The sequence below is a fragment of the Bacillus sp. PPSBB_2 genome (assembly GCF_045291115.1).
GTDB classification, from domain to species: domain Bacteria; phylum Bacillota; class Bacilli; order Bacillales; family Bacillaceae_G; genus Bacillus_A; species Bacillus_A cereus.
Genome location: NZ_CP147983.1, coordinates 777,059 through 890,998 on the forward strand (window position 1 = coordinate 777,059; position 113,940 = coordinate 890,998).

Sequence of the window (113,940 nt, forward strand, 5' to 3'; positions counted from 1 at the left end):
ATGGGCTATAGCCAAGCGGTAAGGCAACGGACTTTGACTCCGTCATGCGCTGGTTCGAATCCAGCTAGCCCAGCCATTTACGAGCCATTAGCTCAGTTGGTAGAGCATCTGACTTTTAATCAGAGGGTCGAAGGTTCGAGTCCTTCATGGCTCACTTTTGTTTTTTCCGCGCGGTCGTGGCGGAACGGCAGACGCGCTAGGTTGAGGGCCTAGTGGGGGAAACCCCGTGGAGGTTCAAGTCCTCTCGGCCGCATCAAAAAAATCTTAAAAAAGTACTTGCATTTGAAAATGTAGTATGATAAGATAATTGAGTCGCCAAATTACAACGACGAAAAAACATCATGAATAAGCGCCCGTAGCTCAATTGGATAGAGCGTTTGACTACGGATCAAGAGGTTAGGGGTTCGACTCCTCTCGGGCGCGCCAATTACGGGAAGTGGCTCAGCTTGGTAGAGCACCTGGTTTGGGACCAGGGGGTCGCAGGTTCAAATCCTGTCTTCCCGATATTCCCAAAAAACATGGGGCCTTAGCTCAGCTGGGAGAGCGCCTGCCTTGCACGCAGGAGGTCAGCGGTTCGATCCCGCTAGGCTCCACTTATATTAATATCATTTATGGCGGTGTAGCTCAGCTGGCTAGAGCGTACGGTTCATACCCGTGAGGTCGGGGGTTCGATCCCCTCCGCCGCTACCATAAAGGACCTTTAGCTCAGCTGGTTAGAGCAGACGGCTCATAACCGTCCGGTCGTAGGTTCGAGTCCTACAAGGTCCACCATTAGACGTATATATCTCGGAGGTATACCCAAGTTCGGCTGAAGGGATCGGTCTTGAAAACCGACAGGCGGCGAGAGTCGCGCGGGGGTTCGAATCCCTCTACCTCCTCCATTTTTTCTAAAGTAAATANTGGGGCCTTAGCTCAGCTGGGAGAGCGCCTGCCTTGCACGCAGGAGGTCAGCGGTTCGATCCCGCTAGGCTCCACTTTATTTAATATATGTCTCGGAGGTATACCCAAGTTCGGCTGAAGGGATCGGTCTTGAAAACCGACAGGCGGTGAGAATCGCGCGGGGGTTCGAATCCCTCTACCTCCTCCATTTTTTCTTTAATGGTTTAGACATATCATAATAAAATATTTATTTTTTCCTTCATGGAGGTATACCCAAGTTCGGCTGAAGGGATCGGTCTTGAAAACCGACAGGCGGTGAGAGTCGCGCGGGGGTTCGAATCCCTCTACCTCCTCCATTTTTTAAAACTTTATATTGTCGCGGGGTGGAGCAGCACGGTAGCTCGTCGGGCTCATAACCCGAAGGTCGCAGGTTCAAATCCTGTCCCCGCAACCAAATGGTCCCGTGGTGTAGTGGTTAACATGCCTGCCTGTCACGCAGGAGATCGCCGGTTCGACCCCGGTCGGGACCGCCATTTATGAAGGCTCGGTAGCTCAGTCGGTAGAGCAGAGGACTGAAAATCCTCGTGTCGGCGGTTCGATTCCGTCCCGAGCCACCATTTTTTTATGCCGGCTTAGCTCAATTGGTAGAGCAACTGACTTGTAATCAGTAGGTTGGGGGTTCAAGTCCTCTAGCCGGCACCACTTTCAAAATGAGCCATTAGCTCAGTTGGTAGAGCATCTGACTTTTAATCAGAGGGTCGAAGGTTCGAGTCCTTCATGGCTCACCATTTACAATTTAATGCGGGTGTAGTTTAGTGGTAAAACAAGAGCCTTCCAAGCTCTGGTCGAGAGTTCGATTCTCTTCACCCGCTTTTCAATTATGGGCCTATAGCTCAGCTGGTTAGAGCGCACGCCTGATAAGCGTGAGGTCGATGGTTCGAGTCCATTTAGGCCCACCATATATTATTCCGCAGTAGCTCAGTGGTAGAGCTATCGGCTGTTAACCGATCGGTCGTAGGTTCGAGTCCTACCTGCGGAGCCATATTTATAGAGAAGTACCCAAGTGGCTCAAGGGGCTCCCCTGCTAAGGGAGTAGATCGCGAACGCGGTGCGAGGGTTCGAATCCCTTCTTCTCTGCCAGAACTGGCCCGTTGGTCAAGTGGTTAAGACACCGCCCTTTCACGGCGGTAACACGGGTTCGAATCCCGTACGGGTCATACAAAAAGAGTCAGCATTATGCTGGCTCTTTTTTATTTTGTTAATCCTTTTTATTACGTTACTTTCCAGAAATAAATAAAGGAATTTTGGAAAAGCTATGGTATGTATAAAAAGGAGGAAATCATAATGACACGAGTGAGAGACTTAATGAGTACCCATATTGTACATTGTACACCGCTAGACAATGTATATGAGGCAGCTGTAAAAATGAAGGAAGAATCGGTTGGATTAATTCCTGTTGTTGAAAATGAGCAAGTTGTTGGGCTTGTTACTGATCGTGATTTAGTCGTTCGAGGGATTGCTGAAAAACATCCTGGATCTAATAAGATTACAAATGTAATGACAACAAATATTATCTCAGTTTCTCCAAATGATTCTATTGAAAAAGCTACAGAGCTAATGGCACAGCATCAAATTAGACGATTACCAGTAGTTGATAGTGGTCAACTTATTGGCATGTTAGCACTAGGAGATTTAGCTATAAGGGAATCAGCAGATGATCAAGCTGGATTTGCCTTGAGCGAAATCTCAGAGCGTACAGAGTAAATTGAAACTTTCATTAACCGAGAGTTTAATGGTCACTCATAAAGAGCTAAATTATATATAAATTTCAGATACATTATTCTAGTATATATGGATTAAACTAATATGTTAGCGTGATGTATCTGAGACATTATATAATAAGTATGTGGTTAATAATTTCGACATTTTTTTAAAATTTGTTATTCTTAATTTTTAATAAGAGAAAAGATGATATACTGATAGATATAAGTATTATGAGGGATTTTGAATATAACAATATTAATTTTTAGTGGTGCGATAATAAATTAATATTTCCTACATAGATGAAAAGGGAAGGGGAATTATATGAAGGCTGTACAGGGCGATCCAAATTGGAATTTGGTTACAGATACATATATAGAACCAAATAATTTCGCTGAATTATTTTCTTTGCTTGTACCTTGTCACCCAAAAGGTGAGGGGAAAGAACGAACTATATTAGTATGGAAAGAGAAAGAATTTTATAAAGAAGAAAATTTAGCGGCATTTATCGTATATGGCATGAATAAAGCAAAGAAATTACCGCAGTTTCATAAAGATGAAATTCCAACTTTAGTGCGTATTCTTCGCTTATGCCAAGAGATTGGTTGGTATGAAGAGGCAAATGATTTTATGATAGCGCAAGGATTAGCTGAGTTTGTTCATACTTCATTGGAATATGAAACATGGGATCTTTTGACGCAATCAGTTGCTTTAAATTATTTAATTATTAAATATCGTATAGGTGAATTGACAGATAGGGATATTGAAATTTGGGATAGAGTTAAATTTAATGAGAAGTGTATAACCGATTGTAAACATTTATTATCTCATAAAGAAGTATTGGAATTTACATTCTTTTATATGTGCAAGAGAGCGAAATCATTATCAAAAGAGCAATTAAATAGTGATATGATGAGTTTAGCAATGTATTGTAATACTTTTGTATATGATTTGTATACACATGATTTATTACGGAAATATCGTAAGTGTACAGATTTCCTATCATATTATGGACCTAGTCAGGCAGTTTTAGCATGTCAAAGAGCTGTATTATCTCAAATTTCCGATCGCTTAGACCCATTAAAGACAACGCATGTAGATGATTATTTATATGTGATGAAAGAAATGATGGAGCATATGACGATAGGAGTAATGGATCGATATGGTCATTTTATTGGAAAGCTACTATCTTATGTGCCATTTTTCGAAATGATACAAGTTCCACAGCATGCATATTATTGTGAAGAACTACTGTATATTTGTAAGGGCATTGAATATAAAGAAGAAACACTACGCAATTATATATTTATACAATTACATGATTGTTTACCATCATTCTTTAGGCTATTTCTTAAAAATAAGCGTTACGCAACGATTCATGATATTCTTTTCTATTGGTGCGATGACGAACAGCGAATGAGCTTAGAGAAAAAATATAACCTGAGCTTTATTTATGAAAAATATGCTTGTGGATAAACAATATTTTCGATATGAAAAATTAATATAAATTAAAAAGGATCTCCAGTTTATGTGAGATCCTTTTTTGTTAGTAAAACAAGGAGAAAGTGATTAAGACAAGAAACAACATTCCATATAGGAGAAGTTGTGCAGTATAACTTCCTTGTATACCAAAAAAAGTATTGGCTTTCTTATACAAATTCAATATGTATTTTATTGGAGTATCTTTGAAAGATTGGTACACAGTGTCTCCTCTTTCTAAGCTTCTTGTTTTTGTTTTTGATTATAAGGGACATTAATATATCTAGCTACAAATAATAAAACAGCCATAAAGAATACTGGAAATACAGTAGATAAATAAAAGCCATTACTAATTATATTTGTTATGAGAGCACTCAAAAGAAAAATAGCATTATAAATATGGGCAATTTTTTGTTTTAGTTGCACTTGAAATGATTCCATCATAATTTCTAATGCAACAAAAGCAATAATAATAGATAAAAATACAATGTTTGTATTGTAAATGATTAAACAACAGATTAAACCTAAAAAGGCTACGTATTCAATTATAAGAGGTATATTGCGTGGCATACAATTTACCTAACTAAATATGGCAGTGGATTTACTGCATTTGTTTTTTCAAAATTCCATTCTCCATTATGTAATTCAAAATGAAGATGTTGCCCGTATGAATGACCTGTGTTTCCCATATGACCTATTAATTGTCCAGTTTGTACTTGATCACCAGCTTGTACAGTGCGATCCTTCATATGAGCATAAACAGTTGTATATAATTTCCCATTGATTTGATGCGCAATGAAAACAACATTGCCATAGCTAGCTGAATAATAAGATTTCACAACTTTACCTGCAGCAGCAGCTTGGATAGAGACGTTTCCTGGAGCGGCAATATCTATACCATAATGCATTTGTTCCCAGCGTATATCAAAGGTTGAGCTAATTCTTCCTTGAGCGGGGAATTTGAAAGCAGCTGGAATTGATGAAGGCTGATCTGTTTTAGCTTGTGGTTGATTTTGTACTACATAGTGTTTTGCTACATATCCGTATCCTGTGCCAAAACGAATTTTATACCAAGTACCTACAGTTTCTACTACTTGTACTTGTGTACCGTTTTGTAATGAACCGAGTAGAGCGCTACTTGTACTAGCGGTGCTACGTACATTTAGATTAGGTGTTGCAACAGTATATTTTGTATTATTTTGAACGGTGATTCCTTTTACTAAGGGTTGTGAACCATTAGAGATGAATGCTTTTTGTACGTAACCTGTTTGGCCATTATGTGATATTTTATACCATTCGCCTTGATCTTCTTGAACGGTAATAAACTTACCATTTGGTAATACATCTAAAATGGAAGATTCTAAATTAGGTTCAGAGCGAACGTTTAATGCATTAGCATTAACGATGTATTGATCATTAGATTGAAGTTTGTTTTTTAGTAAAATAGCATCTTTTTGTACATAACCTACTTTATTATGAACAGATACTTTATACCAACCATTAGTTGTTTCAAGGATGTTCACTTTTGTATTAAAGCGAATTGTATCAATTGATGTGCTTTTTACGTTATCTTCTGTATGTAATGCTACTTGATCGACTTTGACATACCCAGTTTTAATATTAGATAATTGTTCAGCGTTTGCTTTTTGTACATTTGTTTCACCCATAGAAGGAAGTAAAGAAGCAATCGCTACAGTAGTTGCTGTTAAAGCAGTAGCTTTCATATTCATGGAATAGAGACCTCCTCTAGTTGTATAGTTGTAATTTTATTATAGTATAAAGATATAATATAGTGGGGGTATTCACATAAATGTAATATGAAATCAATATAAAAATAAATTTTTTGAAGATAATGATTCCTTTTTATACAATTAATCGGGGTTTTATTTTCTAAAATAGAATGTATGTATTGTATAATTTTGACATTATGTTGATAATTAAGAAAATTAAAAAAGTTGATGATGTCTTATTAGGGTGTTATACTGACAGTGATAATTTTATAGTTTGCTAGGAGAGCTGGTGTTGCCAGCTGAGAGTAGGCCGTAAGCCTTTGATCCTTTTTATTACCTGATCTAGATTATGCTAGCGTAGGGAAGCAATTCGGACACTAACAATGAGTCCCCGTTTCTTTGCGTATAGAAACGGGGCTTTTTTATTTGAAAATTTCATATTGAAACCACTAGGGGTGCTTGACTTGCTGAGAGAGGAATAATCCTTAACCCTTACAACACCTGATCTAGGTAATACTAGCGAAGGGAAGTGGAACATCGAATAAATGTATAACTTTATTTGCTGTAACCACTTCTTATATATAGAAGTGGTTTTTTATTTAGATACATATATTGAAAGGGGATAGAGAAATGAAATTTTGCGATAGATTATTAGAAACTGTGCAACCGGTATGGGAGATGAGTCATAATCATCCGTTTGTAGTGGGTATGGGAGATGGCACGTTAGAAAAAGATAAATTCCAGTATTATATTATTCAAGATTATTTATATCTGCTAGATTATGCAAAGTTATATGCGATTGGTGTTGTAAAAGCAACGAATCCACAAGTAATGGGAAAGTTCGCTGAACAAATTGATGGAATATTAAATGGCGAAATGACAATCCATAAACAATATGCAAAAAGACTTGGAATTTCTATAGAGGAGATAGAGTCTGCGAAACCATCTGCTAAAAATTTAGCTTATACAAATTACATGATGTTTGTATCTCAAAATGGCACACTTGCGGAATTAATAGCAGCGCTTCTTCCATGTATGTGGAGCTATTGGGAAATTGGAAAGCGTTTAAATGATATTCCTGGAGCAAGAGATCATGAGTTTTTTGGTGAGTGGATTCAAGGATATAGTTCGGAAGAATACGGTAATCTTTGTATTTGGTTAATAGATTTATTAAATGAAATGGCAGTTGGAAAGTCTGAGAAAGAACTAGAAAGATTAGAGGAGATTTTCTTAAATTCCAGTCGATTTGAATATTTATTCTGGGATATGTCCTATCGTAAGGAGATGTGGGGATTTGAGGAGCAAGAACATACTACAGTTTCATAATGTTTCTTTTCATTACGATGAGAAACCAATCATCCATGAATTAAATGCTTCTATACATGAGAAAGAGTTTGTCAGTATTATCGGACCGAGTGGATGTGGGAAAAGTACTTTATTTCGCCTTATTACAGGTTTAGAAAAGGTAAGTATTGGACAGATAGAACTGACAGAAACAAAGCACCATCCTGTAGGATATATGCCGCAAAAAGATATGCTTTTGCCGTGGAGAACAATTATTAAGAATGCTGCCCTGCCGTTAGAGTGCCAAGGTGTACAGAAGAAAGAAGCAGAAGTAAAGGCAAAGGAACTGTTACATAAATTTGGTTTGCAAGGGTATGAGACAAAATATCCGAAAGATTTATCTGGTGGTATGAGACAACGTGTATCTTTTATTCGAACTTTATTAACAGGCGGGGAGATATTGCTGTTAGATGAACCATTTAGTGCGTTGGATGCTTTAACGAAGGCCTCTTTGCAAGAATGGTTGTTTGAACAATGGCAAGAGTGGGAAAAAACAATTTTATTCATTACTCATGATGTTGAAGAAGCGTTATTTCTTTCAAACCGAGTTTTAGTAGTGGAACAGCAGCCGATAACGACTTTGACTGAACGGACTGTACCGCTTGATCATAACAGAACACGAAAAGATTTATATAAACCGGAAGTATTAGCGCTGAAAGATGAGCTTCTTAGTATGTTACAAAGGCAGGTACTTGTGTGATGAACCGATTGAAAGAATTAGTTCCTGCTATTACACTTTCTAGTATTTTACTAGCTGTGTGGGAAATAGGAGCAAGAATTGTAGATGAGATGTACATTTTACCGTCACCTTCTGCGATTTTAATGAAGATATGGAAACTAAAAGACATATTATTTACAGTTCATTTACCTGCAACGTTATACGTCGTTTTAATAGGTGTTGTTATCTCTATCGTATTAGGTGTAGGGCTAGCGATGTTAATGAATGCGAGTACATGGATGGAGAGAGCATTTTATCCATTATTAGTTGCTTCACAAACGATTCCGATTACTGCGCTTGCTCCGCTATTTGTTTTATGGTTTGGATATACAATTTGGAGTAAGGTTGTTGTCACAGTTTTAATTACGTTTTTCCCAATTGCGGTCAATACGTATGATGGACTGCGTAGTACGAAAAAAGAATGGGAGGAGCTCTTAGTTACATATGGAGCAACAAAAAGAGATATTTTTCTTAAATTAAAGTTGCCGTCTGCTCTTCCTTATTTTTTCTCAGCTTTAAAAATTGCAGTTCCGCTTAGTGTTATCGGAGCAGCAATTGGAGAATGGCTCGGTGCACAAGCTGGGCTTGGATATTTCAGTAAGAGAATGATGACGCAGTTAGATGGAGCTGGCGTATTTGCACCTATTGTATTGTTATCATTATTAGCTATTTTCTTCGTCGTAATTATTTCCATATTAGAAAAGAAATTCATTAGTTGGAGGAAGCATTCATGAAATTTTTAAAGCGCATCTTTGTGTTTACATTATTAATTGCAATAATTGCAGGGTGTTCGAGTAATTCAGCATCAGACAAAAGTAAAAAAGAGAAAGAAATAACAGTCATGTTAGATTGGTATCCAAATGCGGTACATAGCTTTATCTATGCAGCAATTGAAAAAGGATACTTTAAAGAAGAAGGTGTAAAGGTAAATATTAAATTCCCTTCTAATCCGACTGATCCATTAACGCTGGCAGCAGCAGGGAAGGTGACAGTGGGCTTGTATTATCAGCCAGATGTTGTTATGGCGAGAGCGAATGAGCAAATTCCAGTGAAATCAATTGGGGCTGTCGTACGTTCACCATTAAATCATGTTGTATCACTGAAATCAGCGGGCATTCAATCACCGAAAGATTTAGAAGGAAAAACAGTAGGATACTCTGGAACACCATTAAGTGAGATGTATTTAAAAACGATGGTAAAAGAAGCTGGTGGTAATCCTGATACAGTGAAAGTAGTAGATGTTGGCTTTGATTTAGTACCAGCATTAATTACGAAGAAAGTAGATGCGGTAACAGGGGCATACATTAACCATGAAGTACCTGTTATGCGTCATGAAGGCCATGAACCAGCGTACTTTAATCCAGCTGATTACGGAGTACCAAACTATCATGAGCTTGTGTTTGTAACAGGTGATAAAACGTTGAAAAAAGATAAAGAGGCGTTGCAAGCTTTCTTACGTGGTACGAAAAAAGGCTATGATTTCATGAAGAAAAACCCAGATGAAGCATTGAATATTTTATTAAATCATCAAGAAAAAGAAAACTTCCCACTTGTGCCAGAAGTTGAAAAGGAAAGTATGAAAATTTTATTAGAGAAGATGGAAACGAAAGATGAGCCATTCTTATCAGATTCAAAAGAATCTTGGGAGAAACAAAATAAGTGGCTGAAGGACAAAGGAATGACGAAAGAAACCGTCCCAGCCGATGAATTATTCGAAAATATTTTAAAGTAGGCGAATGAATATGAAAAATGAGCTCCACGTAATCTCAAATGGCCATATGCCATTCGAAGAGTTAGTGAATGTAGCGATGCAAATTGAGAGTGAGATTGATTATTTGCATATTCGTGAGCGTGAGAAGAGTACGAAGGAATTATATGAAGGTGTGGAAAGTCTATTAATGGAGGGCTTTCCGGCTTCTAAAATTGTCATAAACGATCGAATTGATATTGCAATTTTATTAAATATTCCTCGTGTTCAACTAGGATATCGAAGTACAGATGTAAAGTCAGTGAAAGAAAAGTTTTCGTATTTGCATGTCGGTTATTCTGTGCATTCGCTAGATGAAGCAATAGTAGCTTTTAAAAATGGAGCGGATTCACTCGTTTATGGCCATGTATTTCCGACAGATTGTAAAAAAGGTGTGCCAGCGAGAGGGCTTGAAGAAATTTCAGACATTGCAAGGTGTTTATCTATACCGATTACAGCAATTGGAGGAATTACCCCAGAAAACACAGTGGATGTTCTTACTAACGGTGTAAGCGGTATAGCAGTTATGTCTGGAATTGTAAGTAGTAGTAACCCGTATAGCAAAGCGAAATCTTATAAGGAATCAATAAGAAAGTGGGCGGAAAAACATGTGTGAGAAGTATGATGTAGCGATTATTGGTGGTGGTGTAATTGGTAGTTCAATTGCACATTTTCTAGCAGAAAGAGGACATAAAGTAGCGATTGTGGAGAAGCAAAGTATTGCATCGGAAGCTTCAAAAGCAGCTGCTGGTTTACTTGGTGTTCAGGCAGAATGGGATGCGTATGATCCGCTATTTGAACTTGCTAGAGAAAGCCGAGCTATATTTCCACAACTTGCAGCAGTTTTACGTGAAAAGACGGGTGTTGATATTGGATATGAAGAAAAAGGAATTTATCGTATTGCTCAAAATGAAGATGAGAAGGAAAGAATTCTTCACATTATGGATTGGCAGCAGAAAACAGGTGAAGATTCTTATTTTCTAACGGGAGACCATGTGCGGGAAAAAGAGCCATATCTATCCGAATCTATTATAGGAGCAGTATATTATCCGAAAGACGGTCATGTTATTGCACCAGAGCTTACGAAAGCATTCGCACATTCTGCAGCGATTTCCGGTGCTGATATATATGAACAGACAGAAGTATTTGATATCCGTATTGAAAATAATAAAGTGACTGGAGTTATTACAAGTGAAGGTATTGTCACATGTGAGAAAGTCGTTATTGCAGGAGGTTCATGGAGCACGAAGTTACTCAGTTATTTTCACCGCGATTGGGGTACATATCCAGTTAAAGGAGAAGTGGTTGCGGTAAGAAGTAGAAAACAACTTTTAAAAGCACCTATTTTTCAAGAAAGATTTTACATTACTCCAAAGCGCGGTGGACGTTACGTAATTGGGGCAACAATGAAGCCACATACGTTCAATAAAACTGTGCAGCCAGAAAGTATAACTTCTATATTAGAGCGTGCTTATACAATATTGCCAGCTTTAAAAGAAGCAGAATGGGAAAGCACGTGGGCAGGATTAAGACCACAATCGAATCATGAAGCTCCTTATATGGGAGAGCATGAAGAAATAAAAGGTTTATATGCTTGCACGGGCCATTATCGAAACGGTATTTTATTAAGTCCTATTTCTGGCCAATATATGGCTGATTTAATAGAAGGAAAGCAAGAGAATCATTTGCTAGATTCATTGCTTTCTAGAAGAGTTTAGAAAGGGGATGGAAGTTTGAATTTAAAAATTAATGGTAACCAAATTGAAGTGCCAGCGAGTGTAAAAACAGTAGCTGAGCTACTTACACATTTAGAGCTAGATAACAGAATTGTTGTAGTAGAGCGTAATAAAGATATTTTACAAAAAGATGATCATACAGATACATCTGTTTTTGATGGAGACCAAATTGAGATTGTAACTTTCGTAGGAGGCGGTTGATTATGTTAAACATTGGACCATTTTCATTTCATTCTAGACTTTTATTAGGAACAGGTAAATTCCCTGATTTTGACGTACAGCAAAAGGCAATTGACGTTTCTGAAGCTGAAATTTTAACGTTTGCAGTACGTCGTATGGATATCTTTGATGCAAAGCAACCTAATTTATTAGAGAAACTTGATGTGAAAAAATATACGTTATTACCAAATACAGCAGGAGCAAAAAACGCTGAAGAGGCTGTTCGTATTGCAAAATTAGCAAAAGCTTCTGGGCTTTGTGACATGATAAAGGTAGAAGTTATTGGTGATGATAGAACGTTATTACCTGATCCGGTAGAAACATTAAAGGCATCTGAAATGTTACTGGAAGAAGGATTTATCGTACTTCCGTATACATCTGATGATGTTGTATTAGCACGTAAATTACAAGAGCTTGGCGTGCATGCGATTATGCCAGGAGCATCTCCAATCGGATCAGGACTTGGTATTGTAAATCCATTAAATTTGAGCTTCATTATTGAACAAGCGACAGTACCAGTTATCGTTGATGCCGGTATTGGTAGCCCAGCTGATGCGGCATTTGCAATGGAATTAGGAGCAGATGGCGTGTTATTAAATACAGCTGTATCAGGAGCAAAAGATCCTATTAAAATGGCACAAGCAATGAAATTAAGTATTGAAGCAGGCCGTTTAGGATTTGAAGCAGGTCGCATTGCACGTAAGCGTTGTGCAACTGCAAGTAGTCCTTTAGAAGGAATGAGCGTAGTTGAATAATCGATATTCTCGCCAAGAACTATTTTCTCCAATTGGAGAAGAAGGACAGCAAAAGATAAGAGAAAAGCATGTGCTTATTATCGGTGCAGGTGCATTAGGTAGTGCAAATGCAGAGATGTTTGTAAGAGCAGGTGTTGGCAAGATAACAATTGTTGACCGTGATTATGTAGATTGGAGTAATTTACAAAGACAACAATTGTATGCAGAGAGCGACGTAAAGAATAATCTTCCAAAAGCTATAGCGGCTAAAAAACGTTTAGAAGAGATTAATAGTGATGTAACAATAGAAGCTCTCGTTCAAGATGTAACAGCTGAAGAGCTAGAAGAACTTGTTATAAATGTTGATGTAATTATTGATGCGACTGATAATTTCGAAACGCGCTTTATTGTAAATGATATATCACAAAAATATTCTATTCCATGGATTTACGGTGCATGTGTAGGTAGTTACGGTCTTTCTTACACAATCCTTCCTAGTAAAACACCATGTTTATCATGTTTATTACAGTCGATTCCGCTTGGCGGGGCAACATGTGATACAGCGGGTATTATATCACCTGCTGTATCTCTTGTCGTTTCTCATCAAGTAACAGAAGCTCTTAAACTGTTAGTAGAAGATTACGAATCACTTCGAGATGGGCTTGTATCGTTTGATATGTGGAAGAATGAGTATTCATGTATGAATGTGCAAAAACTTCGCCAGCATAATTGTCCTTCATGCGGAGAGAATGCATTATATCCGTATTTAAATAAAGAAAACACATCAAAAACAGCAGTTTTATGCGGGCGAAATACAGTTCAAATTAGACCACCTCATAAAGATGAAATGAATTTTGAACAATATAAAGAGTTGTTGGAAGGTCGTGTAAATGATTTAAATATAAATCCATATTTACTATCATTTTCTGTTGAAGACAAGAGGTTAGTAGCCTTTAAAGATGGCCGTGTGCTCGTACATGGAACGAAAGATATAAGCGAAGCAAAAACGATTTATCATCGCTATTTTGGATAGAAAAGGATGAGTGGGATGAAAGTGAATAAAGCTTTAACAATTGCAGGGTCTGATAGCGGCGGCGGTGCTGGAATTCAGGCAGATTTAAAAACATTCCAAGAGCTTGGTGTATACGGAATGACGGCTATTACGGCAATTACTGCTCAAAACACGCTTGGCGTTCAAGGGGTATATCCTGTTCCATTAGAAGGTATTACAGAACAGCTGAATTCAATTGGTACGGATGTAACACCAGATGCAGTGAAACTAGGAATGTTATTTAGTAGTGAAATAATTCAAATTGTTGCAGAACAAATTAAAAAGTTTGGCTGGAATAATATTGTGCTAGATCCCGTTATGATTGCAAAAGGCGGTGCATCATTATTACAGCAAGAAGCAGTTCAAGCATTAAAAGAATATTTATTACCAGTAGCAACTGTTATAACACCGAATGTCCCAGAAGCAGAAGTGTTAACTGGGATGGAGATTCATAATGTTGAAGATAGTAAGGAAGCTGCAAAAATATTGCATGAATTAGGTGCTAAATATGTGCTTATGAAGGGCGGACATGCAGAATATCAAGGGAATGAAGTAATTGATTTCCTCTTTGATGGAGAAAAATTTATTGAGTTTAGAAGCGAGCGAATTCCTTCAAAGCAAACGCATGGAAGTGGGTGTACATTTGCTTCAGCGGTTACAGCAGGACTTGCGAAAGGATACTCAATTGAAGATGCTGTTCAAGAAGCAAAACGATTTATTAGTATAGCAATTGAAGAGCCATTGAATATTGGTAGTGGTCATGGACCGACGAATCATTTTGCGTATAAAGTGAATAGAACGCGTGTATAGATAAGTGAAAAGCCAGTTTTATAACTGGCTTTTTTTCTGTTTACTTTTTCAAAATACAGGAGTAATATATCAGCCAGAATACATTTTTTTGTAAACGCTGAGTCCAATTATATGGAGCGGAGGAACCAATTTGTGCAGTGTCACTAGGGGTGAATCTTTCAAGTTTGAAAGTAGGGCTACTCTCAAAGTCCGAATCCGACAGCTAACTTCGTAAGCGTCTTGAGAGAGGACGGTGCCATGATGGATACATCACTTCATCGATCTGATTAGTATAGGGGAATATCAATCTATGTTTGATTTCTTTTATACTAAGGAGGATGAGGTACATGGAACTAACACTTATTTGTGTTGGAGAAGAAAGTAAGGTAAATAGTTTAAGAGATTTAGTATCATTTCAACATGAGTTAATTATTTTTACAGCAAATGAAGAGATAGCGGCTGAAGTTAGGAATTGTGGGTTTGATTGGACTTATAGCTGCAGTAAGGAGCAGGACTTTACTAGTATTTGTGAGTGTATTAAGAAGGTGATTTTACTAGGGGATGAGCTTCCAATCGTTAGTTTTTTCACAGAACACATTCGCTTTTCTTTTCAAGCACCTATTACTGTTGTTACAAGGAATAAACGATATCCAGCGAGGCTCTATGAAACAATTGGAGCTAAGTTTGTCGTGTTTACAAATTGTGATAATATTTCCTTTTTATTTTTTGAATAGGGCGGGGGAAGAAATGATGAAGGTACTATTACTTGGAGATATAGCAAATCGTTGGGCAGTATCGGTAGAGCGAGTTCAAGAATTGGTTCAGATCGATCCCCTTTTTCCAGGGCCGTATATTATATTACCATCAAAAGATGCTTTGTATTTAGAGGTAGATATTACCGAGTATGAGCAGCTACATGCAGAATTGACACAAGTTTATATTCGCGGGAGAAATTTACGTGCATTTTTACGAGGAGAATAAAGGTTGAATAAAAAAGAGCGAATGCTGAGTGCAACAAGCTATGCACTTCATGTCATTCGCTCTTTTTATTTCATATTTAAAAGGTCATTTTTAAGAAAAGAGAAGAGAAATAAAGAAAAGAGATGAAATAATAGTAATAATCTTCAATGTAAGCGTTTAAATGAATGTAAATATTATTATTTTCAGTAATTTACTCCTTTACAAGTGAAATATAGAGGAGTATATTTACTCTCATAAATCATTCATAAAATTTCCAAAAAAACCTAAAATCGCTGAGTTCCAGAAATGGAGCGGGGGAACCAATTTTGTGCATCGTCACTTGGGGTGAATCTTTCAGTTTTGAAAGTAGGGCTACTCTTTAGGCCCGAATCCGACAGCTAACCTCGTAAGCGTTTAGAGAGGAGGTTTACTTTTTGTTGTTCATTTTTTGAACACTGAGTAGAGCTCAGTGTTCTTTTTTAATATTTAAATGGTAAATTTTAACAAAAATCAAAGCGAGGGATAGCTATGTTAGATGTTGTAATGGTCGGGATTTTTATTTTATTAGTTGCATCAATGGCAAGTCTTGCAAGTTGGTCAGATAAAGTTGTGAAAGAAGGAAAGCAATCATGATGATTGTCTTATCGGTTATTGTCGCAGCAATTACAGTGTATTTAGTGTATGCATTATTAAATCCAGAGAAGTTTTAATTAGGGGGAATCATTCATTATGATTTGGGTTGCAGTCATTATTACAATGCTCTTGTTTATTTTAGTAGCAAAGCCAACGGGGGTTTATTTAGAAAAAGCTTTTCAAGGTAGCAAAACGCTAGATAAAGTATTTGGGCCTTTTGAAAAACTTATTTTTAAAATTACGGGTGTAAAAGAATACAATCAAACGTGGAAACAGTACGCATTATCATTAGTTTTACTCAACGGATTTATGATTGTTGTTGTATATTTCATTTTCAGATTACAAGGTGTGCTGCCGTTAAATCCAGCGCATATTGAAGGGATGGAGCCTACGCTCGCTTTTAATACAGCGATTAGTTTTATGGCTGATACAAATTTACAGCATTATAGCGGTGAAAATGGTTTATCCTATTTATCACAATTAATCGGGATTACATTTTTAATGTTTGCGGCACCAGCAACGACATTAGCGCTCGTTATGGCTTTTATAAGAGGACTTGCTGGAAAAGAACTTGGTAACTTTTTCGTTGATTTTACGAGAGCGTTAACGAGAGTGTTTCTTCCTATTGCATTTATTGCGGCACTAGTTTTTGTCGCACTTGGCGTACCGCAAACGTTAGATGGGGCGGTTACAGCACAAACGATTGATGGGGCAAAGCAAAGTATATTACGTGGACCTGTTGCATCATTCGTTTCCATAAAGGAACTTGGAAATAACGGCGGTGGATTTTTCGGAGCGAACTCTACGCATCCTTTTGAAAATCCAGGACAAATGAGTAATATTTTGCAAATGATGCTTATGATGTTATTACCAACAGCACTTCCATTTACGTACGGACGAATGGTAGGAAATAAAAAACAAGGTCGCATCCTTTTCGTATCACTTTTTATGGTGTTTTTACTAGGATTTATAACGATTACGACATCTGAACTAAATGGGAATCCGGCATTAAATGGAATGGGTATCGAACATGTACAAGGAAGTACAGAAGGGAAAGAAGTACGATTTGGAACAGTATTTTCTTCACTATACGCAACGGTAACGACAGCTGCTGAAACAGGCGCTGTTAATACGATGCATGATACGTTAACACCAATTGGCGGTTTAGTTCCGCTTGTAAATATGATGTTAAATACTGTGTATGGCGGCGTTGGAGCAGGTTTTGTAAACATTATTATGTATGCAATTATCGCGGTGTTTATATCTGGGTTAATGGTTGGACGGACACCAGAGTTTTTAGGTAAAAAGATTGAAGGTAAGGAAATGAAATTAATCGCGGTCACGATTTTATTTCATCCATTGCTCATTTTAGGATTTTCGGCATTAGCTCTTTCAACAAATTTAGGGACGGATGCTATTTCTCATTCCGGTTTCCACGGTTTGACGCAAGTGGTATATGAATATACATCGTCAGCTGCGAATAACGGATCTGGATTTGAAGGATTAGGAGATAATACACCGTTTTGGAATATTACGACTGGTTTAGTTATGTTTTTAGGACGTTACTTCAGTTTAATTACGATGCTAGCTGTGGCAGCTTCATTGAAAGAAAAAACGGTAGTGCCAGAAACAGTCGGAACGTTCCGTACAGATAATAGTTTATTTGGTGGCATCTTCATCGGAACAATTGTAATTGTCGGTGCATTAACATTCTTCCCAATGTTAGTACTCGGTCCAATTGCAGAATTTCTTACATTGAAGTAATGGAGGGTAAATGATGAGACCGGTAGTAGTAAAAGAAAAACAATTAAATGAGTCCCAAATACATGCTGTAGAAGATGAAGTTAGACAAGCGAAAACGATGGATCGTGATATCGTAACACATGCGATGAAGCAATCCGTTGCGAAATTGAATCCGAAGGTCATGATAAAGAATCCGATTATGTTCGTTGTGGAAATTGGATTTATCATTACGTTCATTTTATCTTTTCTTCCAAGCAGTTCTAGTAGTATACCAGGATGGTTTAATATAACAGTTTCTCTCATTCTATTATTTACAGTTTTATTTGCGAATTTTGCAGAAGCATTAGCAGAAGGTCGTGGTAAAGCGCAAGCCGATTCTTTAAAGCAGTCGAAGAAAGATGTGTTTGCAAATGTAGTAAAAGAAAATGGAGACATTGTCCAAGTTTCAGCAACTGATCTTAGAAAAGGTGACGTTGTTATCGTAAAACAAGGAGAAATGATTCCAAGTGATGGCGAAGTAATCAAAGGATTAGCATCTGTAGATGAATCTGCAATTACAGGTGAATCAGCTCCTGTTATAAAAGAAGCAGGCGGTGATTTTTGTTCCGTAACAGGTGGAACGATGGTCGTAAGTGATGAAATTACAATTGTCATTACGAGTAACCCTGGTGAATCATTTATCGATAAAATGATTTCTTTAGTAGAAGGAGCTGCTCGTCAAAAAACGCCGAATGAGATTGCTTTAAATACAGTATTAACGAGCTTAACTCTTATTTTCTTGATCGTCGTTGTGACGTTGCCGATTTTTACAAATTATTTAGGTTTTCAAATTGATACTGCTGTACTTGTAGCGTTGTTAGTATGTTTAATTCCAACGACAATTGGTGGTTTGCTATCAGCGATTGGTATTGCTGGGATGGACCGGGTAACAAAATTTAACGTGTTAGCGATGTCAGGGAAAGCAGTAGAAGCTGCTGGCGATATTAATACAATTATTTTAGATAAAACAGGTACAATTACTTTTGGGAACCGAATGGCTCATACATTATTACCTGTAGGAAATGAAACGATTGAGCAAGTTGGAAAGTGGGCCGCTATTAGTTCTGTTTTAGATGAAACACCAGAAGGTCGATCTGTTATCGAGTATGTGCAGGGAAAATCTATATCATATAATAGAGAACTTGCAGAACAAGGTGAGTTTGTTCCGTTTAAAGCAGAAACGAGAATGAGTGGTGTTGATTTACAAGACGGAACGAAAGTGAGAAAAGGTGCTGTAGGTGCCGTTATTGAATGGGTTGAGTCACAAGGCGGAACAATTCCGAAAGATGTAAATCAAAAAGCAGACTTAATTTCAAAAGAGGGCGGAACACCACTTGTAGTTGCAGTAGATAATCGTATTTATGGCTTAATTTATTTAAAGGATACAGTAAAACCGGGTATGCGTGATCGTTTTGAACAGTTGCGCCAAATGGGGATTAAAACGGTTATGTGTACAGGTGATAATCCGTTAACAGCAGCAACGATTGCAAAAGAAGCTGGAGTAGATGAATTCGTTGCCGAGTGTAAACCGGAAGATAAAATTGCTGTTATTAAAGCAGAGCAAGATAAAGGGAAACTTGTAGCGATGACAGGTGATGGTACAAATGATGCTCCAGCATTAGCACAGGCGGACGTTGGATTAGCGATGAACAGTGGTACGACAGCAGCGAAAGAAGCGGCGAACATGATTGATCTAGACTCAAATCCAACGAAAATTATTGAGGTTGTAGGAATCGGTAAGCAATTGTTAATGACGCGAGGTGCTTTAACGACGTTTAGTATTGCGAATGATATAGCGAAATATTTTGCAATCATTCCAGCAATGTTTACACTTGCGATTCCGCAAATGGAAGCATTAAACATTATGAAACTAACATCACCACTGTCAGCAATTTTATCAGCATTAATATTTAACGCTGTTATTATTCCATTACTCATTCCGTTAGCGATGAAAGGTATTGCATATAAACCGATGAGTTCTAATGCATTGCTTAGCCGAAACTTACTTATTTATGGGCTTGGCGGAGTTATCGTTCCGTTCATTGGAATTAAGGTAATTGATATGATTGTCGGCTTGTTTATATAAGGAAGAGGGGAAAAAGATGGAGAAGAAACAAAGTATACTATCACCAATTATCCGTATTACTTTTACATTTCTAGTGTTGTGTGGACTTGTATACCCACTTATTGTTACTGGTATTGCACAAGCAGTAATGAAGGATAACGCGGATGGAAGTCTAATATATAATGATAAAAATGAAGTGATTGGTTCTAAATTAATTGGTCAAAACTTCACGGATCCACGTTATTTTCAAGGGCGTGTTTCTAGTATTGAATATAAGGCTGAAGCATCTGGTTCAAATAACTATGCACCATCTAATCCAGATTTAGCAAAGCGAGTAGAGAAAAGTATTGCGGACTGGAAGGAAAAAAATCCAGCTGTTCCGGTTACAGAAATACCAATAGATTTAGTGACAAATTCAGGTTCAGGGCTTGATCCTGATATTAGTCCAAAGGCGGCCGCGGTGCAGGTGGATCGCATCTCGAAATTAACAAATATTCCGAAAGAAAAACTTAATCAATTGATTAAAGATCAAACAGAAGGTGCTGCGCTTGGTTTATTTGGAGAGACCCGCGTAAACGTCTTAAAGCTAAATTTGGCATTACAGAAATTAATGAAATAGTAACAGTGCTACCTCAATCTAATGGATTGAGGTAGCGTTGTTTCGAATGAAAGGTAGTGTTTATTTTGTATGCAGATGATTATGAACCGAAGTTTCAAAGGCGAACGCCAGAGGAATATTTAGAATATATTCGTCAGCAAAATCGCGGAAAGTTAAAGCTATATGTAGGAGCAGCTCCAGGCGTAGGAAAAAGTTATAAAATGCTCTTTGATGCAAGGGAAATGAAAAAAGATGGAATTGATATTGTAATTGGTTTAATTGAAACGCATGGAAGAAAAGAGACGGAAGAAGCAATTGCTGATTTAGAAAAAGTTCCTTTGAAAGAAATACAGTATAAAGGAAAGGTATTTTATGAGCTTGATGTGGAAGGAATAAAAAAACGCGCGCCGCAAGTAGTTGTAGTGGATGAACTTGCGCATAGTAATGTTCCTGGTTCTAAACATAAGAAACGTTATATGGATGTGCAGGAATTGTTAGAGGCTGGTATATCGGTATTATCAGCTTTTAATATTCAACATTTAGAAAGTGTTCATGATATTGTAGCTCAAATTACGAATGTAAAAGTAAGAGAACGAATTCCAGATTTTATTTTACAAAAAGCAAATGAAATTCAGCTCGTTGATGCAACGCCCGAGGTATTAAGGAAGAGACTAATAGACGGAAAGATATATAAAGAAGAAAAAATTCAGCAAAGCTTACAAAACTTCTTTACACTTAATAATTTAGGAGCACTTAGGGAATTATCACTTCGAGAAGTTGCGGATGATATGGACGAGAAAATTAGCCAAACAGTAATAGAACCGATTGGCGTAAAAGAAAAAATTCTCGTTTGTGTACAATACAGTTCAACAGCGGAGAAATTAATACGACGGGGATGGCGCATGGCTGATCGGTTAAATGCTGAATTGTACGTATTAAACGTTGAGAGGGAAAATATAGATTCTATTTCAGCTGGAAAAAAGCAGACGATCGAAGAGTGGAAGGCGCTCACGAATCAATTTGATGCAAGTTTTGTATTAGAAGAAGCAAAGGGAAGAAAGCCAGCGGATGTTATTATTGAAGTCGCGAAAAGATTGCAAGTAACACAAATTTTACTTGGACAATCGGCTAGAACAAGGTGGGAAGAAATACGAAAAGGCTCTATTGTAAATGAAATTATGAGACAAACAAAGTATATTGATATTCATATTGTTGCGGATCAAAGAGGATAAATAGAGCCGACCTTTTTGGGGGCTCTATTTTGCTTTTTGTACAGAATGAAAACTTAGCATTTTCATTGTATATAAGATTACAAGTAAAAACATAATTGCGCCTAGGAAGAAAATCCAAAAGTAATTTTGGTTAAATAAAAGAAATCCACCTATAAGTGGCCCTGTGCCCATACCAAGATAGCGGATGAAGTTGTACATACCAATAGCTGTTGCGCGTTCTTGTACGAATTCTTCTGTTAATAAAGTAGTGTGAGTTGGCATAGAAAGTCCCATACTAAAACCGTACAAAGATGTAACGATAATGATGAATGGGATATTGATGTTATATGTGAAAGAGAATAAAACGACACATATAATATTGAAGAAACTCGTAATAAATAAAGCTTGCTTTGTTGTGAGGCGTTTTTGCAAAAATTTGTAGCAAAAACTTCCTAGCATGATAGAAAGAGACATTGGTACAAACATAAGACCAATTTTATTTACAGTTAAATGAAATGAATTTGTTAAAATACTCGGTAAAAAAACGAGAAAGCAAAAGTAAATACAAAATTGAATGAAGCCAATAAGAGTAATAGAAAATCCAGTTTTATTTTTTAAGATAAGAGAGTAAGTCTTTTGTGCTTTAGATTGTTTAATTATATTTGGCTTTGTTTCTGGGAGTAGTGAAATGTTTATAATTAATAAGATAATGCCAAGTGTAGATAAAAAGAGAAATACAGATAAGTGACCATTTATACTGCCAAGATAACCACCTATGAGAGGAGCCATTGCAGGTGCGAGGGCAAGTAACATTTGGTATAGGCTCATCGCTTCTCCGCGTTCTTTTCCTTCAAATAAATCGCCGATAATCGTTGCTGAAACTACAGGTATAGCCGCTATTCCTATAGCTTGAACAGCTCTAAAAAAGAGAAATAAATAAATGTTTGCCGAAAAGGCACATCCGATTGAACCAATTGTACTAATGACTAAACTAGGGATAAGGACAGATTTTCTCCCTTTTGTATCAATTAAAGGTCCATATACGAGCTGCATAATTGCAAGAACGAATGTGAAAAGTGAAACTGTTACATTTACAAGATAAAGAGAAGTGTGAAAAGAATTTTGAATCATCGGTAAGATAGGTGTGTAAATATTTTGAGCGAAGGAACCGAGTAAGGCACTAATACAGACAACATATAAAATAAAAGTTAGTTTAGAGTTTTTCATCATGTTAACCTCCTTGTGATTTAGTTTCCTCGGAAACTAAATTTATTTTAACATGATTTTCTTACTTGTAAAGATGAAAAAATGGTTTTAAAATGGTATATAGTTAAATTGTTTCTTTGGAAACTTAGGAGGCGAACGGATTGAAGCATGCAACGAAGCAAATGGAAATACTTTCGGACATTCGTACACTTTTGCATAAAAAAGAAGAACATTTAAAACGACAAAATGAGAAGTTTCTTCGTGAGACAGGCGTAAGTAGTATGTCTTTATCTGAGTTACATGTAATCGAATGTATCGGAAAAAATGGTTTGATGAATGTAACGGCAATTACGACAGAAATGGGCATGACGAAGGGAGCAATCTCTAAAATTTGTACAAAGTTGTTTCAAAAGCAATTCGTTGAGAAGATGCAAATGTTAGATAATCAAAAAGAAATCTTCTTCAGCTTAACGGAGAGTGGGAATGAAATATATAAAGCTCATGAAAAATTGCATAAGCAAGCTGAAGAAAAGTGGTTGTTACTTTTAGATGGATATACGAAAGAAGAGCAAGACTTTATTCAAAGGTTTATAAAGGATGTCTCCGGTCATTTGGAAATATAATTGGAAGAAAAAACTCCTTTTTCTCAAGACTTTTAAATATAATTTCTGAAAGAACTCATATATAATAGAAAAAGATACTTAACATGGTGAATAATTAAAGAGTCAATATATATAGAGGAGAGAGTAACATGCTTGAAAATACGGGGTTAGTATTAGAAGGCGGCGGTATGCGTGGTGTATACACGGGCGGGATATTAGAATACTTTATGGAACAAGATTTATATTTTCCATATGTAATCGGTGTATCAGCTGGTGCTTGTCATGCAGCGTCGTATCTTTCCAGACAAAGAAATAGAAATAAAACGGTCAATATTGAGTATGCATCACATCCGAAATATTTATCGTATAAAAACTTATGGAGAAAACGTCAGCTATTTGATATGGATTTCATTTTCCACGAAATTCCAGAAAAGCATGTGCCGTTTGATTTTGAAACATACTTTAATAGCCCAGAACGTTTCCTTGTAGGAACGACGGATTGTGAAACAGGACAGTCTGTTTATTTTGAAAAAGAAGGAACGAATGATGATGCACTAAATTTATTACAAGCGTCTAGTTCATTGCCTTTCATTGCACCAGTAGTAAATTATCGTGGTAAGCAACTGTTAGATGGCGGGATTTCTGATCCAATTCCAGTTCGTAAAGCACAGGAAGATGGATTTAAAAAATCAGTCGTAATTTTAACGAGAAATCATGGTTACGCAAAGAAAAAATCAAGATTTGGGTGGATTGCTGCGAAAGCTTATAAAAAATATCCGAACCTTGTGAACACGATGCTAAATCGTTATGAAGTGTATAATGAAACACTTCACTATATTGAAAAAGAAGAACAAGCTGGGAATTTATTTGTTATTCGTCCAGAAGTACCGCTTCAAGTAGATCGTATGGAAAAAGATACAGCAAAACTACAAAATCTATATGAGCAAGGCTATGAAGATGCAAAGAGACAGTTTGCAGATTTGCAGGCGTTCTTGCAAAAATAAATATTAGGCTGCGGAGAAGAATTTCTCTGTAGCCTTTTTATATTGCTTTTAAAAAAGGAAAGTAGAGCATCGAATTTCGATGCTCTACTTTTTATGTATAAAAAAATCCCTCTTTATGAGGGATTTTAATGTGGTAAGAATATCAATTGATAAGCAAACAAAATTCCAAATACATACACAAGTGGGTGAACAGCACGGAATTTACCTTTTGCCACTTTCATAAGTGGGTATGAAATAAATCCAAGTGCGATACCTGTTGCGATACTTGATGTAAGTGGCATGCTTAAGATTACTAAAAATGCTGGGAATGCTTCATCAAATGCGTCCCAATCGATGTGGCGAACTGAACCCATCATAAGACTACCAACGATAATTAATGAGGGAGCAGTAATAGCTGATACACCAGAAACGGCACTTACTAATGGTCCGAAGAATGCTGCTAGTGCGAATAGAACCGCTACTGTAACAGTTGTTAAACCAGTACGACCACCAGCTGCAACACCAGCAGATGATTCAATGTAAGCTGTTGATGGTGTCGTTCCGAACATAGAACCAATAGTTGCTGAGAATGAGTCAGATAGAAGAGCTCGTCCTGCTTTTGGAAGCTTTCCGTCTTTCATAAATCCACCTTGTTGTGCAACGCCAAGTAATGTACCTGTTGTATCGAATAGTGTAACAAGGAAGAATGAGAATACAACGCCGTATAATCCGTAGTTAATTACGTCAGATACAGCAGTAATTGGATTTGAAACGATAATTCCTTCTGGTAAACCAGGCATTGATGTAACACCGTTTGAGAATGATAATTGTCCCGTGAAGAAAGCGATAATACCAGTTAATAGCATCCCGATAAATAGTGCGCCATTTACATTTAAAGACATAAGGACAATTGTAATTCCAAGTCCAGCTAATGCTAGTAGTACTGGAGCAGAGTGAAGATCACCAAGTCCAACTAAGTTTGCATCATTTTTTGTAACGATACCTGTTAAACGTAAACCGATAAAGGCGATAAATAGCCCGATACCAGCAGTAATTGCATGTTTTAAGTTTTCAGGAATTGCTTCCATTAATTTTGTACGGAAAGATGTAAATGATAGCAAAATTAAAATCATACCTGCTACGAATACAGCAGAGAATGCAATTGCGAAAGTCATGCCTTCATGCGCTTTTACAACAGAGTAAGAGAAGTAAGCATTTAATCCCATACCTGGCGCGATTGCGATTGGTAAGTTTGTAAAGATTGCCATAAATAATGTTCCGACAACAGCAGCAATAATTGTTGCTGTAAATGCTTGTTCAAATGGAACACCTGCATCTCCAAGGATAACAGGGTTTACGACAATGATATATGCCATTGTTAAGAAGGTAATAATACCTGCCATAATTTCAGTTTTAATAGAAGTTTTATGTTTTGAAAGGTTAAACATATAAACATCCTTTCTGTTTACGAATAATTTTCACAACAGTTATATATAATATTCGTTTTTTATCTATTTTGCAATAGTTTTGCATAAAAAGTTTATAACAATTCATATTTTGTGTCTTAAATTCGAATATTAATCGTAAAACGATGTGTGAATTTCAGCTTTTTATTGTGCACATGCTAAGGAAAAGGAGTTGAAAGCAGCTATGCCACAGCAAAAAAACTTTATAACAATGCCTGCGCAACATCAAAATAAGCAGCCAGGTATTGAATCATTAATGAGCCCCCTTCCGCAGTTTGAAGATGCAAACTATAAAGGAAGTGAAAAGTTAAAAGGGAAGAATGTGTTAATTACGGGAGGAGATAGCGGAATTGGACGAGCAGTTTCCATCGCTTTTGCAAAAGAGGGAGCAAATGTTGCGATTGCTTATTTAGATGAGGAAGAAGATGCAAATGAGACGAAACAACGTGTTGAAAAAGAAGGTGTAAAGTGTGTATTGTTGCCGGGGGATTTGAGTAATGAACAGCATTGTAAAGATATTGTGGAAGAGACCGCCCGGCAGTTAGGTAGTTTAAATATTTTAGTGAATAACGTTGCACAGCAATATCCGCAGCAAGGGCTAGAGTATATTACAGCAGAACAGCTAGAAAAAACATTTCGTATTAATATTTTTTCTTATTTTCACGTTACGAAAGCAGCTCTTTCTCATTTGAAGAAAGGGGATGTCATTATAAATACGGCATCTATCGTTGCATATGAAGGAAATGAAACGTTAATTGATTATTCCGCAACGAAAGGAGCAATCGTAGCTTTTACAAGATCACTTTCTCAATCGTTAGTGCAAAAAGGGATTCGGGTAAATGGTGTTGCACCAGGCCCGATTTGGACACCGCTTATTCCATCGAGCTTTGATGAGAAGAAAGTCTCTCAGTTTGGGAGCAATGTTCCGATGCAAAGACCTGGTCAACCATATGAATTAGCGCCGGCATACGTATACTTGGCATCTGGTGATTCATCCTATGTTACTGGGCAAATGATACATGTAAATGGGGGCGTTATTGTAAATGGATAGTTTTCATTTATAAGAGCAAAGTAATGTTAATTCCAATTATTATAGGGAGCGCTAGGGGGGATATAGCTGAAAAAGTTATGTTTCATCATACTATTATTTTTCATCCTACCGGTTAGTGCTTTTGCTAATACAGATCATTTAATATTAGTAAATCTTACGACGAACCAGTTGTCTTTTTTTGAAAATGGAAATTACACAAAAACATTTCCAGTAACGACTGGAAGAGATCGTACACCTACGCCTGAAGGTAATTTTTGTATTATAACTAAATTTAAAAATAAAGAATACCATCGAAAAAAAATACCTGGGGGTGCACCGAATAACCCTCTTGGTACGAGGTGGCTTGGACTAGATAAGAATGAATATGCAATTCACGGGACGAACCGGGAATGGACGATTGGAAGTAGGGAATCAAATGGCTGTATTCGTATGCATGACAGGGATATACAATGGTTATATGACCGAGTACAATTACAAACAAAAGTAATCATTTCTCGTTTTCATACGAGCCCCGAATATGAAGCGAATAAACTTGGTTATCGCGTTGTGAGCTGGAATGGTCGAAAAATAGAAAAAGAACAAATTGGAGTACTTACGTTAGTAGACCGCGCGGATATATATTGGCAAGAACCAAATGGACAGTTAACGAAAGTGAAAACGGTATTGCCAAATGAAAGATATCCAGTGTACTCAAAACGAAAAGATGGAATATATTATATAGGAAACAATTCGTATATTATAGATGAAACAGGAGAGAAAGTTCGTTACGAGCAAATTCCTTCTTCGATTTTAAGTAATATATATAAACGGAAATACAATGTTCCGTAATGGCTACCGTATTATAGACGGTAGCTTATTTATACTTGGAGTTTAACTGCAACTATTGTATTTTGTTGAATATAATACAGTACAGATAGGGGGCGGTTATATTATGAAAAGTGAATTTGCGTTTAAAGTTTTCTTAGTAACGACCTGTTTATTTATCGTGTATTTATATGCGTTTCTCGTCTTTTCTTTTTATGTTCCATATGTTGATTTAATATTGTTCTTCGGATTTATTTGGGCGTTTGTGAAAGCGAGGGAAGGAGAGAAGAGTATATATCGGCGCATTACCTTATGCGGGACGGCCGTTCTCGTTATTTTGTACTTTTTTATTATGCATGATTTTTGGAGAGGGATGTAAAAAAGCATACGATTAATCGTATGCTTTTATATCTGTTAATGATGGAAGAGAGGCAATTGCACCGTAATTTGTACATGTGATAGCGCCTACTTTATTGGCAAAGGAGATAAATGCTGTTAAGTCTTTGAAATGATACGAAAGTGTATGTTCACTTTGGGCAATCTGATATAACATTGCTCCAACGAAAGCATCACCAGCACCAGTTGTATCGACTTGTTGAATGGAAATAGAAGAGACAATAGTTTGACCTTCATTTGTCGCAAGAAGGGTACCGTCTTTTCCAAGGGTAATAGCTACTACTTTTGCGCCATAATTTAATAATTTGAGTGCAGCTTGTTGTAAATCACTCTCTTTAGAGAGCATAGTAGCTTCCTCTTGACTTACTTTTACGAAGTGTGCATGTTTTATAAAGGTTAGACAATCTTGAGAGAATTGTTCTGTATTTGTAATGAGTGCACTTCGATAATTTGGATCAAAAGAAATAAAATGGCCTTTATCTTTCGCATATTGTAACAACTGAAAATACGTTTCTTTTAATGGGCTTGATAGTAAAGCTGTCGCTGAACCGAAATGTATTAAATCATTCGTTTGTATTTTTGATAAATCAATGCTATTGAATTGATATTCACCATCTGCACCACGCATAAAAGTAAAATCACGTTCGCCATCTTGATCGATGGATACGAATGCAAGTGTTGTTTGTTTATCTTTTATGAGCATGGATGTATCGACTTGCGCACGCTGTAAAGTTTGTTCAAGAAACTCACCAAATGGGTCGTTTCCTACTTGCCCCATAAATGTAGCGTGTCCACCTAATTTTGTAATCGCAGCAGCAACGTTAGCGGGTGCTCCACCAGCTTTTTTTTCGAAATCTGAACCGTTTACTAAAGAAACGTTAGTATTTCGGCACACAAAATCAATTAATAGTTCACCTATACAAAAGATATTTCTCATACAATCCCTCTTTTCAGCTTATATTGTGTGATGGTAAAGCTTAGTTTTGCATCTGAAAAGATTGCGATATGATGTTTCATGTCTTTTCGGGGAAAAACTCGGGACGTAAAGACTGTTGAACCATCGTATAAGAAAATTTCCACGATGCTTTTATCTACAAATATTTGTAGTTCTATCGTATCTTGAATATTGATTTTTTTACAGCGTTCAAATCCATATTCTCCGCCAAATTGATGGTAGAAGTTGCCCCTGTCTATAGAAATAGTACCTTGTTCCCGATTAAATGTAATGGGGAAACATTCCTCCTCATTGTGGAAGAGAGAAAGACCAAAACGCTTTGCATCTTCTGTTTTAAGTGTAACAATTAATTCATAGGAGTCTTCATCATCAAGCGTTGATAATACATTTAATCCAGCTGTTATATCTCCTGAAATGTCTTTTTTTGTTGTTCGTAGTTTTGTTAATTCTGAAACTGGTTTTTGTTTTAAGATGTTATCTTCTAATGTTAATTCACGTGGAAGTGTTAGGCAATGAGCCCACATATAATCATCAGAAGGATATGTGATTTCACTTGATCCTGCCCAAGCAAACAATAGGCGACGACTAGTAGAGTCTTCTAAAGTTTGAGGGGCATAAAAATCGAATCCTTTATCAGCTTCGTAATAGGAATCAACATGGAAATATAAATTTTTAATATCGAAATGGCCTATAGCATAAACGACATTGTATACATTGTGAAAGTTTTCTCCGTCTTTTTCAATTCCTTGCGGTGAAAAGAGAAGTACATCTTTCCCTGATAATTGGAAGTAATCGGGGCATTCCCACATAAATCCGAATTCTTTTAAGTTTGTTGTAATTTCGCCTTGGAAATGCCAATTGTATAGGTCTTGTGATTTGTATAGTAATAGAGTTCCTGTTTTATTTTCACGTTGGGCACCGAGTAACATATAGTACATATCATTATGTTTCCAGACTTTTGGATCACGTACATGTTTTGTATATCCGTCAGGAATTATATCAATAACAGGATTATTACTATATTTCGTCATCGTATATTGTGAATCCATTGTTGCCATACATTGTTTTGCATCACGGGAATCATCAGGCTTTTTTATATTCCCTGTATAAAGTAGATGAAGAAGGCCATCTTTTACGATAGCACTACCAGAATATGCACCGTGTGATTCATAGCTTTCAGTAGGGATGATGGCTACAGGCATACGCTCCCAGTTAATAAGGTCTTTTGACCTCACATGCCCCCAATGCTTCATTCCATGAATGGGACCAAATGGATACCACTGATAAAAAACGTGATATTCATCATTGTAGTATGATACACCGTTAGGATCATTCATTAATCCAAATGGTGGGTGGATATGATAAATTGGTTTCCATGAATCTTGGTTTGCAATTTCATATAAAGAATGTAATTCGTCTTTATTAGATTGCAGTATTGTTTTATATTTTGACATAGGTTTTCACCCCGTTATTATTTACTTTCTTTATATAAAATGAATGTGGCAACAAAAGCAGTGATAACTGCAATAGCGAAACCAATTATATAGTGAATCATGTTCATCATGCCAAGAGGTGCAACAATTGTAAGCATCGGAATACCTGTTAAACCGTATGCATTAGCCGCTACTTGCATCCAAACAACGTAAGCGCCTCCAATTGCGCCGCCAATAGCTGCTGCAATAAATGGTTTACCAAGTTTTAAATTGACACCAAAGATAGCTGGTTCTGTAATTCCTAAAAATGCTGAAGCTGCTGCTGGAATTGCAATTTCTTTCGTTTTTTTGTTTTTTGTTTTGAAATAGACAGCTAAAGTAGCACCGCCCTGTGCAACGTTCGCCATTGACCAAATAGGGAGTAAGAAATTGACACCGATATCTTTATTTGCGAGTAAGCCCGCTTCAATAGCGTGGAAGCTATGATGTAAGCCAGTAAGAACGATTGTTGAATACAATCCACCGAATATAAGTCCAGCTACTGGTCCTGCAAATTGATAAATTGTATTTAAAAGGTACGTAATGCCGTCACCGATTTTATATCCAATTGGTCCGATAATAATAAGTGATAAAAAGCCAGTTATAATAATTGTTAAGAATGGTGTAACTAATAAATCTAAAGAGTTCGGAACACGTTTTCGAAGTTCTTTTTCAATTGTACTCATAACATATACACATAATAAAATAGGTAAAACAGTACCTTGATAGCCAATCATATCAATATCCATACCAAGGAAATGTAAAACAGTGGGTTTTGCATTTGAAAGAGTCCAAGGATTTGTTAAGTTTGGGTGAGTTAATATACCACCAACAACTGCACCTAAGAAAATGTTTCCACCAAATTCTTTAGCGGCACTAACTCCAATTAAAATAGGTAAAATGATGAAAGCTGCACTTGAGAACATATCAAGTAATTGGATAAGTGAGTGATCTCCAGGAACTAATTTAAACGCTTTCAACATTCCGAGTAGACCCATAAGTAAACCGCTTGCGACGATAGCTGGAATAATTGGAACAAAAATATTAGATAGTGTCTTTGCTAGGCGGGCGATAGGATTCATTTTTTTCTTAGGTATATCGTTTGATGTTGTAGAATCTAGTTCGGCTATTCCAATTAGTTTTGAGAATTCATCATATACTTTGTTTACTATGCCAGTTCCAAAAATAATTTGATATTGCTCGGTCGTTGCAAAAGCACCTTTTACTCCATCGATGTTTTCGATTTCTGCAGCGTTTATTTTCGTATCATCCTTTAATATAAGACGGAGGCGAGTCGCGCAATGTGTGGCACGAACAATGTTTTCCTTTCCACCAATATTCTGTATTACTTGAGTTGCAATTTGTTTCATATCCATAAAAATTCCCCCTTACTATAAATTTTCTTTTGTGGAACCGGTTCCTCAAAAAGTTAAAATAAAAAACAGGGAAATGATGTTGAAAATCCTGTTTTTAAAATGTGGAACCGGTTTTAATTTTATTATAGAGCGCCTTTATATTTTGTCAACGCTTTCTTGGATTTTTAATGTATAACGAGAGTGTAATATTTTTGGTATAGTTTTGTTTTCAACAAGCTGTGAAAGAGAAGTGGCAGCAAGCTTTCCAGCATACTCATAGTCAAACGCAATTGTCGTTAAACTAGGGTGTACCATTTCTGAAATATCATATCCACCGAATCCTGTTACAGAAATATCACCTGGTACAGAAAGAGAGTGGGAGTGAATGACTTTCATTGCGCCAAGAGCGATGTTATCTGTAGCACATACGATAAGAGTTGGGCGATTATTATCTAAAATATGTTGTACTTGTTTCATGGCATCTTCTATGCGGAAAGTTGTTTCGTAATATGAAACGTTGCAAGTCGGTTCTAAATTTTCAATTGCTTTTTGAAAACCATTTTTTCGATTTATTCCAACAGAAATATCATCTTTTTCTATCCCTAAATAGGCAATATGTCGATGGCCTTGCGATAAAACGTATGCCCCTAACTCATAAGCTGCATCATAATCATCGTGAACGAGGCAATATTGATCTTTATATTCTTGCCCGACGAATAAAATAGGGATGTTTGAATTAGCCATAATTTTTTGATGTTCATTCGTTAATGTTTTTGTTAATAAAATAATGCCAGCTACCTTTTGTTTTATAAAGTTTTCAATTGCTTGTATTTCAGTTCCGGTTGTTTGATTTGCATTTGCTACAAGCATTTGATAGTTATTTTCCTGTAATGTTTTATCGATCCCGATAAGTGTTTTCATTGTAGCGAAGGAGTCTAATCGGGGGATGATGACACCAATTAAATTTGTTGTTTTTGCTTTTAAACTTTGAGCAAATGTATTGGGAGAGAAATTTGTTTCCTGAATAATACCTTCGATTTTAAGTTTTGTTTTATCACTTACATATCCGCCGTTTAAGTAACGAGAGACTGTGCTTTTTGCAACTCCAGCCAATTTGGCGATATCTGCAATTGTTTTAGCCATAGTATTTCACCTTCGTATTCATAAAAATGTTAACTTTATTATAGGGAGAATTAGAGATGACGTAAACAAGAAGAGAGAAAGAAAAAACCACCTCACGTATATGAGGTGGAATAATTGTTAATATCTAGGCTTAAATGTATGACAACAAGTCTCTACACTCGTTGCTACAGAACTTTCTAGCGTTTCGTTTGTTAAAACAGCAGCTGTATATGAATCATTTTCAGTTTGACCAGTTTCATCTGCATCAGGCTGAACGATGATCGCACTTGCTTGACAAAAGTTACCTTGTCCCCAAAAAGAACAGTTGGAAACAGAACATCTTACTTCTGGCATAAAACCCCCTCCTTATACATTAGTGTGGGATTTTACGCCCATTTCATGTGTAGAAGGAGTTTCCTTTTCTCGTTACTTTTTCGTTTGCTCAAGCCATTCTTTTAATTTGTCTTTCGGCTGTTCACCGCTAATACGGCTCACTTCTTTGCCATCTTTAAAATGAATGATTGTTGGTGTACCTTGAATTTTATATTCATCCCAAGGAGCATCTAATTTTTCAATATCCATAACTTTCATATCAACGTTTAAGTCTTTAGCCATTGGCACTAGGACAGGAGATAATTTTTGGCAATGAACGCAAGATGTTTGATAAAAGTATACTGTTTCTTCTTTTTTCTCTTTTAAGTTCTTTTGAAGATCTGAAAGAGAAATTTTATTTGTGTAGTAGTCAGGACCGTTTGTCTTACTTTCAGTAGGATTATCAATCTTTTGACTAGTAGCATTTTTTTCTTCCATTTGTGTTACAGCAAAAATTGCCACGAACAAGGCGATAATAATACCACCAAATATAAGCATTTTTTTCATTCTTTCATCTCCTTATTTGTTTTTGATGACAATAAAGCTACAAACAGCGATTGTAATAAAGCCGATAAGTGCTAAAAACGGGATTGTCACAAAGCCGAACCAGTTTATGTATTCTCCCGTACATGGTACACGTCCACAAGCTGCCCCAGCAGCTGAAAATGCTGCGACTTTTTGAATTGCATAGTGATATAAAGAAATACAAGCACCAATACTTGCAATTGGTAAAGAATAACTTGCAATGCGATAATCTTTCTTTGCTACAGCGATACCAAGCCATAAAACGAATGGATACATAAAAATACGTTGATACCAACAAAGAACACAAGGCTCAAATTTCATGATTTCGGAAAAGTACAGACTTCCTAGTGTAGCGATAAAAGAAGCTCCCCATGCGGTAAGTAAAGCATATTCTTGCTTTTTTTCTCGTCCCATATTTTATACCTCTCTTATAATAGTTACATACTAAATTATAGTATGAAGTGGTATGGAAAAGAAAGAAAAAATATGTTTATCAATAAAAGTTTTATAAGGAGAAACTTTTATTGATATAAACATTTTAAAAAAGCGCCATTCTCCGGAAGAGAATAGCGCTATATTTTACATTTGAATTTGTTCTACTTCTTCTACATGCGACTTTTGGGATGCATGGTCAATATATTGAAATAGGAGCTGCAATTGTTTATCAACTTCTGGTAGTTCCTTGCTGTATTGATAAGCGTGTAAAAAATGCTCAATACGCTTAGAAAATAATTGATCGTTCGTTTGAACCATGAGAACGAGTAATTTATCCCAATTACAGCAATACGTGTAATAGAGAGCTTTATCATAGTCGTTATATGTTTGCACTGTGTACCCTCCTTACCGAGAGTTATATATAGTGTGTGATAAGTAAGGAGAAATACACTTGAAAGAATTTGTTAAGAAAAAAAGTGAATGAAAAGAAAAAACGAGGAGTTTCCTCGTTTTTTAAGCTTTTGGCATTGGCGTAGGTGTTGGTTTGCCATAGCCTTCTTTATATTTATTATCGATATAGTTACGAATTTCTAGCGTTGATTTTCCTTTTTGTTTCATGGAAGCAGATTCAACTGCGATTTCTAGGCAATTGACGCAAGTCGTTGCGTGGGAATCCCAAACAACTTCACCATTCTTTTTAATTTCACGGATAAAGCAGTTTTTATTATTTTTATGTCCTACACTTTCGCCGCAACCACAATAGCATGGAATCCAATCTAATAGCTCTACATTTTGTCCAGCCACGGTGTAGATATCTTTCATTTGTGGATCAAGCTTATCTAGGAAGGTCGGGAGTGTGTCGACTCCTTTTGTTTTCTCTTGAATGTCAGCTTGCTGAGTGTGCGATGCGTGGTCATGTTCTTCTTTTTTTGATTCAGAAGATTTTTGGTCATTTGTACCAGTACTTCCGCATCCAGCAAGAATTAAGCTTAGTACTGCAAGTAAAGAAAATACATACTTTTTCATTCGCTTGTCCCCTTTACAAATGTATTAATCAAATTGTATCAGAGATTACGGTGTATCGGTTGAAGATTTTTTTGACTGATTTTTGAAGCGCCACCTTAGCGAATGAACTAGAAATAAAATTGGGATATAAGCGTATACAATATACAATCCCGCTTGAGATAGTACAGTATTTAATGCGTTGATACTTTCCCGATTTTTAAAAAATAAAGAAGCTGTAAAAACGATGAAAATAAAAAATGGTAGTGTAAATTTAAATGAAATATGAAAGGAACGCTTCATCGTTTGACATGATGACCAAATAGTTAAACAAAGATTCGGCAAAATTATTAAAAACCAAACAAAAATAATAATATATTCGAACCGTTGAATAAAAGGAACTTTAATTATTTTTAACATCGTTAAAGTAGGCCAAATAGTGTGATTCAATTGTCCTTCACTATAATACATAAATGATACAATAGCTAAAACTACATAAATTAGAGTGCTAAAAACAATCCCTGCGTGAGCCCATCTTTTTAAAGATTTTCCTTTTTCAATAAAGGGATAGAAGATAAGAATTGTTTCAAATCCGAGAAATTCTAATGCAGATTGTTTTGCTGACACAAGTATGTCGAAAGGGGAATGCGTAAAAATAGGTAAAATATTACGAAAATGTGCATACTTCATCGGATAGACTAAAAAGAATACAACGAACATAGGAAGAACAATACCCCAAAAACATATCCCTGTCACAGAACGGAAGCCACCTTTTATAATGTAGTAAGTGACTAATAAAAACATAAGCGTAAGTTTCCATAACTTAATGGTAGGAAAGATCCAAACTTGTATTACTTCCATATATGTACGAAGAACAGTAAGGCAAAATAATAAGCAATAGAGAGTGAAAATTACAGAAAATATAGAGCCAATCCATTTTCCAAAGGTTGTTGTATGAATGCTAATTAAATCTCCGTCTTTTTCAAGCATTTTTAACATACAAAACAGTACAATATGAGTTGCAATACCTGCAATAATAAGAGAAATCCAAGCATCATAACCTGCATTTTTCAAAATTACACGTTGATATCCGAGAATTCCTATTCCGATTTGGAGAGAATGCAATAAAATAAATGCAAAATATGGAGAGACAGTTTTTGTTTTATTCATTGTATTCATTGCTCATTTCACCTCACTATTCCCCGATTCCAGATTGTACAATATTAAGATCTAAATTTATATCCACCGCTACATTTTGATACATATTTCGAATTTGTTTTATATTCCATTTTCTCGTATGGCTTCTAATTTCATCTCGTATTCCTAAAGGATCAATTTTCTTTTCTTGAAATTGTTTTATTAAATCTTCACAGTCTTTTTCAACATTTCTTTCAATTTGTTTTTTTATATAGTTGATATTTGTTTTTTTTCTTAGATCAATCCAATTTGGAGAGTTTTTAATTAATCCATTTAATTTTAAATGGATTTTTACTTTTGGTATGTCGCCAGTTTGATCTATATCATACTTATTTTCCCCAGCTAAGTTTTGTATAACAACCATACCTTTATGTTTATCCTTTGTTATCGCTGCTTCGTAACGTCCATTTTTCGTAGGGTTAATAAGTAATTTTGCTAAAACAGAATGTCTTTTATCCGTATACATAACGACTTTATCGCCTTTTAAAAAAGCAAGTCCTTTGACAGCGACGGAATGATTATCGTCCATTTTAAGATAAGGGACATAGGCATCACATACAGAAGAGTAGTAATTATATAAAAAAATGTCTAATGCGGTTTGTGGAATGTTCTCATTTCGGATATTTTGTTCAAGTAAATCAGCAATGTATAAAGATCCATTTTTTTTTCCGTAATTTAAAAGTTCCTCAGCTGATCCATCTACAATTGCTAGTTGTACATCGCGCCCGATATTTGGGTCACGTTGTAAGTTAGTAATAATCTCTCCCATTCCGCGTTCTCCTAGAGCCTTTCCAAATAGGACGACACGCATTTGACCTACAACGACATTGTGAGGTGATTTTGCATTTAATCGTGAAGCGATTGTCTCAAGTGAACGGGCAGATGTTGATTGAGTTTCTGGTTTAGACTTTACACCATGTGTGTACTCTGGGAAGAGAATAGTTCCTTGGAATCTTTTGTTTTTAGTGATGTCAAATCCAGCGACATGAATAATACGCTGCGTATCCACTATATACGTTTGTGTACAGCCAGTTTGTAAAATGAAGAAGATAATGATAATAAGGTGCAATAAAATTTTCTTCATTCATTCTCACCATCACGTTTTTGCTTCGATTTGTTTGGATTGTAGCGCCATTTTGATTTTGGTCTAAGAAAAGAAGGTCTTTGTGCCGTTTGACTAAATGGTAATCGAAGAAAACCTTCTGCTGTACCTAAACCACGAAATGGATATAAAGGTAACAAATAAGGTGATCCAAGCGATTTTAATTTAATTAAATGAGCTAAAATAAATACAAATCCGACAGCGAGGCCTAATCCTCCGAATGCACCGGCTAAAAGAATAAGCGGAAAGCGTAACAACCGGATAGTAGAAGACATCTTTACTGTTGGTGTTGTGAAAGATGCAAGAGCGGATAAAGCAACTGCAATTAATAAAATTGTACTTGTCAAAGCTGCCTCCACGGATGCTTGGCCAATTACAATCCCCCCAACAATCCCGATTGTTTGTCCGACTTTTGTCGGTAAACGCGCTCCAGCTTCACGGAGCAATTCAATTGTAATTTCTAAAAAGAGTGCTTCTAGAATAGGAGGGAAAGGTACGTTAGCTCTCGAGAAAATAATAGGACCTAGTAAATCGGCAGGGATCATTTGATAATGATATGTTAAAGCCGCTGTATAAATAGCGGAGGAAAAAAGAGAAAATATAGCTCCGAAAAAACGAATAATACGAAAGAACGATCCAATCATCCACGGTAAATAATAATCTTCTGGTGAAATGAAAAAATCCAGTAACGTTGTTGGTCCTGATAAAGCATATGGAGAGCCATCTGTTAAGATTAAAACTTCCCCGTTAATTAATGCAAATACAGCTCGATCTAATCGTTCTGTAGGTAATAGAACAGGAAAAGGTGAATTGCTATTATCACTAATAAATTGCTCAATCATAGTTGAATCAAATGGGACATCAAAGTCAATGTCTTCTAGCCGTTGAATTGCTGTGTTGACAAATTGTTCATTTGTAATTCCTTCTATATAAGCAACTGCTACTTTCGTTTTTGATATAGATCCGACGGTAACTTCTTTAAAAATGAGTTGCTCCGTTACGATATTTCGGCGTAATAAGTGGATATTTGTATCAAGGTTTTCAACGAAACCGATTTTAGGTCCGATTACGCTATACTCATTTTCTGTATCGTTATATAATCGTTTTCCTAAAACAGTACTTTCGGCACGAATTAAAGCATATTGATCAGGATTCGAATTGTTTTTTAAGCGTATTAAAATATATCCACCTAATAATTTTTCACGAATATCATCAATAGAAGGGGAGGTAATAATGTCTTCAATAGAGATGATATTACATAAATCAGAGATGTTTTGGATTTGGTCCGATTCCTTTTTTAGAGGAGTTAAAATGAATTGTTTAATAATAAGTGCTTCCACGACAGATTTATAATAAAACAAGCACAACGTTTCATCTTTAAGTATGTTATAAGAGACAAAATCGCTTGATTCTTTCATGGTTTGTATAAATTCTGGGATAGAACAAAGTGTTTTTGTATTAGTCTTTTTTGATTTTTTAGATGATAAACCGAACATTTTCTCACCCCTAACATATATCATTTACTTGTGTTAGTTTTTGGGAAAGACGGGAATTTATACTTAAAAATTGAAAGTTCATAAAGAAAAGGAAGAGTGGTGAATGGCTCTTCCTTTTTAGCATTTTAATTTGTTTTTTGTTCTTTAATAGACTTCACTAATTTCATCATTTCCGCTCGTATATCTTCTCTTTTTACATTTAATTTTTCGGCAATTTGTTTAATGTCCATTCCATCTTTTTTCATCTTTAATACATCATCAAGAGGAGTATTGCTTTTTTGAGAGATGATTGTTAACACAGTAAGATGACGCAATTTGATGTTATATTCTTTCATTTTTTGCTTTAGCTGATCCGGTGTGGATTTTTGCATAGTTGCTAACTGTTGTAGCAGTGCTTGCTTTGTTTCTTTATTCATATGATGCTTTTTCAGCTTACTTGGATCTATACCGAAATGCTCGGCTGTTTTCTCCCAAGATTTATTTTGCTTATAGTAAGCTAAAACATCTTTTATTTCTTTATTACTAATTCTTGCAATATGAGCAGCTTTCCAAATTTCATGTTTGTTATAGCCGAGTTTTTCTAGCGATTGCATTTCTTCTTCTGAAATTGGGTTATGGTGATGCAGTGTTACTTCTTTTGGCGTGGCAGCGGATATAGGGAAGGTGGATATCCCGCATAATAATGCTGCCATAGTCATACAAACAGCGATTTTTTTGTACATGTAAACTCCTCCTAGATGGATAATGTAGAAAACTGTACACATATCATTTCCATAAAATGTGAAATACTTGTGAACAAGCTAAGTTTTTTTATTCACAGCATGAAATGACGTTTTTAGAAGTTTTCCAACATAAAACATTGATTAATAGTAAAAAACTAAGGTATAATCGAAATTGAAAATCAATATCAATACTAACGATGAACTTATACATATAGATAAAAATAAGGGAGAGATAAATATGACTACATATACTTCCATCGCAAATGTGATTAAAGAAAGACGTTCTGTACGTACATTTACAGATAAAGCAGTAGAAAAAGATTTATTAATTGAACTATTAAACGACGCAACATGGGCACCTAATCATAAGCACCGTGAACCATGGAATTGTAAACTATACATCGGAGAAGGCCGCAAGAAATTAGTAGACGCAGTATTAAACTCTTTCACAGAAGAAGAAAGAGCGAAACGCGGTAAAATTTTATCAGATCGTTTTTTAAGCACACCTGCACAAATCGTTGTATATATGAATGAAGATCCACGTCAAATTCAGCGTGACGAAGATTACGCTGCAACATGTGCATTTATGCAAAACTTCCAACTTCTTGCTTGGGAACGTGGATTAGGTTGTGTTTGGAAATCAGGCGGATTAAACTACAATCCATTATTTATAGAAGGAATCGGTTTAACAAGAGGCCAACGTATCGTTGGAATTCTTCATATCGGCTATTTCGATAAAGCACCAGAAGGAAAAGCTCGTACTCCGATTACGGAGAAGATGGAGATTATTGAAGGTTAATAGATGAGACATTCTCGTTTTTGCGGGGGTGTCTTTTTATTATGCAATCAATCCTCATGAAAGCTTGTTCTTCATCATACACTTTCTTAAGGGAAAGTGTAAGGAGGGAAAATAATGAGAGCAAGTGACGATAAAGCACTGCAATATGCGATTGCGGAAATTACGGAAATTGCGACTGGATTTGGGCTTGATTTTTATCCGATGCGTTATGAAATATGTCCAGCGGAAATTATTTATACATTTGGTGCATATGGGATGCCGACAAGGTTTTCACATTGGAGTTTTGGAAAACAATTTTTCAGAATGAAATTACAATACGATTTAGGACTTAGTAAAATATACGAACTCGTTATTAACTCTGATCCATGTTACGCCTTTTTATTAGATACGAACTCTTTAATTCAAAACAAATTAATTGTAGCGCACGTTTTAGCACACTGTGATTTCTTCAAAAATAATATTCGTTTTTCAAATACGAAGCGAGATATGGTAGAGAGTATGGCGGCAACAGCGGACCGTGTGAAAGCGTATGAGCATAAGTACGGAAAGGCAGAGGTAGAAACATTTTTAGATGCTGTACTTGCCATTCAAGAGCATATTGATCCGTCGCTTATGCGTCCGAAGCTCGCATGGAGTATTGATGATTTAGAAGATGAAGAAGTAGAAAAGAAAAAGGTGTCGCAATACGATGATTTATGGAATTTAGATAATCGCAATAAAAAGCAGGAACGTTCTAATGTGCGTAAAAAGAAGAAAATTCCACCACAACCAGAGAAAGATTTACTGCTCTTTATTGAAGAATATAGCCGTGAGTTAGAAGATTGGCAGCGTGATATATTAACGATGATGCGCGAAGAAATGTTATATTTTTGGCCACAGCTTGAAACGAAAATCATGAACGAAGGCTGGGCATCCTACTGGCATCAACGCATACTTCGTGAAATGGACTTAACCTCTGATGAAGCTATTGAATTTGCGAAATTAAATGCAGGTGTTGTACAGCCATCAAAAACAAGTATTAATCCATACTACCTAGGTATTAAAATCTTTGAAGATATTGAAGAACGGTACAACAATCCAACAGAAGAAATGAAGCGACGAGGCGTAAAACCAGGATCTGGCCGTGACAAAATGTTTGAAGTACGCGAAATTGAATGGGACGTATCGTTCCTAAGAAACTACTTAAATAAAGATCTTGTTATGCGAGAAGATATGTACTTATTCCAGCGCCAAGGAAAAGAATATAAAGTAATAGATAAAGAATGGGAAAATGTGCGTGATCAACTTGTAAATATGCGGACAAATGGTGGGTTCCCGTACTTAGTAGTAGAAGATGGAGACTACTTAAAGAACGGAGAATTATACATTAAACATAGTTACGAAGGAATCGAGCTCGATTTAAAATACTTAGAAAAGGTATTACCATATCTTCATCAGCTATGGGGAAGAACGGTGCATATGGAGTCTATTGTGGAGAGTAAGGGCGTTGTGTTTTCTTATGATGGGAAGATGGTGCATCGGAAGTATGTGTGAGGGGAAGAACGGACATAGGATACTGTGTCCGTTCTTTTTATTTGGAACTAAGTTAAATATGTTATTCTTGAAAAAAGGGAGTTACATAGAGAAATGGAGAGGTTCAAATGGGCAAAGTAGGGGTAGGTAAGGTGGATATTACGCCGCCTATAGGTATTGATTTTGTCGGATACCATAGAGAGACAGGAATAAATAATATTGAAGAACGTATTTATGGAACGGTTTTTGTATTTGAAAAAGATGAAATGAAAACTGTGTTTATAAGCATTGATAATATTGGAATGTTAATAGAAGATACGAATATGATTCGTGAGCGAGTAGCAAGAGAACTTCATGTTCCATTTGAGCAAATAACAGTTGTTTATACACATACCCACTCTGGTCCAGAAACGGTCGGTGATAATCCGCTCGTACAGTCGTATAAAACGATTTTAGTAAATAATGTAGTACACGGTGCTGTTACTGCGAATAAAAACTTGAAGCGATGCGAAGTAGGCTGGGGTGTTACGACAGGTGATATTGGGGTCAACCGAAGAGAGCGAACATCTGATGGAAGAGCAAAGATGGGCACAAATATAGGTGGTGTTGTAGATAAACGAATTGGCATGTTAGCAATAAGAGATGCTGAAACGAAGGAGTTATCTGGGATTGTAGTATTTTGTACGGCGCATCCGAATGTTTTAAAAGGTGATAGTGATGTATTATCAGCAGACTATCCGGGGATGACAAGAGAGATTCTTGAGAAGACCGTAAATTGTCCTGTTATGATTGTTCAAGGTGCTGCTGGTAATGTGAATGCGAAGTATCGAGGTTCAAGGAAAGCATTAAAACAAATGGCTCACATACTTAGTGGACATATATTAACGATGCTTCCAACAGTTATTTATAGCCCGATTGTAAATGTAAGAACAGTTTCGAGTACGATGCAAATGAAGTTGAAGGATATTCCTGAAATTGATGAGATACGAAGCATGGCCCAGTTAGCTGAAGAGCAGTGGGGTGTGAATACGGATGAATGGCTTACTATCGTTTTAGAGAAATATAAGCAAGGTATTCGGCAGTTAAGTATCAATTTAGAAGTGCAACTGTTTCAAGTTAATGATGGTATGTTTTCAGGTGTACCGATGGAACCTTTTTCGGAAACGGCATTAGAAGTGAAAGAGAATCTTCAAAATGAATTAGCTTTCTTTGGTGGATATACGAATGGATATATTGGTTACTTACCAACGAAGGAAGAATTCTCATATGGTGGGTATGAAGTGGAATTAAACCCTGTTGTGTATGGACCGGTTACGAATTTATTGATGCCATCGGAGGAGAATACAGCGGAGTTGGTTGTGAAGAGAGTTATGGAATTATATACCGCGTAAAAAATATATTCAGTAGAATAAAATGTAAAGAAATTCATGATTTTTAATACAGCTATAGAAAAACGAATCCATTTTGAAGAAGATGAATTAAAATGGATTCGTTTTTGTTTACCAGACAGGTCGTATATTTGATGATAATTTCTCTGTATTTTCTTTAGTAACGAATGTTGTTAAATCTTCTTTTAGCATTTGCATTCGTTCTGTACCTATGTTTTCAATCCAGCGCTGCTCTATTTCAGCTACTATTTCTTCTTTTGCTTTCATTACTGCTAAACCACGTTCGGTTAAAACAATGATTTTACCCCTTTTATCAGTAGGGTGTGTTTTACGTGTAACGTAGCCACTATTCTCAAGAGAATCCACCATTTTACTTATAGCTTGTTTGGAAATCCCTAAATACTCAGCTAGCTCTATACCAGTTGCCCCATTAGGAAGGATGCGTTTGAACATAAAACCATGTGCTGGCCTAATATCCTCAAATCCTAATTCACTTAATTTATCATGTAGCTCAGTAATTAATGTGCTAAATGATAATGATAAAAGCGATGTAAGATCTAACTCGTTAAATGTTTGATCCATATATATAACCTCCGCACTTGTAGTCAATTAAGTTGACTATATGTAATACCTATTGTACTATACATAATATAGTCAATCAAATTGACTATATTATGTCGGTAGAACAAATAATGATTTATATAATATAGAATCAATGGAGGTTTCACATGGTTAATATCGTGAAAATTAGAGGGAGTGTATTTGCACCATATGCATCGCTGGAACCTATTAAGGACCTGCAACAGGAAGAGTGTTTGAATATGCTGGAGATGCACGTGAGTTTACACCACAAGCAGTGAACACAAAGCGTTCAAGGTTAGAACAAGAAGTGAATATTGATTTTTATAAAAGAGAAATTTTCACATATGCAGATGCTTGTATCGTCACCGTGAAGATTACAAATTCAGATGGCTCAATTGAGTATCAAAAGGGAGAAACAAGTACAGAAAACATTGTATGTACAAATATTGTATGGAGTGAAGATGAAGTTTCATTTGAAATGAGAGCAAGTGCAAGTAATCCTTTAAACGCAGCAGCACCTGCAGCTGATTATTTTTTGACTATACGAGCTAATGAAAGTGGTACTGTGAATATTGAAGGTGTACATGATGGTTTCCCTTGCTATGAATTTTATAAACAAGTAGATTTTGGTTCGTTTGAATTGATATACACACATGATTTCAGAAAAACGGATGATACCCCAGCAGCACTAGCTGGAGAGATGGAATATAGCTTTAAAACGACAGTCTAAACATAAATATAGCGTTATTTTTTAGAAGGAAATAGAAAAGTAAAAGAGAAATCTATTGGTTTTAGGATTGAAATTATGGTCTGTTTTATTTAATAAGCATTCAGCATCTAAAATAAAATTATAGAGGTGTTTCTTATGACTAATATCGTGAAAATTAGAGCCAGTGTATTTATTCCAATGTCTTGGACTGAGGCTAAGAAGGATATGGAAACAGGAAAAGTAATTCAATTCGAAGGTGATTCACGTGAATTCACACCGTATGCGGTAAATGCGATGCGCTCTAGAGTTGAGCAAGAGGTAGTAGTTGATTTCTATAAAGAAGAAGTGTTTTCATATGCGAACACGGGTATTACGACCGAGAAGATTACAAGTCCAGATGGTTCTGTGAGTAAAAGAACAGGGAAAGCAAGTACAGAAAATATTGTGTGCACTGATATCACATGGAATTCTGAAGGTGTGCAATTCAAAATGAGTGCGAGTGCAAGTAATCCATTAAATGTATATGCACCTCCTGTGGATTATGTATTAAATGTATGTGTGAAACAGGATGGTAGTATTGATATTCAAGGGGAGCATGATGGATTCCCTTGTTTTGAATTTTATAAGCAAGTAGATTTCGGTTCATTTGAAAAAATATATACACATGATTTTAGAGAAACTGGTGATACAGCGGCAGCCCTAGGCGGGAACATGGAGTATAGTTTTACAAAGAGATTATAGGAAGTATGACGATAGAACGATGGATGGCTTCATTCGTAAAGAACTTGGAAATATCTAAGTTCTTTTTTTGTTTCAAATTTGTGAAAGAAAGACATATTGATTGAAAATAAATTTTTTATACTCTATCATATACCCATACAGGTATAGGTTTTTCTGTGTGATGCATGAGAAAATTAAATAATATGGAGGTTCGAAATATGTCTAGAAAAATTGTTGTAGTAGGCGGAGTTGCTGGCGGGGCATCAGTAGCTGCAAGGCTTCGTCGTTTAAGTGAGGAAGATGAAATTATTATGGTTGAACGCGGTGAATACATTTCGTTCGCAAACTGTGGATTGCCATATTATATTGGCGGTGTCATTACAGAAAGACAAAAGTTATTAGTACAAACTGTTGAAAGGATGTCAAAACGTTTTAATTTAGATATACGTGTATTGAGTGAAGTTGTAAAGATTAATAAAGAAGAGAAAACAATTACGATAAAGAATGTAACTACAGATGAAACATATAACGAGGAATATGATGTTTTGATTCTTTCACCAGGGGCGAAACCAATTGTTCCACCTATTCCGGGCATTGAAGAAGCGAAGGCGTTGTTTACGTTACGAAATGTACCTGATACAGATCGTATAAAAGCGTATATTGATGAGAAGAAACCACGTCATGCGACGGTTATTGGTGGAGGATTTATTGGAGTGGAAATGGTTGAGAATTTAAGAGAACGCGGGATTGAGGTTACTCTTGTAGAGATGGCAAATCAAGTGATGCCACCAATTGATTACGAAATGGCGGCATATGTACATGAGCATATGAAGGTGCACAATGTTGAGCTTGTTTTTGAAGATGGTGTAGATGCGTTAGAAGAGAATGGGACTGTTGTACGTTTAAAAAGTGGCTCAGTTATAAAAACAGATATGATTATTTTAGCAATTGGTGTACAACCAGAGAGTAGTTTAGCGAAAGATGCAGGATTATCATTAGGAGTTAGAGGAACGATAAAGGTAAATGAGAAATTTCAAACATCTGACCCATATGTATATGCAATTGGTGATGCGATTGAAGTGAAAGATTTTGTTACAGAAACAGAAACGATGATTCCTTTAGCGTGGCCCGCTAATCGTCAAGGTCGTATGTTAGCAGATATTATTCATGGCCATACGGAGTCTTTATATAAAGGTACGATGGGAACTTCTGTGGCTAAAGTTTTTGATTTAACAGTTGCTTCGACTGGAGTAAATGAGAAAATATTAAAACGATTAAATATACCCTATGAGGTAGTACATGTACAGGCAAATTCTCATGCAGGATACTATCCGAATGCTACGCCAGTGCTAATAAAATTAATTTTTAATAAAGATAGCGGAAAGATTTACGGAGCACAGGCTTTAGGGCGTGACGGGGTAGATAAGCGTATAGATGTTATCGCGACGGCAATGAAGGCAAACTTAGCTGTAATCGATTTACCAGATTTAGAATTATCATATGCCCCGCCGTATTCTTCTGCAAAAGATCCAGTAAACATGGTGGGGTATGCCGCAAGTAATATAGTAAATGGTTTTGTGGAAACGGTACAATGGCATGAAATAGATCGTATTGTTGACAATGGTGGATATCTTATAGATGTTCGGGAGCCCAATGAACTAAAACAAGGAATGATTAAAGGCTCTATTAATATTCCGTTAGATGAATTACGTGATCGATTGGATGAAGTGCCAATGGGCAAAGAAATATATATCACTTGTCAACTTGGTATGAGAGGGTATGTTGCAGCGCGCATGTTAATGGAAAAAGGATATAAGGTAAAGAATGTAGATGGTGGTTTTAAATTGTATGGGACAGTACTGCCAGAACGTGTTGTATATTGATATTTTTCATCTGCTACTTCAAGATTTAGTGGAAGATAAAAACTTATAGATTAAGGTTTTATTTTTTGTTTTGCGAACATATAAGGTGAAAATTTAAAATAGGGGTTTACAAAATACCCTATAGGGTATAATATATTGTCATAGGTTATAAATAGTGACATAATGGTAATGAGGTGATTATAGGATGGAATATAATCAAGATATGAAAAATAGATTGAAACGTATTGAAGGTCAAGTTCGTGGTGTGCTTCGTATGATGGAAGAAGGAAAGGATTGCCGAGAAGTTATTACACAGTTAACGGCATCTCGTTCTGCCCTTGATCGTACAATTGGGCTCGTTGTTGGAACGAATTTAGAGCAATGTTTGCGTGAACAGTTTGAAAGTGGTAATGGTTCAAATGAAGAGTTAATTAAAGAAGCTGTTCAATTACTTGTAAAAAGCCGATAATCTGTCAAACATAATTGTTGACAGATTTTCAAAAACATTTTAATATACCCCTGCAGGTATATGTATATAAATTGTGGAGGAATCGATTATGAATATAAAAGTGGATATGAGTTTAGATTGTAAAGGGTTGGCTTGTCCGATGCCGATTGTGAAAACGAAGAAGGCGATAGAGGGATTAGCACCAGGGCAAGTGATTGAAGTTAAGGCAACAGATAAAGGTTCTACGGTAGATATAAAAAGTTGGGCGAGTAAAGTAGGACATCAATATATCGGGACGAAACAAGAGGGCGATGTTTTGATGCATTACATTAGGAAAGCGCATGAGCATGAAGTGAATGAAGTAGCAAAGTATCCTCATACAATTACGAATGCAGAGTTGGAAGAGATATTATTAAGTGAGGAAGAGTGTATTGTATTAGATGTTCGAGAAGCAGCGGAATTCGCTTTTGGTCATATTCCATCGGCCATTTCGATGCCGTTAGGAGAGTTAGACAGTGCAGCGTTAGATCAGACGAAACAAATTTATGTTGTTTGCCGAACTGGTAACCGTAGTGATGTAGCTTGCCACATGTTGAAAGAGCAAGGTTATGCAAATGTGAAAAATGTCATTCCAGGTATGTTAGAGTGGCAAGGGAATGTGAAAAAATAAAATTTTTTAAATGAAAATATACCTATGGGGGTAATTAAATGAGTGTTAAATCGTTAAAAGCGAAAGATGTTGCAGAGAAAGTTTTATTCGGAGAGTTGTTTATTTTAGATGTTCGTAATGAGAAGGATTATGAAGATTGGAAAATTGAAGGAAAACAAGTTTCTTCTATTAATAAACCTTATTTTGATTTGTTAGATGGTGTAGAACATATTGTAAGTGAATTACCTAAGGATAAAGATGTTTTAGTAGTATGTGCAAAAGAAGGGTCTTCTATATTTGTGGCAGAGCAGTTAACAGAGGCTGGATTAGAAAATATTTATTATTTAGCTGGTGGTATGAAGGCATGGAGTGAACATGTAAAGCCTGTAAAAGTTGGAGATTTAAAAAATGGCGGAAGTATGTATCAGTTTAACCGTCTTGGAAAAGGCTGTTTATCTTATATGGTCATTTCAAACGGTGAAGCAGCAGTTATTGATGCAGTAAGAACAGTTGAAGCGTATGAAGAATTTGCGAAAGAGCATGGCGTTACGATTACGAATGTAATGGATACACATTTACATGCAGACCATATTTCTGGAGGACGTAAGTTAGCGGAAAAGGTAGGTGGTACGTATTGGTTACCACCAAAAGATGCAGAGGAAGTTGTTTTCTCATACGAACCGCTTGTTGAAGGATCTGTTATTACGGTGGGGGGTACTAAAATGGTAATTGACGCATTATACTCACCAGGACATACGATTGGAAGTACGTCATTCATTGTAGATGATTCTTATTTATTATCAGGCGATATTTTATTTGTAGATTCAATTGGGCGTCCTGATCTTGCTGGTAAGGCTGAAGATTGGGTGAGTGATTTACGTAATACTTTGTATAGCCGATATAAAGAGCTATCTCAAAATTTAGTTGTGTTACCGGCTCATTATTCAAAAATAAGTGAAATGAACGAAAGTGGTATTGTTAGTGCAAAATTAAAAGATTTATTTGAGCATAATGCAGGATTAAATATTGAGGATGAGGGAGAGTTCCGTAAAGTTGTAACAGAAAACTTACCACCTCAGCCAAATGCATATGAAGAAATTCGTCAAACCAATATGGGTAAAATTCACCCAAGTGTGGATAAAGAGCGTGAAATGGAGATTGGTCCAAATCGTTGTGCAGTGCACGAATAATGAAATAAATAAAAAATGGAGGAATTGATGATGAATATAAAACAAGTGTTAGATGCGAAAGGTTTAGCATGTCCAATGCCGATTGTAAGAACAAAGAGAGCAATGGATGCTCTACAAACTGGAGAAGTGTTAGAAATACATGTAACGGATAAAGGGTCAGTTAAGGATATTCCAGCGTGGGCAAATAAATGTGGCCATGACATCGTAAAGCTTGAAGAAGAAGGCGATGTGCTGAAGTTTTGGATTAGGAAGGCGTAGTGAAGCAATAGTTTTGTAAATATAGAGAGGTTGGTTATATGAACACAATATTAAGTACGCTTTTCATTGTACTTGCTGCATGGTTTGTTATTTCACGATTTTTACCAGTGAAAGGTGTGCAAAATATAAATGGCAAAGAATTGAAAAGTATAGTGGGGAAAAAGGGGAAGTATTTTATTGATGTCCGTACAGTAGGTGAATATAGAGGGAATCATATGAAAGGCTTTCAAAATATCCCCCTAAATGATCTAGCAAGTAAGGCGAATCAATTAGATAAGAATAAGGAAGTAATCGTTATTTGCCAAAGTGGAATGAGAAGTAAGCAAGCAGGAAAGGTATTGAAAAAACTAGGGTTTCAGCAAGTAATAAACGTTTCAGGTGGTATGAATGGTTTGTGAGGAGGAAATTTAAAATGAAAGAAATGACTACAAAAGAATTAGAAGAAAAATTGTTGCGTAAAGAAGCGGTAAATATTGTGGATGTACGTGAAGTAGAAGAAGTAGCTGAAGGGAAAATTCCAGAAGCATGTAATATTCCACTAGGACTATTAGAGTTTCGTATGCATGAATTAAATAAAAATTAGGAATATATTATCGTTTGTCGTTCAGGCGGGAGAAGTGCAAGAGCTGTTCAATTTTTAGAAAGTTACGGTTTTCAAGTAATCAATGTGGTAGGTGGTATGTTAGCTTGGGAAGGAAAAGTAGAATAGGGAGAAACAATTTTTATAAATAAAAATACCCCTATAGGTAATTGGAGGGAGAACAATATGGAACAACAGAAGAAAACAACAATCGTTTTATTTAGCGGAGATTACGATAAAGCAATGGCTGCTTATATTATTGCAAATGGTGCAGCGGCGTATGATCAAGAGGTTACTATTTTTCATACTTTCTGGGGATTAAATGCTTTAAGGAAAGATGAACATGTGAATGTAAAGAAAACATTTATAGAAAAAGTATTTGGAAGAATGATGCCACGCGGTGCTGATAAGATGGGGTTATCCAAAATGAATTTTGCTGGTATGGGACCAAAGATGATTAAAGGCATTATGAAAAAACATAATGCAATGCCTTTGCCAGATTTAATTGATTTGGCAAAAGAACAGGGGATTAAACTTGTAGCTTGTCAAATGACAGTAGATTTATTAGGGTTAAAAGAGGAAGAGATTATGGAAGGCGTAGAGTTTGCAGGTGTAGGGGCATATTTAGCAGATGCTTCGGATGGGAATGTAAACTTATTCATTTAATCACCTTCTTTTTAGAAGGAGGGGGATGTAAGGTGAGTGGAGTATTATTACTTTTTATAATTGGGTTTATAGGATCGTTTATATCAGGAATGGTTGGAATTGGCGGTGCAATTATTAATTATCCGATGATCTTATATATTCCGGTATTGTTAGGATTTACTGGCTATACGTCACATGAAGTGAGCGGTATTACAGCAGTACAAGTATTCTTTGCAACTTTTGCAGGTGCCTGGGCATATCGGAAAAGTACTGATATGAATAAAATGTTAGTTGTGTATATGGGAGCTAGTATATTAATAGGAAGTTTTATAGGAAGTTTTAGTGCAAATCTATTAGATGAACACGCTGTAAATGTTGTTTATACAGTATTGGCGACCATTGCAGCTATGATGATGTTTGTACCGAAGAAAAATAATAGTGGAGCAGTTAAGTATAATAAATGGTTAGCAAGTGTGTTAGCGTTTATTGTAGGAGGTGTTTCGGGCATTATTGGAGCTGGAGGTGCGTTTCTTTTAGTTCCTATTATGCTAGTTATTTTAAAATTACCATTGCGCATGACGATAGCGACATCTATCGCTATTACGTTTATTTCCTCAGTAGGGATTACGACTGGAAAAGTGATTACTGGACAAGTAGTTATCATTCCAGCTCTAATTATTGCAGTTGCAAGTATATTTGCTGCGCCACTTGGAGCGCGAGTCGGGAAGAGGATAAATCAAAAAGTACTACAATATATGTTATCGATTTTAATTGTCGGCACTGCTGTTAAGATGTGGATTGATATGATATCGAAATAAAAGGATGGGCTGCTTGCAGCCCATCCTTTTATTTATGCCCAAATAACTTTCATTAAGTTTTTATATTCGTCATTCGCTAATTTATATAGCATTCTCGTATGTTCAAAGACAAGTGCTGGATTAAAGTTTGGTTCTGAGAATGCAAGAGATGTTGAAATATCAATTGCATTTTGCTTATTTAATGTGAATTTTGCAAAGCGATAAGATGTATTTAATTCATTGATGACATGTAAAATATCATTTGTTGATGTTGCATCAGGTACGTGAGCAACATTGAAGCAGTATATATCCACCGTAGGATGTTCGGTTTGGAAAGCAGCGATAAGTTGAATTTTTGCGCCAGCTTCAGTCTCTAATCCTACTGAAAAATGAACAGAGCCATCATTTTCATCTATATTTTCTTCCATGTATATATCGTTGGATTTTAAGTAGTCTTTAAAATCTGAGATGTTATGTTTTACTGCAGCTTTCATATGTATGAGCCCCCTGATAATTGGAATAGATTGCTACTATTTATTATAATTTAAAAATATTAAAAAAGATAGTTAGAAAGTTCTGATTTTTAATTCTGAAGAGGGTGTTGCAAAACTAAAATAAACATGCAATGTTATGAATCAGAAAAACTAGCTGAACATGCAATAGATAGCGATTTTGACCATACCAACGTGGCTGTTCCAACCCTTTATCTTTGAGTTTACTAAACTGTTGTTCAATTTTCCTACGTTCTTTCATCAATTGTTTACCAAAGATAGTTTGTATAAAATGAGATAATACACGACGATGTGTACTCTTATTTTGTTCACCATTCCTAGGATTGATTGGATTCATGGCAAAGATGTTACATGTTCGTGCAATTTCATAAATACGTTGACTATCGTAAGCAGCATCTGCAACGGAAAATAACACATTTTGATCTTTTATATCCTGAAGCAATACAGNACCACAAGATACACGAAATGAAGGATATTGATGCAAAAAACGTGTTAATTTGCGTAAAGAGTCAATTTGAAATACAGTTTTCAAGAAAAAGCATTTCAGTAAGGCTTTTCTACAGATTGGTGGGCGACCTGTCACAGGCGGAACGCCTTCAATAGTTAAACTGTCTACGTATGCAAATAAAATCTGTAAAATGGATTGATTTTCATCAAATTTGGTTATCATACTAGTAAATCCGTCCTTTCTGGAGATAGTTTCGGTTACTATCATTTTTCCAGGAAAACGGATTTTTTTATGCATTCATTTTTGGATATTTATGAGTTTTGCAACACCCTCTCTGAAGAAATAAAAAGAAGCCGTACTCTACCTCCATAGAGTACGGCTTCTTTACTATTCATTGTCGTTAGACGATGTTTCTGTATCTTCACTGCTATTTTTGTTCTTATTTTTCACTTCATTGTTACTTGATTCGCGTTCACTTGAATTTTCAGACTTAGATTCTTTTGTCTTTTTCGAATCAGAGTCTGAGTCAAACTTTGTATATGCAGGTAGCCCAAGATGAGTACGAAGTTCATTTGTAACATTAGCTAATTCTTTTTTATCTGGATTGTAGTAGTAAGTTCGACCACCACCAGCAGATTTGCTACAAGTATCGTCACCTTTTGCCATATAGCAATCATCACCTTGGATTTGTAATTTCTCAATTTCCGAATCCGATCCATATTTATAGAATGAAAGCATATCATCAAATGTTAAGTTTGTAACGAATTGTCCGTTAATATCATCAATGATGTTGCCAACTTTTGTTACAGAACCAACACTTGTTAGTTTCTTTAAAATAGCCTCGATAACGAGTTGTTGACGTTGTCCACGCATTGCATCACTATCGATGTGTCTTGTTCTAGCAAGAGCAAGAGCTTCTTCGCCATTTAGCTTTTGAACACCTTTTTCTAGGTGAATAGCCTCAGCATTATCATTGCTATCTTGCTCAGTAAATTCAACTGGTACATCAACTTCAACACCGCCCAAGTCATCGACGATTTTTATAAATGATTTAAAGTTGAATTTTACAAAATAATCGACAGGAACATTCATTAATTTTTCAACTGCATCAATGCTTGCTTGTGGTCCACCATTTTTTCCGTTTTTAGCAGAACCGAATGCATGAGCGTGTGTAATTTTATCTTTTTTCTTTTCTATTGGAATATAAGTATATGTGTCACGTGGAATACTTAATAGTTTAACAGTTTTGCTATCTTTATTAAATGTTGCAAGTAAAAGCGCGTCTGTTCTTATAGCTTCACCATATTCTTTTCCACGGACATCGCTTTCATCAACACCCATTATTAAAACAGAGACATTGTTTGTAATAGGTTTTACAGCCTTATCACGTAAATCAGATTTATCACCGCGTGCTAAATCGTGTGCGGCATTTCGAACAGCAGAAGATGCTTTATTTACTAAAAACCAAGTATAACCGCCGCCTATTAATAAAACGAATAGTATAGCGCTTATAATAATTTTTATTTTTTTCTTATTTTTTTTCGGTTTATTGCGTGTATTTTCTTGCAAAGATGGGTTTTGCTCCATTTCCTGTACTCCTTCATTTGGATTGAAATACGACACTCATATCCACTTATTATAATGAAATTTAGCGAAAAAAAACATTACAAAACATTTACATTTCGTAAAAATTCAATATATTTATAAAAAGTCAGATTTTCTATATTATCTTTTTTAGATGTAGAATAAGTATAAGTTGTTTTAGTAGAAATGAAAATATGTATTGTGAGAAAGTGATAGAGAAGTAAGATTTGTTGAAATATAGCCAAGAAGAAATGAGTAAGCTTACTTATTTCTTCTATATAATAAAGAAGAATTTGACGGATAAAGGAGAGAGCATAATGAATCATACATCATTCCGAGCAATCGTTGTGAACGAAAAGGAAAATCATCAGTTTGTAAGAAAAGTTGTTGAGAGAGAAGTAAGTAGTTTACCTGAAGGAGACGTGTTAATACAGGTTCATTATTCTTCATTAAATTATAAAGATGCTCTTTCAGCTACTGGTAATAAGGGTGTTACGAGAACATATCCTCATACGCCAGGAATTGATGCTGCAGGAGTGGTTGTGAGTAGTGAAGATGCTACCATTAAAGCAGGAGATCAAGTTATTGTAACGGGATATGACTTAGGTATGAATACCTCTGGTGGTTTCGGAGAATATATTCGCGTGCCATCATCTTGGGTCGTGCCTTTACCGGAAGGAATGTCATTAAAGGAAAGTATGATGTATGGGACAGCAGGTTTTACTGCGGCTTTGTCGGTATATAAGCTTATTGGAGCAGGAATCAAGCCTAGTATGGGAGATGTTTTAGTAACGGGTGCTACAGGCGGCGTAGGGAGTGTAGCTGTTAGTATATTAAGTAAGTTAGGGTTTAACGTAGTAGGAGCGACAGGAAAAATGGAAGAGGAAGATATGCTACTACGTCTAGGAGTGAAAAAAGTGATTCATCGCGCGGAATTGAATGATGAATCAGGAAGACCGATGTTAAAAGGGATATACGCGGGAGTTATCGATACTGTAGGTGGACATATGCTAGAAACAGCTTTAAAAACAGTAAAGTATGGTGGTTGTGTAACGACATGCGGTAATGTGGCAGGCCAGGAACTACAAACAACGGTATATCCGTTTATTTTACGAGGCATAAGCCTTTTAGGGATAGATTCCGTGCAATGCCCAGTAGATGTGAGAAGAGATGTTTGGACGCTTTTAGCGAAAGAATGGGGAAATAAAGAGTTACTATCTTATACAGAAGAATGTACATTAGAAGAATTAGAGAAGAAGTTTGCACTTATATTGCAAGGAAAGTTAAAAGGAAGAACAGTTGTTAAAATATAATGAAAAAAGAGACGCTTAAGTTAGCGTCTCTTTCTTATTATAATGATTGTTTTAGATTGATTTTTCCTTGTTCACCTAAAACACCGTCAGCGATATTTACAGCGTGATCGCCAATGCGCTCTAAGTTACTTACCATATCGACGAAGATGATACTTGCATCACCTGAACAGCTGCGTTCGTTTAGACGTAATACGTGACGTTTACGAAGAACACGTTCCATTTGGTCGATTTTGCGTTCTTTGGCAATAACAGTTTGAGCTAGTTCAGTATCGAAGTTTGTTAAAGCTTCAACTGAGTCTTGTAGTGTTGAAATTGTTAACTCAAGCATTTCGTTTAATTCAGCTAATGCTTCATCTGATAGTGAAACACGGTTTGAAATTTGGAAATCTACAAGTTCTACAAGGTTTTCTACATGATCACCGACACGTTCAATATCTCCAACAACACCTGCTAAAACAGAATGTTTTTCAGAATCTGTAGGTGAAAGTGGCTTTTCTGATAGTAAAACTAAATACTCGGTAATTTTTTTATCTAAATTGTTAATAGCTCCTTCTAATTGAGTAGCCATGTTTGCGTGTTTTTTGTCTTGTGTATTTAAAAATTGATTTGCTTCTTTTAATCCATGTAATGAGAACTCAGCCATACGGATAATCTCTTTTTGAGCTTCAGTTAAAGCGATGGCTGGAGATTGTTCAATAAAGATTGGATTTAAATGTTGTGGTTTGAAGTCAATCGCTGCATCTTCACCACGAATAATTTTTGTTACGATCCATGCTAACACTGCAATGAACGGGAATTGAATGATTGTATTTGTTACGTTAAATGTTCCGTGTGCAAATGCAATAGTCATTTCTGGATTCAAGTTTAATGATGTTTGGAAATATTGAATTAAACTTGTAAATGGTATTAATAAAATTGTAAAGATAATTGTACCGATAATATTAAAGATAACGTGAACTAATGCTGCACGTCTTGCTGCAATTGAAGTACCGATTGCTGCTAATACAGCTGTAATTGTTGTACCGATGTTATCACCGAATAATACAGGAAGAGCTGCTTGTAAATCGATTGCACCTTGCCCGAATAGTTCTTGTAAAATACCGATAGTTGCACTTGAGCTTTGTACAATTAAAGTAAAGACTGTACCGACAACAATTCCTAAAATTGGATTATCACTCATGCTAACTGTTAATTCTTGGAATGATTCTAAAGAACGAAGAGGTTTCATACCTGCACTCATTAACTCTAAACCGAAGAATAACATACCAAAACCGAATACAACTTGACCTACAGAATGTACTTTTTTATTTTTAAAGAAGAATAGTAAGATTGCTCCAATTGCCATAACTGGGAGAGCATATTCTCCGATTTTAATTCCGATAATAAATGCAGTAACTGTCGTACCGATGTTTGCACCCATAATAACACCGATTGCTTGTCTTAATGTCATAAATCCGGCACTTACAAGTCCGACTGTTAAAGCGGTTGTTCCTGAACTGGATTGGATTAATACAGTAACTAACATACCTGCTAGTACACCCATAAGTGGGTTTGTTGTAAAACGATCTAGAATATCGCGAAGACGATCTCCAGCTGCTTGTTGCAGTCCATCGCCCATGTATTTAATCCCGAATAAGAAAATACCTAATCCACCAATGAACTGGAAGATCATATCTTGAACATTATATTCCACGCATTCCACTCCTTAAATTTCATGTACGATGTAATTATTAACTGAACCTTGAGTCACTGTAAACGGTTTGCTAGTAAAATTTACACTAAATTTACAAAGGAAAGAAAAGTTTACAATCCCTTAAAGAAACAACTGCATTTCGTTGGTTTTTACCTTGTATAAATCTTAATCTTGTAAAGAAATCACACTTTTTAGAATAATATTGTTCAGTCGAATATCAAGGAAAGTATCTGCGAGTTCATCGTATATTTTTTGATGAAAGTTAAGAAAATATGTAGGGAAATGCATGTAGTTTTAGAACAGCAAAATGAGGAAAAACAATTCTTTTAACATGATAAAAAAGCCACTGAATTATCCAGCAGCTTTTTCCGTGTTTTTATCGCCATGCTTTTGTTTTCTTATGCTTGTAATGTAAATGAAGAGAAAAGCAATAAGTAATAGAGAGGAGTAACGATATACAGTTGCATAGTTTGTAAAGTGAGCAATAAATCCAAAGATAATCGCTCCAGCGCCGATTCCAAGGTCAAATGCGGAGAAGAATGTAGCAGTTGCTACGCCGCGTCGATGCGGTGCTACGCGGTCAATCATCCATGCTTGCAGTGCAGGTTGGATCGCTCCAAAACCACTTCCGTAACATGCTGCAGCAATAATTAAGCTCGGAATTGTCGTCGTATACGACAATAAAATAATACCTGTAAATGTTATAATAACTCCCGGAATGATGACGAATGTATGGCCTTTCGCATCATATAGCTTTCCAGAGAATGGACGAGTCACAGCGATTGCTAGTGCGTTACATAAAAAGAAGAGACTAATATCAGCTATGCCGACTTCTGTAGCAAATAGTGTGATAAAACTTCCGATTCCTCCGTACATTAATGTAATACATAATATTAATAATGAAGGAAGTAAAGCTTTACGCTCAATAAATCCATCGAGAAAAGTACTAGATGATTGTTGTGGAGGCTGTTTCGTTTTTTGGATTTGAAGTAGTTTCGTTAATATTAATGAAACAATTGTGCACGATAATGCACATAAAAAAAGAATTGTGAAGTTATATGTTTGCATAAGCCATAGTCCGATAAGTGGACCGAGGGCCATTGCAATTGTTCTAGAAAGGCCAAAATATCCCATGCCTTCTCCGCGGCGAGCTGAGGGAATTAAATCAGAAACGACAGTTCCATATGTAGTCGTTGTAATACCGAAACCAGCTCCGTGCAAAATACGAACAGCAAGCAAGAGAAAGATAGTTGAGGCGAAAAGATAACTGCCCATAGCGAGTAAACAGATAGCAGTACCGATCATTAAAATGATTTTTTTATTGAATTTTTGCAAGGCGTTCCCAGTTAGCGGTCTAACAAAAAGTGCCGCAACGGTAAACATGCCGACAACAAATCCGATATTGGAACTTGTGCCACCAATTTCTTTCACATAAACAGGTAAGGTTGGAATTAACATTTGAAACCCTAAAAACATACATAAGTTTGCAAAAATTAAAGCAACAAACTCTTTTGTCCATAACGGTTCTCGTTTTACGAGTATTGCTTCTCCCATATATTCATCCCCTATATAAAATTTTCTCTTTTCTTTCGAGTATATGTATTGGCCAATGCAACAGTCAAGGAAGGTGTCTTGAAAACGGATAACAATTTTTAAGGTGAAAAACTGACAAATTTGTGTAAAAGCTACACAACTATGAAAAAAAGATGTAAAGTATAGATGTATAGACTTGTAGGTGTTAAGAATGATAGAAATTGTTTTTTCTTTAAAGAAAGCGGATTCAAAAGAGTAGTGAACAAGAAGGGGATATATACTTTTCACTACATATATTTGAAAAGGTTTACAATATGATGAAGAAAGAGGCGTGTACATATGAGACGATTAGGTATTTCTATTTATCCAGAACATTCAACAGTAGAGAAAGATAAGGAGTATTTAACATTAGCAAGTAAATATGGATTTACACGTGTGTTCACATGTTTATTATCTGTGGATGGAGAAAAAGAGAAAATTATAGAAGAATTTAAAGAAACGATCTCTCATGCGAATGCATTAGGGTTCCAAGTATTAGTTGATATTAGTCCATCTGTTTTTGAACAATTAGGTATTTCGTATAATGATTTATCATTCTTCCATGAATTAGGTGCGTACGGTATTCGTTTAGATGTCGGTTTCTCAGGATTAGAAGAATCAATTATGACTTATAATCCGTATGGTTTGAAAATTGAGATTAATATGAGCAATTGTACGAAGTATGTAGATAACATTATGAGTCACAGACCAAATCGTGAAAATTTAATTGGTTGTCATAATTTTTATCCGCATCGTTATTCAGGGTTATCATACGATCATTTCATTAAATGCTCGAAACAATTTAAAGATTACGGTATGAGAACGGCTGCTTTTATTTCATCATTTGATGCAACATACGGACCTTGGCCAGTAACAGAAGGGTTATGTACATTAGAGCAGCATCGTGAATTATCGATGACAACACAGGCGAAACATTTATTCGCGACGGAATTAATTGATGATGTTATTATTGCAAACGCATATGCGTCAGAAGAAGAATTACAAGCACTAGGTGCATTAAATAAAGAGAAACAAACATTTGATATAGAAATATATGATACAACGACAGAACTAGAAAGAATTATCGTATTAGACGAACCACATTTTTATCGCGGAGATGTATCTGAATATATGATTCGTTCTACACAAAGTCGTGTGAAATATAAAAAAGAAGAGTTTAAACCTCATAATACGCGTGAAATTAAGCGTGGAGATTTATTAATTGATAATGAACAATATGGTCAGTATAAAGGCGAATTACAAATTGCATTAAAAGATATGGTGAATACAGGAAAAACAAATGTAGTTGGTCGAATTGTAGAAGAAGAGATTTTCTTACTAGACTATTTACAAGCATGGGATAAATTCGGATTTACATTAAAGAAATAGAGAGAATATAAAGGGGAAAAACTACTGATTTCAGCAGCTTTTCCCCCTTTATATATAAAGAGCGAGAGGAAGAGCTATGACAAAGGTGCATCAGCGATTAATTTCTATTTTAGAGGAATTTTTAGAAGAGAAATCGATGTTAAATCGAGCTTTTTTAGCAGGCCGTTTACATGTATCAACGAAGACGATTCAAAAGGATATAAAATTATTAAATGATATATTGGAAGAAAACGGAGCGAAAATCGAATCGCAAAGAGGGAATGGGTACGAATTAGAAATTATAAAAAAGAAGAAATTTGAAGACTTTTGTGTGAGTCTATTTCAAAAACAGACGGAAAAGATCCCAACTTCTTATGAAGAAAGAATAGCGTACATTCTGCAGCGTGTTTTAATGACAGAGGGATATGTGAAGCTTTCAGAATTAGCGGAAGAGATGTATGTGAGCAAATCAACGGTCAATTTAATTATGAAAGATGTTACAGATATATGTGGTCGCTATGAATTACAAATTGAGAAGAGACCGTATTATGGTATACGTATTGTTGGAGAGGAATTTAATATTCGTTCTTGTTTATCACAATATGGTTTACCGCGTTATGATCATACTCCGTTTCATGAGCAATTTGAGCAGACGGAGACATATTTATCGCTACCGCATATATCACTCATTCGTTCAATTATATTAAAGTATATTGAAGGCGGAACAATATATTTATCTGATATAGAAATTGATAATTTAGTCATTCATATTGCAATCGCATTAAAGCGTTGTCAAAGTCAACATTATATGAAAGGACTGCATGCGGAGCAATCAGAACTTATAATAAAGAAAGAATATACAATTGCGAAGCAGATTTTAGGAGATTTAGAGAAAGAGTTAAAATTTTTATTTCCAGAAGAAGAAGTATTATATGTGACGATGCATTTATTAAGTACTGCTGTTACAACGAGAGATCGCTATGAAAATGTAGAAGAGCTATTAGGAAAAGATATATATGCATTTATGCAACATATTCTTTTTAAAGTAGCGGAAGAACGGAATCTTATTTTTTATTATGATGAAGAATTATTATTTGGATTTGGTATTCATTTAAAAACGTTATTAAATCGTTTGAAGTATAAGTTAAATACGAGAAATCCTCTTTTGGCAGAAGTGAAAAAGAATTATCCGTATGCTTTTGAAATTGCGGTTCTCGTTGGAGATATCATTGGTGAATATACGGGTGAATCGATCCCTGAAAGTGAAATTGGTTATATAGCAATTCACTTCGGCGGAGCGATGAGCCGTTTGCAGGAGCAAAATCAAAAGAAAAGATGCTTATTAGTTTGTGCGACTGGTCAAGGAAGTGCACAACTATTAAAATATAAAATTTTATCACAGTTCCGAGATAAATTAGAGATTGTAGGTATTACAGGCTATTATCAATTGAAAGTAGAAGATCTTTATAAAGAAAAAATAGATTGTATTATTAGTACGATTCATATACCGAGTGGCTTGCCTGTTCCAGTTATAAAAGTGAATTCAATATTTGATGATAAAGAGATTAAATCGATTGGTCAGCGGTTGTTTACGCATGTGAATACTAGTGTGCAGCCTTATATTAAGGAAGATTTAATCTTTTTAAATTATAGTGCTTCTACGAAAGAGGATGTTATTCAGTTTTTATGTGAGAAAGCTGCTGAGAAACGCTATGTACCAGAAAACTTTTATGCTTCTGTTATGGAAAGAGAAAATACGTCTCCGACAGCGGTTGGGAATTCAGTTGCAATACCGCATCCGATGCAGTTATTAAGTGAGGAAACTTTTTTGATGTTTTGCACACTTGAAAAGGCTGTTGATTGGGGAGATAAAAAAGTACAAGTAATTATTTTATTTAGTGTAAAGCGCAATAATAATGAAGATTTGCAAAGGCTATATGATTTTTTATATGATATTATGTCTAGTCAAACTACGATAGAGAAACTTACTCAGACCGAGGTAATTGAAGATTTTCAAGAGATTTTATTATCATTTTGAAAAAGTATATAAAAACTTCCGTTACATAACGGAAGTTTTTTATGTTTAATTGTATGCGTTTTCATAATAAGATGGAAATATAGAAAACATATAGCTTGGGGGAATTTAAAATGGCTGATATGCAAACTCCATTTGCGTTAATTTTACATGGTGGCAATGCGAGAAGTGCGGCGCTTGAAGCAATTGCTTTTGCAAGACAAGGAGATTTCGGGAATGCCGGTGAAAAGATGAAACTTGCTAGTGAGGAAATTTCAGCAGCGCATCGTATTCAAACGGATTTAATTCAAGAAGAGGCAAGAGGAAATCATGCAGAAATTAGTTTACTGTTGGTGCACGCACAAGATCATTTAATGAATGCAATTACAGTGAAAGAACTGGCTGAAGAATTTATTGCTCTTCATAAACGAGTAGAAGAGAAAGTGACCGTATAAGATGTACATTTTATTATGTTGTGCAGCAGGTATGTCAACGAGTATGGTCGTAAGAAAAATGCAAGAAGAGGCAAAGAAACAGGGGAAGAATTATAAAATTAAGGCAGTTGATTCAGAACTAGTGAAGCTTGAAATTAAGGAAGCCGATGTCGTTTTAATTGGACCACAGGTGAAATATTTATTCCCAGCTGTAGAGTTTCTTGCAAATTCATACAATATACCAGTTGCGATTATAGACCAACGAGATTATGGCATGTGTGATGGTTTGAAGGTGCTTAAGCAAGCAGAACAATTAGTTTTAGCATAATTATATCTTTTTAAATATAAACATTATAATGTTATAAAGTTTATTTCATTCTTTTATAGTAGAGAGAAAGAGGAGGGCTATTGATGAATGGGTTTATGAGTTTTATGGAACAAAAGATTATGCCAACAACGCAAAAGATTGCAGGACAACGACATTTATTAGCAATTCGAAACGGGGTTATTTCTACATTGCCGTTAACGATCGTCGGATCATTTTTCGTTATCTTTTTAAATTTACCAATTGATGCATATATGGAATGGATTGCACCGTTTCGCCATATTTTAGATATTCCATTCCGATTTACAGTAGGGCTAATGGCATTATACGCAGCGTTTGGTGTAGGGGCTTCGCTCGCGAACTTTTATCAGCTCAATCAGTTAAGTGCAGGGTTATTATCTGTACTCGCCTTTTTACTAGCATCAGTTGAACCAATTCAAATTACGAAAACTGTACCAGGTGTTATTGATGCAGGTAGATATATTTCAGTAGGAACATTAAGTGCAACGTCTTTATTTGGCGCAATTGTTACAGCATTAATTGCAGTAGAAATTTATCATTTTATGATTAAGCATAATATCTCGATTAAATTACCAGATAGTGTACCACCCGCAGTTTCAAATTCGTTTGCAACATTAATTCCAACATTAGCAGTTATTCTTTTATTCTGGGGCATTCGCTACGGTTTGAAATTCGATGTAAATACAACAATTACATATTTAATCGCACCATTAAAATCAGTATTAGTAGGAAATAATTTATTCGGTGGTTTATTAACAGTATTCTTAATCGTGTTTTTCTGGTCATTCGGTATACATGGACCAGCGATTTTAGGACCAATTATTCGTCCGATGTGGGATTCAGCAATTCTTGAAAATATGGAAGTATTCACTGCTACAGGAAATGCACATCAGTTACCAAACTTATTTACAGAGCAATTCATTCAATGGTTCGTATGGATTGGCGGATCAGGTTCAACGTTAGCTTTAGTAATTATGTTTATGTTCTCTAAATCTAAGTTCCTAAAAGAGTTAGGTAGATTATCATTCGTACCAGGTTTATTCAATATTAACGAACCAATTATTTTTGGGGCACCGATTGTAATGAACCCAATCTTAATTATTCCGTTCGTTATTACACCGTTAGTGACAACGACAGTATCATATTTCGCAGTTGTTTCAGGTATGATTCCACTTATGATGGCGAAACTGCCATTTACGATGTTAGCACCAATTGCAGCGGTAATTAGTACGGACTGGACAATTATGGCTGGTGTACTTGTACTTGTTAACTTTGTTATCTCATTCGTTATTTACTATCCATTCTTCAAAATGTATGAGAAACAACAATTAGCAGGAGAGGAGAAAACAGAATGCTCGGAGCAATTATCATCTTAATTACATTCGTGGTCGGACAGTGTATTGCCCATTATTCGAAATGGGTACAAAGTAAATCTTTATTAGTGTTACTACTAGTATCAGTTTTATTTATCGGTTGTTCAATGGGTGCATATGTAATGTTAGGATTGCAATCACCGTACGTAATTATTGTACCGACAATTTTATGTGCAACGTGTTTATCTGCAAAATATAGATTTACGAGCATGGCATTAATACAACGTGTGAAGGAGATGCAAAAGCATGGAGCGTAAATTAGGAATTTCACTTTATCCAGAACATTCAACGAAAGAAAAAGATATGGCTTATATTTCCGCAGCGGCACGACACGGTTTCTCAAGAATATTTACTTGTTTGTTATCTGTGAATCGTCCGAAAGAAGAAATTGTAGCTGAATTTAAAGAGATTATTAATCACGCAAAAGATAACAATATGGAAGTTATTTTAGATGTAGCTCCGGCTGTGTTTGATCAGCTTGGTATTAGTTATAGCGATTTATCATTCTTCGCGGAGTTAGGCGCAGACGGTATTCGTTTAGATGTAGGCTTCGACGGGTTAACTGAAGCGAAAATGACGAATAATCCGTACGGTTTAAAAATTGAGTTAAATGTAAGTAACGATATTGCGTACTTAGAAAATATTCTTTCGCATCAAGCGAATAAATCAGCTTTAATTGGTTGCCATAATTTTTATCCGCAAAAATTCACTGGTCTTCCATACGATTATTTCATTCGCTGTAGTGAACGCTTTAAAAAGCATGGTATTCGCAGTGCAGCCTTTATTACATCACATGTCGCAAACATCGGTCCATGGGATATTAACGATGGATTATGTACATTAGAAGAGCATCGTAATTTACCAATTGAAGTACAAGCGAAGCATTTATGGGCAACAGGGTTAATTGATGATGTCATTATCGGAAATGCTTATGCGAGTGAGGAAGAGTTAGAGAAACTAGGAAACTTAAATCGCTACATGTTACAGCTAAAAGTGCACTTTGTAGACGAAGCGACTGAAGTAGAGAAGAGAGCTACGCTGCAAGAATTACACGTAAGGCGCGGCGACATAACAGAGTATATGGTACGTTCTACAGAAGTACGTAAAAAGTACAAAGACTATGACTTCCCAGTGCGTGAAAGTGTGCTGCAGGAAAGAGGGCAAGTTGTAATTGGAAACAATTCATTTGGTAAGTATAAAGGTGAACTGCAAATCATTCTGAAAGAGATGCCGATAGATGAACGGAAAAATATCGTCGGTACAATTGCGGAAGAGGAGTTATTCTTACTAGATTATGTAGGAGCTTGGACGCAATTTACTTGTGTGGAATAGGGAAGAGAAGGAGAGGATGCTGTGGCATCCTCTTTTTTCTGTTGAAATAGTAATCTATCGTATATAGAATGCAAAGAGATAGACTTAATTTGGACGGGAGAGAAGGAGATGGAAGAGTATATAGATGATTTATTAAGGCGGATGGATGATGAGGAAACAAAGATTTGGCATCGTGCGTATGATGAAGCAAAAGCGTTAAATGACTTATTAACTTTTCCTTATTTACAGCAGAAGGTAATCAAAGCAAAAAAGGTATCTATGAAGAAAGACATTTATTATTTAATGACGAAACTCGCTATTAATACGAAAGAGATCAGTATTGCTGATTATCTTATAGATTGTTTGGAATGTGAACAAAACCCGACTTTGTTAAGTGAACTGCTTAGTAATATTTATACATTGCCAGAAGTAAGTGATACAAATAAAATTATTCCGTATATTTACCATAAAAACGATAGTGTTCGTTTTTGGGCAGTTTCTTCCTTAAAGTTATGTAAATCATTAGAAGCGGAGAGTGCTTTACTAAAGTTGCTGGATACTCAAGAAAATAAAGATGAGATTACAAATATTTGTTATACATTGTTTGAGATTGGAACAAATCAATCGATTCTGCCGTTAACAAAGCTTTTATATAGTAATAGTGCCTATGTTCGTTCAACTGTTATTGAGGTGTTAGCAAAAATAGGGGGATCGGACTTACAAATAGTTTATATTGAAGCTTTACAGGATAGAAATGTGATGGTGAAATATGAAGCTGTTCGAGCTATTTATACGTATGGCGACGAAATGGCAATGAGAGCAATTTGCGAACGTGTGAATAAAATTGTTGCTAGAAGACGTAAAAATGAAGTAGAGCCTACGGATGAAGCAGAGATTATCATTGCTCTTCGTTTCTTACATAAGTTTGCTAATCATGAAGAAGTTTTAAAGATATTTGATAAAGTATATAAAAAACGAGGGAACTTATTTATATCGGAGAGGGAATGGCTTCGAGACAATATTGCTTACTTTCAAGAGAAAGAAAGAATGTAATAATTATAGAAAAGGAGTCAGTCTCAACGATAAGACTGACTCCTTTTTTTACTAACTAGTTTAATACTTTAACTGTAACTGTTTTACGTCCCCAGCTACTTGATGAACCTTTATCTGGCATTAAAACGTCGATTTTATTACCTTTAATAGCTCCACCAGTATCACCAGCGATTGCTACTCCGTAACCTTCAACCCATACTTTTGAACCTAATGGAATGACACTTGGATCAACTGCAATTAGTTTCATGTTTGGATTAGCTGTTAAGTTGTGGCCTAAAGCTGATTTTACTTGGTCGCCTGCTTTATAACCATTTTCAAGTGGATCTGCTGTGTAAGCTGTTGCTACAACACGTAACCCACGAGAAGATGATGGTGCACTTGTTTCAGTTTCTTTTGCAACAGGTTGTTGTGTAGCTGGTTTTTGAGCTTTAGCCGCTTCTTGAGCCTTAGCCGCTTCACGAGCTTTAGCTGCTTCTTGAGCCTTAGCTGCTTCACGAGCTTCAGCTGCCTCTTGAGCTTTAGCCGCTTCACGAGCTTTAGCTGCTTCTTGAGCCTTAGCCGCTGCTTGAGCTTCAGCATCTGCTTGAGCTTTAGCCGCTTCACGAGCTTTAGCAGCCTCTTGAGCTTTAACTTCTGCTTGAGCTTCAGCATCTGCCTGAGCTTTAGCCGCTTCTTGAGCCTTAGCCGCTTCACGAGCTTTAGCCGCTTCTTGAGCTTTAACTTCTGCTTGGGCTTCAGCTGCTTCGCGAGCTTTAGTTGCTTCCACTGCTTTAGCTTTTGCTTGAGTTTCAGCTACTTCCTGAGCTTTAGCAGCTTCACGAACTTTAGCTGTATCTTGAACTGTAGTCGTTTTTTCAACTTTAGCTACTGGTTGAACTTTAACTGGTGCTTTACCTGTTAAGTAAGGAACATGAACATAAGCTGTTTTTCCGTTATATTCAAATTGAATCCAATCATTTTGTACTTGGTGTGTTGTTTCAATTACATCATCTTTTTTCAACTTACCAAGAATCTCTGAGTCTGTGTTTGCCCCAGCACGTACGTTTAATACGTTTGCTGTTACGTAGTAAGTGTCTTTTGTGTAGTCAGCGCTTATGAAAGCTTCTTTACCGCTATTCAATTGAACTTTTGACCAACCATTTTCTGTATGTAAAACATTTACTTTATATCCATCTAATAATTTTCCTACAACTTTTGATTCAGTAGTTGGGTTTTCTCGTACGTTTAGTACGTCAGTCGTTACGATTGTTTCTGCTTTAGCAGATGTTGTGAAAATCCCAAGACCAAAAACCGCTGCTGTTGCTATACCCATAAATTTTTTCATAATAGCCTCCATTGCATTTGTTTTCGTTGACCTCATTATAGCAACCATTATTTTCTTATTTGCGAAAAACATAAAATTACAAAGCTTTCGTAACGGGGCATTAATATTCTGTAACAATTCCATAAATATCCTGATAGCGCTTCCTTGTTGTTTTTTGGCGTATTAGGGCATATGAAACACAAAATGAGTAGTATTTCAATTACTGTAACGTTAATAATGTTACGGTAATATTTCTTGATGATATCTATAGTGTTACAAAAATAGCTTATTTTACTGTTTGAATGGGAATTTAGTTATGAAACGATAATCTTTTTAGGCGTGAAAATATATAAATGAGGTGAAATTTAATGAAATATCGATATAATTGTTACAAAATCAGTCGAAGTATGGAAAAAATTACGCCTTGATTTTCGTCTGTTACATAGTATTTTTGCAATAATAGAATTAGATAATAGCCTTAGTACCTATAAATAATGAAGAGTATTAGAATGATAGTTGTAACGTGAAACATATATAATAGAAGAAACTCAATTTAGTAGATAAATAAAAAACGCAGGAGTGTAAACTCCTACGTTTTTGTTTATTCATATCGTAAACATTCAATTGGATCCAGTTTGGCAGCTTTGTTAGCTGGCAGTAAACCGAATAGTATACCGATTAACATAGATAGGGCAACGGAGATAAGTCCTAGTTTTAGTGAAACGACAAGTGGCCATCCTGCAAACATTGCGACAATCCATGCGAAGAAGATTCCAAGCATAAATCCGACAAAACCACCTAATGCTGTTAAAATGCAAGCTTCGATTAAGAATTGCATTAATACTTTACCACGTGTTGCACCTAATGCTTTACGAATACCAATTTCGCGTGTACGCTCTGTTACAGATACGAGCATAATGTTCATTACACCAATACCACCTACAAGTAAGGAAATAGCGGCAATACCACCGAATACACTTTTTAATATACCTGTGAAGCTATCAATTTCTTTTAAGAATTCTTGTGGATCTGGTACTTCAAATTTACCTGAATGCTCTGGTTTTTTTGCTTCATTTAATGATTTTACAACTGCTTCTTGAACAGTTTCCTTATCTTGACCAGGAGCAATTTTTACCGTTACAGAATCGTAGTTGTTTTTCCCGAATAGTACAGGCCAGTTTTCTGCTGAAATGACACCTTCTTTAAATGTCATGCCACCCATCATTGCTTTTATTGAATATACGCCAACTACTTTGTATGGTGTACCTTTTATATCTACATATAAGTTTGGTTCCCATGAAGAATATAATTTATCAAAAGCATCTGTATTTAATACAATTGTGTGTTCAGGTCTGTCTAAATCAGCTGCTGTTAAAAATCTGCCGTGCTCAAGTTTGAATTTAGATGTATCTTCAAAATAATCACCTTTTGCACCGGTAATATCAAGATCTAATTCTTTTTTTCCTGCATATACTTTTTCTTTTCCTTTTACATCTGGATAAACTTCTTGCACACCAGAAATTTTGGATATACTTTCATACATGCTTGAGGAAATTTTGCCGTCCATATCTGAGTAATCTTCTGTCTTATAATTTACAGAAAACTGATCTTTTTTTTCATTCCCGATTTGTTCGCGGAACTTTGCGTTTGTTCCATCCCCAATCGAGATAATAGTAATGATGGCACTAACCCCAATAATAATACCTAGCATCGTTAAGATAGAACGCATTTTATGAGCAAAGATAGAGGAAAGGGCCATGCGTATATTTTCACTCGTATTCAAAATTAACCTCTCCAATCTTGGACGATATTTCCGTCACGAATTACAATTTGACGTGCTGCAGCTTCCCCGATTTCACGGTCATGGGTAATCATAATGATTGTTGAGCCTTGTTTATTTAATTCGTAAAAGAGGTCCATAATTTGTGTACTTGTTTTCGTATCAAGTGCTCCCGTCGGTTCATCGGCTAAAATGAATTTCGGGTTATTTACGATTGCGCGGGCAACGGCGACACGTTGCTTTTGACCACCGGATAATTCGTTCGGTAAGTGAGTAGCGCGATCAGCTAAACCGACTTTTGTTAAAGCGGCTAATGAGCGCTCGCGTCTTTCTTTTTTATCGACTCCAGCGTAAATAAGAGGTAGTTCTACATTTTGAAGCGCTGTAAGTCTCGGTAATAACATGAAGTTTTGGAATACGAATCCGATCTCTTTATTACGTACGTGTGCAAGTTCTGTTTCAGTCATGTTTGAAATATTTTGACCGGCTAGTTCGTACGTACCTGTCGTCGGTTTATCTAAGCAACCAATAATGTTCATTAATGTTGATTTACCAGAACCAGAAGGTCCCATAATTGAAGTGAATTCTCCTTGGTTCAGTGTTACGTCAATTCCGTGTAATATTTGAACGGACTCTGCACCATTTTGGAAGGATTTCGTGATGCCTTTTAAGTTAATCACTGGGCGACAACCTCCATACCATCTTTTAAGTCTTTTTCAGGTTTAGAGATAATTTCCTCTCCTTTTTTCACTCCAGAAACTTTTGCTTCGCTATCAGTCTCGAATTCAACAGTAACTGCTTGTTCTTTCGCCTTACCGTCTTTTACAACGAAGACAACATTTTTGTCACCTTTTTTCACGATACTGCTTTTCGGAACAATTGTACCAGTTGCTTCGCCAGATTTACTTGTTACGTAAACGTGGAAACCGTTTTGTAATTCGTCACTATTATCTAATGTGACAGTGAATTGATAGTTAGAAACAGTTTTATTTTCATCCATGCTCTTTAATGGTGTAGAACCGATTTCTGTTACTTTTCCTGTCCAAGTCTTACCAGCGACAGTTTTTGATGAAACAGTTACTTCTTGCCCAACTTTCATACTAGCAAGCTCATATTCAGAAATTTGACCTTTTACTTTAAATTGACCAGCGTGACGAAGAGTAATTCCGCTCATACCTGTTTTTTCGTCAGCAGTTTTTACGATATCATCAATTACGCCATCAGCAGGACTTGTTACAGAAAGATTGTTTACTTTCTCTTTTGCTGCTTTAATCATTTCATCAGCTTTTTCAACTTCAAACTTTTTCATTTCAATTTGTGATTCTAATTGCCCAACTTCGGCTTCTGATGCTTTTAATGCTTCAGCAGGAAGGCCTGCATTTTTATCTTTTTGTAATTTTTGTTTCGCTACATCAATTTGTTTTTGGAGCAACGTTACTTCTTTTTGTGCGATTTTCTTTTGCATTTCTGCTTCTGTTACACCTTGTTTCGCAGTCGGATCATTGTATTTAAATAGAAGCTGACCTTTTTTCACTTCATCGCCTTTTTTCACAGCTAATTCATATGTTCCTTTTGTTGGATCGAATGAAATAGTTTCAATTCCATTTGGAATAACTTCGCCACCAAATTTTTGCGCGTTTTGGATTTGTTTTTCGGTTACTTTATATCCGCTATATGCCATTGCTACATCTGAACCGCCACCAGCAAATGCAAAGTATGATCCAGCTGCAATTCCGATTGCTACTACACTAGTAATTAACACTTTATTTTTCTTCTTCATCTATTTATCACCTTTTCGTTCGTTTTAGTATCTACATTAAGTATAGAAGAGGTAAAGAATCTGACAAATCGTTTTAGCTTACAATAACCTTACAGTTTTGTAAGGTATGAATATGTAAATGTAAGGTAGAGGTTGTCCTAGTGTAAGCAAATGAATTGACTCGTCGTTTCTTTCTTACAATAATATTGTATGGAGGAAAGGAGGAAGGAAGATGGAAGCTTATTTTAGCGCACACCCATTAAAACCATTTATTCCATACTCAAGGCAACATGCCCTTATATTATTTATTATGTTGGTGGGGATATTTTTTCTGTATCAATACCAAGATGTATTACGTCAAAGTGAGTGGAATATAACGGTTCGATATGCAATTGCATTTTTATTTATAGGTAGTGAAATTGGGCTTCATATGTGGGAGTGGAAAGCGGGGATTTTTGAGCTAGCTACTTCATTACCGTTTGAATTATGTACGATTAGTTTATTATTAGCGTCGATTATGATCGTAACGAAAAGTTACCGCATATATGAGATTGTATTTTTCACGGGAATTATTGGTGCATCACAAGCTATTTTAACGCCAAACTTGCAGTATGCTTTTCCGCATTTTCGTTTCATTGAATATTTTATCGCGCATATATTGCTCATTTGGGCACCACTCTTTATGACTTGGGTGGAAGGCTATAGACCGACCTTGCAATCTATTAAGCGTACGATGATATTTTTAAACATATTGATTCCGCTTGTTTCGTTTGTGAATTATAAAACAGGCGGTAATTATATGTTTTTAGCTCATAAGCCAGAAACAGCTTCATTACTCGATATGTTAGGACCGCATCCTTACTATATTATTTCGTTAGAACTCGCAGCGCTTATTGGGTGTTTTATTTTGTATATGCCGTTTGCAAAAAGAGAAAGGCATGCGCATAAAGAATCACTAGGATCATAACCTAGTGATTTTTTATGATTGAATATTTACAATTCAGAAAATTAAGAATAAAATTAGAGAGTAAAATATAAAGAGAGAGAAGGGAAAACGTGGTCAAAAAAGTTTTTCTGAATGGGATGGAAGTGACAATTCAATTTATTATTTCGATTTTGGGGATTATTATGTTAGGGGCTCTGCCGAAATTGTTCTATGGATTTAAGCTGGATGTATCAAAGTACATACAGAGTTTAAAAGAAGTGTTTGTGAACTTAATGGATATTTCCAATTTGCAATATGTAAAAGGTAAATTTTTATTTCCGCAGCTGTTCGTCCATTATAAAGAAACGATTATTATTTTTTTAGCTGCTTTTTTTATTTCATTATTTGTAGCATTTTGTATTGTTTATGTAATTATGAGTAGTTCACCGCGTATACAACATCGAATTAAATCATTTCTTATCTTCCTAGAATCTATTCCAGATATCCTTCTTATTTTAGTATCACAAATTTTAGTTATATGGTTTTTTAAACAAACAGGTTTTTTACCTTTTCAAATTGCTTCAATTGGAGGCGAGTCAATTAGAGGATTGCCGATACTTTGTTTGAGCATCCCGACTACGATTATGTTTGTAAAAATGGTCGTGCTTCGTTTTGAAAATGAACTAGAAAAAGATTATGTACTATTTGCTAAGGCGAAAGGGCTGGGGCGCTTTCATATTTTAAATCGTCATATTTTACGAAATGTGTTGCTTAGTACATTATTCTTTGCGAAAACGAATATCTTTTTTATGTTATCTAATTTATATATTATAGAATGGATTTTTAATACGGGTGGTATTTTTATGTTTTTGAAATCGTATTTTGGTATTAGAGTTGAGGTTTTCATCGTTAGTGTGCTTCTTATATATATTCCGATTTTTATTTTATTTAAATTATTTCATTATCTCATTCCGGCTGCGATGAAGGAGAGATTATAATATGTGGACGTATATAAAACGTGATAAAAGATTTTGGATAAGCATTGGGTTTCTTCTCCTATTAGTTCTTTTGAGCATCGGAAATACGTTATGGAATGATGGACATATTAGACAAGTTACATTGCAATATGATGCGGATGAAAATCCACAAGTGCCACCGTTTCCACCTTCATTACAATTTTTACTCGGGACAGACCGGAAAGGGTATGACCTGTTACATTTAGTCATTGAGGGCGCGAAGTGGACGATTGGTATATCTATTTTAATTGCGGCACTTAGAATGGTAATAGGTGTGTTTTTCGGTGTCGTACTCGGAACGTATATAAAAAGAGGATTTTCAAAAATTGAGGCTTTCTTTGATAGTTTTACAGTTATTCCGACAGTTATGATTGCGTATTTTTTTCTTCAATCTGCAAATGCATTTGGAAGCGGAGAGGAGACAACAACCTTTTTTGAAAGGGCTTCGTTTCAAGTTGTCTTACTTGTAATGCTTGTAATGCCAGTTATTGCACTGTATGTTGCGAAGGAAGTTCGTAAATTGCGAACGGAGGAATTTGTTGATGCCGCACGCATATTAGGTGGATCGAGAAGACATATTGTTATAAAGCATCTTTTCCCGCACCTTTATATGACGTTTATACTTGTATTTTTTCAGCAGTTTACGCAGACTCTTACTATTTTACTGCACTTAGGATTACTTGAAGTGTTCTTTGGTGGGACTGTAATGTTTGGTGGACCTATAAAAGAGGTGGAATCTTATACGCATGAATGGTCAGGTTTAATTGGAGTATACTTTAGGTCATTAACAGTGAATCCGTGGATCCCTCTCGTTCCGATTACATTTTTTGGACTTACTATTTTTTCAGGAAATATGATTGTAAAAAGTCTAGAAGAGGCGATGTTGAAAGTTCGATTAGGGGGAGAGATAAAGAAGGAAGTTGTAGAAGAGGAACAATCTGCTGTACAGTCAAAGGAAGAGTTGTTTACGTTTAAACATACGATGTGAAGAGAAAAAGAAGCAAGCATGGATTTCATGCTTGCTTCTTTTTACTTTGCAGAAACTTCACCTTCAGCTTCTGTTTGCGGAATAAAGTATCCGATTATACCACCAATTATTGCTGGAACGATCCAGCCGATTCCTAAGTTATAAAAAGGAATCGTGTGTACGATATTAGCGATAAAACTTGGTATCATTCCCACATTATCAAGTGCATGAATACAGCTAATAATGAATGCTGCGATCATTGCTCCGATGTAGACAGAAGGTTTACGTTTCGTATATTTATCGATAAATGATACGAAAATTAAAATGATTGTAATTGGGTACAAAATAATTAATACAGGTAGTGTGATTTTAATTAATAAGCTTAATCCTAAGTTTGAAATAACGAAACTAAAGATACAAACGTATAGTACGAGCTTTTTGTAAGAAACATTTGTTAATACTGTTGCGAAATAGTTGGCGAATGCACTTACAACACCAATTGCTGTTGTTAAACAAGCGAAGATAATGGCGATACTTAATAAAACATTACCGCTTGTCCCAAAGAATTGGTACATAACAGTTGCTAATAGTTGACCACCGTTCTCGAATTGTCCCAAGTTTCCGTTTGAAGCTCCGATATAACCGAGTAAGAAGTAAACAATTGTTAAGAATAGAGCAGCGATACTTCCGCAAATGATTGTATATTTCGCGATAGATTTCTTCTCTTGTATACCGTTTTGACGAATTGCATTTACAACAATTGTTGATAGTACGAGAGCGCCAATTGCATCTAACGTTAAAAATCCTTCAAGAAATCCTTTGAAAAACGGGATGTCTTTATAGTCACCGATAGGCTCTGCAAACGTTCCTGGTGAAAGAATCGCTTTTGTTGCCATAATTGCAATAATTACAAGTAAAATTGGCGTTAATATTTTACCGATATGATCTACTAGCTTGGATGGATTTAATGATAAGAAGTAAACGACTGTAAAGAAAATCGCACTAAAAACTAACATAGAATACCATTGATCTGGGAAAAGTGGTGCAATCCCAATTTCATAAGATACAGATCCAGTTCGTGGAATAACAAATAGTGGGCCGATTGAAAGATAAATAATGATAGCGAATACTGCTGCGAATTTTGGATGAACACGGCTCGCTAAAGTGTTAAAACTACCACCAGCAAGGGCAACAGCAACGATAGCAAGTAAAGATAAACCGACGTCTGTAATAATAAACCCTGTAATGGAAACCCACATATTTTCTCCGGAAGAAAGACCAAGAAGGGGCGGGAAAATCATATTACCAGCACCGAAGAAAACTGCGAATAGTAATAAACTAATCGAAAGTATTTGCGCTGGTTTCAAAGTTGTACGCATATAAAGAAAATCCTCCTAATGAGTATTTTTGTCGAAAATTCAAATAATTTGTCGAGTAACTGTTATTATTTTAAAGGTCTGATGACTAGAAAGCAATAGGGAATTTTGAAAAAATTAAAAAATAATGCATTAAATCGAATAAATATACTATTTGTATGTTTAATAGGCAAGATTTAACTTTTAACGCAAAAAAACACATATCGCTAGGATATGTGTATTAAAAATATATTTTTCTATCGCGTTCTTCTTTTAAAATTTCAACGGCTTCTCGGAAGCGTTGTGAATGGACAATTTCTCGTTCGCGTAAAAAGCGTAAGCTGTCATTTATGTCGGGATCGTCAGATTGGTTGATAAGCCATTGATATGTGGCACGCGCTTTTTCTTCAGCCGCAATATCTTCGTATAGGTCGGCAATTGGATCACCTTTAGCTTGTATATAGGTTGCAGTAAATGGAACACCAGCTGCGTTATGGTAATGAAGTGCGCTGTCATGATCGACGTAATGAGGGTCGAGACCAGCTGCCTTCATCTGTTCAGGAGTCGCATCTTTTGTCAGCTTATAAACCATCGTAGCAATCATTTCAAGATGCGCAAATTCTTCTGTACCAATATCGGTAAGGAGGCCAATGACTTTATCCGGGATTGTATAACGCTGATTTAAGTAACGTAGTGCAGCAGCTAATTCTCCATCTGCACCACCATATTGCTCAATTAATAATTTTGCAAGTGCTGGATTACAAGTTCCTACTTTAACAGGGTATTGTAATTTTTTTTCATAAATCCACATAGTTTCTCTCCTTTATATTTGCCATGGCCAAGGACCTTTACTCCATTCCCAAGGGGCATTAGAATAACTGTTCCCAAACTGTTGGAGTGGTCCGTATTTTTCTTCCATCTTTTGTTTTAATACTCTTCGTTTATAGGAGAAATCATTAAATTGATTAATAGCAGCGGTGTCATCTGGATGTGTATCTAAATAAAGAGTTAGTTCAACTAGTACAAAGTCTAGTTCTTGAAGCTCCAGTAACAGCTGATAATATTCTTCTGGTAGCGATTGAGTCACGTCAGTAGTCACCGCCCTTTTTTATAAGGATTTTCATAATAGTCATAAAAAACTGGCCATAAAGTCCCTTTTTGTAGCGCTTCTTTTGGTGTGAATTGTGGTAAGTTTGGCGGTTGAAAACCTAAAAATAAATTAGGAGGAGTAGAATAATATTTCTTTCCAATAGGAGGACAAGGATCGAGAGGACTATGATAGGGCACGAATGATCGCATATATTTATTCATGGATAAACCTCCTTAAATGTTCATTACTACGTATTGTATTCAGACATAATAGGCCTTTATGACACATATAAAAAAGTAATAGGTACGGGGGGAATGAATGTGGAGAATGTGAAACAATTCATTGTATTGGAAGTGAAAAACTTAAAGGGAACTTTGTATTTTTATGAAGGGATTTTAGGAATCAAGCCTAGTTTAGAAAGACCCCAATTAGATGTAACAGGGGTTTGGTATGATGCTGATTCAATGAGAGTTAGTTTTGTAATGAATCGTAGTTTGGGTGGGCGTGAGAAGAGTGTTACGGATTCGGTTGATGTACTAATGTTTTCAATTTCTAACATAGAGAACTTAAAGAAGAGGTTAGTGTTTTATAAAATTGCATATACAGAAAACAAAAGTGAGAAGAGTATTGTAGTACAAGACCCAGATGGATATAAAATTCAAGTGATAGAGAAGGACGAATAAACGGAGGGGATTTAGTGGAGAGGAATTATGAAGAAAGTGCATTGTTTGAGCATCAATTTTGGCTAAAGGTGCTTACTGATCATTCGCAATTTTTACTTGATGCATTAGCTCCGAAGGAAAAAGAGGATATAAAAAAGGCCACTTATTTTGTTGAAACATTTACGAATCTGTTAAATAAAGTTCGTAATGTGAATCTCATTGCGTTTTCAAAAGAGGCAGAACGAGCCGCGAAGGAAATACGAACGTTTAAATTAAGTATTATACAGAAACAACTCGAGGGAAAAATCACTATTCATTTTACGCCAACTTTCATCAATCATATGGTAAACGAAGTAGAAGAGTATATAACAGTGTTAGAATTTTTAACGAAAGGAGAAGTTCCGCCTGTTTTTCATGAATTACATTATCATCTCGTTTGGTTAACGGATGCGGCTGGCCATGCAGGGTCTATTTCTGGTGGATTAGATCTTGTTGAAAAAAGATTAAAAGAGAAAAGCGAAGAATTTACGAAGCACTTTGAACAATTTTACTTAAAGGCAGTTGAAATGACGGAGTATTTACGGACAGAGCTTCATCATTTTCCTGCATTAAAGAAGTTTACAAAAGATGTTTCACTTGAGTTAAAATTATTTTCGCATTTTCTCCATGAGGTTGAAGAGCTGGAGTTATCGAATGAAATATTAAGTGCATTATCTGCTAGAATGGCGGATCATATGGCAAGAGAAGAATGTTATTACTTATTAAAATTAGCACAATCGTCTGGACTTGAGATGCCAAAATGTAATCCGCTTTAAAGAAAAAAGAGGTCAATCTTATTTGGCCTCTTTTTCTGTTTTATTGTCTCTTTTTATTTTTGCTTGTTCAATACTTGCCTGTAATGTCTCCATAATATTGATGATGTTTGGAGTTGGAGAGATTGTTTCGGTTTTTTCCTGTTGTTCAATTTTGTTTTCGATTAGTTCGGTAAGGGCTTCTTTATATTCATCTGTATACATCTCTTGTTCAAAAGGATTTGTAAGATGGTGGATTAAATTGATTGCTGCTGTGAGTTCTTGTTTTTGAATCGGATAATTTTCGTTACTTGGTAAGTTAGGTGTATTTGTTATATCGCGAATTTCATTAGGGTAGTGAATAGTTTGTAATATAAGCCCATCTTCAAAGTTACGGATAATAGCTAAATGTTGTTTTTTTCTAATGGAAATATGGATAAGACCAAGTTTATTCGTACGTTCAAGTGCTTCTTTTAATAATCAATACGATTTTTCATGTCCAGGGGTAGGGCCTATAAAATAAGAACGATCGTAGAGAACAGAATCAATTTCGTTATTTTGGATAAAAGATATAATACGAATAGATCTTGGTTCGTGAGCTTTTTGCAATTCAGCTAATTCTTTTTCATCCATAATAATGTACTTATGAGGTGCGTATTCATAGGCTTTTACAATATCTTTATCATCAATTTCTTCATCCGTACAATCAGGAGCAAATTTTTTATATTTAATAGGTGTTAAGCATTCTTTATGAAGACTTAAAAATTTTATATCGTTTTCTTCTACGGCACTGTATAGTTTGATTCCTATATTTAATAGTCCAAGTGAAAGGGCACCTTTCCATACGGTATGCAAATGAAGCCTCTCCTTTCATTCAAAAATGATTATGTATATTATGAGATAGTAAGAAATTTCCTATACGTTTTTTGTTTTTACGGAATGTTAAGCAGGAGGATGTGGGATATAAAATATATTGACAAGCCCTCCAAAATATTTTAATGTGATTGTATAAAATTGTGTATATAAAGGGGAGTAACTTATTACAGTAAAGTCGTCATTACAGGGAGAAACCCTCGGCTTTATTGGCAACGTTTCGTTGTTAGTGAGACCTTTACCAGCAATGGTAAAGGCCCCTTATTGTCTTTTTTAGGACCCTTACCATGTTTGGTAGGGTCCTTTTTGTATACAAAGAGAGGAGATATAAAAATGAAAAAACTTATTAGTAGATTAAGAGTTGTATTTCATGTTCGCCGATTTGTTCCATTCCTATTTGACTTTTTCACTTCAAAAGAGGTTTCAATAAAGAAGAAAATTTTATCTATTGCGTTTTTAGTTGGTTATGTTGCGATGCCGCTCGATTTAATTCCAGACTTCTTACCGTTTATCGGTATTTTAGATGATATTGGAATTGTATTATTTATTTTGAACCGAATTGTAAAAATGGCGCCAGTTCAATTACAAGAAAAGCATAACGTAAACGTAGGATAGGAGTTGGGGTAGAAAATATGGAGCAAATTATTTTAGATATAATCGAGTTTTTAAAGCAATTTTCTTATTTTGGAGTTGTGTTAGCATTAACGTTTGAATTTATTCCAGCAGAAGTAGTTTTGCCCATGGTTGGTTATTGGGTGTACGAGGGAGATATGAATTTTTGGCTTGCTGTATTAGCCGGAACCCTCGGCGGAACGACAGGACCTTTAACGTTATATGCACTCGGTTATTACGGTGGTCGTCCTCTATTAATAAAATACGGGAAATACTTCTTCATTAAAGAAGAACAAATTCAAAAAGCAGATGATTTCTTTGAGAAATATGGACCGGTTGTAGCATTTGTTGGACGCTTTGTGCCAGGAGTTCGAACGCTTATTTCTGTTCCATGTGGTATGGCGAAAATGAACATATGGAAATTTAGCATATATACATTTGTAGCAATGTTCCCGTTAACGACTTTGTATGTTTATTTTGGAATGAAATTAGGTCCACATTGGGAAAAAGCAGCGGATGTTGTTGGGCAATATATGTTACCGATATTAGTGGTCGTAGTTATTATTGTAGGTGGTATATTAATCTATAAATTTATGAAAAAAAGAAACAGAACGGAATCTATCTAGTCATTAGCACTCAGGTTAAATTTTTGAAAATAGATGAATAGTACAGGCAAAAGACTCTGAGGGACATACACATATAGGGAATATAAAAGAGAGAGGGGAAACAACTATGTCTTGTGAGTGCTCAGGGTCAGCATTAACTTGTTGTCCAGATAAAAATTATGTGCAAGATAAAGTGTGTAGTCCGTGGTCTGCTACTGTAGTTGCAACAGCAATTGATAATGTTCTCTATACAAATAATATCAACCAAAACGTAGTTGGTACTGGTTTTGTTAAATATGATGTTGGACCGGGCCCAATTACTGTAGAAGCGCTTGATTCTGCTGGGGGTACAATTGATACACAAACATTAAACCCAGGAACGAGTATTGCTTTTACGTATCGTCGCTTTGATAGTATACAAGTTGTGTTACCTGCAACACCTGCTGGAACGTATCAGGGAGAATTTTGTATTACAACACGTTATCCACTTTCATAGCAGAATAGGAGAGGATCGAAATGGGAATGAGAAGTTCCAGTTTGTCTTGTTGTTCTAATAAAACACTTGTGCAAGACCAAGTATGTACAGACTGGTCTATTACAGGTGCTGGTACTCAAATTGTATATACAAATAATATCACGCAAGAAGTATATGGTTCAGGTTACGTGAAATATGATGTAGGTGCCAACCCGATTACAGTTGATTTTTTAGTAGGTGCAACAGTAGTTGATACAATTACTGTACAACCACAAAGTAGTGGTACTTTCACTGTCCGATATTTTACTACTGTCCGAATTACTACGACAGGAACGACTGTTAATCAAGGTGAGTTTTGTATTACAGTACGTTATCCAATCTCATAAAAAGCATACCGTAAACGGTATGCTTTTTATATTAAGGAAATAATGAAATTGGTATTCTATAAGCAACATGTAAATTCACAACAGTACTTGCCTTCTAAGAGGGTGTTGCAAAACTCATAAATATTCAAAAATGAATGCATAAAGAAATCCGTTTTCCTGGAAGAATGATAGTATCCCAAAACTATCTCCAGAAAGGACGGATTTACTAGTATGATAACCAATTTTGATCAGAATCAATCCATTTTACAAATTTTATTTGCGTATGTAGACAATTTAACCATTGGAGGCGTTCCGCCTATGACAGGCCGTCCACCCACCTGCAGAAAATCGTTACTTAAATGTTTTTTCCTAAAAACCGTATTTCAAATCAGTTCTTTACGCAAATTGACTCGTTTTTTGCATCCATATCCTTCTTTTCGTTCATCTTGTGGTTNAAAGCTCATGTTTGTTCAACACCAGAAGGTGTTGTGTTATCTTACGCGTTTACAACAGCAAACGTACACGATAGCAAGATGGCTCCTGTACTACTTCAAGACATAGAAGACCAACATGTGTTGTTTTCTATAGCAGATGCCGCTTATGATAGCCAATCCATTTATAACATTGCAGGTACGTGTGATATCTTCCCGGTAAATCCCATTAATTCACGAAATGGCGAACAAATGAAAAGTTCACACCGCCGTGTGTTATCACATTTTGTAACTACAACCTTCGGGAAACAGTTGTTGAAAGAACGTGGGAAAATTGAACAGCAATTTAGCAATCTCAAAGATAAAGGGCTGGAACAGCCACGTTGGTATGGGAAAAATCGCTATCTACTGCATATCCAGCTAGTTTTTCTGATTCATAACATTGCATATTTATTTTAGTTTTGCAACACCCTCTTCTAAATATAGTGAAGGATTACTTGTTATATTGATAATATTGACCGACTGTAGGTCTTTTCCTGTGTACGATATTGTATTACCAGGAAACACAGTGAAAATATTGGTTACTGTTCCAACGATTTGAATTGTAATTGCTTCGGTGCTGCTAGTACTATTGTAAACCGAGACAGTACCTGATATAAGTAGTATCCCATCACTTTGCCATAGTATCATTGATTGTGATGCATCTTTGGCAGATGGGATGGTGTTATTAGTTATGAGGAAGTTCCCTGCAAATTCATTTGTTACTCGCTCGCAATTTGGATTTGGAGGAGGGGGCGGTGGACAAGGGTCTGGACAAATAATAGATAAAGGAGCGAAACAGCCGATATTTTTTTTATTCTTCAATATACCCCCTCCTTTTAAGTTGTCTTTTATTACTATTAAGAGGGTGTTGCAAAACTAAAATAAACATGCAATGTTATGAATCAGAAAAACTAGCTGAACATGCAATAGATAGCGATTTTGACCATACCAACGTGGCTGTTCCAACCCTTTATCTTTGAGTTTACTAAACTGTTGTTCAATTTTCCTACGTTCTTTCATCAATTGTTTACCAAAGATAGTTTGTATAAAATGAGATAATACACGACGATGTGTACTCTTATTTTGTTCACCATTCCTAGGATTGATTGGATTCATGGCAAAGATGTTACATGTTCGTGCAATTTCATAAATACGTTGACTATCGTAAGCAGCATCTGCAACGGAAAATAATACATTTTGATNACCACAAGATACACGAAATGAAGGATATTGATGCAAAAAACGTGTTAATTTGCGTAAAGAGTCAATTTGAAATACAGTTTTCAAGAAAAAGCATTTCAGTAAGGCTTTTCTACAGATTGGTGGGCGACCTGTCACAGGCGGAACGCCTTCAATAGTTAAACTGTCTACGTATGCAAATAAAATCTGTAAAATGGATTGATTTTCATCAAATTTGGTTATCATACTAGTAAATCCGTCCTTTCTGGAGATAGTTTCGGTTACTATCATTTTTCCAGGAAAACGGATTTTTTTATGCATTCATTTTTGGATATTTATGAGTTTTGCAACACCCTCTATTAAATGTAAAAGCATGGCTGATGTGTTAAAAAAAGAAGGAAATATTAAAAATTAAGATTGTCTAATAGGCTTAAACCTTAACTTATCATTAGTGTTATAGAAAAGATTATATGTGAATAGTCATAGGAAAAGAATGATCAGACTCTTTTAGAAAAAAGGTGGTTGTATACAATAGTACGAGGAATGTTGGACTTAATTTCTAATTAACTGTATATTTACAAAAATCTAATAAAGTTCATTTGTTATTTAAACGACATTAACATGTATTAGATAAAATAGCCCTTGTAATGAATCAATTATTATGAGGAGGATTCAAGTGGACAGAAATGCTTTAAGAAAAGTAAAAGGCCTTATTGGATTATTAATGGTTTTTGTATTAGCATTCGTATCATTTCCATGGAGTACATCAGTCAAGGCGGAAGAGAAAAAGCAAGAAAGGGCATCAAGTGAGAAGAAGATAGTTTTTCCAGTTGTAAGTGATGTGCATATTAAAAACAGTGGAACAGATGATACATTTCGCTGGAAAAGAGCGATTGAACAGTTTAATACACTAGCACCAAAGCAAGATGCATTTATTATTGTAGGTGATTTCACGGATACAGGGTCAGTGCAGCAATATGATCGTTTCATGCAAGTGTATAATGAAAATGCAAATAAAGATGCCGTGAGAATGAATTCTCTTGGTAACCATGATTATTGGAACGGTTTATCTGTAGAGGGCGCACAGAAGCGTTTCTTAGAAAAAACAGGTATGGAATCAATTTATTATCATAAAGTGGTAAAAGGTTATCACTTCCTTGTTATGTCTCCCGAGAATGGAACAACTCATGGCTATTATTCGGACAAGCAAATTAATTGGTTAAAAGAAGAAATGGTAAAAGCACAAAAAGATGATCCAGAAAAACCGATTTTTGTATTTTTACATCAGCACATTAAAGATACAGTATACGGTAGCCAAGAATGGGGAACGCAAGATAGCGCAAAAATTAATGCAGTATTAAAAGAATACCCACAAGTTATTACGTTTTCAGGTCATTCACATTATCCGTTAGATGATCCGAGATCGATACATCAAAAAGACTTTACATCAGTTGGTACATCTTCAGTAAGTTATATGGAAGTTGAAGGTGGTAAAGTACAAGGGAATATCCCGCCAGGAGCTAGTACGTTAAGCCAAGGTTTATTAGTAGAAGTAGATGAAGAAGAAGTGAAGATTAATCGCCGTGATTTCCATACAAATTCTTGGACAGGCGAGCCTTGGAAAATTAAATTACCAGCAAAGAAAGAAACATTTACACATGTAGAAGATCGTGATAAAGAAAAGCCTTACTTTGCTAAGGATGCAAAGCTTGCTGTATCAAATGTAACAGCAAATGCAGCAACAGTAACATTCCCACAAGCGTTGGACAACCTTCTTGTTCATTCTTACCGTGTACAAGCTAGAGATAAGCAAACGGGAGAAATAAAGAATAAATTGTTAGCATTCTCAGAGTTTTATCGTGATCCAGTGCCGAAAGATCTTACGTTTACGCTTGCAGGGTTAGATGGCGGGAAAACATATACACTTGAAGTCGTTGCAATTGATTCGTTTGGTAATGAAAGTGCGCAACCGTTAACGGCAGAAATTACTACGAAAAAAGATGATATTGATCCGAATGTAAAAGTGCCAAAGGCTGATGTTTTTGATGTGAATTTTGCAGATGGTACATTTAAAGACAATTCACCATTTGGAACAAAAGGTGATGTGAAGGGCAATGTGACTATTGAATATGATAAAGCATTGAAAAAGAATGTTATGAAGTTAAACGGACAATCTAATACATTTGGATACCTTCCATTTTCAGCAGCACAAAAAGAGAAAGTAGCAAATACATTTACGTTAGAAACGGTATTTTCAATGAATCAAATCCGTGGACAAGGTATTTTGCAAAATACAGAGAGCGGTGGAATTGGATTTGAGTCTACAGGAAGCGGCTATGTTGAATTATGGGCTCACATTGGCGGCAGTTATAAACGTGTTGGAGTTCAATTAGAAGCAAACAAAACATATCACTTAACAGGAACGTATAACGGAAGTGAAGTAGCTATTTATGTCGATGGTAAAAAAGTAAATAGCCAACCAGCTACAGGAAAAGTGTATCATCCAAATGTACCATTTGCACTTGGAGCTGATCCTGATAGTAACGGCAATGGTGGTATTCCGTTAAACGGTAAAATCGCGCTTGCGAAATTATATAGTAAAGCGTTAAGTTCTTCAGAAGTATTAGCAGCGTACAATGAGTTTTCTAACCGTACGAAGTTAGAGCAAGTAAATGCGTTATTTGAAGAACTTGGAAAAGTAAAAGAAGTGTTAGCTGGTACGTATGAATTTGGTGATAAGCCAGGTCAATATTCAAAGGAAGCATTTCAAGAACTAGAGAAAAGCTATAATAATGCAAAACAAGTGTTTGAAAATGTAGCAAGTAATGGAGAGCAAATTGTTCAAGCGTATAATGAATTAAAAACTGCAAATCAAACATTTATACAATCTAAAGTAGTAGAACAACCGAAAACATTGAAAGAAAAATTACAAATTCATATTGAATCTGCAAAAGTAGTAGTGAAAAAGGCGCAAGCTGCAAACGTAACGGGCGGTTCAGTGAAAGCACTGAGTCAAAAAATTACAGTGGCAGAAGCTGTAGTGAAAGATGTAAAAGTAAAAGATACACAGGTAGAAACAATGAATCGTACGATGGAATATGCAATTTCACTCGTTGAAAAAAGCATAAACAAGTAAGAGAGAAGAAAAGAAGCTTATCATGATAGGCTTCTTTTTTGTTATACTAAAAACAGCATAGAAAAAAGGAGCGAATAATTTGGAACAGAAAAAGCTAAAAAGAATTCTTGAATATGTATGGATCGCGGTTGTGCTCCTTGTAGGATATTATCTCTTAAAAGAGAAAAGTATTTGGGTTTTATTTTTAATGACTTTCTTATTAGCAGGACTAGGAACGTTATTTATTAACTTTTTCTTTGATAGTTTGAATGCCTGGAAGAATAAAAAGAAGGGAACGAAGTAAAGGAGGGAATATATGCAAAAGTGGAAGCTCATATATCAGGTGATTATTTTTCTATTGCTTGTAGGTATTGGAATGGTTAAATACTCGACATCAATAGGAAATTGGGCATGGTTTACAGCTTGCATCGGCATGTTTTTCATTTTACAATCGTTGACGAAAAAATATAATAGTACAGAAAGATAGCTCGCCGCTAAAACGGCGAGCTATTTTGTTATGCTTTTTTCTTTTCATCATTTGTTTTTTCAATAGCTAAATGACTATGTTTCCTAGAGTAGAAGAAATAGAAGCATAAGCCGACTATAAGCCAAACTGCAAAGCTAATCCATGTTGTTTTAGACAAATTGATCATTAAATATAAGCAGCAAAGAATCGCGACAACTGGTAATACAGGTACGAAAGGTGTACGGAATCCACGTTTTAAATCAGGGTGTGTTTTTCGTAAAATAAGTACTGCGCAGCAAACGAATGTAAAGGCTGTTAACGTGCCGATGTTTACTAAATTCGCTAGCAAATGTAAGTCTAAAAGGCCTGCTAATAAAGCAGCAACAACGCCAGTAATCCACGTATTTAATAAAGGGATTTTTACTTTTTTATTTACACGTGCTAACGCTTTTGGAAGTAAACCGTCACGGCTCATCGCATACGAAACGCGAACTTGTCCATACATAACGACTAAGAGAACGGTTGTCATTCCAGTCATCGCTCCAACAGCGAGTAGTCCTGCAATTGTATCCTCACCAACGAAATGCAATGCAAATGCAACTGGATCAGAAACGTCTAATTGCGTATAAGGAACCATACCTGTTAAAACGAAAGATACGATCATATATAAAACAGTACAAATAAGAAGAGAACCGATAATACCAATTGGTAAGTCACGCTGCGGTTTTTTCGTTTCTTCTGCAGCTGTTGCGATTGCATCAAATCCTAAGAAGGCGAAGAACACAGTGGCAGCCCCAGTAATAATACCGTCGTATCCGAATGGGATGAACGGTGTCCAGTTTTCAGGTTTTACATATTTTGCACCTGCTACGATAAAGGCGATAATAACGGCTAACTTGATAAGAACCATAATATTATTAATGCGTGCGCTTTCGCGTATACCAAAACTTAAAAGGCCAGTAATAAGAAGTAAAATACAGACAGCAGGTAAATCGATGAGACCACCTTTTCCTACGCCGGGGGCCGAGGCGATTATGGCGGGCAGGTGTATATTGAACCCTTGTAGTAATGATTGCAAATAACCAGACCAACCGACAGCTACTGCTGCAACGGCAAGTAAATATTCGAGCATTAAACACCATCCGACGATGAAGGCGACGACTTCTCCGACTGTCATGTATGCGTAAGTATACACACTTCCTGAGACAGGAATAGAAGAAGCAAATTCAGCGTAACAAAAGGCTACACAAGCACAAGTAAATGCAGCAATAAGGAATGATAGCATAATACCAGGACCAGAATGTTTTGCTGCAACAATACCTGTTAATACAAAGATCCCTGTCCCAATTACGGCGCCGATTCCTAAAAATGTTAAATCGAGTGCGGTTAATGTTCTAGCTAGCTGCTTTGGTGATTCAGTACTAAGCGCTTTTTTTCGTAATAATGACTTCACTTTGGACTCTCCCCCCGTTTTTTCATTTCCATAACTGCGACTATAGTATGAGTCCATTAAAAAAGAGTAAGTAAGGAAGTGGAGGTGCAGTTATGGTATGTAGTTTTTTAAAATTGCTGGATTAATCTTAATATAATTCAGAATATTTTGTCAAATAAAAATATGACAAATAAAATGCGGATCAATAGGGGAAACTACTTGCAGAAATGGACGGGGGTTAACGACCCACTGATTAAAGTTAAAGTAGGAGCAGATGCTATGTTATTTTATTTTGAACTTGTCGTCATTTTACTTTGTACGAAATTAGCTGGTGACATTAGTGTAAGACTTGGTCAGCCTTCTGTACTTGGTAAGTTAATTGTCGGTATTATTATCGGTCCGGCTGTACTTGGTATTATTAATAATTCTGAACTGATTGATGAATTGAGTGAGATTGGTGTTTTGTTACTTATGTTTATGGCGGGACTTGAAACAGATTTAGAAGAGTTAAATCGGAATTTGAAATCGTCGTTTGCAGTAGCGGCCGGTGGAATTATTTTTCCTTTCATCGGTGGTTATGTAACAGGATTGCTGTTTGGATTAATACAATCCCATGCCATTTTTTTAGGCTTATTACTTTGCGCAACATCGGTTAGTATTACGGTGCAGACGCTACGTGATCTAGGAAAAATGAATACGAGAGAAAGTACAACAATTTTAGGTGCTGCCGTATTTGATGATGTCATTGTCGTTATTTTATTAGCATTTGTAATGAGTTTTTTAGGAACACAAGATGTGAATATAACACTGGTCATTGTAAAGAAAATTATTTTCTTTGTAAGTATTGTTTTTATTGCTTGGAAAGTCGTTCCTTGGATTATGAAAATGCTTGTCCCGCTTCGTGTAACAGAAGCGTTAATTAGCGCGGCTCTTATTATTTGTTTCTCTTTTTCTTATTACAGTGAAATGATGGGAATTGCAGGCATTATTGGAGCATTTGCAGCAGGAATTGCTATTTCTCAAACAGAGTATAAGCATGAAGTGGAACATAAAATTGAACCGATTGCTTATGCAATATTTGTTCCAGTATTCTTCGTAAGTATCGGAATGGAAATTACATTTCAAGGCATTGGAAGTCAGCTTTGGTTCATTATTATTATGACTCTCGTTGCGATTTTCACAAAGTTAATCGGATCCGGCTTAGGCGCAAGACTGACAGGATTTAATCGCCAATCTTCTATCAGTATTGGTGCGGGGATGGTATCACGTGGTGAAGTAGCGCTTATCATCGCAGCAAATGGACTTACGGCGAATTTATTAGCGAAAGAAAATTTCACAGCGATTGTTATTGTTGTTATATTGACGACGATTATTACACCGCCACTTTTGAAGAAATATTTTGTATAAACAGGAAGGGCTTATCTGATGTAGGTAAGCTCTTTTTTTATTCCCAAAAGCAATGATCATATAGCATGAAGGGTTTGTAATTATGGTAAAATCTATGTATGTGATATGACAAGGAGAGGGAAGTGTGAAGATTACGAAGGAGAAGGTTATCGGTGTAATCGTACTTATTGCAGTATGTATACCATTTACTGCATGGAAAGAATCTAAAGTGAAAGATTTTCCGGTTTCTATTTTTTCGGAAGAAGCAGATGGTGAGTACGGTCAGAAGCTGAAATATACTGCTTTTTTACCTGATGTTGCGATTTGGATGAACGGTTGGGAAAAGAAGTGGACAGAAGGGGAAAGAACTGTTTATCAAAAAGGGAATCGCATTGTAAATGTGTTTCATCCTCCTGGCGATGATGGTTATTACCTTCTTGAAGCAAGAGAAAATAAGTGAACGCAACCGTAAGAAGTGGAGGTTAAATAGTGAAAGCTTCAACATTACTATTTAAAATTGAAAGTAATATGGATCAATTTTCACCAGCTGAGAAGAAGGTTGCCATGTACATAATGGAGAATGCAGAGATTGTACCGAATTTAACGACGAAAGAAGTGTCAACGAATGCAGGCGCAAGTGAAGCGAGTGTCGTTCGCTTTTGTAAATCGATTGGAATCGGAAGTTTTAAAGCATTTAAGATAGCACTCGTTCGTGAATTAACGATTGCTGATTATAATATTAACGATTTTTCAGTGATGAATACAGAAGATGGACCGTATGATTTATTTAATAAAGTTACTTATGTGAATAAAGCTGCAATTGAGGCGAGTGTTACTGCAATAGATAAGAGGGAACTTGAGAAAGCTGCAGATCTTATTGTAAATGCGAATAAAATTATATTTTACGGCGTAGGCGGATCAGCTACGCCAGCAATGGACGGGGCTTATAAATTTACGCGGCTTGGATTTACAGCGATGATGCTATCTGATTTTCATATGATGTTGCCGCTTGTGACAAATTTAAAAGAAGACGATATATTTGTTGCGATTTCAACATCTGGTCGAACGAAAGATGTGCTTGAAATGGCGCAGTATGCAAAGAGACAAGGTGCAACTGTTATTGGAATTACGAAATTAGATCAATCATCACCCCTATATAAAGAAGCGGATATTCGCCTTTGTATGCCAGATGTAGAACAAGACCATCGTATTGCGAGTATTGCTTCGAGAATGACACAATTGAATATGATCGATGCTTTATATGTTATTACTTTCAACCGAATTGGCAATAAAGTATTGGATCAATTTATGGAGACGCGAGAAGAAGCGTTGCGGTTACGGAAGTTAAAGTAGAAGAAAAGATGAGGAGACTCATCTTTTTTTATCCCGTTAACGGGCAGTAAGCCCCCCACTTCAAAATTCAGCGGAAGCAAAGAAAGTTAGGTGGGGGATCAACTGCCCGTAAAAGCCCGATTGGTGCGGGCTAATAATCAGTGGGGATGAACAAAACCCCACTGATTAAAGTTTCACTTTATGATCTTTGACAAAAATATGTCATGTAGTGAAATTTTATTTCATAAAATAAGAAAGAGTTATTGATTTTTAGTTTCTTAAAGTTATAATAAAAGTGTGAAATATAATTTCAAAGAGGGTGGCAATATGTTAGAAAATTTATCGACAGAACATCGTAATGAGAAAACAATGAATCTGGATGAAATGAGCATAAAAGAAGTGTTGCAAAGTATGAATGAAGAAGATCGAACTGTTGCGTTAGCAGTTGAAAAAGAGATAGAACAAATTGAAAAGGTTGTACAGACTGTTATTAAATCTTTTGAAGAAGAGGGACGCTTAATTTACATTGGTGCTGGTACGAGTGGTCGTTTAGGTATTCTAGATGCAGTGGAATGTCCGCCGACATTTGGCACGGATGATAAAATGGTGCAAGGGTTTATAGCAGGTGGATTGAAAGCGTTTACTAAAGCGGTGGAAGGTGCCGAAGATCGCGAAGAGTTAGCGGAAGAAGATTTAAAAAGTATTGGATTAAATGAGAAAGATACAGTGATTGGAATTGCTGCAAGTGGCAGAACTCCTTACGTAATCGGCGGCTTGAAATACGCACAGAGCGTAGGAGCGAGTACAGCGAGTATTTCTTGTAATAAAAATGCTGAAATAAGTAAATATGCAAAGTTAAATGTGGAAGTAGAGACAGGTGCAGAAATATTAACAGGATCAACGCGTTTAAAAGCTGGTACAGCACAAAAATTAGTGCTGAATATGATTTCAACAGCTTCGATGATTGGTGTAGGAAAAGTATATAAAAACTTAATGGTAGATGTTCAATCCACAAATGAAAAGTTAGTAGAACGGTCAAAACGAATTATTGTGGAAGCAACAGGCGCTAGTTATGAAGTAGCGACAGAGTATTATGAAAAGGCAGAACGTAACGTAAAAGCTGCAATTGTTATGGTGTTGTTGCAGTGCGAATATGGGGAAGCAATGGAGAAACTAAAATACGCTAAAGGGTTTGTGAAGAAAGCACTATAAAATAATAGGGAGGGGGATTCTATTATGAAGAAAGAAGAGAGAATGGCCAAGGAAATTTCGGAGCAACTTGGAGGAATAAAAAATATTCGTAGTATTGCTCATTGTATGACGAGACTACGATTAACGCTTCATGATGAAAGTAAAGTAAACATGGACCTTTTGAAAAAAGTTGAAGGCGTTATGGGTGTTATAGAAGATGAGACGCTTCAAGTTGTCGTTGGTCCAGGAACAGTAAATAAAGTAGCAGCTGAAATGGAAGGTTTGACAGGACTACGAATTGGTGAGGTAGCAGATCATCACCTTGAAGATATTGGGCAAGAGATGAAATCAGAGATTAAGAAGAAAAATAATACACCGGTGAAAAACTTTTTACGAAAAATAGGGAGTATTTTCATCCCATTAATTCCAGGTCTTGTTGCGTCAGGAATTATAAACGGGGTTGCTAACTTTGCGAAAAACGCTGGTGCTGATCCAAATGCAACGTGGTTACAAATGTTACTACTCATTGGCGGCGGTATCTTTACATTCTTAGGAATTTTAGTCGGCTGGAATACAGCGAAAGAGTTCGGCGGGACACCGGTTCTTGGGGCAATTGCTGGTATTTTAATTTTCAATCCGGCGATGGCAAACGTAAAATTGTTTGGTGAAGCATTAGTGCCCGGACGGGGCGGATTGTTTGCAGTTATTTTCGCAGCATGGCTTATGGTTGTAGTGGAAAGACAAGTTCGAAAAGCAGTGCCAAATGCAGTTGATATTATCGTGACGCCACTCATTACTGTATTAGTTGTAAGCATCGTAACGATGTTAGCAATTCAGCCATTAGCAGGTTTCTTATCAGATGGTATTACGAGCGGAATTAATGCTATTTTAAATATTGGCGGAGCATTTGCTGGCGCAGTACTTGCGGGAACATTTTTACCTCTCGTTATGGTCGGATTGCATCACGGTTTAACACCAATTCATATGGAATTTATTAATCAAACACAGGTAACACCTTTATTACCAGTACTCGCAATGGCTGGTGCTGGCCAAGTGGGCGCAGCAATTGCGATTTATGTGAAAACAAAAAACAAGCGACTTCGAAATGTAATTAAAGGTGGATTGCCAGTTGGCTTTTTAGGAATTGGTGAGCCGTTATTATACGGGGTGACATTACCACTTGGGAAACCGTTTATTACTGCTTGTTTAGGAGCGGCTGTCGGTGGTGCATTCCAAGCAGTTATGCAAACAGCTTCTCTTGGAATTGGCGTATCAGGGCTATCTTTAATTCCATTAATTGCTGACAATAAATATTTACTATATTTCTTAGGTTTAGTAATTGCATATGCTTTCGGATTTATCTTTACGTACTTCTTCGGATTTAAAGAAGAAATGGCAGAAAACATATAGAGAAAGGGATTCCTTTCTCTTTTTCTATTAATAGAAAGGGAGATTTATATGATCGGAGTTTCCATTTATCTTTCAAAAGAACGAGTAGAGAAACAAGAAGAGTGGCTAAAAGTAGCGAAGGAAAATGGGTTTACATCTATTTTTACATCACTGCACATTCCAGAAGATGATCCAAATACGTATAAAGAGTTAATTCAAATATTGGGGAAACAAGCTCTTGCACATGAAATGGAGCTAATGGTTGATGTTTCTCCAAAATCGTTACACCATTTAGGGCTAACATATGAAAATGTGGAAGAGCTATTGGACTGGGGCATTACCGGTTTAAGAATGGATTACGGCATTGCGCCAAAAGAAATTGCAAGCGTATCTCATAAGATGAAAGTAGCTTTAAATGCGAGTACGATTACAAATTCATTTTGGAAAGAATTACTTGCAGAACATATAAGAGTAGAGAATGTAGAAGCATGGCATAATTTTTACCCACGTCCAGAGACAGGACTAGCAAAGTCCTTCTTACAAAAACAAAATCAATATTTACAGAAGTGCGGAATAAAGACGATGGCATTTATTCCAGGAGATGCGGAAAAACGAGGTCCGTTATATGAAGGGCTACCAACGTTAGAAAAACATCGCAATATGCGCCCGCTTGAAGCTTACTTAGAACTTGTTCAAGATTGTGGTGTTGATAAAGTATTGATTGGAGATATAAGCGCAAGTTTGGAAAGTATGCAAGAAGTAGCTAGTGCAAGTAGAGGGATTATTCCATTGCGTTACAAATCATTTATAACTGATAAAGAAGTATTAAAAGTGGTAGAGCAAGTGCATACAAATAGACTAGATCCAGCTCGTGATGTTATTCGATCTGTAGAATCAAGGGAAGGAAATAGAGTGGTGTTACAGCCGATGCATACAATTGTAAGAAAGAAAGGCAGTATTACAATTGATAATGAATTGTATGGTAGATATGCAGGGGAGATGCAAGTTGCTATAAATGATTTATCTGTAGATGAGAAAGTGAATGTTGTTGGAATGGTTGTGGAAGAGGACGTTTCTTTACTGCCTTATATTGGCGCTGGAAAAATGTTTCAACTTTTTCTATGCGATAGAATAAAAGCTTGAATTAGCGCTATTTTGTAAGAAAACATTATCCGTAAAACGGATAATGTTTTTTGTTTTCTTTAAAAAAGTATTTGACGAATGAAATAAAATACCGTATTGTTTTGACTTGTAAATAAAAGTTCACCATAACAAAACAAAAAGGAGAGTTCAAAATGAATCAATATATTGGGAATTTAATTATTCGTATCGTGTTAGGAGTTACGTTCTTTGCACACGGTTTAGCAAAGTTTCAATCAGGTATCGATAATGTAGCAGGATGGTTTACAAGCATCGGTTTACCAGGTGGTCTTACATACGGCGTAGCAACAGTTGAATTAGTTGGTGGTATATTATTAATTATCGGTTTAGGTGTACGATATGTAGGATTGTTATTCGCTCTTATTTTAGCTGGAGCTATCGTAAAGGTAAATGGAGCAGCAGGTTTATTAGGAGATGGAAAGAATCCAGGATATGAATTAGATCTTGCATTATTATCAATGGGTGCGTATTTATTCGTAGTAAAAGCAGAAGGATATGTAGATCGTTTCTTAAAAGAGAAAGTAATGAAAACGAAGTAAATTTTATTTATAATTGTTGACTTGAAGAAGTATTGTAACTATAACGATTACAACAAATAGATTAAGAGTAAAACAATTTAAATATTTTTTTACACAAGATGTAACTATGTCAGTTACGTCTTGTGTAAAAATAAATAAACGGGAGGAAGTAATATGCCTAAATCAAATTTAGAAATTATTCAAAGCACGTATGAAGGATCAGCGTCTTCGAATGCAAAGCATTTAGCAGAAGCCTTCTCTGAAAAAGTGGAATGGACAGAGGCAGAAGGTTTCCCGTACGGCGGAACATATAAAGGCGTAGAAGCTATAATGGAAAATGTATTTAGCCGTTTAGGATCAGACTGGGATGATTATAAAGCAAGTGTAAATACATATCATGAAGTAAACGGAAAAGATGTAATTATTGCTGAAGGTATGTATTCTGGAGTTTATAAAGAAACAGGAAAATCATTTGAAGCAGAATTTGTTCATGTATGGCAGCTTGAAAATGGAAAAATCGTGAAGTTTAAGCAATATGTAGATAGTCATATTGTTAGGGAAGCGATGAAGAGCTAATGTTTTTTAAATGGATTGTAGGTATATGTATTACCATTATGGTAATCATCTCTTCTATAGTTGGCGGAAAGAAATTGCTTGCATATGTGGAAAAAGAAAATACAAATATTCAAATCGAGCGAGCGGCAAACGAAAAAGAGAAAAAAGCTGCAGAAGAAGCCCCGCAAATTAGTGAAGGTGAAATTATTTCTACTATGCATAAAATGGTGCACCAAAAGGTAAAATCCTCTGAAAAATGGGGATTTGTAGAAATGACAAAAAAGGAAATTTCTAATGTAAAAAGGGATATTGAAAATAGTACAGGTTTTCAATATAAAATGAAGTTATTTTCTATTATAAATAGATGGGAAAAAGGAGATTTTTCTCAAACTGTTGAGGATCATAACTTTTTATGGAGCCTTCAAGGTGGAGATACTGGTAAGGCGACGGAACGTTTATCGCCAGAAGAGGAAAAGCAGTATATAAAAGAAATGAAGAGAAAATAAAAACATCGCCAACCCAGATGACGATGTTTTTTCATTAAGAATGTTTTCGCATTAAAGGTCTAACAGGCTGAACGGCAACAGTTTTAAAATGAGAAAATAAATAACATCCTGTTACAACGACAATTGTCCCTAAAATTTGTATCCACGTTAATTCTTCTCCGAGAAATATGAATGCTAAAATGGCTGTGAAAATTGGATTGAAGTTTAGAAAAATACCTGATGTAGTTGCGCCTAATTTTTGTACGCCAATATTCCAAAATACCATACAAAGAACTGTCGAAATAAGCCCAGTATATAAAAGTGATGTGATGAAAGAAGTATTTATATTTGAAACAGTGAAGCTACCTATGTTAAACGGTAGTAATAAAATAACGCCGAAAATACCAGAGTACAACGTTGCCATAAGTGGTGTAGTTGTTTTTGTTGCCCATTTACTACAAACAGAATAGATTCCCCAAATACAAACTGCTGCAATCATCCATAAATCACCGCTATTAAAATGTAGTGAAAATAAAAGCGAGAAATCACCTTTTAATAGGACGAGGATAACCCCGAAGAATGAAAGAATCATGGATAGGATTTGAAGTGTATTTACTTTTTCTTTTAGAAATAATACTGAAAATAATGCGATTGAAATTGCATTCAATGTAGAGATAAGACCTACATTCGTAGCGGATGTTTTTTCTAATGCTAAAAATTGAAAGATGTTAAAAAGAGCGACCCCTGAAATTCCCATCAATATTAAAGGAAGTATTGCGGTACGTGGTGGAAGGATTTTCTTTTCTTTAAACCATACCATCGGTAATAAACAAACAATCGCAATCATCCATCTTAAATTTGTCAGTGTCATCGGCGATGCATGATCGACGAGTGATTTTCCAACGACAAAATTTCCTCCCCATAATAAGCTCGTTAGTAATAGTAAAAAGACGTAAAAATAAGGCATGCTAAAATCCCCTTTTTTATAATTAATACGAATTGTAAATAATTTTAGCATTTTTCTTTATTGTGTAATATATTCTTTTGTATAATGGTAAAAACTCGATAAAATATTTATCTGTGAATGATATTTACAGAATGATATTCAGTTTTGGATAAATTATAAGGTGTTTTTTCGAATAATCATCGGTAAGAAAAAAGGGGGAATTGTAATGGAGTCGTCTGTTATTAAAGTGTTGGATGATTTGGATGTACAAATTTTAGATATATTGCAGAAGGAGTCACAAGTAAGTAATGCAGAGCTGGCACGTCGCGTTAATTTATCACCGGCTGCGATGCATGCAAGAATAAAAAGGTTAGATGGGGAAGGGTTCATCGATAAGCAAGTTGCGATTTTAAATCAAGAAAAGCTTGGGTTTGATTTATTATGCTTTATTTTTATGAGTACGAATATTCATCAATTTGACAAGTTGGAAGTGTTGGAGAAAGAATTAGAATCGATGCCGGAAGTGTTAGAATGTCACTGTTTAACAGGGGAGTACGATTATTTATTAAAGGTTGCAAATCGTGATCGTAAAGAACTAGAGCAGTTTATTAGAAAGCTGAATAAGCTTGGTATTACACGTATACAGACGAGTTTGGCACTTCGTGAAATTAAATATTCAACAGTATTGCCGATACGAGATGAGGAACCGAGCATCGATTAGATTGCTTGGTTTTTGGTTTGTATAAATTGATTGACGAGGAGAAAAGAGAGAGGTATTATTATATAAAATTATGAATTAAAATTCATTTTAAGTTATAAATATTAATATTGAGGGGCAAGGGGATGTAATATGAAAATCTGTAATGCGGTGACGAGTGATGTGAAAGAAATTTATAGTCTTATTGAGGTTTATGCAAAAGAGGGAGTTGTTTTACCGCGTTCTCTTTTATCTCTTTATCAATATTTGCAATGTTTATATGTTATGAAAGAAGACGAGAGAATTGTTGGAGTTGCTGGTTTACATGTATTAGGGGAGGACCTAGCAGAAGTCCGGTCGTTAGTCGTTTCGCATACATATGCAGGAAAAGGGATTGGACGTATGTTAGTGAATCATGTCATGAATGAAGCTGCGAAAATAAAAGTGAGTAGAGTTATTTCTTTAACATATGAAACGGAATTTTTTCAAAAGTGCGGGTTTGATTTTGTGAATAGAGATGCATTGCCAGAGAAAGTATGGATTGATTGTAGGCATTGTCCAAAGGTTGATTATTGTGATGAGGTGGCGATGATTCGGTATGTTGGGTGAATTTTTCAGACAGAAAAAGTCCCACTATTATTTACGTAATAGTGGGCATCTATGTTTTAGGGGAAATTAAGAACTTGAATTCGTTTTTCTTACTGCAAACTTAAAAATGGGGTTTTTAAGTTCATAGTTATAAGTAGAACCATCGACAAGCCCTACAACTTTATCGCTATCATAAAGATCGAGCATAAATTGTGCCATTTGTTTTGCAGTGTGGAATTTTGGTACAACATTATCGTATTGGAATTCATCAATATCAAATGAACGCTTCGCAAATTCTGTTTCAGTTGCAGCAGGAGCTAAAACTTTTGCTTGCAGTTTTGCGCCTTGTTCTTTCAGTTCGTGAGACAGCCCTTCTGTAAATGCACTTACATAGAATTTCGTAGCGCAATACGTAACAGCATCAGCAACAATCGTGTATCCGCCGCCCGATGAAACGTTAATAAGCTGTGTTCCGTCAACCTTTGAATAATCTCGAACGAAAAGAGAAGAGAGTATTGTTAGTGCTTCTATATTGACATGCAACATCGTCTCGATTTTATTTAAATTTTGTTCAGCAATTGAGGCGAAATTACCAAAACCTGCGTTGTTAATCCACGTTTCAATTTGAAAAGATTGTAGGCTTTCATAAAGTTTATAAACATCTTCAGTAACAGATAAATCAGTTCTTCGAATGACAACATCCAATTCTGGATGCATTTCGTTAATTTTCAATTTTAATTCGTTTAATTCTTCTTGTCTTCGAGCTACAAGTACTAAATTTTTTCCGCGAGATGCAAATGCTAAAGCTGCTTCATAACCAATTCCGGAACTTGCGCCAGTAATAACAGTGTATTTCATATAAAATCCCCCTAAGTTCAAATGAATTTATTATGGTTAGATTGTATTTGTTAGAGTATACTCTAAGTCAAATGTTTTTTATAAATTTGATAAGGTCATAAAATATATGAGGGTAAGCATGTGGAGGGAGTTTTAGTATGTACACAATTAGCGAGGTAGCAAAATTATTAGGCGTGAGCACACATACACTACGTTATTATGAAAAGGAAAATATATTAATTGCAAATCGAGATACAAATGGAAATCGACTTTACGAAGAGTCACATATAAAGTGGTTGCAGTTTGTAATGAAATTAAAACAAACGCAAATGCCAATAGCGAAAATAAGAGAATACGCTAGATTATATACAGAAGGGGAGCATACAACAGAAGCTCGTTTACAGCTCCTAGAAGATCATAGGAAATCTATTCAGATTCAAAGAGAAAACTTAGAAGTTACAGAGAAGATGCTCGAGAATAAAATTCGTGCTTACAAAAGCTCATTGGAAAAATAAATAGAAAACAAAATTCGCTCCTTAGTTATAGGATAAACATGGATTTGATCTCATAGTGTGTTGGTAAATAAAGAAGAGCAGCTAGCAAAAGCTAACTGCTCCATTCAAGGGATCTCTCCAAGGGGGAGTGGAGAAAATATTATGTTACTAGCAGTATTGACAGATTATTGAGAAATATACAGTGGACGATAGAATTTTTTCTAACTACATGTGGAATCAGAAATAAATTGTCTGGTAGGACAGTTTATTCGACTATTTACAGACTGATTGAATCTTCATTTTATGTTTAATTTATCTGCTTATCGTTGATAATTAGCTATTTTTTTACTGAAAAATAATAGCTTTAACAATAAAGTTTATAAATAAAATAAACATAGTTATATATCACATTATATTTATAATATAATGTGAATTATGAAGTAAATCTATTATGGATAATAACAAAGAATATGTAAGCAGACTAGGTTATTCTTATCCTGATATTACTTATAAATAAACTAACAATGATAGATGGTGATTTAACAATAGAACAGGGGATAAAAAATAAAAGATGCATTCAAGAATAAATTTGAAAATAAATAAGAGTTGAAAAAACTAATTATTATTTCATTCCACAATAACTAGTAGGGAGATTTCTAACTCAAAATTAGGCTGAAGCAAAGAAGTTAGTGGGCAGTCGTGCTGTCCGTTAATGTCCGATTGGTTCAATTAATAATCAGTGTATAATGAACAAAATTCCTACTGATTAAGTTTTACTTTATATATTATTTAAGGAGTTACGTTAAAATGGCGACATATTTTACAAGAACTTTTTCCGAGATGATTCAATTTAGTCCCCCGTATGTTTCACCTATTATTGGAACAATATTTTTAATAATAGCGATAATACTTATATGGAAATACAAAAAAAACGACCTCTCTTTAAAGTTTTTGATCTTACGATTATTGCTAGTAAGTGTATCTTTTATTTATACAATGGGAGTATTAATAATTACAAGAATCGAGGCGATACCGTGGTCTATTTATGAAAGAGTGCTTGAGAATAAATCTATTTTTAAATTTTCTACACCACAATTAATTCCTTTTGATTCTATAATTCACATATTAAATATATATGGAATCGGAACTATTATTTTAGGTAATATATTACTTTTATTACCACTAGGATTTTTTCTGCCGTTATGGTTTCGAAATCTATTCAATTCTTATGTAGTAATATTCTTAATCATATTAACGTCAACAACAATCGAATTTTTACAATATCTTTTTGGGGTGGGAATACCTAATGTTGATGATGTGTTATTAAATACGATAGGAGGAGGAATTGGATATGGTTTACTAAAAGTAATCGTATGTTTTAAAAGTACATACAAATAAATAATCCACATGAATAATAAAGGGATGCTTGTATATCGATTCGTATCGTATTCCCTTATTCTATATTTCTGCGCATATTTATTATGAAAATCGATTCTTGACACAGTATGATTTATTCATATACAATGTGTATGAATGACATTCAGTCATTTTCTGTGGCAGGATGTAGTTAGTTTGAAAACGGAACAAATATAAATGGTAAATGAGGATGATAGTTGTTTATATATAGTAGTGATGAAAGAGCATATTTTTTTTAAAACAAAAATGACTGATAGTCAGTCATAAGAGGTGAGAGGTATGAAAAATAGAGCTTGGTTATATGTCATATTAACATGTATCTTTGAAATTTTTTGGGTGTTTGGTTTTAATACGGCTAATACTTGGTGGCATTGGATTATTATTTTAGGAGTTATCGCTGTTGATTTTCACTTCCTTTCTAAAGCGTGTGAACATCTTGCAACCGGGACTGTATATGCTGTTTTCGCCGGAGCTGGTACGGTAGGTACTTTCTTGATGGATGTATTTCTTTTCGGCGGAAGTTTCAGTGTAGGGAAGTTATTCTTTATCGTGATGGTTGTAGCTGGCGTTATCGGTTTAAAGCTAGCTGATAATAAAGAAGAAACTGTGGAAGGAGCTGCTTAAAGATGGGTTGGTTTTTCGTATTTTGTGCTGCAATTAGTGAAATAGTCGGTGTGATAGGACTTAAAATGTATAGTAAAGATAAAACATTAGCCAATGGTGCGATTTATATAGGCGGGTTTGCTACATCCTTCGCATTCTTGTATACATCTTTCTTATTTTTACAAGTCAGTGTCGCGTATGCGGTTTGGATCGGTATTGGAACAGCAGGTGCCGTTTTATTAAACATGTTCTTGTTTGGGGAGTCGAAAAGTAAAGCGCGTATTATTAGTGTGTTTCTTATTGTATGTGGAGTGACAGGATTAAAGGCACTTTCTTAAAGATATATTGTATTTCTATCTCCTAATTGTTTATTAGGAGATTTTATTATAAAAAAAATGATTTCCTCTTAGAGTTCACTATCATTGACAGTACAATCAATTATCTTATAAAATGAGTGACAGTCATTCAATATGCGTGTGAAAGGGTTTAGATGATGAATAAAAAAGAGAAAATTGTCTATGCAGCTATTGAAGTGTTTCAGGAAAAGGGCGTCGAAAAAACGAAGATTTCTGATATCGTGAAATTAGCTGGCATTGCGCAAGGAACTTTCTATTTATATTTTCCTTCTAAGCTATCTGTTATGCCTGCAATAGCAGAAGTGATGGTTGAAAAGATGATACTTGCAGTGAAAGAGAAAGTACAAAAAGATGTACCTTTTTCAAATAAAGTGGCACAAGTAATCGATGCGGTGTTTCAATTTATAGAGGAATATCGTGAAATACAAGCTTTAATGTATGCAGGTCTTGCATCTACAGAACATATAAAAGAGTGGGAAGCTGTGTATGAGCCTCTTTATATGTGGTTAAGCGAATTTTTAAGTGAGGCGAAAGAAGCTGGTGAAATTCGTGATTCGGTTCACGCAGAGCGAACAGCGAAGTTATTTATCGCTCTAGTTGAATCAGCAGCGGAACAAGTTTATTTATATGATCATAAAGATGATGAGCAAGTGGATTTGCAAAAGGCAGAAGTACTAGATTTTTTAACACATGCACTACATATAAAGAAGTAGTAAGATGAACCTGTCTGAAAAGGTAGGTTCATTTTTGAGGAAAACTGAATGATAGTCATTCACCTAATGCTTATGTATGTGTGGAAGGATAGAGTGAAATTCTAATGAGTGGAGGCATCCTCACTCATTACTAGCCCGTAAAGAGCAGGATAAAGAAAAAGCTTCTTGGGCATTATTTTTTGAGAGGAACTTACGGGAAGAGGTGTTAGAAAGTGAAGAAACCGATAAAAGAACAAAAGATGGTATTGGTCATTCTTTTGAGTAATATATTTATCGCTTTTTTAGGGATTGGATTAATCATTCCGGTTATGCCGTCCTTTATGAATGATATGCATTTAACAGGGAAGACGATGGGATATCTCGTTGCAGTGTTTGCAATGGCACAGCTCATTACTTCACCTATTACAGGCCGGTGGGTTGATCTTTACGGTAGAAAGAAAATGATAATCATTGGATTATTTATTTTTGGTGTTTCAGAGCTTCTTTTTGGATTAGGAAAAGATGTATGGATGCTTTATGTAGCAAGGGTATTAGGCGGAATTAGTGCTGCTTTTATTATGCCTGGTGTTACGGCATATGTTGCGGATATTACATCTATTCAGGAACGTCCAAAGGCGATGGGATACTTATCTGCGGCTATTAGTACTGGATTCATTATAGGGCCTGGAATCGGCGGATTTATTGCAGAATACGGTATACGTGTGCCATTTTTCGTTGCAGCAGCAATTGCTTTTATAGCATGTGTGATTTCAATCTTTATTTTAAAAGAACCGTTAACGAAAGAAGAACTTGCAGAGATTTCTTCTAATACGAAAGAATCAAGTTTTATTGGTGATTTAAAGAAATCATTACATCCAATGTATGCAATTGCATTTATTATCGTATTTGTACTCGCATTCGGATTATCGGCGTATGAAACTGTGTTTAGCTTATTCTCAGATCATAAATTTGGTTTCTCGCCGAAAGATATTGCAGCAATTATTACAATCAGTTCAATCTTTGGGGTAGTTGTGCAAGTATTTATGTTTGGCAAATTGGTAGACATGTTCGGTGAGAAAGTATTAATCCAAATATGTTTAATTGTAGGTGCAGTATTAGCATTCGTCTCAACTGTAGTCTTTAATTATTGGATTGTACTTCTCGTTACTTGCTTCATTTTCTTAGCATTTGATTTACTTCGTCCAGCTTTAACGACGTTTTTATCAAAAGCAGCTGGAAAAGAGCAAGGATTCGTTGCTGGGATGAACTCGACTTATACGAGTTTAGGAAATATCGCAGGACCAGCGATGGGCGGAATATTATTTGATATGAACATTCATTACCCATATGCATTTTCAGGAGTTGTTTTAATAGTTGGTCTCGCTATTACATTTATGTGGAGAGAGAAACAGTTGGCTGAAAGTTTTGCGAAGTAATGAAGCCCCTTACGACTGTAAGGGGTTTTTGTTTTATAAACTTAACCCAAACCGTTTTAATTCAATAAAAATCCCCTCTAATTGCTTTCCTTTATCCGTTAATGTGTACTCTACACGAGGCGGAACTTCTGGATATACTTTTCTCGTTATAATGCCTTGAGACTCTAATTCTTTTAGTCGAAGCGATAATGTTTTTGGACTAATCCCATTCATTGATTTTTGTAAATCACTAAAGCGTAATGTTCCTTCGATAAGAAGATCACGAATGATTAAAAACGTCCATTTTGTACTAATTACATCAAGCGTTTTAGCGATAGGACAAGGTATGCCAGGTAAACCTTTCGTTAATTCAACTGGATCTATATTGTTCATGGAACTAGCCTCCATAAAATTTTTTTGATGAATTTGCTTTATAGTATCACAAAACTATACTTTTGGTAACTATATGAAAAAAATATCACTACTTCCATAAAGGAAGTTAGTGCATATACAATAGCAATACGGAACAAAAAGGATTTATATAAGGAGGTGGTGATTTCCATGGGGATAAAAAAGTTACTTGGATTTCTTAGTTTGTTTGTTATTTGTATTGTGCTTGTAGCATGCGGCGCGGAACAAAAAGGTGAAGTTCAGTTATTAAAAGAAATGCCAAGGCCAAAAGCAATGACAATTGATCCCTCACTAAGTAAAAAAGAAGCGACAGAAATGGTTCATGCGGCGCAGCGTTTTTATGCATTTTGGGATACAGGTAAGGAGGAACTTATTCCGCAGACTGTTACTGAAAATTTTTTCGATAATACATTGCCGAAAGGGCGACCACAAGGCATTGAAGGATTAAAGTTTGCAGCGCAAAATTTTCGTAAAGTTGTGCCTGATATACATTGTGAGATTGAAGACTTATTAGTTGTTGGTGATAAAGTAACAGCCCGTCTTTTTTTTACAGGAATGCATAATGGTAAGAAAATTAATTTTTTTGCAATTGATATTTTACATGTGAAAGACGGAAAGATAACGGAAGATTGGCATTTAGAAGATAATCTTACACTACAGCAGCAACTCGGCTTAATAGCCGAAGAGTAGATCATATAGGGGAGAGAAAAACGATGAAAAATATATTTATTATAAATGGACATGAAAAATACGGTACAAAGGAAGGACGATTAAATAGAACGTTAGTAGATTATATGGTTACTGTATTAGGCGAGAATCATCATGTGAAAACAACAACGATTCAAGATGGTTACAATATTAAAGAAGAACAAGATAAGTTTTTATGGGCCGATGTTGTTATTTATCAAACACCGATTTATTGGTTTAGTGTACCGGGCTTATTTAAAACGTATATGGATGAAGTATATGAATACGGTTTGTTCTTTAAAGGTGCAGATGAATATGGAACAGGTGGTTTATTAAAAGAGAAAGAGTATATGTTCTCTACAACTTGGAATGCACCTGAAAAAGCATTTGGAGATAAGACGAAGTTCTTTGAAGGAGAAAGTTTAGAATCAGCGCTTAGTCATTTACACCGCGTGCAAAAGTTTCTCGGTATGAGTCCGTTAAAGAGTTTTGCTTGTTATGATGTGGTGAAGAATCCGGATATAGAACAATATTTATTGAACTTGAAAGATCACTTAGATAGAGTAATTAAATAATAGTTTATATTTGTATGTGAAGAAGGTACTACTAAGGATGTAGTACCTTCTCCTTTTATAAAAACTCACACTTTAATGCGTGGATGGCTGTATCCATAACTTCGCAAAATTTGCCCAACCAAATGAATCAATTGTTACGTTTTTTAAAGAAGGAGGATATGTTTTTCTTTTTAAAACGTGATAGTTAAATAAAATGATGTGTTCTGCTTGTAAAAACTCTTCAATCTCATACATGAGTTCATAACGCTTTTCTTTATTTTCTTCTAGTAAAAATGTATCTAGTAAACAGTTAATTTGTTTTTCGTAGTGCGGGTCCATGAACCGATTTACGAAGCAACTTTTATTTTTAAATACATTTAAGAATGCAATTTCATGATTGGCAGCAAAGACTTCTCCCATGAAAATAATATCAGCATGTTTATCAATAGAGCGATCCATATAATCTGAAACGGGAAATGGGTGAAGCTCTACTTGTATACCTAAACTTTCACATCGTTCTTTTAAGAAATATGCATCATTTGCACTATCTTTAAATGCGAAGAAGTAAATATGTATCGTTTCTCCATTATATGTACTCTTTTTCAAATACTCTTTTGCTTTTTCTAAAGAGTAGGATCTTCTTGTTGCAAGGCGGCTTCTATCAGGGAAGAAGCTTGATGCAGCAATTGTTCGTCTACCCTCTATGCTACGAAGTATCGTTTCAACATCATATAGTTCTCTCCAAGCCTTTCGAAAGTAAATATCGTGATGAGGACCAGGTTTTGTAAAGTTGAAGCTAGCATAAATACAACCTATTTCTTCTATTTGTATATCATGCCTTTCATTTTCCTCTTCGTTTGGTAGTTCATAATCAGCATCTATTTGCACATGGTCAGGAATACCCCAAAATTCAATACGGTCTAATAATGCGCGCTCTTTAAAATAATGAGTGAACGCTTCGAGTACGATATTATCTTCAGAGTAATGAGCAAGTTTGAAAGGTCCAGTACCTATATAATGATGATTTTGAATACTCGTATCACGCGGTAAAATTGCGAGCTGCATGGAACTTACATAGTGTAAGAAAAATAAATTTGGTTTTGCTAAATGAAATCGAATTTGCAGTGGTGATGGCGTTTCAATTTGAACAATTTCTTCTGTTAACCATTCGAAAGGAGAGTGAACCTCTTTTAGTCTTTCAAATGAAAATTGTACATCTTTAGAAGTTAAAACTGTTTCGTTATGAAAATATACATCCTTTCGTAAATAAAAAGTCCACGTAAGCCCGTCTTCACTTAATTCCCACGTATGCGCAATGTGTGGTTCCATTTTTTCAGTAACATCGTTATAGACGACTAACGTATCAAAAATTTGACTCGTAAGATGGCTCTCTGTAGTTACAGCCACAAAAGCCGGATCTAATGGGAATATCTTTCTCGATATAGGAATCTTTAATACGTCGTACATATCATTTGAAGGTTCGTATCCAAAATGATGATGTAGTTTATTTTCTATCTTTTTTTGAAGTGCGAGGGGGAGGGGTTCTTTTAAAAGAAGAAAGATATCTTTTAATTTTTCTTGCGCTAACAGGTCATCTGTATAGGACTCAATCGCTTCTACGAAATTATGTATAAATAGAATTTCCGTTTTATTTCCGCGGCCTCGTCCTGGAGTCCAGCGAATTAATTGTTCCTCGCTCATTTTCTTTAATAAAATCTTTACGTTTTTCGTACTGCAATATAAAACATCAGCTAATTCTTGTAAGCTATTTCGCATATGTTGTTGATCTTGTGCATGTAGTCTTAGTCTAATGTAATAGTCCATAATTTTCATATATACACTTCCTTCTATCTATAAAAGGGGAAACTCTTTAGAATATTCTAACCTTTTTCTTCCTTTTTTTCAAAGTAAAATAAGTAAGCATAAGGAGGGGGAAACAATGGGATTTTGGAGTATGCATCGAAATATAAAAATTAGAATTATAACTTCGTTTTTAACACGTACTGTGTCCACGATGATTTTTCCATTTATGGCGATTTATTTTTCAATAAAGTTAGGTAGTGCGGTTGCTGGTGCGTTACTACTCATTAATGTCATAGCTTCATTAGTAATTGGTTTATACGGTGGATATGTTGGAGACCGGCTTGGGCGTAAAAAGGTTATGATTATCGGTCAAAGTATACAAGTCATTTCTATTGCTTGTATGGGAGTTGCGAATTCGGATTATGTAGATTCACCGTGGTTAACATTTATCTTTATGCTAGTGAATAGTTTAGGATCTGGACTTATGAATCCTGCGACAGAGGCGATGTTAATTGATGTGAGTACACCTGAAAATCGAAAAGTAATGTACAGCATTAATTACTGGGCTATTAATTTATCCATTGCGATTGGAGCAATATTTGGTGGGTTACTATTTGAAAACTATAGATTGCAATTGTTTATCGTATTAACGCTTGTTGCAATTATTACTTTATATGTGATGGCTGTGTATATGGAAGAAGTGTATGTAGCACGAAAAACGGTGGAGAAGAAAAATGTATTAAAAAATATGGCAGATAGTTATAAAGTCGTGATGAAAGATAAAGCATTTTTAATTTTTTGTGCAGCGAGTATATGTACATTGTCTTTAGAGTTTCAAATTAATAATTATTTAGGTGTTCGCTTGCAGAAGGAATTTGAAACGGTGCACTTTTTATTCGGGAATGGTGTTACGTTTGATTTAACAGGGATTCGCATGCTGAGCTGGATTTCTGCAGAGAATACAATTTTAGTTGTGTTATGTTCAGCACTTCTTATTAAAATGCTGAAAAGCTTCAACGATTTGAAAATCTTATATGTAGGTTTATTCATTTATACAATTGGATTTACAATACTCGGAACGAGCAATAGCTTATGGATTTTATTAATTGCAGGGCTTTTCCAAACGGTAGGTGAGATGATGTATGTGCCAGTGCGTCAATCTATTATGGCAGATATGGTGCCAAATGAGGCAAGAGGTTCTTATATGGCGATTAACGGAATGGTCTTTCAAGTGGCAAAAATGAACGGGGCATTAGGTGTTATGCTAGGTTCATTTATTGCATCTTGGGGCATGAGTGCTCTGTACTTTATCGTTGGTATGAGCAGTATTTTACTATTTATGAAAGCGATAGGGAAAGAGAAGTATGAGGATGAGAGAAATGTTTCTCAAATTGGATGAAACTATATAAAAGCGAACCAGTTATACTGGGATTCGCTTTTTATATAATTTTTAGAACGGATCAACTTCAGCTAAATTTGGAGTAGTACTAGGCTGTAGCAAAAGATTTTTTAATGTGCCTACTTCAGAAAGCGTTACTAATATGTAGCCACTAATCAGTACAATTAGCCCAATAACGCGTAACGTTTGTAAGCTCACTTCATTATTATTCGTTTCCGTTGGATTTGGGGGCGTTGAAGGTGGATTGTTATTCATAAATAAGGCTCCCATCTTTTGTATTTATATATGTGCGAAATCATTATTTAACTTATGGATAGGAATTATATAGTCATTTTCACTATATGAGAACTGCCTATGAAAAGTGATAAGGAATTTTTGGGCGAGAAAAGGGGGGAATCCAAAAGATTATTAAAACTGAACTTTTGGATTCCCCTCTTTTTATTTATCTTGCTATTTGTGGTGGTCGGATTGCCTGTAAACGGCCAGTTGGTGAGGGCTAATTAATCAGTAGGGGATGAATAAAACCCCAATGATTAACTATTTTCATGTAAATAAAAGGAGGGTAGTTATCCTAATATACGCAACGATTCTTCAATAAACGCTGGGATGTCCTCTGGCTGTCTACTTGTTACTAGCTGATTTTGACATACGACAACCTCTTTGTCATGAAAGTTCCCGCCGGCATTTTTCAAATCGACTTCAATAGATTTATATCCAGTGACATCACGTCCTTCAAGTGTTTGTGCAGTGATGAGTAGCTGAGGTCCGTGACAAATAGCGAAAACAGGTTTTTCCGCATCCATAAATGCTTTACTAAAGCGAACAAAACGTTCATCTGCACGAAGTATATCTGGAGAAAATCCACCCGGTATGAAGAGGGCATCAAAGTTCTCTGGGGAAACATCATCAATACTTTTATCAATCACGACTTCACTTTTTCCTTGCTTACCGTGTACTGTTTTCCCTTTTTCCATTTCAATAGTTGTTAATTCATATCCCTTTTGTTTAAAAGCTTCTACTGGCTCTGTGTATTCTGTATCCTCGAAATAATCCGTTATTACAATAGCAATTTTTTTACTCATTCTAATCCGCTCCTTATATTATCGGTTCCAGAATCTTCCTTGGGCAATGCCTTCTATAAATGATTCAATTGAAGTGTTTGTTAAGTTATAAACTCCTGCTCCATCCAGTTTAATCTTACTATGGTCCAAAGCATGAGGATTACTAAGGACATGAGCTATCGGTTTAAAATGTTTAAAAGTAGTTTCTGCAAATTCTAAAACAGGGGGTTGAATGACAGACTCACTACTAAACACTAATACTGCATCAAAAAGGGAGGAGTCTGTTGTTGTATAAGTATCAGTTACTTTAATGGAATCATTGAACTGATAAATTTTATTATCTATGATGCTATAGTTAATTCGGTGTTGTACAAAAGCTTGAATCCATTCGGACAGAAGTGAGACGCTTGGGTCACCATTTAATAGAATTGCAACATTTTTGGAATCAGATTTAAAAATAGTATTGGACATACTTAGTGCAGGTGATTTTGCATCTGAATTTACTTCGTGATTTTCCTTAGGTAAAGGAGCTCCAATAATGTTAGCGACTTCTTGTGCTAATTGACGATCGACGTGGTTTAGGAGAGCAATTACATTTGCCTTCACCATGTCTGATTTACACTTCCCAACTTCAAAGCAAAAAGCTTCTTTTATGTGCTGCTTTTCAATAGGGCTCATACTATTGTAGAAAAGTTTAGCCTGAGAATAAAAGTTAAGAAAGCTTTTACTGCGACCTCTAATTTTATGCCCATCAATCTTTTCTTGATAATGTTCATATCCTCCTTGTTCGGCTTGGACGGTTGCAGGTTGATTGTTATTTAATCCATTAGGATGATAGCTTGTTTGACCGCGATGAATCTGCATTTGATGCATACCATCACGTTGATTATTATGAAAAGGACATACGGGCTGATTAATAGGGATTTGATGGAAATTAGGGCCCCCTAAACGAGATAATTGTGTATCTGTATAGGAGAATAATCTTCCTTGCAGAAGAGGGTCATTTGAAAAATCAATACCTGGTACGACATGACCAGGGTGAAAAGCTACCTGCTCTGTTTCAGCAAAGAAGTTATCAACATTTTTGTTCAATGTCATTTTACCAACTAATTTTACGGGAACTTCTTCTTCTGGCCATAATTTCGTTGGATCTAAAATATCAAAATCAAATTTATGTTCATCTTCTTCTGGAATTAATTGTAATCCAAGCTCCCATTCAGGATAATCCCCTTTTTCAATTGCTTCATATAAATCTTGACGATGAAAATCAGGATTTTTCCCAGCAATCCTTTGAGCTTCATCCCATACTAATGAATGAACCCCGAGGGTAGGTTTCCAGTGAAACTTTACGAAATGGGCTTTTCCTGCTGCGTTAATGAGTCGAAATGTGTGAACTCCAAAACCTTCCATCATTCGTAAACTACGCGGAATAGCTCGGTCGCTCATTTGCCACATGACCATATGAGTGGACTCAGGATTATGCGCAACAAAGTCCCAAAAGGTATCATGAGCGCTAGCTCCTTGAGGAATATCATTATGTGGTTCTGGTTTAACTGCATGGACAAAATCAGGAAATTTAATAGCATCTTGGATAAAGAATACTGGCATATTATTACCCACTAAATCATAGTTTCCTTCATCTGTATAAAATTTTGTGGCGAATCCGCGTACATCTCTTACTGTGTCGTTGGATCCTTTAGAACCTTGAACGGTTGAGAACCGTACAAATACAGGTGTTTTCTTTGAAGGATTAGTAAGAAAATCTGCTTTCGTATATGTTTCTAAAGATTTATAAAGCTGAAAATAACCATGAGCGCCAACCCCGCGTGCATGAACAATCCTTTCGGGAATTCGTTCGTGATCAAAATGGGTCATTTTCTCGCGAAAGTGGAAATCCTCCATTAAGGTTGGGCCTCTTAAGCCCATCTTTAAAGAAAATTCATCTTCAGCTATTTTTACCCCTTGATTTGTTGTTAAAGCATGTTTGCATTGATTGTCAGTAACGTGATGCTTCAATTGTTCCGTTTTTTTATTCACAATATAGGCCCCTCCTTTACTCTGTTAATTTAATAGATACCCTTTGTATTAGTATGTAAACATGTATTATGATTTTTGTATGTAAAAATCATAATTAAACCCTAAAACATCAAGGGGAAGAAAGGGAGTTTGTATAGCACTCTATGCTTAAGAAAAACAGGAGTAACATACCTAAAGTTTTTAATTAAGTATGAACGATAGGTTTAACATTAAAAAATAAAAAAGCCAAGGAGAAAATTTATTTGCTCCTTGGCTTTTAAGATAATTCTTTTCGTTAAAATGCGGAAATTCTTTGCTTCGTTTTTGGTACAATAATAAATTTGATCCAGATTAATCCGATAATCATAATGATAAGACTATGTAAAAATTGTCCTGTAGCAATGAGTATAACAATTGAAAATACAATGAGTTGAATACTTAGCAATATAAAGATTAAGCTAAGAAATTGCTTCATCCTTTCTTCAGTATGGGTTGGATATAATGCTACAATAATATTTCCCGAAAAATATTTCCATAGTGAACGAAGCTGCATAGAGATCATATATAAAACGATGTAAGCGATAGCGCCTTTTACGTATATATTTGGTATGAAATATAAGGCGAAAGCACCGATCAATCCTAAGCGAATATATATACCGAAATAATCATTTCCACGTAAAAATGCTAGTGTATGTAAGTAGAAGAAAGTTGCTCGTTTTTTATGTAATAAAGGTTCAATCCAATTTGTAAGCCATTTTCTTTTATTTACTTGTTTATTCAGTTGCGGAACATCTGTGAAAATGCTAGCAAATTGATAAAAACGAACGTTCATTTTTTCTTCTTGCTCGATTATGTAATCCCACGGTATTCGTTTTGTAGGCTGTTTTTTCGTATATAGAAGTAGGAAAGCAAGTAGTAAGAGTAGTCCGCCCAATATGAGAACATTTGCGGAATAAAACAGCATGTAAATGATTAGGGCGTTACAAGTAATACGAATGATTAGCCATATATTTTTTTCGTGACTATCACGCCACATCCAATGTATGTACATGTTCCAGGCTTTCGTAATCATTAACACGATAAAGATTGTACATAAAAAAGGTACCGTTAATTGTAATGATTGCATAGCAAGTGGAACGAGAATAAGGAACGTAAATAACAATGGGAAAAGCTGAATGATGTAATTGTATAGAAGAGATTTTTTGAAATAAGATGTTAATTTCTCTTCTAGTGCTAGTAAATAGACAGCATCAGGTTTTTGAATAAATGTACGGATAGGGCATCTCGTTATAATGAATGTAAGTACAATCGTTATAATTATTAAAGATATTCCTTTAGAAGGAGATGCTTTTAGAAACTGAGCATAATAATATGCACCAACGCATGAAATAAAGATAAAGCTATATAGTAAACCGTTAATCATACGTGCAAAGTATGTAATGATATTTTGAATATGTTGTTGGAAGCGACTGCTCCATAGCGATTCGATTGACATGTTTTTCACCTCTTTGTTCTATTATATATGTTTTACAAAAGAAAAAACGAGCAAATTGCGTTATGCAACTTGCCCGTTTTTCTTTTCGTTATTTTTTTTCTGATCACGATTCATTAATGGATAGAAAGCAAATCCAATTACGAATAAACCAATTCCGAGAAGGAACGTTTTTATATCGGATGCGCCGGTTTTAATAACCCATAGTGCGTAGCAAAGTGCGATAACTGCGACTATGCCATCTGTAATTCTTGCCCGCATTTCATTTTTATATGTTTCACCAGTTGCGACTAGTTTTAACTGGAAGATTGGTGAAACGAGATATGGAATGAGGTAGGCCAGTGTTGATACGGT

Annotated in this window: 123 protein-coding genes, 22 tRNA genes, 4 pseudogenes and 4 riboswitches (1 of these 153 running past the window's edge); of the genes and pseudogenes, 105 read left to right on the forward strand and 44 right to left on the reverse strand. The window is 35.7% G+C overall.

Going from position 1 to position 113,940, the window contains the following annotated elements:
• The first annotated feature begins 1 nt into the window (after position 1).
• The 24 genes from V6946_RS03755 (at position 2) to V6946_RS03870 (ending at position 4,116) form a co-directional block, all read left to right on the forward strand.
• Positions 2–76 (forward strand) — tRNA-Gln (locus tag V6946_RS03755).
• Positions 77–81: 5 nt separating this feature from the next.
• Positions 82–154 (forward strand) — tRNA-Lys (locus V6946_RS03760).
• A gap of 16 nt (positions 155–170) precedes the next feature.
• Positions 171–253, forward strand: a tRNA-Leu gene (locus V6946_RS03765).
• A gap of 96 nt (positions 254–349) precedes the next feature.
• A tRNA-Arg gene (locus tag V6946_RS03770) sits at positions 350–426 on the forward strand.
• Between the two features lie 4 nt (positions 427–430).
• A tRNA-Pro gene (locus tag V6946_RS03775) sits at positions 431–504 on the forward strand.
• 16 nt (positions 505–520) lie between these two features.
• Positions 521–593: transfer RNA gene (locus V6946_RS03780), tRNA-Ala, on the forward strand.
• Between the two features lie 20 nt (positions 594–613).
• A tRNA-Met gene (locus V6946_RS03785) sits at positions 614–690 on the forward strand.
• Between the two features lie 4 nt (positions 691–694).
• Positions 695–771, forward strand: a tRNA-Ile gene (locus V6946_RS03790).
• 17 nt (positions 772–788) lie between these two features.
• Positions 789–881: transfer RNA gene (locus V6946_RS03795), tRNA-Ser, on the forward strand.
• A 20-nt stretch (positions 882–901) separates the two neighbouring features.
• Positions 902–974 (forward strand) — tRNA-Ala (locus V6946_RS03800).
• A gap of 20 nt (positions 975–994) precedes the next feature.
• Positions 995–1,087, forward strand: a tRNA-Ser gene (locus V6946_RS03805).
• A 55-nt stretch (positions 1,088–1,142) separates the two neighbouring features.
• Positions 1,143–1,235, forward strand: a tRNA-Ser gene (locus tag V6946_RS03810).
• 21 nt (positions 1,236–1,256) lie between these two features.
• Positions 1,257–1,333: transfer RNA gene (locus V6946_RS03815), tRNA-Met, on the forward strand.
• 3 nt (positions 1,334–1,336) lie between these two features.
• Positions 1,337–1,412: transfer RNA gene (locus V6946_RS03820), tRNA-Asp, on the forward strand.
• A gap of 8 nt (positions 1,413–1,420) precedes the next feature.
• A tRNA-Phe gene (locus V6946_RS03825) sits at positions 1,421–1,496 on the forward strand.
• A 9-nt stretch (positions 1,497–1,505) separates the two neighbouring features.
• Positions 1,506–1,581 (forward strand) — tRNA-Thr (locus V6946_RS03830).
• A 10-nt stretch (positions 1,582–1,591) separates the two neighbouring features.
• Positions 1,592–1,667 (forward strand) — tRNA-Lys (locus V6946_RS03835).
• Between the two features lie 13 nt (positions 1,668–1,680).
• Positions 1,681–1,751: transfer RNA gene (locus V6946_RS03840), tRNA-Gly, on the forward strand.
• Positions 1,752–1,761: 10 nt separating this feature from the next.
• Positions 1,762–1,838, forward strand: a tRNA-Ile gene (locus V6946_RS03845).
• Between the two features lie 8 nt (positions 1,839–1,846).
• Positions 1,847–1,921 (forward strand) — tRNA-Asn (locus V6946_RS03850).
• A 7-nt stretch (positions 1,922–1,928) separates the two neighbouring features.
• A tRNA-Ser gene (locus V6946_RS03855) sits at positions 1,929–2,019 on the forward strand.
• A gap of 5 nt (positions 2,020–2,024) precedes the next feature.
• A tRNA-Glu gene (locus tag V6946_RS03860) sits at positions 2,025–2,096 on the forward strand.
• Between the two features lie 127 nt (positions 2,097–2,223).
• Positions 2,224–2,643, forward strand: coding sequence for a CBS domain-containing protein (locus tag V6946_RS03865; RefSeq protein WP_000199011.1), 420 nt, complete (start codon positions 2,224–2,226; stop codon positions 2,641–2,643).
• 321 nt (positions 2,644–2,964) lie between these two features.
• A complete protein-coding gene (locus V6946_RS03870; protein WP_000648912.1) occupies positions 2,965–4,116 on the forward strand; it encodes a DUF3965 domain-containing protein in 1,152 nt (383 codons plus the stop codon).
• Positions 4,117–4,356: 240 nt separating this feature from the next.
• On the opposite strand, the gene V6946_RS03875 is transcribed toward V6946_RS03870, so the two are convergent.
• Positions 4,357–4,689 carry a hypothetical protein gene (locus tag V6946_RS03875; protein ID WP_001137823.1) on the reverse strand — a complete coding sequence of 111 codons (333 nt, stop codon included), beginning with the start codon at positions 4,687–4,689 and terminating at the stop codon, positions 4,357–4,359.
• A 5-nt stretch (positions 4,690–4,694) separates the two neighbouring features.
• The gene (locus tag V6946_RS03880; protein ID WP_001056037.1) at positions 4,695–5,849 is read right to left on the reverse strand and encodes an SH3 domain-containing protein; all 1,155 of its coding nucleotides are present in this window, start codon (positions 5,847–5,849) and stop codon (positions 4,695–4,697) included.
• A gap of 269 nt (positions 5,850–6,118) precedes the next feature.
• Positions 6,119–6,230: riboswitch (TPP riboswitch) on the forward strand.
• A 60-nt stretch (positions 6,231–6,290) separates the two neighbouring features.
• Positions 6,291–6,394: riboswitch (TPP riboswitch) on the forward strand.
• Positions 6,395–6,479: 85 nt separating this feature from the next.
• Between V6946_RS03880 and tenA the strand changes: the two genes are divergently transcribed.
• The 19 genes from tenA (at position 6,480) to kdpDN (ending at position 21,457) form a co-directional block, all read left to right on the forward strand.
• The gene (gene tenA, locus V6946_RS03885) at positions 6,480–7,175 is read left to right on the forward strand and encodes a thiaminase II (RefSeq protein WP_366981809.1); all 696 of its coding nucleotides are present in this window, start codon (positions 6,480–6,482) and stop codon (positions 7,173–7,175) included.
• Positions 7,144–7,893 (forward strand): ABC transporter ATP-binding protein, encoded by a 750-nt coding sequence (locus V6946_RS03890; protein WP_006914710.1) that lies wholly within the window; start codon positions 7,144–7,146, stop codon positions 7,891–7,893. Before tenA ends, V6946_RS03890 begins: the two co-directional genes overlap by 32 nt.
• Positions 7,893–8,645, forward strand: a complete 753-nt coding sequence (locus tag V6946_RS03895; protein ID WP_001080853.1) for an ABC transporter permease — start codon at positions 7,893–7,895, stop codon at positions 8,643–8,645. The genes V6946_RS03890 and V6946_RS03895 overlap by 1 nt, the downstream gene beginning before the upstream one ends.
• A complete protein-coding gene (locus V6946_RS03900) occupies positions 8,642–9,643 on the forward strand; it encodes an ABC transporter substrate-binding protein (protein WP_000670416.1) in 1,002 nt (333 codons plus the stop codon). Before V6946_RS03895 ends, V6946_RS03900 begins: the two co-directional genes overlap by 4 nt.
• Before the next feature lie 10 nt (positions 9,644–9,653).
• Positions 9,654–10,274 carry a thiazole tautomerase TenI gene (tenI, locus tag V6946_RS03905; protein ID WP_000787170.1) on the forward strand — a complete coding sequence of 207 codons (621 nt, stop codon included), beginning with the start codon at positions 9,654–9,656 and terminating at the stop codon, positions 10,272–10,274.
• Positions 10,267–11,376, forward strand: a complete 1,110-nt coding sequence (thiO, locus tag V6946_RS03910) for a glycine oxidase ThiO (RefSeq protein ID WP_000333287.1) — start codon at positions 10,267–10,269, stop codon at positions 11,374–11,376. Before tenI ends, thiO begins: the two co-directional genes overlap by 8 nt.
• 15 nt (positions 11,377–11,391) lie before the next feature.
• Positions 11,392–11,595: a sulfur carrier protein ThiS gene (gene thiS, locus V6946_RS03915; protein WP_001049502.1), complete on the forward strand. Its 204-nt coding sequence runs from the start codon at positions 11,392–11,394 to the stop codon at positions 11,593–11,595.
• Positions 11,596–11,597: 2 nt separating this feature from the next.
• Complete coding sequence (thiG, locus tag V6946_RS03920) at positions 11,598–12,368, forward strand: thiazole synthase (RefSeq protein WP_000931981.1); 771 nt, start codon at positions 11,598–11,600, stop codon at positions 12,366–12,368.
• On the forward strand, positions 12,361–13,380 hold the full coding sequence (gene thiF, locus V6946_RS03925; RefSeq protein WP_001065417.1) for a thiazole biosynthesis adenylyltransferase ThiF: 1,020 nt from the start codon (positions 12,361–12,363) through the stop codon (positions 13,378–13,380). The genes thiG and thiF overlap by 8 nt, the downstream gene beginning before the upstream one ends.
• Positions 13,381–13,395: 15 nt before the next feature.
• Complete coding sequence (gene thiD, locus V6946_RS03930; protein WP_000867387.1) at positions 13,396–14,208, forward strand: bifunctional hydroxymethylpyrimidine kinase/phosphomethylpyrimidine kinase; 813 nt, start codon at positions 13,396–13,398, stop codon at positions 14,206–14,208.
• 85 nt (positions 14,209–14,293) lie between these two features.
• A riboswitch (cyclic di-AMP (ydaO/yuaA leader) is annotated at positions 14,294–14,441 on the forward strand.
• A gap of 93 nt (positions 14,442–14,534) precedes the next feature.
• Positions 14,535–14,921 carry a hypothetical protein gene (locus V6946_RS03935; protein ID WP_000424090.1) on the forward strand — a complete coding sequence of 129 codons (387 nt, stop codon included), beginning with the start codon at positions 14,535–14,537 and terminating at the stop codon, positions 14,919–14,921.
• 13 nt (positions 14,922–14,934) lie between these two features.
• Positions 14,935–15,168 carry a hypothetical protein gene (locus V6946_RS03940; RefSeq protein WP_001985933.1) on the forward strand — a complete coding sequence of 78 codons (234 nt, stop codon included), beginning with the start codon at positions 14,935–14,937 and terminating at the stop codon, positions 15,166–15,168.
• Between the two features lie 3 nt (positions 15,169–15,171).
• Positions 15,172–15,294 (forward strand): hypothetical protein, encoded by a 123-nt coding sequence (locus tag V6946_RS03945; protein ID WP_269435330.1) that lies wholly within the window; start codon positions 15,172–15,174, stop codon positions 15,292–15,294.
• Positions 15,295–15,428: 134 nt separating this feature from the next.
• Positions 15,429–15,574: riboswitch (cyclic di-AMP (ydaO/yuaA leader) on the forward strand.
• A gap of 101 nt (positions 15,575–15,675) precedes the next feature.
• Positions 15,676–15,780, forward strand: coding sequence for a SipW-dependent-type signal peptide-containing protein (locus V6946_RS03950; protein WP_000887894.1), 105 nt, complete (start codon positions 15,676–15,678; stop codon positions 15,778–15,780).
• Positions 15,780–15,857, forward strand: a complete 78-nt coding sequence (kdpF, locus tag V6946_RS03955) for a K(+)-transporting ATPase subunit F (RefSeq protein WP_223153441.1) — start codon at positions 15,780–15,782, stop codon at positions 15,855–15,857. The genes V6946_RS03950 and kdpF overlap by 1 nt, the downstream gene beginning before the upstream one ends.
• A 19-nt stretch (positions 15,858–15,876) precedes the next feature.
• The gene (gene kdpA / locus V6946_RS03960; protein WP_006914749.1) at positions 15,877–17,544 is read left to right on the forward strand and encodes a potassium-transporting ATPase subunit KdpA; all 1,668 of its coding nucleotides are present in this window, start codon (positions 15,877–15,879) and stop codon (positions 17,542–17,544) included.
• A 13-nt stretch (positions 17,545–17,557) separates the two neighbouring features.
• A complete protein-coding gene (gene kdpB, locus V6946_RS03965) occupies positions 17,558–19,648 on the forward strand; it encodes a potassium-transporting ATPase subunit KdpB (protein WP_001248002.1) in 2,091 nt (696 codons plus the stop codon).
• A gap of 16 nt (positions 19,649–19,664) precedes the next feature.
• The gene (gene kdpC / locus V6946_RS03970) at positions 19,665–20,246 is read left to right on the forward strand and encodes a K(+)-transporting ATPase subunit C (RefSeq protein ID WP_006914751.1); all 582 of its coding nucleotides are present in this window, start codon (positions 19,665–19,667) and stop codon (positions 20,244–20,246) included.
• Positions 20,247–20,302: 56 nt separating this feature from the next.
• Positions 20,303–21,457, forward strand: a complete 1,155-nt coding sequence (kdpDN, locus tag V6946_RS03975) for a KdpD-like non-kinase potassium sensor (protein ID WP_074619043.1) — start codon at positions 20,303–20,305, stop codon at positions 21,455–21,457.
• 24 nt (positions 21,458–21,481) lie between these two features.
• Here kdpDN and V6946_RS03980 read toward each other — a convergent pair whose 3' ends face one another.
• Entirely contained in the window at positions 21,482–22,663 is a 1,182-nt protein-coding gene (locus V6946_RS03980; RefSeq protein ID WP_033691598.1) for an MFS transporter, read from the reverse strand.
• 140 nt (positions 22,664–22,803) lie between these two features.
• Here V6946_RS03980 and V6946_RS03985 point away from each other — a divergent pair, with 140 nt between their 5' ends.
• The gene (locus V6946_RS03985) at positions 22,804–23,265 is read left to right on the forward strand and encodes a MarR family transcriptional regulator (RefSeq protein WP_000679681.1); all 462 of its coding nucleotides are present in this window, start codon (positions 22,804–22,806) and stop codon (positions 23,263–23,265) included.
• Between the two features lie 128 nt (positions 23,266–23,393).
• Positions 23,394–24,248, forward strand: coding sequence for a patatin family protein (locus V6946_RS03990; protein ID WP_006914761.1), 855 nt, complete (start codon positions 23,394–23,396; stop codon positions 24,246–24,248).
• Between the two features lie 125 nt (positions 24,249–24,373).
• Here the strand turns inward: V6946_RS03990 and V6946_RS03995 are convergent, their stop codons facing one another.
• Positions 24,374–25,675: an NCS2 family permease gene (locus V6946_RS03995; RefSeq protein ID WP_000482713.1), complete on the reverse strand. Its 1,302-nt coding sequence runs from the start codon at positions 25,673–25,675 to the stop codon at positions 24,374–24,376.
• Between the two features lie 202 nt (positions 25,676–25,877).
• Here V6946_RS03995 and V6946_RS04000 point away from each other — a divergent pair, with 202 nt between their 5' ends.
• The 3 genes from V6946_RS04000 to V6946_RS04010 all read left to right on the forward strand — a co-directional run bounded on the left by V6946_RS04000 (position 25,878) and on the right by V6946_RS04010 (position 27,927).
• Positions 25,878–26,744: an SDR family oxidoreductase gene (locus V6946_RS04000; RefSeq protein ID WP_001136261.1), complete on the forward strand. Its 867-nt coding sequence runs from the start codon at positions 25,878–25,880 to the stop codon at positions 26,742–26,744.
• 66 nt (positions 26,745–26,810) lie between these two features.
• The gene (locus V6946_RS04005; RefSeq protein ID WP_025921749.1) at positions 26,811–27,572 is read left to right on the forward strand and encodes a L,D-transpeptidase; all 762 of its coding nucleotides are present in this window, start codon (positions 26,811–26,813) and stop codon (positions 27,570–27,572) included.
• Positions 27,573–27,675: 103 nt separating this feature from the next.
• A complete protein-coding gene (locus V6946_RS04010) occupies positions 27,676–27,927 on the forward strand; it encodes a hypothetical protein (RefSeq protein WP_000834195.1) in 252 nt (83 codons plus the stop codon).
• A 12-nt stretch (positions 27,928–27,939) separates the two neighbouring features.
• Here the strand turns inward: V6946_RS04010 and V6946_RS04015 are convergent, their stop codons facing one another.
• From V6946_RS04015 to V6946_RS04075, 13 genes are all read right to left on the reverse strand, one after another.
• Positions 27,940–28,881 (reverse strand): carbohydrate kinase, encoded by a 942-nt coding sequence (locus V6946_RS04015; protein ID WP_006914785.1) that lies wholly within the window; start codon positions 28,879–28,881, stop codon positions 27,940–27,942.
• The gene (scrB, locus tag V6946_RS04020) at positions 28,878–30,353 is read right to left on the reverse strand and encodes a beta-fructofuranosidase (protein ID WP_000049751.1); all 1,476 of its coding nucleotides are present in this window, start codon (positions 30,351–30,353) and stop codon (positions 28,878–28,880) included. The genes V6946_RS04015 and scrB overlap by 4 nt, the downstream gene beginning before the upstream one ends.
• 17 nt (positions 30,354–30,370) lie before the next feature.
• Entirely contained in the window at positions 30,371–31,747 is a 1,377-nt protein-coding gene (locus tag V6946_RS04025; protein WP_000367318.1) for a sucrose-specific PTS transporter subunit IIBC, read from the reverse strand.
• 135 nt (positions 31,748–31,882) lie between these two features.
• Positions 31,883–32,869, reverse strand: coding sequence for a LacI family DNA-binding transcriptional regulator (locus tag V6946_RS04030; RefSeq protein ID WP_001140402.1), 987 nt, complete (start codon positions 32,867–32,869; stop codon positions 31,883–31,885).
• Between the two features lie 117 nt (positions 32,870–32,986).
• The gene (locus V6946_RS04035; protein ID WP_001115482.1) at positions 32,987–33,202 is read right to left on the reverse strand and encodes a DUF1540 domain-containing protein; all 216 of its coding nucleotides are present in this window, start codon (positions 33,200–33,202) and stop codon (positions 32,987–32,989) included.
• A gap of 72 nt (positions 33,203–33,274) precedes the next feature.
• Positions 33,275–33,727, reverse strand: coding sequence for a thioredoxin family protein (locus tag V6946_RS04040; RefSeq protein WP_000738450.1), 453 nt, complete (start codon positions 33,725–33,727; stop codon positions 33,275–33,277).
• Positions 33,728–33,739: 12 nt separating this feature from the next.
• Positions 33,740–34,159, reverse strand: a complete 420-nt coding sequence (locus tag V6946_RS04045; RefSeq protein ID WP_000532263.1) for a disulfide oxidoreductase — start codon at positions 34,157–34,159, stop codon at positions 33,740–33,742.
• A gap of 165 nt (positions 34,160–34,324) precedes the next feature.
• On the reverse strand, positions 34,325–34,573 hold the full coding sequence (locus tag V6946_RS04050; protein WP_001195459.1) for a YhdB family protein: 249 nt from the start codon (positions 34,571–34,573) through the stop codon (positions 34,325–34,327).
• Between the two features lie 120 nt (positions 34,574–34,693).
• On the reverse strand, positions 34,694–35,206 hold the full coding sequence (locus V6946_RS04055; protein ID WP_000761027.1) for a PCYCGC domain-containing protein: 513 nt from the start codon (positions 35,204–35,206) through the stop codon (positions 34,694–34,696).
• A 45-nt stretch (positions 35,207–35,251) separates the two neighbouring features.
• Entirely contained in the window at positions 35,252–36,361 is a 1,110-nt protein-coding gene (locus V6946_RS04060) for a GerAB/ArcD/ProY family transporter (protein WP_001095034.1), read from the reverse strand.
• A 16-nt stretch (positions 36,362–36,377) separates the two neighbouring features.
• The gene (locus V6946_RS04065; protein ID WP_000722252.1) at positions 36,378–37,463 is read right to left on the reverse strand and encodes a Ger(x)C family spore germination protein; all 1,086 of its coding nucleotides are present in this window, start codon (positions 37,461–37,463) and stop codon (positions 36,378–36,380) included.
• A complete protein-coding gene (locus V6946_RS04070; RefSeq protein WP_000467496.1) occupies positions 37,460–38,977 on the reverse strand; it encodes a spore germination protein in 1,518 nt (505 codons plus the stop codon). The genes V6946_RS04065 and V6946_RS04070 overlap by 4 nt, the downstream gene beginning before the upstream one ends.
• A 125-nt stretch (positions 38,978–39,102) precedes the next feature.
• Positions 39,103–39,699, reverse strand: coding sequence for a hypothetical protein (locus V6946_RS04075; protein WP_000276964.1), 597 nt, complete (start codon positions 39,697–39,699; stop codon positions 39,103–39,105).
• 238 nt (positions 39,700–39,937) lie between these two features.
• Here V6946_RS04075 and V6946_RS04080 point away from each other — a divergent pair, with 238 nt between their 5' ends.
• The 3 genes from V6946_RS04080 (at position 39,938) to V6946_RS04090 (ending at position 43,401) form a co-directional block, all read left to right on the forward strand.
• On the forward strand, positions 39,938–40,498 hold the full coding sequence (locus tag V6946_RS04080; RefSeq protein WP_000214821.1) for a nitroreductase: 561 nt from the start codon (positions 39,938–39,940) through the stop codon (positions 40,496–40,498).
• A 114-nt stretch (positions 40,499–40,612) separates the two neighbouring features.
• Positions 40,613–42,031, forward strand: a complete 1,419-nt coding sequence (gene spoVR / locus V6946_RS04085; RefSeq protein WP_001202693.1) for a stage V sporulation protein SpoVR — start codon at positions 40,613–40,615, stop codon at positions 42,029–42,031.
• A 107-nt stretch (positions 42,032–42,138) separates the two neighbouring features.
• Positions 42,139–43,401 (forward strand): neutral/alkaline non-lysosomal ceramidase N-terminal domain-containing protein, encoded by a 1,263-nt coding sequence (locus V6946_RS04090; protein ID WP_006914822.1) that lies wholly within the window; start codon positions 42,139–42,141, stop codon positions 43,399–43,401.
• A gap of 108 nt (positions 43,402–43,509) precedes the next feature.
• Here the strand turns inward: V6946_RS04090 and V6946_RS04095 are convergent, their stop codons facing one another.
• On the reverse strand, positions 43,510–43,980 hold the full coding sequence (locus V6946_RS04095; RefSeq protein WP_000372890.1) for a MarR family winged helix-turn-helix transcriptional regulator: 471 nt from the start codon (positions 43,978–43,980) through the stop codon (positions 43,510–43,512).
• Between the two features lie 146 nt (positions 43,981–44,126).
• Here V6946_RS04095 and V6946_RS04100 point away from each other — a divergent pair.
• The 11 genes and pseudogenes from V6946_RS04100 (at position 44,127) to V6946_RS04150 (ending at position 51,859) form a co-directional block, all read left to right on the forward strand.
• Positions 44,127–44,710, forward strand: a pseudogene (locus tag V6946_RS04100) (DUF3238 domain-containing protein).
• Positions 44,711–44,845: 135 nt separating this feature from the next.
• Entirely contained in the window at positions 44,846–45,430 is a 585-nt protein-coding gene (locus V6946_RS04105; protein ID WP_006914827.1) for a DUF3238 domain-containing protein, read from the forward strand.
• A gap of 197 nt (positions 45,431–45,627) precedes the next feature.
• Positions 45,628–47,292, forward strand: coding sequence for a CoA-disulfide reductase (gene cdr, locus V6946_RS04110; protein WP_006914829.1), 1,665 nt, complete (start codon positions 45,628–45,630; stop codon positions 47,290–47,292).
• Positions 47,293–47,476: 184 nt separating this feature from the next.
• On the forward strand, positions 47,477–47,740 hold the full coding sequence (locus tag V6946_RS04115) for a metal-sensitive transcriptional regulator (RefSeq protein ID WP_000456206.1): 264 nt from the start codon (positions 47,477–47,479) through the stop codon (positions 47,738–47,740).
• An 88-nt stretch (positions 47,741–47,828) separates the two neighbouring features.
• Positions 47,829–48,389 (forward strand): sulfurtransferase TusA family protein, encoded by a 561-nt coding sequence (locus tag V6946_RS04120; RefSeq protein WP_006914915.1) that lies wholly within the window; start codon positions 47,829–47,831, stop codon positions 48,387–48,389.
• 38 nt (positions 48,390–48,427) lie between these two features.
• Positions 48,428–49,558, forward strand: a complete 1,131-nt coding sequence (locus tag V6946_RS04125; RefSeq protein WP_006914917.1) for a rhodanese-like domain-containing protein — start codon at positions 48,428–48,430, stop codon at positions 49,556–49,558.
• A 27-nt stretch (positions 49,559–49,585) separates the two neighbouring features.
• On the forward strand, positions 49,586–49,816 hold the full coding sequence (locus V6946_RS04130) for a sulfurtransferase TusA family protein (RefSeq protein WP_002093886.1): 231 nt from the start codon (positions 49,586–49,588) through the stop codon (positions 49,814–49,816).
• Between the two features lie 38 nt (positions 49,817–49,854).
• Positions 49,855–50,214 carry a rhodanese-like domain-containing protein gene (locus V6946_RS04135; protein ID WP_086411493.1) on the forward strand — a complete coding sequence of 120 codons (360 nt, stop codon included), beginning with the start codon at positions 49,855–49,857 and terminating at the stop codon, positions 50,212–50,214.
• 14 nt (positions 50,215–50,228) lie between these two features.
• A pseudogene (locus V6946_RS04140) lies at positions 50,229–50,525 on the forward strand (rhodanese-like domain-containing protein).
• Between the two features lie 57 nt (positions 50,526–50,582).
• Positions 50,583–51,062 (forward strand): DsrE/DsrF/DrsH-like family protein, encoded by a 480-nt coding sequence (locus V6946_RS04145; RefSeq protein WP_000437742.1) that lies wholly within the window; start codon positions 50,583–50,585, stop codon positions 51,060–51,062.
• A 32-nt stretch (positions 51,063–51,094) separates the two neighbouring features.
• Positions 51,095–51,859, forward strand: a complete 765-nt coding sequence (locus V6946_RS04150; protein WP_000017251.1) for a sulfite exporter TauE/SafE family protein — start codon at positions 51,095–51,097, stop codon at positions 51,857–51,859.
• A 32-nt stretch (positions 51,860–51,891) separates the two neighbouring features.
• Here V6946_RS04150 and V6946_RS04155 read toward each other — a convergent pair whose 3' ends face one another.
• From V6946_RS04155 to V6946_RS04165, 3 genes are all read right to left on the reverse strand, one after another.
• Positions 51,892–52,332, reverse strand: coding sequence for a hypothetical protein (locus V6946_RS04155; RefSeq protein ID WP_406622240.1), 441 nt, complete (start codon positions 52,330–52,332; stop codon positions 51,892–51,894).
• A gap of 115 nt (positions 52,333–52,447) precedes the next feature.
• Positions 52,448–53,020: a transposase gene (locus V6946_RS04160; RefSeq protein ID WP_406622241.1), complete on the reverse strand. Its 573-nt coding sequence runs from the start codon at positions 53,018–53,020 to the stop codon at positions 52,448–52,450.
• A gap of 165 nt (positions 53,021–53,185) precedes the next feature.
• Complete coding sequence (locus V6946_RS04165) at positions 53,186–54,385, reverse strand: LCP family protein (RefSeq protein WP_000437390.1); 1,200 nt, start codon at positions 54,383–54,385, stop codon at positions 53,186–53,188.
• Positions 54,386–54,699: 314 nt separating this feature from the next.
• Between V6946_RS04165 and V6946_RS04170 the strand changes: the two genes are divergently transcribed.
• Complete coding sequence (locus V6946_RS04170) at positions 54,700–55,695, forward strand: YhdH/YhfP family quinone oxidoreductase (RefSeq protein ID WP_001016961.1); 996 nt, start codon at positions 54,700–54,702, stop codon at positions 55,693–55,695.
• 37 nt (positions 55,696–55,732) lie between these two features.
• Here the strand turns inward: V6946_RS04170 and V6946_RS04175 are convergent, their stop codons facing one another.
• Together V6946_RS04175 and V6946_RS04180 are read right to left on the reverse strand one after the other, a co-directional pair.
• Positions 55,733–57,388 carry a Na/Pi cotransporter family protein gene (locus V6946_RS04175; protein WP_000456269.1) on the reverse strand — a complete coding sequence of 552 codons (1,656 nt, stop codon included), beginning with the start codon at positions 57,386–57,388 and terminating at the stop codon, positions 55,733–55,735.
• Between the two features lie 351 nt (positions 57,389–57,739).
• The gene (locus tag V6946_RS04180) at positions 57,740–58,942 is read right to left on the reverse strand and encodes an MFS transporter (RefSeq protein ID WP_366982055.1); all 1,203 of its coding nucleotides are present in this window, start codon (positions 58,940–58,942) and stop codon (positions 57,740–57,742) included.
• Between the two features lie 318 nt (positions 58,943–59,260).
• On the opposite strand from V6946_RS04180, the gene V6946_RS04185 reads away from it, so the two are divergent.
• From V6946_RS04185 to V6946_RS04220, 8 genes are all read left to right on the forward strand, one after another.
• Positions 59,261–60,349, forward strand: coding sequence for a DUF871 domain-containing protein (locus V6946_RS04185; RefSeq protein WP_006917791.1), 1,089 nt, complete (start codon positions 59,261–59,263; stop codon positions 60,347–60,349).
• Between the two features lie 76 nt (positions 60,350–60,425).
• Positions 60,426–62,366, forward strand: a complete 1,941-nt coding sequence (locus tag V6946_RS04190; RefSeq protein WP_366982056.1) for a BglG family transcription antiterminator — start codon at positions 60,426–60,428, stop codon at positions 62,364–62,366.
• Between the two features lie 110 nt (positions 62,367–62,476).
• On the forward strand, positions 62,477–62,797 hold the full coding sequence (locus V6946_RS04195; protein WP_000774631.1) for a PTS lactose/cellobiose transporter subunit IIA: 321 nt from the start codon (positions 62,477–62,479) through the stop codon (positions 62,795–62,797).
• 1 nt (position 62,798) lies between these two features.
• Positions 62,799–63,104, forward strand: a complete 306-nt coding sequence (locus tag V6946_RS04200; protein ID WP_000275642.1) for a PTS sugar transporter subunit IIB — start codon at positions 62,799–62,801, stop codon at positions 63,102–63,104.
• An 83-nt stretch (positions 63,105–63,187) separates the two neighbouring features.
• Positions 63,188–64,498, forward strand: coding sequence for a PTS sugar transporter subunit IIC (locus V6946_RS04205; RefSeq protein WP_366982058.1), 1,311 nt, complete (start codon positions 63,188–63,190; stop codon positions 64,496–64,498).
• The gene (locus V6946_RS04210) at positions 64,474–64,752 is read left to right on the forward strand and encodes a hypothetical protein (RefSeq protein ID WP_000900048.1); all 279 of its coding nucleotides are present in this window, start codon (positions 64,474–64,476) and stop codon (positions 64,750–64,752) included. The genes V6946_RS04205 and V6946_RS04210 overlap by 25 nt, the downstream gene beginning before the upstream one ends.
• On the forward strand, positions 64,742–65,827 hold the full coding sequence (locus V6946_RS04215) for a DUF871 domain-containing protein (protein WP_000440054.1): 1,086 nt from the start codon (positions 64,742–64,744) through the stop codon (positions 65,825–65,827). The genes V6946_RS04210 and V6946_RS04215 overlap by 11 nt, the downstream gene beginning before the upstream one ends.
• A gap of 108 nt (positions 65,828–65,935) precedes the next feature.
• Positions 65,936–66,859: a HEAT repeat domain-containing protein gene (locus tag V6946_RS04220; protein ID WP_006924074.1), complete on the forward strand. Its 924-nt coding sequence runs from the start codon at positions 65,936–65,938 to the stop codon at positions 66,857–66,859.
• A 55-nt stretch (positions 66,860–66,914) separates the two neighbouring features.
• Here the strand turns inward: V6946_RS04220 and entC are convergent, their stop codons facing one another.
• The 4 genes from entC to V6946_RS04240 form a co-directional block, all read right to left on the reverse strand.
• Positions 66,915–68,306: a cell wall-binding protein EntC gene (gene entC / locus V6946_RS04225; protein ID WP_366982060.1), complete on the reverse strand. Its 1,392-nt coding sequence runs from the start codon at positions 68,304–68,306 to the stop codon at positions 66,915–66,917.
• Between the two features lie 457 nt (positions 68,307–68,763).
• On the reverse strand, positions 68,764–69,921 hold the full coding sequence (locus tag V6946_RS04230) for an ABC transporter permease (RefSeq protein ID WP_002197439.1): 1,158 nt from the start codon (positions 69,919–69,921) through the stop codon (positions 68,764–68,766).
• A 26-nt stretch (positions 69,922–69,947) separates the two neighbouring features.
• The gene (locus tag V6946_RS04235) at positions 69,948–70,622 is read right to left on the reverse strand and encodes an ABC transporter ATP-binding protein (protein WP_000609104.1); all 675 of its coding nucleotides are present in this window, start codon (positions 70,620–70,622) and stop codon (positions 69,948–69,950) included.
• On the reverse strand, positions 70,619–71,722 hold the full coding sequence (locus V6946_RS04240) for an efflux RND transporter periplasmic adaptor subunit (RefSeq protein ID WP_000728807.1): 1,104 nt from the start codon (positions 71,720–71,722) through the stop codon (positions 70,619–70,621). Before V6946_RS04240 ends, V6946_RS04235 begins: the two co-directional genes overlap by 4 nt.
• Positions 71,723–71,933: 211 nt before the next feature.
• On the opposite strand from V6946_RS04240, the gene V6946_RS04245 reads away from it, so the two are divergent.
• From V6946_RS04245 to V6946_RS04255, 3 genes are all read left to right on the forward strand, one after another.
• Entirely contained in the window at positions 71,934–72,668 is a 735-nt protein-coding gene (locus V6946_RS04245; protein ID WP_000388698.1) for a TIGR02206 family membrane protein, read from the forward strand.
• Positions 72,669–72,757: 89 nt separating this feature from the next.
• A complete protein-coding gene (locus V6946_RS04250) occupies positions 72,758–73,624 on the forward strand; it encodes an ABC transporter permease subunit (protein ID WP_000239670.1) in 867 nt (288 codons plus the stop codon).
• A gap of 1 nt (position 73,625) precedes the next feature.
• Positions 73,626–74,630: an ABC transporter permease gene (locus V6946_RS04255; protein WP_000269955.1), complete on the forward strand. Its 1,005-nt coding sequence runs from the start codon at positions 73,626–73,628 to the stop codon at positions 74,628–74,630.
• Between the two features lie 41 nt (positions 74,631–74,671).
• Here V6946_RS04255 and brnQ2 read toward each other — a convergent pair whose 3' ends face one another.
• The 4 genes from brnQ2 to V6946_RS04275 all read right to left on the reverse strand — a co-directional run bounded on the left by brnQ2 (position 74,672) and on the right by V6946_RS04275 (position 77,275).
• Positions 74,672–75,988 (reverse strand): branched-chain amino acid transport system II carrier protein BrnQ2, encoded by a 1,317-nt coding sequence (brnQ2, locus tag V6946_RS04260; protein WP_001260934.1) that lies wholly within the window; start codon positions 75,986–75,988, stop codon positions 74,672–74,674.
• Between the two features lie 217 nt (positions 75,989–76,205).
• Positions 76,206–76,775: a spore coat protein CotJC gene (gene cotJC, locus V6946_RS04265; RefSeq protein ID WP_000265278.1), complete on the reverse strand. Its 570-nt coding sequence runs from the start codon at positions 76,773–76,775 to the stop codon at positions 76,206–76,208.
• Between the two features lie 12 nt (positions 76,776–76,787).
• A complete protein-coding gene (locus tag V6946_RS04270) occupies positions 76,788–77,051 on the reverse strand; it encodes a spore coat protein CotJB (RefSeq protein ID WP_000194492.1) in 264 nt (87 codons plus the stop codon).
• An 8-nt stretch (positions 77,052–77,059) separates the two neighbouring features.
• Positions 77,060–77,275 (reverse strand): spore coat associated protein CotJA, encoded by a 216-nt coding sequence (locus tag V6946_RS04275; protein ID WP_001046257.1) that lies wholly within the window; start codon positions 77,273–77,275, stop codon positions 77,060–77,062.
• A gap of 93 nt (positions 77,276–77,368) precedes the next feature.
• On the opposite strand from V6946_RS04275, the gene V6946_RS04280 reads away from it, so the two are divergent.
• Positions 77,369–77,737, forward strand: a complete 369-nt coding sequence (locus V6946_RS04280; RefSeq protein WP_080120215.1) for a lactoylglutathione lyase — start codon at positions 77,369–77,371, stop codon at positions 77,735–77,737.
• A 14-nt stretch (positions 77,738–77,751) separates the two neighbouring features.
• A complete protein-coding gene (locus tag V6946_RS04285) occupies positions 77,752–78,531 on the forward strand; it encodes a DUF2935 domain-containing protein (protein WP_006916307.1) in 780 nt (259 codons plus the stop codon).
• Positions 78,532–78,549: 18 nt separating this feature from the next.
• On the opposite strand, the pseudogene V6946_RS04290 reads toward V6946_RS04285, so the two are convergent.
• Positions 78,550–79,362 (reverse strand): annotated as a pseudogene (locus tag V6946_RS04290) (Ku protein).
• Between the two features lie 351 nt (positions 79,363–79,713).
• Between V6946_RS04290 and V6946_RS04295 the strand changes: the two are divergent.
• From V6946_RS04295 to V6946_RS04315, 5 genes and pseudogenes are all read left to right on the forward strand, one after another.
• Positions 79,714–79,995 (forward strand): YkvA family protein, encoded by a 282-nt coding sequence (locus V6946_RS04295; RefSeq protein WP_000733844.1) that lies wholly within the window; start codon positions 79,714–79,716, stop codon positions 79,993–79,995.
• Between the two features lie 17 nt (positions 79,996–80,012).
• Positions 80,013–80,618 carry a DedA family protein gene (locus V6946_RS04300; protein WP_000435023.1) on the forward strand — a complete coding sequence of 202 codons (606 nt, stop codon included), beginning with the start codon at positions 80,013–80,015 and terminating at the stop codon, positions 80,616–80,618.
• Positions 80,619–80,724: 106 nt separating this feature from the next.
• Complete coding sequence (locus V6946_RS04305) at positions 80,725–81,093, forward strand: DUF3992 domain-containing protein (protein ID WP_001277540.1); 369 nt, start codon at positions 80,725–80,727, stop codon at positions 81,091–81,093.
• Positions 81,094–81,113: 20 nt separating this feature from the next.
• On the forward strand, positions 81,114–81,458 hold the full coding sequence (locus tag V6946_RS04310; RefSeq protein ID WP_000525819.1) for a DUF3992 domain-containing protein: 345 nt from the start codon (positions 81,114–81,116) through the stop codon (positions 81,456–81,458).
• A 210-nt stretch (positions 81,459–81,668) separates the two neighbouring features.
• Positions 81,669–82,327: pseudogene (locus V6946_RS04315) on the forward strand (transposase).
• On the opposite strand, the gene V6946_RS04320 reads toward V6946_RS04315, so the two are convergent.
• Complete coding sequence (locus V6946_RS04320; protein WP_325826061.1) at positions 82,319–82,690, reverse strand: S-Ena type endospore appendage; 372 nt, start codon at positions 82,688–82,690, stop codon at positions 82,319–82,321. The pseudogene V6946_RS04315 and the gene V6946_RS04320 sit on opposite strands and share 9 nt — an antisense overlap.
• On the opposite strand from V6946_RS04320, the gene V6946_RS04325 reads away from it, so the two are divergent.
• Positions 82,602–82,790, forward strand: a complete 189-nt coding sequence (locus tag V6946_RS04325) for a hypothetical protein (protein WP_406622245.1) — start codon at positions 82,602–82,604, stop codon at positions 82,788–82,790. The genes V6946_RS04320 and V6946_RS04325 overlap by 89 nt on opposite strands.
• On the opposite strand, the gene V6946_RS04330 is transcribed toward V6946_RS04325, so the two are convergent.
• Positions 82,787–83,335: a transposase gene (locus V6946_RS04330; protein WP_406622246.1), complete on the reverse strand. Its 549-nt coding sequence runs from the start codon at positions 83,333–83,335 to the stop codon at positions 82,787–82,789. The two genes, V6946_RS04325 and V6946_RS04330, sit on opposite strands and share 4 nt — an antisense overlap.
• A gap of 430 nt (positions 83,336–83,765) precedes the next feature.
• Here V6946_RS04330 and V6946_RS04335 point away from each other — a divergent pair, with 430 nt between their 5' ends.
• The 3 genes from V6946_RS04335 to V6946_RS04345 all read left to right on the forward strand — a co-directional run bounded on the left by V6946_RS04335 (position 83,766) and on the right by V6946_RS04345 (position 86,691).
• Complete coding sequence (locus tag V6946_RS04335; protein WP_197228867.1) at positions 83,766–86,225, forward strand: LamG-like jellyroll fold domain-containing protein; 2,460 nt, start codon at positions 83,766–83,768, stop codon at positions 86,223–86,225.
• 79 nt (positions 86,226–86,304) lie between these two features.
• Entirely contained in the window at positions 86,305–86,508 is a 204-nt protein-coding gene (locus V6946_RS04340; RefSeq protein WP_000435803.1) for a hypothetical protein, read from the forward strand.
• 12 nt (positions 86,509–86,520) lie between these two features.
• Positions 86,521–86,691, forward strand: coding sequence for a hypothetical protein (locus V6946_RS04345; RefSeq protein WP_006921038.1), 171 nt, complete (start codon positions 86,521–86,523; stop codon positions 86,689–86,691).
• 28 nt (positions 86,692–86,719) lie between these two features.
• Here the strand turns inward: V6946_RS04345 and V6946_RS04350 are convergent, their stop codons facing one another.
• The gene (locus V6946_RS04350; RefSeq protein ID WP_002040681.1) at positions 86,720–88,180 is read right to left on the reverse strand and encodes an amino acid permease; all 1,461 of its coding nucleotides are present in this window, start codon (positions 88,178–88,180) and stop codon (positions 86,720–86,722) included.
• A gap of 105 nt (positions 88,181–88,285) precedes the next feature.
• Here V6946_RS04350 and V6946_RS04355 point away from each other — a divergent pair, with 105 nt between their 5' ends.
• The 9 genes from V6946_RS04355 to V6946_RS04395 all read left to right on the forward strand — a co-directional run bounded on the left by V6946_RS04355 (position 88,286) and on the right by V6946_RS04395 (position 96,140).
• Positions 88,286–89,509, forward strand: a complete 1,224-nt coding sequence (locus V6946_RS04355) for a cation:proton antiporter (RefSeq protein ID WP_406622247.1) — start codon at positions 88,286–88,288, stop codon at positions 89,507–89,509.
• A gap of 124 nt (positions 89,510–89,633) precedes the next feature.
• Positions 89,634–89,948 (forward strand): hypothetical protein, encoded by a 315-nt coding sequence (locus tag V6946_RS04360; protein WP_000704958.1) that lies wholly within the window; start codon positions 89,634–89,636, stop codon positions 89,946–89,948.
• Between the two features lie 29 nt (positions 89,949–89,977).
• A complete protein-coding gene (locus tag V6946_RS04365) occupies positions 89,978–90,841 on the forward strand; it encodes a MurR/RpiR family transcriptional regulator (RefSeq protein WP_000648169.1) in 864 nt (287 codons plus the stop codon).
• A 306-nt stretch (positions 90,842–91,147) separates the two neighbouring features.
• On the forward strand, positions 91,148–92,032 hold the full coding sequence (murQ, locus tag V6946_RS04370) for an N-acetylmuramic acid 6-phosphate etherase (protein WP_006921037.1): 885 nt from the start codon (positions 91,148–91,150) through the stop codon (positions 92,030–92,032).
• Positions 92,033–92,056: 24 nt separating this feature from the next.
• Complete coding sequence (locus V6946_RS04375) at positions 92,057–93,421, forward strand: PTS transporter subunit EIIC (RefSeq protein ID WP_000711297.1); 1,365 nt, start codon at positions 92,057–92,059, stop codon at positions 93,419–93,421.
• 48 nt (positions 93,422–93,469) lie between these two features.
• On the forward strand, positions 93,470–94,543 hold the full coding sequence (locus V6946_RS04380; RefSeq protein WP_000580634.1) for a DUF871 domain-containing protein: 1,074 nt from the start codon (positions 93,470–93,472) through the stop codon (positions 94,541–94,543).
• 152 nt (positions 94,544–94,695) lie between these two features.
• On the forward strand, positions 94,696–95,100 hold the full coding sequence (locus tag V6946_RS04385; RefSeq protein ID WP_366981616.1) for a DoxX family protein: 405 nt from the start codon (positions 94,696–94,698) through the stop codon (positions 95,098–95,100).
• Between the two features lie 153 nt (positions 95,101–95,253).
• On the forward strand, positions 95,254–95,655 hold the full coding sequence (locus tag V6946_RS04390) for a nuclear transport factor 2 family protein (protein WP_001126697.1): 402 nt from the start codon (positions 95,254–95,256) through the stop codon (positions 95,653–95,655).
• Positions 95,655–96,140, forward strand: a complete 486-nt coding sequence (locus V6946_RS04395; protein ID WP_366981615.1) for a PRK06770 family protein — start codon at positions 95,655–95,657, stop codon at positions 96,138–96,140. Before V6946_RS04390 ends, V6946_RS04395 begins: the two co-directional genes overlap by 1 nt.
• 34 nt (positions 96,141–96,174) lie before the next feature.
• Here the strand turns inward: V6946_RS04395 and V6946_RS04400 are convergent, their stop codons facing one another.
• Entirely contained in the window at positions 96,175–97,086 is a 912-nt protein-coding gene (locus tag V6946_RS04400; protein WP_001146242.1) for a DMT family transporter, read from the reverse strand.
• Positions 97,087–97,291: 205 nt separating this feature from the next.
• Here V6946_RS04400 and V6946_RS04405 point away from each other — a divergent pair, with 205 nt between their 5' ends.
• Positions 97,292–97,786, forward strand: coding sequence for an Lrp/AsnC family transcriptional regulator (locus V6946_RS04405; RefSeq protein WP_000446095.1), 495 nt, complete (start codon positions 97,292–97,294; stop codon positions 97,784–97,786).
• Between the two features lie 129 nt (positions 97,787–97,915).
• Positions 97,916–98,371: an N-acetyltransferase gene (locus V6946_RS04410; protein ID WP_000686669.1), complete on the forward strand. Its 456-nt coding sequence runs from the start codon at positions 97,916–97,918 to the stop codon at positions 98,369–98,371.
• 66 nt (positions 98,372–98,437) lie between these two features.
• Here V6946_RS04410 and V6946_RS04415 read toward each other — a convergent pair whose 3' ends face one another.
• Entirely contained in the window at positions 98,438–99,208 is a 771-nt protein-coding gene (locus V6946_RS04415; RefSeq protein ID WP_000878077.1) for an SDR family oxidoreductase, read from the reverse strand.
• 137 nt (positions 99,209–99,345) lie between these two features.
• On the opposite strand from V6946_RS04415, the gene V6946_RS04420 reads away from it, so the two are divergent.
• From V6946_RS04420 to V6946_RS04445, 6 genes are all read left to right on the forward strand, one after another.
• Positions 99,346–99,702 (forward strand): MerR family transcriptional regulator, encoded by a 357-nt coding sequence (locus V6946_RS04420; protein ID WP_006921034.1) that lies wholly within the window; start codon positions 99,346–99,348, stop codon positions 99,700–99,702.
• A 786-nt stretch (positions 99,703–100,488) separates the two neighbouring features.
• Entirely contained in the window at positions 100,489–101,079 is a 591-nt protein-coding gene (locus V6946_RS04425; protein ID WP_016121950.1) for a VanZ family protein, read from the forward strand.
• Positions 101,080–101,376: 297 nt separating this feature from the next.
• A complete protein-coding gene (locus V6946_RS04430) occupies positions 101,377–101,721 on the forward strand; it encodes a multidrug efflux SMR transporter (RefSeq protein WP_000796022.1) in 345 nt (114 codons plus the stop codon).
• Positions 101,722–101,723: 2 nt separating this feature from the next.
• Positions 101,724–102,038, forward strand: a complete 315-nt coding sequence (locus V6946_RS04435) for a multidrug efflux SMR transporter (RefSeq protein ID WP_000539671.1) — start codon at positions 101,724–101,726, stop codon at positions 102,036–102,038.
• Between the two features lie 152 nt (positions 102,039–102,190).
• Positions 102,191–102,769, forward strand: a complete 579-nt coding sequence (locus tag V6946_RS04440; RefSeq protein ID WP_002023345.1) for a TetR family transcriptional regulator — start codon at positions 102,191–102,193, stop codon at positions 102,767–102,769.
• 212 nt (positions 102,770–102,981) lie between these two features.
• Entirely contained in the window at positions 102,982–104,184 is a 1,203-nt protein-coding gene (locus V6946_RS04445; RefSeq protein WP_000742952.1) for a tetracycline resistance MFS efflux pump, read from the forward strand.
• A gap of 33 nt (positions 104,185–104,217) precedes the next feature.
• Here the strand turns inward: V6946_RS04445 and V6946_RS04450 are convergent, their stop codons facing one another.
• Positions 104,218–104,556: a helix-turn-helix domain-containing protein gene (locus V6946_RS04450; protein ID WP_001059472.1), complete on the reverse strand. Its 339-nt coding sequence runs from the start codon at positions 104,554–104,556 to the stop codon at positions 104,218–104,220.
• A gap of 168 nt (positions 104,557–104,724) precedes the next feature.
• On the opposite strand from V6946_RS04450, the gene V6946_RS04455 reads away from it, so the two are divergent.
• Entirely contained in the window at positions 104,725–105,264 is a 540-nt protein-coding gene (locus V6946_RS04455) for an ester cyclase (RefSeq protein ID WP_000511570.1), read from the forward strand.
• Positions 105,265–105,287: 23 nt separating this feature from the next.
• A complete protein-coding gene (locus V6946_RS04460) occupies positions 105,288–105,836 on the forward strand; it encodes an NAD(P)H-dependent oxidoreductase (RefSeq protein ID WP_006917044.1) in 549 nt (182 codons plus the stop codon).
• Positions 105,837–105,908: 72 nt separating this feature from the next.
• Here V6946_RS04460 and V6946_RS04465 read toward each other — a convergent pair whose 3' ends face one another.
• Entirely contained in the window at positions 105,909–107,648 is a 1,740-nt protein-coding gene (locus V6946_RS04465) for an SgrR family transcriptional regulator (protein ID WP_006917043.1), read from the reverse strand.
• Between the two features lie 106 nt (positions 107,649–107,754).
• On the opposite strand from V6946_RS04465, the gene V6946_RS04470 reads away from it, so the two are divergent.
• A complete protein-coding gene (locus V6946_RS04470; protein ID WP_366981613.1) occupies positions 107,755–109,017 on the forward strand; it encodes an MFS transporter in 1,263 nt (420 codons plus the stop codon).
• Between the two features lie 51 nt (positions 109,018–109,068).
• On the opposite strand, the gene V6946_RS04475 is transcribed toward V6946_RS04470, so the two are convergent.
• The 5 genes from V6946_RS04475 to V6946_RS04495 all read right to left on the reverse strand — a co-directional run.
• On the reverse strand, positions 109,069–109,272 hold the full coding sequence (locus V6946_RS04475) for a hypothetical protein (RefSeq protein WP_001063866.1): 204 nt from the start codon (positions 109,270–109,272) through the stop codon (positions 109,069–109,071).
• A 311-nt stretch (positions 109,273–109,583) separates the two neighbouring features.
• Positions 109,584–110,099, reverse strand: coding sequence for a type 1 glutamine amidotransferase domain-containing protein (locus V6946_RS04480; RefSeq protein WP_006917041.1), 516 nt, complete (start codon positions 110,097–110,099; stop codon positions 109,584–109,586).
• A gap of 18 nt (positions 110,100–110,117) precedes the next feature.
• Positions 110,118–112,115 carry a catalase gene (locus V6946_RS04485; RefSeq protein ID WP_006917040.1) on the reverse strand — a complete coding sequence of 666 codons (1,998 nt, stop codon included), beginning with the start codon at positions 112,113–112,115 and terminating at the stop codon, positions 110,118–110,120.
• A gap of 274 nt (positions 112,116–112,389) precedes the next feature.
• Positions 112,390–113,589: an ABC transporter permease gene (locus V6946_RS04490; RefSeq protein ID WP_006917039.1), complete on the reverse strand. Its 1,200-nt coding sequence runs from the start codon at positions 113,587–113,589 to the stop codon at positions 112,390–112,392.
• A 60-nt stretch (positions 113,590–113,649) separates the two neighbouring features.
• Positions 113,650–113,940, reverse strand: the end of a protein-coding gene (locus tag V6946_RS04495; RefSeq protein ID WP_001186301.1) for an amino acid permease. The gene runs 1,134 nt beyond the window's last position; the window shows 291 of its 1,425 coding nt (coding positions 1,135–1,425); its start codon lies beyond the right edge, outside the window; it ends in the stop codon at positions 113,650–113,652.

Bases quoted from the DNA above. Each gene is read 5' to 3' on its own strand.
- V6946_RS03865 (WP_000199011.1), top strand. From the start codon at position 2,224: ATGACACGAGTGAGAGACTTAATGAGTACCCATATTGTACATTGTACA.
- V6946_RS03870 (WP_000648912.1), top strand. From the start codon at position 2,965: ATGAAGGCTGTACAGGGCGATCCAAATTGGAATTTGGTTACAGATACA.
- V6946_RS03875 (WP_001137823.1), bottom strand. From the start codon at position 4,689: ATGCCACGCAATATACCTCTTATAATTGAATACGTAGCCTTTTTAGGT.
- V6946_RS03880 (WP_001056037.1), bottom strand. From the start codon at position 5,849: ATGAATATGAAAGCTACTGCTTTAACAGCAACTACTGTAGCGATTGCT.
- tenA (WP_366981809.1), top strand. From the start codon at position 6,480: ATGAAATTTTGCGATAGATTATTAGAAACTGTGCAACCGGTATGGGAG.
- V6946_RS03895 (WP_001080853.1), top strand. From the start codon at position 7,893: ATGAACCGATTGAAAGAATTAGTTCCTGCTATTACACTTTCTAGTATT.
- V6946_RS03900 (WP_000670416.1), top strand. From the start codon at position 8,642: ATGAAATTTTTAAAGCGCATCTTTGTGTTTACATTATTAATTGCAATA.
- tenI (WP_000787170.1), top strand. From the start codon at position 9,654: ATGAAAAATGAGCTCCACGTAATCTCAAATGGCCATATGCCATTCGAA.
- thiO (WP_000333287.1), top strand. From the start codon at position 10,267: ATGTGTGAGAAGTATGATGTAGCGATTATTGGTGGTGGTGTAATTGGT.
- thiG (WP_000931981.1), top strand. From the start codon at position 11,598: ATGTTAAACATTGGACCATTTTCATTTCATTCTAGACTTTTATTAGGA.
- thiD (WP_000867387.1), top strand. From the start codon at position 13,396: ATGAAAGTGAATAAAGCTTTAACAATTGCAGGGTCTGATAGCGGCGGC.
- V6946_RS03935 (WP_000424090.1), top strand. From the start codon at position 14,535: ATGGAACTAACACTTATTTGTGTTGGAGAAGAAAGTAAGGTAAATAGT.
- V6946_RS03940 (WP_001985933.1), top strand. From the start codon at position 14,935: ATGATGAAGGTACTATTACTTGGAGATATAGCAAATCGTTGGGCAGTA.
- V6946_RS03950 (WP_000887894.1), top strand. From the start codon at position 15,676: ATGTTAGATGTTGTAATGGTCGGGATTTTTATTTTATTAGTTGCATCA.
- kdpF (WP_223153441.1), top strand. From the start codon at position 15,780: ATGATTGTCTTATCGGTTATTGTCGCAGCAATTACAGTGTATTTAGTG.
- kdpA (WP_006914749.1), top strand. From the start codon at position 15,877: ATGATTTGGGTTGCAGTCATTATTACAATGCTCTTGTTTATTTTAGTA.
- kdpB (WP_001248002.1), top strand. From the start codon at position 17,558: ATGAGACCGGTAGTAGTAAAAGAAAAACAATTAAATGAGTCCCAAATA.
- kdpC (WP_006914751.1), top strand. From the start codon at position 19,665: ATGGAGAAGAAACAAAGTATACTATCACCAATTATCCGTATTACTTTT.
- V6946_RS03980 (WP_033691598.1), bottom strand. From the start codon at position 22,663: ATGAAAAACTCTAAACTAACTTTTATTTTATATGTTGTCTGTATTAGT.
- V6946_RS03990 (WP_006914761.1), top strand. From the start codon at position 23,394: ATGCTTGAAAATACGGGGTTAGTATTAGAAGGCGGCGGTATGCGTGGT.
- V6946_RS03995 (WP_000482713.1), bottom strand. From the start codon at position 25,675: ATGTTTAACCTTTCAAAACATAAAACTTCTATTAAAACTGAAATTATG.
- V6946_RS04000 (WP_001136261.1), top strand. From the start codon at position 25,878: ATGCCACAGCAAAAAAACTTTATAACAATGCCTGCGCAACATCAAAAT.
- V6946_RS04010 (WP_000834195.1), top strand. From the start codon at position 27,676: ATGAAAAGTGAATTTGCGTTTAAAGTTTTCTTAGTAACGACCTGTTTA.
- V6946_RS04015 (WP_006914785.1), bottom strand. From the start codon at position 28,881: ATGAGAAATATCTTTTGTATAGGTGAACTATTAATTGATTTTGTGTGC.
- scrB (WP_000049751.1), bottom strand. From the start codon at position 30,353: ATGTCAAAATATAAAACAATACTGCAATCTAATAAAGACGAATTACAT.
- V6946_RS04025 (WP_000367318.1), bottom strand. From the start codon at position 31,747: ATGGATATGAAACAAATTGCAACTCAAGTAATACAGAATATTGGTGGA.
- V6946_RS04030 (WP_001140402.1), bottom strand. From the start codon at position 32,869: ATGGCTAAAACAATTGCAGATATCGCCAAATTGGCTGGAGTTGCAAAA.
- V6946_RS04035 (WP_001115482.1), bottom strand. From the start codon at position 33,202: ATGCCAGAAGTAAGATGTTCTGTTTCCAACTGTTCTTTTTGGGGACAA.
- V6946_RS04040 (WP_000738450.1), bottom strand. From the start codon at position 33,727: ATGAAAAAAATGCTTATATTTGGTGGTATTATTATCGCCTTGTTCGTG.
- V6946_RS04045 (WP_000532263.1), bottom strand. From the start codon at position 34,159: ATGGGACGAGAAAAAAAGCAAGAATATGCTTTACTTACCGCATGGGGA.
- V6946_RS04055 (WP_000761027.1), bottom strand. From the start codon at position 35,206: ATGAAAAAGTATGTATTTTCTTTACTTGCAGTACTAAGCTTAATTCTT.
- V6946_RS04060 (WP_001095034.1), bottom strand. From the start codon at position 36,361: ATGAATACAATGAATAAAACAAAAACTGTCTCTCCATATTTTGCATTT.
- V6946_RS04065 (WP_000722252.1), bottom strand. From the start codon at position 37,463: ATGAAGAAAATTTTATTGCACCTTATTATCATTATCTTCTTCATTTTA.
- V6946_RS04070 (WP_000467496.1), bottom strand. From the start codon at position 38,977: ATGTTCGGTTTATCATCTAAAAAATCAAAAAAGACTAATACAAAAACA.
- V6946_RS04075 (WP_000276964.1), bottom strand. From the start codon at position 39,699: ATGTACAAAAAAATCGCTGTTTGTATGACTATGGCAGCATTATTATGC.
- V6946_RS04080 (WP_000214821.1), top strand. From the start codon at position 39,938: ATGACTACATATACTTCCATCGCAAATGTGATTAAAGAAAGACGTTCT.
- spoVR (WP_001202693.1), top strand. From the start codon at position 40,613: ATGAGAGCAAGTGACGATAAAGCACTGCAATATGCGATTGCGGAAATT.
- V6946_RS04090 (WP_006914822.1), top strand. From the start codon at position 42,139: ATGGGCAAAGTAGGGGTAGGTAAGGTGGATATTACGCCGCCTATAGGT.
- V6946_RS04095 (WP_000372890.1), bottom strand. From the start codon at position 43,980: ATGGATCAAACATTTAACGAGTTAGATCTTACATCGCTTTTATCATTA.
- V6946_RS04105 (WP_006914827.1), top strand. From the start codon at position 44,846: ATGACTAATATCGTGAAAATTAGAGCCAGTGTATTTATTCCAATGTCT.
- cdr (WP_006914829.1), top strand. From the start codon at position 45,628: ATGTCTAGAAAAATTGTTGTAGTAGGCGGAGTTGCTGGCGGGGCATCA.
- V6946_RS04115 (WP_000456206.1), top strand. From the start codon at position 47,477: ATGGAATATAATCAAGATATGAAAAATAGATTGAAACGTATTGAAGGT.
- V6946_RS04120 (WP_006914915.1), top strand. From the start codon at position 47,829: ATGAATATAAAAGTGGATATGAGTTTAGATTGTAAAGGGTTGGCTTGT.
- V6946_RS04125 (WP_006914917.1), top strand. From the start codon at position 48,428: ATGAGTGTTAAATCGTTAAAAGCGAAAGATGTTGCAGAGAAAGTTTTA.
- V6946_RS04130 (WP_002093886.1), top strand. From the start codon at position 49,586: ATGATGAATATAAAACAAGTGTTAGATGCGAAAGGTTTAGCATGTCCA.
- V6946_RS04135 (WP_086411493.1), top strand. From the start codon at position 49,855: ATGAACACAATATTAAGTACGCTTTTCATTGTACTTGCTGCATGGTTT.
- V6946_RS04145 (WP_000437742.1), top strand. From the start codon at position 50,583: ATGGAACAACAGAAGAAAACAACAATCGTTTTATTTAGCGGAGATTAC.
- V6946_RS04155 (WP_406622240.1), bottom strand. From the start codon at position 52,332: ATGAAAGCTGCAGTAAAACATAACATCTCAGATTTTAAAGACTACTTA.
- V6946_RS04165 (WP_000437390.1), bottom strand. From the start codon at position 54,385: ATGGAGCAAAACCCATCTTTGCAAGAAAATACACGCAATAAACCGAAA.
- V6946_RS04170 (WP_001016961.1), top strand. From the start codon at position 54,700: ATGAATCATACATCATTCCGAGCAATCGTTGTGAACGAAAAGGAAAAT.
- V6946_RS04180 (WP_366982055.1), bottom strand. From the start codon at position 58,942: ATGGGAGAAGCAATACTCGTAAAACGAGAACCGTTATGGACAAAAGAG.
- V6946_RS04185 (WP_006917791.1), top strand. From the start codon at position 59,261: ATGAGACGATTAGGTATTTCTATTTATCCAGAACATTCAACAGTAGAG.
- V6946_RS04190 (WP_366982056.1), top strand. From the start codon at position 60,426: ATGACAAAGGTGCATCAGCGATTAATTTCTATTTTAGAGGAATTTTTA.
- V6946_RS04195 (WP_000774631.1), top strand. From the start codon at position 62,477: ATGGCTGATATGCAAACTCCATTTGCGTTAATTTTACATGGTGGCAAT.
- V6946_RS04200 (WP_000275642.1), top strand. From the start codon at position 62,799: ATGTACATTTTATTATGTTGTGCAGCAGGTATGTCAACGAGTATGGTC.
- V6946_RS04205 (WP_366982058.1), top strand. From the start codon at position 63,188: ATGAATGGGTTTATGAGTTTTATGGAACAAAAGATTATGCCAACAACG.
- V6946_RS04210 (WP_000900048.1), top strand. From the start codon at position 64,474: ATGCTCGGAGCAATTATCATCTTAATTACATTCGTGGTCGGACAGTGT.
- V6946_RS04215 (WP_000440054.1), top strand. From the start codon at position 64,742: ATGGAGCGTAAATTAGGAATTTCACTTTATCCAGAACATTCAACGAAA.
- V6946_RS04220 (WP_006924074.1), top strand. From the start codon at position 65,936: ATGGAAGAGTATATAGATGATTTATTAAGGCGGATGGATGATGAGGAA.
- entC (WP_366982060.1), bottom strand. From the start codon at position 68,306: ATGGAATTGTTACAGAATATTAATGCCCCGTTACGAAAGCTTTGTAAT.
- V6946_RS04230 (WP_002197439.1), bottom strand. From the start codon at position 69,921: ATGGCCCTTTCCTCTATCTTTGCTCATAAAATGCGTTCTATCTTAACG.
- V6946_RS04240 (WP_000728807.1), bottom strand. From the start codon at position 71,722: ATGAAGAAGAAAAATAAAGTGTTAATTACTAGTGTAGTAGCAATCGGA.
- V6946_RS04245 (WP_000388698.1), top strand. From the start codon at position 71,934: ATGGAAGCTTATTTTAGCGCACACCCATTAAAACCATTTATTCCATAC.
- V6946_RS04255 (WP_000269955.1), top strand. From the start codon at position 73,626: ATGTGGACGTATATAAAACGTGATAAAAGATTTTGGATAAGCATTGGG.
- brnQ2 (WP_001260934.1), bottom strand. From the start codon at position 75,988: ATGCGTACAACTTTGAAACCAGCGCAAATACTTTCGATTAGTTTATTA.
- cotJC (WP_000265278.1), bottom strand. From the start codon at position 76,775: ATGTGGATTTATGAAAAAAAATTACAATACCCTGTTAAAGTAGGAACT.
- V6946_RS04275 (WP_001046257.1), bottom strand. From the start codon at position 77,275: ATGAATAAATATATGCGATCATTCGTGCCCTATCATAGTCCTCTCGAT.
- V6946_RS04280 (WP_080120215.1), top strand. From the start codon at position 77,369: ATGAATGTGGAGAATGTGAAACAATTCATTGTATTGGAAGTGAAAAAC.
- V6946_RS04295 (WP_000733844.1), top strand. From the start codon at position 79,714: ATGAAAAAACTTATTAGTAGATTAAGAGTTGTATTTCATGTTCGCCGA.
- V6946_RS04300 (WP_000435023.1), top strand. From the start codon at position 80,013: ATGGAGCAAATTATTTTAGATATAATCGAGTTTTTAAAGCAATTTTCT.
- V6946_RS04305 (WP_001277540.1), top strand. From the start codon at position 80,725: ATGTCTTGTGAGTGCTCAGGGTCAGCATTAACTTGTTGTCCAGATAAA.
- V6946_RS04310 (WP_000525819.1), top strand. From the start codon at position 81,114: ATGGGAATGAGAAGTTCCAGTTTGTCTTGTTGTTCTAATAAAACACTT.
- V6946_RS04325 (WP_406622245.1), top strand. From the start codon at position 82,602: ATGAGGAAGTTCCCTGCAAATTCATTTGTTACTCGCTCGCAATTTGGA.
- V6946_RS04345 (WP_006921038.1), top strand. From the start codon at position 86,521: ATGCAAAAGTGGAAGCTCATATATCAGGTGATTATTTTTCTATTGCTT.
- V6946_RS04350 (WP_002040681.1), bottom strand. From the start codon at position 88,180: ATGGACTCATACTATAGTCGCAGTTATGGAAATGAAAAAACGGGGGGA.
- V6946_RS04355 (WP_406622247.1), top strand. From the start codon at position 88,286: ATGACAAATAAAATGCGGATCAATAGGGGAAACTACTTGCAGAAATGG.
- murQ (WP_006921037.1), top strand. From the start codon at position 91,148: ATGTTAGAAAATTTATCGACAGAACATCGTAATGAGAAAACAATGAAT.
- V6946_RS04375 (WP_000711297.1), top strand. From the start codon at position 92,057: ATGAAGAAAGAAGAGAGAATGGCCAAGGAAATTTCGGAGCAACTTGGA.
- V6946_RS04380 (WP_000580634.1), top strand. From the start codon at position 93,470: ATGATCGGAGTTTCCATTTATCTTTCAAAAGAACGAGTAGAGAAACAA.
- V6946_RS04385 (WP_366981616.1), top strand. From the start codon at position 94,696: ATGAATCAATATATTGGGAATTTAATTATTCGTATCGTGTTAGGAGTT.
- V6946_RS04390 (WP_001126697.1), top strand. From the start codon at position 95,254: ATGCCTAAATCAAATTTAGAAATTATTCAAAGCACGTATGAAGGATCA.
- V6946_RS04395 (WP_366981615.1), top strand. From the start codon at position 95,655: ATGTTTTTTAAATGGATTGTAGGTATATGTATTACCATTATGGTAATC.
- V6946_RS04400 (WP_001146242.1), bottom strand. From the start codon at position 97,086: ATGCCTTATTTTTACGTCTTTTTACTATTACTAACGAGCTTATTATGG.
- V6946_RS04405 (WP_000446095.1), top strand. From the start codon at position 97,292: ATGGAGTCGTCTGTTATTAAAGTGTTGGATGATTTGGATGTACAAATT.
- V6946_RS04410 (WP_000686669.1), top strand. From the start codon at position 97,916: ATGAAAATCTGTAATGCGGTGACGAGTGATGTGAAAGAAATTTATAGT.
- V6946_RS04415 (WP_000878077.1), bottom strand. From the start codon at position 99,208: ATGAAATACACTGTTATTACTGGCGCAAGTTCCGGAATTGGTTATGAA.
- V6946_RS04420 (WP_006921034.1), top strand. From the start codon at position 99,346: ATGTACACAATTAGCGAGGTAGCAAAATTATTAGGCGTGAGCACACAT.
- V6946_RS04425 (WP_016121950.1), top strand. From the start codon at position 100,489: ATGGCGACATATTTTACAAGAACTTTTTCCGAGATGATTCAATTTAGT.
- V6946_RS04430 (WP_000796022.1), top strand. From the start codon at position 101,377: ATGAAAAATAGAGCTTGGTTATATGTCATATTAACATGTATCTTTGAA.
- V6946_RS04435 (WP_000539671.1), top strand. From the start codon at position 101,724: ATGGGTTGGTTTTTCGTATTTTGTGCTGCAATTAGTGAAATAGTCGGT.
- V6946_RS04440 (WP_002023345.1), top strand. From the start codon at position 102,191: ATGATGAATAAAAAAGAGAAAATTGTCTATGCAGCTATTGAAGTGTTT.
- V6946_RS04450 (WP_001059472.1), bottom strand. From the start codon at position 104,556: ATGAACAATATAGATCCAGTTGAATTAACGAAAGGTTTACCTGGCATA.
- V6946_RS04455 (WP_000511570.1), top strand. From the start codon at position 104,725: ATGGGGATAAAAAAGTTACTTGGATTTCTTAGTTTGTTTGTTATTTGT.
- V6946_RS04460 (WP_006917044.1), top strand. From the start codon at position 105,288: ATGAAAAATATATTTATTATAAATGGACATGAAAAATACGGTACAAAG.
- V6946_RS04465 (WP_006917043.1), bottom strand. From the start codon at position 107,648: ATGAAAATTATGGACTATTACATTAGACTAAGACTACATGCACAAGAT.
- V6946_RS04470 (WP_366981613.1), top strand. From the start codon at position 107,755: ATGGGATTTTGGAGTATGCATCGAAATATAAAAATTAGAATTATAACT.
- V6946_RS04475 (WP_001063866.1), bottom strand. From the start codon at position 109,272: ATGAATAACAATCCACCTTCAACGCCCCCAAATCCAACGGAAACGAAT.
- V6946_RS04480 (WP_006917041.1), bottom strand. From the start codon at position 110,099: ATGAGTAAAAAAATTGCTATTGTAATAACGGATTATTTCGAGGATACA.
- V6946_RS04490 (WP_006917039.1), bottom strand. From the start codon at position 113,589: ATGTCAATCGAATCGCTATGGAGCAGTCGCTTCCAACAACATATTCAA.